This window comes from Nocardia sp. NPDC059240, from assembly GCF_042753865.1.
GTDB lineage: Bacteria > Actinomycetota > Actinomycetes > Mycobacteriales > Mycobacteriaceae > Nocardia.
In genome coordinates, this window is record NZ_JBHZAC010000011.1 from 1 (window position 1) to 115343 (window position 115343).

General features: G+C 67.2%; 93 protein-coding genes (1 of these 93 running past the window's edge). 40 read left to right on the forward strand and 53 right to left on the reverse strand.

From position 1 onward, the window contains the following. Window positions 1-914 precede the first annotated feature (914 nt). The gene (locus ACFXHA_RS34015; protein WP_379363474.1) at window positions 915-4490 is read left to right on the forward strand and encodes an NACHT domain-containing protein; all 3576 of its coding nucleotides are present in this window, start codon (window positions 915-917) and stop codon (window positions 4488-4490) included. A gap of 313 nt (window positions 4491-4803) precedes the next feature. Here ACFXHA_RS34015 and ACFXHA_RS34020 read toward each other — a convergent pair whose 3' ends face one another. The 3 genes from ACFXHA_RS34020 to ACFXHA_RS34030 form a co-directional block, all read right to left on the reverse strand. Beyond that, entirely contained in the window at window positions 4804-5337 is a 534-nt protein-coding gene (locus tag ACFXHA_RS34020; protein ID WP_379363476.1) for a hypothetical protein, read from the reverse strand. Between the two features lie 48 nt (window positions 5338-5385). Beyond that, complete coding sequence (locus ACFXHA_RS34025) at window positions 5386-5625, reverse strand: DUF6374 family protein (RefSeq protein WP_379363478.1); 240 nt, start codon at window positions 5623-5625, stop codon at window positions 5386-5388. 696 nt (window positions 5626-6321) lie between these two features. Continuing rightward, the gene (locus tag ACFXHA_RS34030) at window positions 6322-6612 is read right to left on the reverse strand and encodes a hypothetical protein (protein WP_379363480.1); all 291 of its coding nucleotides are present in this window, start codon (window positions 6610-6612) and stop codon (window positions 6322-6324) included. Window positions 6613-7938: 1326 nt separating this feature from the next. Here ACFXHA_RS34030 and ACFXHA_RS34035 point away from each other — a divergent pair. Continuing rightward, window positions 7939-8295: a hypothetical protein gene (locus ACFXHA_RS34035; RefSeq protein ID WP_379363482.1), complete on the forward strand. Its 357-nt coding sequence runs from the start codon at window positions 7939-7941 to the stop codon at window positions 8293-8295. 54 nt (window positions 8296-8349) lie between these two features. Here ACFXHA_RS34035 and ACFXHA_RS34040 read toward each other — a convergent pair whose 3' ends face one another. Continuing rightward, window positions 8350-8685 carry a DUF3759 domain-containing protein gene (locus ACFXHA_RS34040; protein WP_379363484.1) on the reverse strand — a complete coding sequence of 112 codons (336 nt, stop codon included), beginning with the start codon at window positions 8683-8685 and terminating at the stop codon, window positions 8350-8352. A gap of 189 nt (window positions 8686-8874) precedes the next feature. Further along, window positions 8875-9180 (reverse strand): hypothetical protein, encoded by a 306-nt coding sequence (locus ACFXHA_RS34045; RefSeq protein ID WP_379363486.1) that lies wholly within the window; start codon window positions 9178-9180, stop codon window positions 8875-8877. A gap of 172 nt (window positions 9181-9352) precedes the next feature. On the opposite strand from ACFXHA_RS34045, the gene ACFXHA_RS34050 reads away from it, so the two are divergent. Together ACFXHA_RS34050 and ACFXHA_RS34055 are read left to right on the forward strand one after the other, a co-directional pair. Continuing rightward, a complete protein-coding gene (locus ACFXHA_RS34050) occupies window positions 9353-14821 on the forward strand; it encodes a carboxyl transferase domain-containing protein (RefSeq protein WP_379363487.1) in 5469 nt (1822 codons plus the stop codon). Window positions 14822-15014: 193 nt separating this feature from the next. Next, window positions 15015-18098, forward strand: a complete 3084-nt coding sequence (locus tag ACFXHA_RS34055) for an NAD-glutamate dehydrogenase domain-containing protein (RefSeq protein ID WP_379363489.1) — start codon at window positions 15015-15017, stop codon at window positions 18096-18098. A 115-nt stretch (window positions 18099-18213) separates the two neighbouring features. On the opposite strand, the gene ACFXHA_RS34060 is transcribed toward ACFXHA_RS34055, so the two are convergent. Next, window positions 18214-19740: a PucR family transcriptional regulator gene (locus tag ACFXHA_RS34060; protein WP_379363491.1), complete on the reverse strand. Its 1527-nt coding sequence runs from the start codon at window positions 19738-19740 to the stop codon at window positions 18214-18216. A gap of 140 nt (window positions 19741-19880) precedes the next feature. Here ACFXHA_RS34060 and ACFXHA_RS34065 point away from each other — a divergent pair, with 140 nt between their 5' ends. The 7 genes from ACFXHA_RS34065 (at window position 19881) to ACFXHA_RS34095 (ending at window position 29467) form a co-directional block, all read left to right on the forward strand. Further along, window positions 19881-21308: a gamma-aminobutyraldehyde dehydrogenase gene (locus tag ACFXHA_RS34065; RefSeq protein WP_379363493.1), complete on the forward strand. Its 1428-nt coding sequence runs from the start codon at window positions 19881-19883 to the stop codon at window positions 21306-21308. Window positions 21309-21348: 40 nt separating this feature from the next. Next, window positions 21349-22689: a 4-aminobutyrate--2-oxoglutarate transaminase gene (gene gabT / locus ACFXHA_RS34070; protein WP_379363495.1), complete on the forward strand. Its 1341-nt coding sequence runs from the start codon at window positions 21349-21351 to the stop codon at window positions 22687-22689. Between the two features lie 19 nt (window positions 22690-22708). Beyond that, a complete protein-coding gene (locus tag ACFXHA_RS34075) occupies window positions 22709-24166 on the forward strand; it encodes an NAD-dependent succinate-semialdehyde dehydrogenase (protein WP_379363497.1) in 1458 nt (485 codons plus the stop codon). A gap of 174 nt (window positions 24167-24340) precedes the next feature. Continuing rightward, window positions 24341-25882 (forward strand): APC family permease, encoded by a 1542-nt coding sequence (locus ACFXHA_RS34080; RefSeq protein WP_379363915.1) that lies wholly within the window; start codon window positions 24341-24343, stop codon window positions 25880-25882. A gap of 43 nt (window positions 25883-25925) precedes the next feature. Then, a complete protein-coding gene (locus ACFXHA_RS34085; RefSeq protein ID WP_379363499.1) occupies window positions 25926-26891 on the forward strand; it encodes a nitrilase-related carbon-nitrogen hydrolase in 966 nt (321 codons plus the stop codon). Continuing rightward, entirely contained in the window at window positions 26891-27934 is a 1044-nt protein-coding gene (locus tag ACFXHA_RS34090; protein WP_379363501.1) for an agmatine/peptidylarginine deiminase, read from the forward strand. Before ACFXHA_RS34085 ends, ACFXHA_RS34090 begins: the two co-directional genes overlap by 1 nt. Window positions 27935-28102: 168 nt before the next feature. Beyond that, window positions 28103-29467, forward strand: a complete 1365-nt coding sequence (locus tag ACFXHA_RS34095) for a flavin monoamine oxidase family protein (protein ID WP_379363503.1) — start codon at window positions 28103-28105, stop codon at window positions 29465-29467. A gap of 77 nt (window positions 29468-29544) precedes the next feature. Here the strand turns inward: ACFXHA_RS34095 and ACFXHA_RS34100 are convergent, their stop codons facing one another. After that, window positions 29545-30123: a TetR family transcriptional regulator gene (locus ACFXHA_RS34100; RefSeq protein ID WP_379363505.1), complete on the reverse strand. Its 579-nt coding sequence runs from the start codon at window positions 30121-30123 to the stop codon at window positions 29545-29547. Window positions 30124-30211: 88 nt separating this feature from the next. Between ACFXHA_RS34100 and ACFXHA_RS34105 the strand changes: the two genes are divergently transcribed. After that, the gene (locus ACFXHA_RS34105) at window positions 30212-30613 is read left to right on the forward strand and encodes a nitroreductase family deazaflavin-dependent oxidoreductase (protein ID WP_379363507.1); all 402 of its coding nucleotides are present in this window, start codon (window positions 30212-30214) and stop codon (window positions 30611-30613) included. A gap of 37 nt (window positions 30614-30650) precedes the next feature. On the opposite strand, the gene ACFXHA_RS34110 is transcribed toward ACFXHA_RS34105, so the two are convergent. Both ACFXHA_RS34110 and ACFXHA_RS34115 read right to left on the reverse strand, forming a co-directional pair. Further along, the gene (locus ACFXHA_RS34110) at window positions 30651-31661 is read right to left on the reverse strand and encodes a helix-turn-helix domain-containing protein (RefSeq protein WP_379363509.1); all 1011 of its coding nucleotides are present in this window, start codon (window positions 31659-31661) and stop codon (window positions 30651-30653) included. Between the two features lie 37 nt (window positions 31662-31698). Beyond that, window positions 31699-32721 (reverse strand): hypothetical protein, encoded by a 1023-nt coding sequence (locus tag ACFXHA_RS34115; RefSeq protein WP_379363511.1) that lies wholly within the window; start codon window positions 32719-32721, stop codon window positions 31699-31701. A gap of 187 nt (window positions 32722-32908) precedes the next feature. Between ACFXHA_RS34115 and ACFXHA_RS34120 the strand changes: the two genes are divergently transcribed. Then, window positions 32909-33628: an isochorismatase family protein gene (locus ACFXHA_RS34120; protein ID WP_379363513.1), complete on the forward strand. Its 720-nt coding sequence runs from the start codon at window positions 32909-32911 to the stop codon at window positions 33626-33628. Between the two features lie 313 nt (window positions 33629-33941). On the opposite strand, the gene ACFXHA_RS34125 is transcribed toward ACFXHA_RS34120, so the two are convergent. From ACFXHA_RS34125 to ACFXHA_RS34135, 3 genes are all read right to left on the reverse strand, one after another. Beyond that, a complete protein-coding gene (locus tag ACFXHA_RS34125; RefSeq protein ID WP_379363917.1) occupies window positions 33942-34379 on the reverse strand; it encodes a hypothetical protein in 438 nt (145 codons plus the stop codon). A gap of 76 nt (window positions 34380-34455) precedes the next feature. Further along, window positions 34456-34593: a hypothetical protein gene (locus ACFXHA_RS34130; RefSeq protein ID WP_379363515.1), complete on the reverse strand. Its 138-nt coding sequence runs from the start codon at window positions 34591-34593 to the stop codon at window positions 34456-34458. Further along, window positions 34590-35582, reverse strand: a complete 993-nt coding sequence (locus ACFXHA_RS34135; protein ID WP_379363517.1) for an alpha/beta hydrolase — start codon at window positions 35580-35582, stop codon at window positions 34590-34592. The genes ACFXHA_RS34130 and ACFXHA_RS34135 overlap by 4 nt, the downstream gene beginning before the upstream one ends. Window positions 35583-35757: 175 nt before the next feature. Between ACFXHA_RS34135 and ACFXHA_RS34140 the strand changes: the two genes are divergently transcribed. Continuing rightward, complete coding sequence (locus tag ACFXHA_RS34140; protein ID WP_379363519.1) at window positions 35758-36420, forward strand: TetR/AcrR family transcriptional regulator; 663 nt, start codon at window positions 35758-35760, stop codon at window positions 36418-36420. A 28-nt stretch (window positions 36421-36448) separates the two neighbouring features. Next, window positions 36449-36703, forward strand: a complete 255-nt coding sequence (locus ACFXHA_RS34145) for a hypothetical protein (protein ID WP_379363521.1) — start codon at window positions 36449-36451, stop codon at window positions 36701-36703. Here the strand turns inward: ACFXHA_RS34145 and ACFXHA_RS34150 are convergent. Beyond that, window positions 36700-37590: a cyclopropane mycolic acid synthase family methyltransferase gene (locus ACFXHA_RS34150; RefSeq protein WP_379363523.1), complete on the reverse strand. Its 891-nt coding sequence runs from the start codon at window positions 37588-37590 to the stop codon at window positions 36700-36702. The genes ACFXHA_RS34145 and ACFXHA_RS34150 overlap by 4 nt on opposite strands. A gap of 224 nt (window positions 37591-37814) precedes the next feature. On the opposite strand from ACFXHA_RS34150, the gene ACFXHA_RS34155 reads away from it, so the two are divergent. Next, window positions 37815-38402, forward strand: a complete 588-nt coding sequence (locus ACFXHA_RS34155) for a sigma-70 family RNA polymerase sigma factor (RefSeq protein ID WP_379363525.1) — start codon at window positions 37815-37817, stop codon at window positions 38400-38402. 49 nt (window positions 38403-38451) lie between these two features. Here ACFXHA_RS34155 and ACFXHA_RS34160 read toward each other — a convergent pair whose 3' ends face one another. After that, entirely contained in the window at window positions 38452-38820 is a 369-nt protein-coding gene (locus ACFXHA_RS34160) for a hemophore-related protein (RefSeq protein WP_379363527.1), read from the reverse strand. Between the two features lie 187 nt (window positions 38821-39007). On the opposite strand from ACFXHA_RS34160, the gene ACFXHA_RS34165 reads away from it, so the two are divergent. The 7 genes from ACFXHA_RS34165 to ACFXHA_RS34195 all read left to right on the forward strand — a co-directional run bounded on the left by ACFXHA_RS34165 (window position 39008) and on the right by ACFXHA_RS34195 (window position 45657). Next, entirely contained in the window at window positions 39008-40318 is a 1311-nt protein-coding gene (locus ACFXHA_RS34165) for an NAD(P)/FAD-dependent oxidoreductase (RefSeq protein WP_379363529.1), read from the forward strand. Further along, window positions 40315-41052 (forward strand): DUF1365 domain-containing protein, encoded by a 738-nt coding sequence (locus ACFXHA_RS34170; RefSeq protein WP_379363531.1) that lies wholly within the window; start codon window positions 40315-40317, stop codon window positions 41050-41052. The genes ACFXHA_RS34165 and ACFXHA_RS34170 overlap by 4 nt, the downstream gene beginning before the upstream one ends. Then, a complete protein-coding gene (locus ACFXHA_RS34175) occupies window positions 41049-42308 on the forward strand; it encodes a class I SAM-dependent methyltransferase (RefSeq protein WP_379363533.1) in 1260 nt (419 codons plus the stop codon). The genes ACFXHA_RS34170 and ACFXHA_RS34175 overlap by 4 nt, the downstream gene beginning before the upstream one ends. Continuing rightward, window positions 42305-43585 carry a class I SAM-dependent methyltransferase gene (locus ACFXHA_RS34180; RefSeq protein WP_379363535.1) on the forward strand — a complete coding sequence of 427 codons (1281 nt, stop codon included), beginning with the start codon at window positions 42305-42307 and terminating at the stop codon, window positions 43583-43585. The genes ACFXHA_RS34175 and ACFXHA_RS34180 overlap by 4 nt, the downstream gene beginning before the upstream one ends. Continuing rightward, window positions 43582-44415 carry a DUF1295 domain-containing protein gene (locus tag ACFXHA_RS34185; protein WP_379363537.1) on the forward strand — a complete coding sequence of 278 codons (834 nt, stop codon included), beginning with the start codon at window positions 43582-43584 and terminating at the stop codon, window positions 44413-44415. The genes ACFXHA_RS34180 and ACFXHA_RS34185 overlap by 4 nt, the downstream gene beginning before the upstream one ends. A gap of 225 nt (window positions 44416-44640) precedes the next feature. After that, complete coding sequence (locus ACFXHA_RS34190; protein WP_379363539.1) at window positions 44641-45174, forward strand: hypothetical protein; 534 nt, start codon at window positions 44641-44643, stop codon at window positions 45172-45174. A 21-nt stretch (window positions 45175-45195) separates the two neighbouring features. Beyond that, window positions 45196-45657, forward strand: coding sequence for an SRPBCC family protein (locus ACFXHA_RS34195; RefSeq protein WP_379363541.1), 462 nt, complete (start codon window positions 45196-45198; stop codon window positions 45655-45657). 4 nt (window positions 45658-45661) lie between these two features. Here the strand turns inward: ACFXHA_RS34195 and ACFXHA_RS34200 are convergent, their stop codons facing one another. Then, window positions 45662-46177: a MarR family winged helix-turn-helix transcriptional regulator gene (locus ACFXHA_RS34200; protein ID WP_379363543.1), complete on the reverse strand. Its 516-nt coding sequence runs from the start codon at window positions 46175-46177 to the stop codon at window positions 45662-45664. A 107-nt stretch (window positions 46178-46284) separates the two neighbouring features. Between ACFXHA_RS34200 and ACFXHA_RS34205 the strand changes: the two genes are divergently transcribed. From ACFXHA_RS34205 to ACFXHA_RS34220, 4 genes are read left to right on the forward strand one after another with little or no spacing between them, the layout of a single operon-like run. Then, window positions 46285-47124 (forward strand): class I SAM-dependent methyltransferase, encoded by an 840-nt coding sequence (locus tag ACFXHA_RS34205; RefSeq protein WP_379363545.1) that lies wholly within the window; start codon window positions 46285-46287, stop codon window positions 47122-47124. 7 nt (window positions 47125-47131) lie between these two features. Next, complete coding sequence (locus ACFXHA_RS34210; RefSeq protein WP_379363547.1) at window positions 47132-48028, forward strand: histidine kinase dimerization/phospho-acceptor domain-containing protein; 897 nt, start codon at window positions 47132-47134, stop codon at window positions 48026-48028. Between the two features lie 9 nt (window positions 48029-48037). Beyond that, window positions 48038-48232 (forward strand): hypothetical protein, encoded by a 195-nt coding sequence (locus tag ACFXHA_RS34215; RefSeq protein WP_379363549.1) that lies wholly within the window; start codon window positions 48038-48040, stop codon window positions 48230-48232. A 20-nt stretch (window positions 48233-48252) separates the two neighbouring features. Continuing rightward, window positions 48253-48504, forward strand: a complete 252-nt coding sequence (locus tag ACFXHA_RS34220; protein ID WP_379363551.1) for a hypothetical protein — start codon at window positions 48253-48255, stop codon at window positions 48502-48504. Here ACFXHA_RS34220 and ACFXHA_RS34225 read toward each other — a convergent pair. Next, window positions 48479-48961 (reverse strand): GNAT family N-acetyltransferase, encoded by a 483-nt coding sequence (locus ACFXHA_RS34225; protein ID WP_379363553.1) that lies wholly within the window; start codon window positions 48959-48961, stop codon window positions 48479-48481. The genes ACFXHA_RS34220 and ACFXHA_RS34225 overlap by 26 nt on opposite strands. Window positions 48962-49022: 61 nt before the next feature. On the opposite strand from ACFXHA_RS34225, the gene ACFXHA_RS34230 reads away from it, so the two are divergent. After that, window positions 49023-49766, forward strand: a complete 744-nt coding sequence (locus ACFXHA_RS34230) for an APH(3') family aminoglycoside O-phosphotransferase (protein ID WP_379363919.1) — start codon at window positions 49023-49025, stop codon at window positions 49764-49766. Here the strand turns inward: ACFXHA_RS34230 and ACFXHA_RS34235 are convergent. From ACFXHA_RS34235 to ACFXHA_RS34310, 16 genes are all read right to left on the reverse strand, one after another. Beyond that, window positions 49739-50635 (reverse strand): class I SAM-dependent methyltransferase, encoded by an 897-nt coding sequence (locus tag ACFXHA_RS34235; protein ID WP_379363555.1) that lies wholly within the window; start codon window positions 50633-50635, stop codon window positions 49739-49741. The genes ACFXHA_RS34230 and ACFXHA_RS34235 overlap by 28 nt on opposite strands. A 20-nt stretch (window positions 50636-50655) precedes the next feature. Further along, window positions 50656-56127: a carboxyl transferase domain-containing protein gene (locus ACFXHA_RS34240; protein WP_379363557.1), complete on the reverse strand. Its 5472-nt coding sequence runs from the start codon at window positions 56125-56127 to the stop codon at window positions 50656-50658. A 42-nt stretch (window positions 56128-56169) separates the two neighbouring features. Further along, the gene (locus ACFXHA_RS34245; RefSeq protein WP_379363559.1) at window positions 56170-56619 is read right to left on the reverse strand and encodes a hypothetical protein; all 450 of its coding nucleotides are present in this window, start codon (window positions 56617-56619) and stop codon (window positions 56170-56172) included. Window positions 56620-56715: 96 nt separating this feature from the next. Beyond that, on the reverse strand, window positions 56716-57459 hold the full coding sequence (locus ACFXHA_RS34250) for a thioesterase II family protein (protein WP_379363921.1): 744 nt from the start codon (window positions 57457-57459) through the stop codon (window positions 56716-56718). Beyond that, complete coding sequence (locus tag ACFXHA_RS34255) at window positions 57459-57968, reverse strand: DUF2505 domain-containing protein (RefSeq protein ID WP_379363561.1); 510 nt, start codon at window positions 57966-57968, stop codon at window positions 57459-57461. The genes ACFXHA_RS34250 and ACFXHA_RS34255 overlap by 1 nt, the downstream gene beginning before the upstream one ends. Window positions 57969-57995: 27 nt before the next feature. Further along, window positions 57996-58391, reverse strand: coding sequence for a hypothetical protein (locus tag ACFXHA_RS34260; RefSeq protein ID WP_379363563.1), 396 nt, complete (start codon window positions 58389-58391; stop codon window positions 57996-57998). A 39-nt stretch (window positions 58392-58430) separates the two neighbouring features. Beyond that, entirely contained in the window at window positions 58431-60617 is a 2187-nt protein-coding gene (locus ACFXHA_RS34265; RefSeq protein ID WP_379363565.1) for an MMPL family transporter, read from the reverse strand. 27 nt (window positions 60618-60644) lie between these two features. Then, window positions 60645-62099 carry an MFS transporter gene (locus tag ACFXHA_RS34270; protein ID WP_379363567.1) on the reverse strand — a complete coding sequence of 485 codons (1455 nt, stop codon included), beginning with the start codon at window positions 62097-62099 and terminating at the stop codon, window positions 60645-60647. Window positions 62100-62176: 77 nt separating this feature from the next. Beyond that, on the reverse strand, window positions 62177-62704 hold the full coding sequence (locus ACFXHA_RS34275) for a TetR/AcrR family transcriptional regulator (protein ID WP_379363569.1): 528 nt from the start codon (window positions 62702-62704) through the stop codon (window positions 62177-62179). A 28-nt stretch (window positions 62705-62732) separates the two neighbouring features. Continuing rightward, window positions 62733-64568, reverse strand: a complete 1836-nt coding sequence (locus tag ACFXHA_RS34280; protein ID WP_379363923.1) for an anthranilate synthase family protein — start codon at window positions 64566-64568, stop codon at window positions 62733-62735. Between the two features lie 56 nt (window positions 64569-64624). Next, on the reverse strand, window positions 64625-65251 hold the full coding sequence (locus ACFXHA_RS34285) for an isochorismatase family protein (protein ID WP_379363925.1): 627 nt from the start codon (window positions 65249-65251) through the stop codon (window positions 64625-64627). A gap of 48 nt (window positions 65252-65299) precedes the next feature. Then, a complete protein-coding gene (locus ACFXHA_RS34290) occupies window positions 65300-66058 on the reverse strand; it encodes a 2,3-dihydro-2,3-dihydroxybenzoate dehydrogenase (RefSeq protein ID WP_379363571.1) in 759 nt (252 codons plus the stop codon). After that, window positions 66055-67545, reverse strand: a complete 1491-nt coding sequence (locus ACFXHA_RS34295; RefSeq protein WP_379363572.1) for an amidohydrolase family protein — start codon at window positions 67543-67545, stop codon at window positions 66055-66057. Before ACFXHA_RS34295 ends, ACFXHA_RS34290 begins: the two co-directional genes overlap by 4 nt. Then, complete coding sequence (locus ACFXHA_RS34300) at window positions 67542-67811, reverse strand: phosphopantetheine-binding protein (RefSeq protein ID WP_379363574.1); 270 nt, start codon at window positions 67809-67811, stop codon at window positions 67542-67544. The genes ACFXHA_RS34295 and ACFXHA_RS34300 overlap by 4 nt, the downstream gene beginning before the upstream one ends. Then, on the reverse strand, window positions 67808-69415 hold the full coding sequence (locus ACFXHA_RS34305) for a (2,3-dihydroxybenzoyl)adenylate synthase (RefSeq protein ID WP_379363576.1): 1608 nt from the start codon (window positions 69413-69415) through the stop codon (window positions 67808-67810). Before ACFXHA_RS34305 ends, ACFXHA_RS34300 begins: the two co-directional genes overlap by 4 nt. Before the next feature lie 9 nt (window positions 69416-69424). After that, window positions 69425-70444, reverse strand: a complete 1020-nt coding sequence (locus ACFXHA_RS34310; RefSeq protein ID WP_379363578.1) for a ketoacyl-ACP synthase III family protein — start codon at window positions 70442-70444, stop codon at window positions 69425-69427. Between the two features lie 190 nt (window positions 70445-70634). Between ACFXHA_RS34310 and ACFXHA_RS34315 the strand changes: the two genes are divergently transcribed. The 5 genes from ACFXHA_RS34315 to ACFXHA_RS34335 all read left to right on the forward strand — a co-directional run bounded on the left by ACFXHA_RS34315 (window position 70635) and on the right by ACFXHA_RS34335 (window position 75781). Next, on the forward strand, window positions 70635-71972 hold the full coding sequence (locus ACFXHA_RS34315) for a phenylacetate--CoA ligase family protein (RefSeq protein ID WP_379363580.1): 1338 nt from the start codon (window positions 70635-70637) through the stop codon (window positions 71970-71972). Between the two features lie 49 nt (window positions 71973-72021). Further along, on the forward strand, window positions 72022-73347 hold the full coding sequence (locus ACFXHA_RS34320; RefSeq protein WP_379363581.1) for a salicylate synthase: 1326 nt from the start codon (window positions 72022-72024) through the stop codon (window positions 73345-73347). Window positions 73348-73413: 66 nt separating this feature from the next. Then, window positions 73414-74037 (forward strand): TetR/AcrR family transcriptional regulator, encoded by a 624-nt coding sequence (locus ACFXHA_RS34325; RefSeq protein ID WP_379363583.1) that lies wholly within the window; start codon window positions 73414-73416, stop codon window positions 74035-74037. Next, window positions 74034-75023: an acyl-ACP desaturase gene (locus tag ACFXHA_RS34330; protein WP_379363585.1), complete on the forward strand. Its 990-nt coding sequence runs from the start codon at window positions 74034-74036 to the stop codon at window positions 75021-75023. The genes ACFXHA_RS34325 and ACFXHA_RS34330 overlap by 4 nt, the downstream gene beginning before the upstream one ends. A gap of 53 nt (window positions 75024-75076) precedes the next feature. Next, window positions 75077-75781, forward strand: a complete 705-nt coding sequence (locus tag ACFXHA_RS34335) for an SDR family NAD(P)-dependent oxidoreductase (protein ID WP_379363587.1) — start codon at window positions 75077-75079, stop codon at window positions 75779-75781. A 15-nt stretch (window positions 75782-75796) separates the two neighbouring features. On the opposite strand, the gene ACFXHA_RS34340 is transcribed toward ACFXHA_RS34335, so the two are convergent. Further along, window positions 75797-76267 carry a nuclear transport factor 2 family protein gene (locus ACFXHA_RS34340; protein ID WP_379363589.1) on the reverse strand — a complete coding sequence of 157 codons (471 nt, stop codon included), beginning with the start codon at window positions 76265-76267 and terminating at the stop codon, window positions 75797-75799. A 235-nt stretch (window positions 76268-76502) separates the two neighbouring features. After that, window positions 76503-76973 (reverse strand): MarR family winged helix-turn-helix transcriptional regulator, encoded by a 471-nt coding sequence (locus tag ACFXHA_RS34345; RefSeq protein WP_379363591.1) that lies wholly within the window; start codon window positions 76971-76973, stop codon window positions 76503-76505. Between the two features lie 41 nt (window positions 76974-77014). Between ACFXHA_RS34345 and ACFXHA_RS34350 the strand changes: the two genes are divergently transcribed. Continuing rightward, complete coding sequence (locus ACFXHA_RS34350; RefSeq protein ID WP_379363593.1) at window positions 77015-77932, forward strand: alpha/beta hydrolase; 918 nt, start codon at window positions 77015-77017, stop codon at window positions 77930-77932. Window positions 77933-77949: 17 nt separating this feature from the next. Here the strand turns inward: ACFXHA_RS34350 and ACFXHA_RS34355 are convergent, their stop codons facing one another. Next, window positions 77950-78507: a hypothetical protein gene (locus ACFXHA_RS34355; protein ID WP_379363595.1), complete on the reverse strand. Its 558-nt coding sequence runs from the start codon at window positions 78505-78507 to the stop codon at window positions 77950-77952. A gap of 232 nt (window positions 78508-78739) precedes the next feature. Between ACFXHA_RS34355 and ACFXHA_RS34360 the strand changes: the two genes are divergently transcribed. Further along, the gene (locus ACFXHA_RS34360) at window positions 78740-79267 is read left to right on the forward strand and encodes a nucleotidyltransferase domain-containing protein (RefSeq protein ID WP_379363597.1); all 528 of its coding nucleotides are present in this window, start codon (window positions 78740-78742) and stop codon (window positions 79265-79267) included. A 37-nt stretch (window positions 79268-79304) separates the two neighbouring features. On the opposite strand, the gene ACFXHA_RS34365 is transcribed toward ACFXHA_RS34360, so the two are convergent. Further along, on the reverse strand, window positions 79305-80030 hold the full coding sequence (locus ACFXHA_RS34365) for an NUDIX domain-containing protein (protein ID WP_379363599.1): 726 nt from the start codon (window positions 80028-80030) through the stop codon (window positions 79305-79307). Here ACFXHA_RS34365 and ACFXHA_RS34370 point away from each other — a divergent pair. The 3 genes from ACFXHA_RS34370 (at window position 79947) to ACFXHA_RS34380 (ending at window position 82124) form a co-directional block, all read left to right on the forward strand. Further along, window positions 79947-80537, forward strand: a complete 591-nt coding sequence (locus ACFXHA_RS34370; RefSeq protein ID WP_379363937.1) for a hypothetical protein — start codon at window positions 79947-79949, stop codon at window positions 80535-80537. The genes ACFXHA_RS34365 and ACFXHA_RS34370 overlap by 84 nt on opposite strands. 158 nt (window positions 80538-80695) lie before the next feature. Further along, window positions 80696-81517 carry a metalloregulator ArsR/SmtB family transcription factor gene (locus ACFXHA_RS34375; RefSeq protein ID WP_379363601.1) on the forward strand — a complete coding sequence of 274 codons (822 nt, stop codon included), beginning with the start codon at window positions 80696-80698 and terminating at the stop codon, window positions 81515-81517. 7 nt (window positions 81518-81524) lie between these two features. After that, entirely contained in the window at window positions 81525-82124 is a 600-nt protein-coding gene (locus ACFXHA_RS34380) for a dihydrofolate reductase family protein (protein WP_379363603.1), read from the forward strand. Between the two features lie 51 nt (window positions 82125-82175). Here ACFXHA_RS34380 and ACFXHA_RS34385 read toward each other — a convergent pair whose 3' ends face one another. The 13 genes from ACFXHA_RS34385 to ACFXHA_RS34445 are packed head-to-tail and all read right to left on the reverse strand — an operon-like array spanning window position 82176 to window position 109250. Then, entirely contained in the window at window positions 82176-83894 is a 1719-nt protein-coding gene (locus ACFXHA_RS34385; RefSeq protein ID WP_379363605.1) for an ABC transporter ATP-binding protein, read from the reverse strand. Then, a complete protein-coding gene (locus ACFXHA_RS34390; protein ID WP_379363607.1) occupies window positions 83891-85633 on the reverse strand; it encodes an ABC transporter ATP-binding protein in 1743 nt (580 codons plus the stop codon). The genes ACFXHA_RS34385 and ACFXHA_RS34390 overlap by 4 nt, the downstream gene beginning before the upstream one ends. A gap of 11 nt (window positions 85634-85644) precedes the next feature. Then, a complete protein-coding gene (locus tag ACFXHA_RS34395) occupies window positions 85645-85872 on the reverse strand; it encodes a response regulator transcription factor (protein ID WP_379363609.1) in 228 nt (75 codons plus the stop codon). Between the two features lie 25 nt (window positions 85873-85897). Continuing rightward, a complete protein-coding gene (locus tag ACFXHA_RS34400; RefSeq protein ID WP_379363611.1) occupies window positions 85898-87091 on the reverse strand; it encodes a thioester reductase domain-containing protein in 1194 nt (397 codons plus the stop codon). A gap of 13 nt (window positions 87092-87104) precedes the next feature. After that, window positions 87105-88352 carry an aspartate aminotransferase family protein gene (locus ACFXHA_RS34405; RefSeq protein ID WP_379363613.1) on the reverse strand — a complete coding sequence of 416 codons (1248 nt, stop codon included), beginning with the start codon at window positions 88350-88352 and terminating at the stop codon, window positions 87105-87107. A 10-nt stretch (window positions 88353-88362) separates the two neighbouring features. After that, window positions 88363-88764 (reverse strand): type II toxin-antitoxin system RatA family toxin, encoded by a 402-nt coding sequence (locus ACFXHA_RS34410; RefSeq protein ID WP_379363615.1) that lies wholly within the window; start codon window positions 88762-88764, stop codon window positions 88363-88365. 14 nt (window positions 88765-88778) lie between these two features. Next, window positions 88779-90575, reverse strand: a complete 1797-nt coding sequence (locus ACFXHA_RS34415) for an acyl-CoA dehydrogenase family protein (RefSeq protein ID WP_379363617.1) — start codon at window positions 90573-90575, stop codon at window positions 88779-88781. After that, a complete protein-coding gene (locus ACFXHA_RS34420) occupies window positions 90572-92386 on the reverse strand; it encodes an acyl-CoA dehydrogenase (RefSeq protein WP_379363619.1) in 1815 nt (604 codons plus the stop codon). The genes ACFXHA_RS34415 and ACFXHA_RS34420 overlap by 4 nt, the downstream gene beginning before the upstream one ends. Continuing rightward, window positions 92383-93975, reverse strand: a complete 1593-nt coding sequence (locus ACFXHA_RS34425) for a PfaD family polyunsaturated fatty acid/polyketide biosynthesis protein (protein ID WP_379363621.1) — start codon at window positions 93973-93975, stop codon at window positions 92383-92385. Before ACFXHA_RS34425 ends, ACFXHA_RS34420 begins: the two co-directional genes overlap by 4 nt. Then, window positions 93972-101498, reverse strand: coding sequence for a beta-ketoacyl synthase N-terminal-like domain-containing protein (locus ACFXHA_RS34430; RefSeq protein ID WP_379363623.1), 7527 nt, complete (start codon window positions 101496-101498; stop codon window positions 93972-93974). Before ACFXHA_RS34430 ends, ACFXHA_RS34425 begins: the two co-directional genes overlap by 4 nt. 5 nt (window positions 101499-101503) lie before the next feature. After that, the gene (locus ACFXHA_RS34435) at window positions 101504-107587 is read right to left on the reverse strand and encodes an SDR family NAD(P)-dependent oxidoreductase (RefSeq protein WP_379363625.1); all 6084 of its coding nucleotides are present in this window, start codon (window positions 107585-107587) and stop codon (window positions 101504-101506) included. Window positions 107588-107615: 28 nt separating this feature from the next. Next, window positions 107616-107897 (reverse strand): acyl carrier protein, encoded by a 282-nt coding sequence (locus ACFXHA_RS34440; protein WP_379363627.1) that lies wholly within the window; start codon window positions 107895-107897, stop codon window positions 107616-107618. Between the two features lie 27 nt (window positions 107898-107924). Further along, window positions 107925-109250: an NAD(P)/FAD-dependent oxidoreductase gene (locus tag ACFXHA_RS34445; protein WP_379363629.1), complete on the reverse strand. Its 1326-nt coding sequence runs from the start codon at window positions 109248-109250 to the stop codon at window positions 107925-107927. A 356-nt stretch (window positions 109251-109606) separates the two neighbouring features. Here ACFXHA_RS34445 and ACFXHA_RS34450 point away from each other — a divergent pair, with 356 nt between their 5' ends. Beyond that, the gene (locus tag ACFXHA_RS34450; RefSeq protein WP_379363631.1) at window positions 109607-110374 is read left to right on the forward strand and encodes a UbiA family prenyltransferase; all 768 of its coding nucleotides are present in this window, start codon (window positions 109607-109609) and stop codon (window positions 110372-110374) included. An 18-nt stretch (window positions 110375-110392) separates the two neighbouring features. Here the strand turns inward: ACFXHA_RS34450 and ACFXHA_RS34455 are convergent, their stop codons facing one another. Together ACFXHA_RS34455 and ACFXHA_RS34460 are read right to left on the reverse strand one after the other, a co-directional pair. Continuing rightward, window positions 110393-111049: a response regulator gene (locus ACFXHA_RS34455; protein WP_379363633.1), complete on the reverse strand. Its 657-nt coding sequence runs from the start codon at window positions 111047-111049 to the stop codon at window positions 110393-110395. After that, window positions 111049-112134, reverse strand: a complete 1086-nt coding sequence (locus ACFXHA_RS34460) for a sensor histidine kinase (RefSeq protein ID WP_379363635.1) — start codon at window positions 112132-112134, stop codon at window positions 111049-111051. The genes ACFXHA_RS34455 and ACFXHA_RS34460 overlap by 1 nt, the downstream gene beginning before the upstream one ends. A gap of 502 nt (window positions 112135-112636) precedes the next feature. Between ACFXHA_RS34460 and ACFXHA_RS34465 the strand changes: the two genes are divergently transcribed. Continuing rightward, window positions 112637-113641: a hemin ABC transporter substrate-binding protein gene (locus ACFXHA_RS34465; protein ID WP_379363637.1), complete on the forward strand. Its 1005-nt coding sequence runs from the start codon at window positions 112637-112639 to the stop codon at window positions 113639-113641. A 12-nt stretch (window positions 113642-113653) separates the two neighbouring features. Here ACFXHA_RS34465 and ACFXHA_RS34470 read toward each other — a convergent pair whose 3' ends face one another. Further along, the gene (locus ACFXHA_RS34470; RefSeq protein ID WP_379363639.1) at window positions 113654-114505 is read right to left on the reverse strand and encodes a class I SAM-dependent methyltransferase; all 852 of its coding nucleotides are present in this window, start codon (window positions 114503-114505) and stop codon (window positions 113654-113656) included. Between the two features lie 122 nt (window positions 114506-114627). Then, a protein-coding gene (locus tag ACFXHA_RS34475; RefSeq protein ID WP_379363927.1) for a lipase family protein crosses the window boundary here: on the reverse strand, window positions 114628-115343 show its 3' portion. 481 nt of this gene lie beyond the right edge of the window; the window shows 716 of its 1197 coding nt (coding positions 482-1197); the start codon falls outside the window, past its right edge; the stop codon is at window positions 114628-114630.

The window sequence follows — 115343 nt, forward strand, 5'->3', positions numbered from 1 at the left end:
ACATTCACCTCAGCGAAGCGGGGGTGAATGTTGGCCATGCGAGCCAGCAGCCCTGCGCCGAAGGCGCAGGTAGGCGACGGTTTCCAGACCGATCTGATGCGATTCTGATCAGACGACGAATCCGATCAGGTCCGCATCAGAATCCGATCAGGTCCGCATCAGGACCGGATCGGAATTCTCGGCAATCGACTCAAGCAAGTACGGCAACGCTCTTGCCCAGGGAACCTGCAGCGGGTCCGCTGCGTCAGATCAGGTATGAACGACGAACGGAGACAACGAATTGCGCGTGCCGGCCTGAATCCCGATGACCCGGCCGACCGATGGCGGCTTCATCAGATCCGGATGCTGGTCATCCGCCTCATGCCGCCTGGTCACCAGCCGGGGTGCCGATGGCCGAACCCGCCTCGGCGCCGCCGATGACAGCACAAAATCTGCCCACCTCGATCCACACTCAAGGTCAGTAGTGCATCTGAACGAAATTTATACAGGCGCTATCCGATGCCGGTGGGTTCCACCTATATTCGCCGAGCCCCGTCATACGATCCGGACCGGACGTCCGCTCAGAGTGCAATCTGCCCCCACGCTCCAGGTTCATGTACTGCTCAGACGCAATTAACAGACCCAATGGTCTATTTTATCGTTCCTGTATCACCGGACTACAAACAAGGCCTTCTAGTACACTTCCAGTCTTGCAATCGACAACGTCGGGGATGCGTCCTCCCAGGCGGAACAACTATGCATATACAAAGGGGGTAAGGGTGGGATATCTCTACGAGAACAGCACCCCAGAGCGGTTTCAGCACCTCTGCCAGTCCTTGCTAATCAAGGACTATCCGCAACTTCAGTGCTTTCCCATTGGACAGCCCGACGGTGGTCGCGATGCATTGGATGCCCATACCAATACCGTGGTTCAGGTGAAGTTCAAGAGGTCTGATGATCCTGAGGCAGGAGCCGACTGGATGATCGCTGCACTCGAAGGAGAGCTGCCGAAAATTGAAAAGCTGATCTCGCGAGGTGCTCAGAGATACATAATCGCGACCAATGCGCGCGGCACCGCCCATCTTGACAGCGGAAAGATTGACCGGGTCCAGAGGTGGCTTGACCAGCATGTAGCCATACCCTCGGTTTGTTATTGGCGTGACGAAATAGATAGGCGCCTCGATGCAGCGGAGGCGTGTCTGAAGTTGAAATACTCAGAGATACTCACGCTCGAAGACGGTGTGAGCATCGTCTTCACCGACGCGCTCGAAATCGCCAATCAAAGGCGGGATGACGCCATCCATGCGTTCGTTCTAAAGCAATACAACGACGACTCGGAGATAAAGTTCAAGCAACTGGATTTGGTAAACGATCTTCTGAGCCTCTTCGTAGATGTGCCAGTTGCATTTATTGCAAAGGAGCGGCGACGAACTGTCGAAGGAATCGCCCCCCTCGCAGCCAACCCGTCGTACACAGTTCGGTCGACAGCGGCTGGATTTGAAGTTCTGGATATGGCACCGTCTGAACCGCGGCCGTTGACTAGTCTCGGGGCAGGGCGCCTCCTTCTTGAAATGAGCGGTGGATCCAGCGGCAGCCGGATCGTACTGGAAGGTGCGCCTGGGCAAGGAAAGTCGACACTGGCCCAGTTCGTATGCCAAATTCACAGAGCTAAGTTTTTGGGCCGATCAGAATTTCTCAACAGAGTCCCAAGCACGTATAAAGTAACGGCATTCAGGCTTCCAATTAAGATCGACCTTCGAGACTTCTCGAAGTTCCTTGAGGGGAAAAATCCATTCGATGTAGGAGAGTCGTCAAAGCAGCGCACACGCAGTCTGGAAGGGTTCATCGGAGATCTAATAGACTACGGATCTGGTGGTGTAACGCTTGAGACTCATGAGGTGCAGCAAATTCTCACCAAAGCTCCGGTCCTACTGTTTCTAGATGGGCTCGATGAGGTCGCTGATATCGCGATTCGAAGGAAGGTGGTGAAGCTTACAGGCGAATCGCTAACTCGACTTCATGAATTTGGTGCCGATCTACAAGTTATCGTCACGAGTCGCCCATCGGTGTTCGGGAAGGTCAACAACTTCAAGCGATATGGGTTCCTAGACTCGACGCTGACGAGCCTCGACAATCGTCGCATCAAACAATATGCAGACAAGTGGATATCGGCTAGGAAGCTTAAGCCTGCCGAAAGTGATGAAATAAGACAGATTCTGAGCGAGAAGCTCAAGCTTGAACATTTTCGCGAGCTTACCAAGAATCCTATGCAGCTTACCATTCTGCTCACGCTTATCAGGCAAGTCGGATACTCGTTACCTGATCAGCGAACGGAATTGTATGATAAGTATCTTGAGCTGTTCTTCATACGAGAGGCGGAGATCTCGCGGGTAATCCACGAGAACCGCGACGCTCTGATTGGTTTCGTGGAATTTCTTGCATGGTTTCTTCAGAGCAATGCTGAGTCAGAGGGCACTTCTGGAAGTATCTCAGAAGATGATCTTAAGGATCTCTCCCGAAGCTATCTGAAGGAGATGGGATACGCTGGAAACCTTGCCGACGACCTTTTTGGCGGAGGTCTTGAGAGAATTTATGTTCTCGTCGAACGCATTGAAGGATTGTTTGAGTTCGAAATACAGCCTCTGAGAGAGTATTTTTGCGCACATTACCTGTACATAACAGCCCCGACTCCCACCCATAGAAACGGGAACGTCAGTGGTGATCGGTCTCAAAGATTCGAGGCATTGGCAGCGAACCCATTTTGGTTGAACGTGACCCGATTCTATGCAGGATTTCACGTCCGTGGCGAACTTGGGAATATTTCATCCAGCTTGCGTGAGCTCATTGCATCGCCCAACTTGGCGGTATCGATCCATGTCCGTCGAGTTGGGCTCGCTCTTCTCCAGGATCGAATTTTCACCGGGAAGCGGTTCTGTCAAGAGGACGTTATCCGTTCAATATTTGACGAAATCGGACAGGCCATCTTTGGATTGGATGCTTACGGCGGTTCATTGCCGAGATTGGCGCCCGAATGTGGCCAGGAGATTGTGCGCGAAATCGTCGGTAAAAGAGTATTAAGAAGTACAGACGCCAGCGCACGGATATTCTCGCTTTGCCGACTCCTCGCGATAAATGGAGGCGATAAGCTTGAGGCTGACTTCATTCTTTCACTTGAGGGTCTGACGGGCGCTACTCGGACGAATCAGCTTCACAAGATGTTTCGTAGCGGGGCAGCTGATTCAATGACGGAAGAGCATATCTGGGGTCTGATCAACTCCGATAATCCGAACCAAATGGAAGTTGGCGAGCGGGTGCGGAGTGCCGCCGTTCAGCGTGACGGCAAGATTTTAGGATTATCTGTAGCAAGAAGGGCTCTGTCGAATGCGATTCTTGATGGAAAGTTGACGAGCGAGGGATTATTGGCGTCCTCCGATGATGAGATTCTAAATGTGCTATTGGTTACATTAGCAATTCCTCGGAGAGTGTCCCATTATGAGCGGATCGACCATCACACCTTCGCAAGCGTCCTTGAGCGGGGCGGGTTCGCCGATAGGAGCGTTACTCATTTTCTTCAAGATCGGTCCATAGCTACTTTCGCGAGAGATCTTTCCGAATCGGTCGGATACATATTCTCGTCCAGGAAATCGTCTCGTAGGTACTCGTTCAGTTTCAATGGATGGGACAGGATTTGCGAATCAGCTCGAAAATCATTCGGTGAACGGTGGGCTGTACGATCGCTGGCGATCAGGATTGCGGGTTTGAAGCCCGAAAATGAATTAATTGGTGAGGCAAGCCTATGGGATGAGAAAATCCCGTTATCTCGCCGAGTCAGATTCGCGCGAATGGCACGTGTCGACCATAACTGGTGGCTGCAACAATTGTCGGGAGCATCAACACGCGCCGATCGCATGTTTTGGGCTGGTGTAGTAATTTCCTGGGCAAGCGTTGCAAATTTAGAACAACTGAGTGCTGAGATCTCCCGGATCGTTGACGGTCTCCCGATCGATGAATTCCATTCTCTGCGATGGTCAACCATCGGCGCCGTCCACTTTGGTGGTATCAGAAATGATCGAAAGCGACAGCTTAAAATTGATCTGACGGTCTATTCGCCGCGGGCAGCTGTCCTCGTGGCGGTTGCTTTCGATGCTTCAGTAGAGAGCTGCAATTTTAGCGAGAAGCAACGCCGTACTACGGAGTTCAAAAGCTGGTTTAAATGGCGCTCCGAGTATGACTATCTAGCAGAGGCTATTGCCCCGAGGGATGAAAATGAAAAGCTTCAGCTAGTGATTCGAGATATCGAGCTATCGCGTGGAGAATGGCATGTTAGCCGGGTTTCAGAGGATCGAATCTTCGATTATGAGCCATCGTTGGAGGTTGCGACGAATGTCTTGCATGAAATTGACAAATATCCGGAGCGTATAGTTAGAGAGTGTGTGAACAGAATGGAAGGAAATTATAAGCCTGAGCCGCTGTCCCAGCTTGCCAAGAGGGCGAAATGGTCATTTGAATAGGGGTAATAACCGCACCACAAGAGCAGATTCTCCACCTCAGATTCGAGCCTGGGCGTAGCGGTCCCTACATTAGGGTCCGGGATGTAGCCAGAAAGTTCGATGATGTGGTAGTCGGGTACGGTTGCGTCGGGTAGCGAAGAGTCGGACTGTCAACTTAATATGCCGAAGTGGCGCAGCATCTTTCGGGGGTCTCTGAAGTTGCGGCGTCGTTTTGTCTAGTTGAGTTGGCAGTGACTCGGCAGGTTCTTGGTTCGAATTGCCGAATCTTGACGCCGCAGCTTCAAGACGAGAAGCACAGTCTCAACCTGGGCCGTCAGGACTGCATCTCCGAGATGTCCACGAACTTGACGTGCCCGTCACGGAAGACCAAGACACCCGTGTCGTCGCGATGCTTCGCCAGGGCCGCGATCAAGTCCCGGATCACAATCCCGGCTGCGTTCATCGACGGAACATCGCGAACCACCACCTCGTCGGAAGTGTCATCACCACGAATCCAGCGCACCTCGACCAGGATGTTCCGCGGTCCGTCTCCCGGGGCGTCGTATGGGCTGTGATCGTATGTCCTGAAGCCGATGACTTGATCAGCCCGCAACCACCAGCGCGACACTTCATGCCCGACCTGAACCCACAATGAGCCGCTCATATCGTCTCCCTGCTCGATCCAAAGCTTCTCGGCTACAAGACATCTCCAGACGTCCGCCGCCCGACGGGAATCAGTCGCAGATCCGCCGCGTCCAATCTGAGCATGAACGACACACGGCGACAACGAATCAAGCGAAGCGCCGGCGACCCCAACGATCGTGTCGAACGCTGGCGGCTCCACCAGATCCGCATGCTGCTCACTCACGACCAGGCCCAAATCGGTGCCCGTCCCGCAACGGTGACTGCGTCGACCTCAGCGTGCCCGAGGCCGACGCGAATCCGAACAGATCGAACGTGTGCCGTCCAGGCGGGGTTCCGCCGCCGGGGGATTGATCTCTTCGTCGTAGATTCGCAGTCCTTCGCCGATCTTGCCTGCGGCGTGCTCCAACTGCTCGGGCGTAAGGAACCGGCCACAGGTGGCCGCAGTGAGCAACTGGGCGCGCACCTGATCGAGGTTCATGCGGGCCCATTCCAGGCGAGACAGTTCCGGCATGATCACAACGATAACTCGAGTCGAACACACTTTCGATCGCAGGTCGGGGCACCGACAGATTGTGCGGACCGGTCCGCAACCCATGGATTGTCGGCGGGCGGGTCGCACCTCCCCCTGATCGATGTCACGCCGCCTGCCACACGTGACGCGGACACGACGCGATGGGAGCGAGGAGGACGACACGCCGACCAATCGAGACTCCGCTGGACGATCGAATGCCCCTCCAACTGGACCGGATCTGTCTCCCAAGCAGAACCCCTATGGTCCGTAACCGGCCATCAGGGGCACCGGCCACCTCACCCGAACTGCGCGTTCGGCGGACCACAGCAGCAAGATCGTGGTGGCCATTCGGTGGCCACACGCCATTCCCGGCGGCGAACAACGCCTGGTCACAGGGGGACTCGACGAACATGCCCAACGTGTGTGACGTGCGTAAACGATCCGGATGCGAATCTGGGGGTCAAGTGGTCGCAGGTTCAAATCCTGTCAGCCCGACCAAGAAAAATCCCCTCCGACCTCGGTCGGAGGGGATTTGCTTTATTTGATCAGCCGTCGATGGCGGCCGTTTGGGCGCCCCAAGATGCAGGAACAGCAGAACGCTGGCGCCGACGAACCACGCCACCATGGTGTGGTTGTGAAACAAACTGCTCAGTGAGGTTGAGTGTGCTTGGTAGTTGGGGGCGGGGCTGACCGCTCTCAGGTGCTCGGCTCGCTTTCGTTCCAGATGCGGTGGTAGCCCATCTGTCTCGTCGGCCAGATGAGCGCGCGCATGAACCGCTCTCCTTCCGACGGCATCACCACTCGATCATCGGCTTCCGAAGGGATGCCAGCCTCGAACCACTCCTGAAAGGGATAGCCCTGCTCGACATCGAAAACGGTGAGTGAGACACCGCCTTTCGGGTCCCAGCGGAACTCGGCGACACGCTGCAGCGGAGCTCCGCGCATGAATGAGTAGAGCCCGACGACCGTCGGTGCAGAGTCAGTCATCTTCCGGATTTTGTCATTGCCGAGAAGGGTCGGAACACCAGACGAGGTCCGCCGCTGTGAACTGCGGAAATTCTTGCGGGACTGTTGCGCTGGTGGTCGGTGGCCTCGCCGGCGGGGCACACCAGAAACTAGCACTCGCCCCCGAGATCGTCCGTCGCTGCGAACCACTGACCAGCTTCGTCGTGCTGCCGCGCCACTGGCTCGTGGAACGCACTCGCCTGGATATGCCTGCGCCGCAGATGTATTCGCGACTACGAACGCCAAGCTGATCGCCCCTGACCGGACCTCGCGGGCAAGTCAGCACACAAGCGCGGAGGCGGTGAACACCGCACGAAACCTCGTGTCCACAGTGTAGGTATACAGTAGTGAACTACAGTCACTCACCCAACACTCCAGCAACGAATAGACGCGCGACCAGCGGAGGCGGTGCGCGACAGCATCGAGTGACGGCGCGACTTCGCCGGCGGAGTCAGTAGCTAGGAGGATCGAATGCCCCGAAAGCCATTCCACGATTCCACCGGGAATACCAATCATCCCCTCCTATGGCCAGACCCCAGCCCACTGAGCAGTTGGTGGGACTACGTCATGGAGTCGCCGCACGGGGACCCTGTTCCGAAACCTCAGACCAGGGGCGCGCACGACCTGTAAAAACGGGCGGGGGTTTTGCGACTCGGCTCGGGTGGCAAGGTGGGGTCTGCGCTCTAGAATGCGGTCATGACGGGGAGGGATGTTCGTCGGAGTCGTGGGGCGCTCGTCGCGGTGGTCGCACTCGGGCTGTTGCTTATTGGGGTGGGGTGGTGGAGTGCGCGGCTGGCTGGAAGCAACTCAGGCCGGCTGAGAGTAGTGGCCGGGGAGGTGTGTTTGTGTGTTGCGCCGCCTACGCCACTGCAGCTGGCCGCGCGGGCGGATCTCGTTGTCGTGGGGACGATTACCGCTGAGAGAAGAGTCGGCGGGGGCGGTGGGGCGGATTACAGCGTTCGTGTTTCGCGAGTTCTGTTGCCCTCGGAGTCTGACGCGCTCACGGAGGTCAGTGTCCATGTCAGTGGGCGAAACAAGTGCTGTGAGGCTGACGGTCCGATTCCGATGGACTCCGAACAGGTGCTGTTTCTGGCTCGCAAAGACCCCGATACGTTCGTTGTCGCAGACGGTGGCTGGGGGCGAATGCCTGTGCGCGACAACGCCGTTTCATACCGAACTGATACTTCAGGCTCCGGTATCGAGACGATCGACGAGTTGGGCGCTCAGATCTCCGCTCCTGACCCCCGTGGTCCAGTTTTGCCCCACAAATGATCCTCCCCGAGTGGACCGAAGGGTGAACTGAACTATATGAACGGCAGTCGCTTTCGAGAGCAGGTCGGCTACTGCGCACAAGTTGCGGGTGGCCTGGTTGTCGGTGGGACAACCGTGGTCCGCTTCTATCCGATGCTCGATGCTCGGCTTCGGCAGGTGTTCGGCAGTGCGAACTCGCATGTGGTCGGCGGGAGCGGTGTCGAGATCGCAGGCTACTGGGCGGCTTGGTTGATTTCGTTCGGCGCACTGGTTGCGGTCGGGGTTGGGGTTTCGAGGATTGGTCGCATGCGGCTGTTTGGTGTCACGGCCACGACGTTCTTTGTTGTGTGGGGTGTGCCGATCTCTTTGCTTGTTATTGCTTTCGACTTCGGCGGGGCACCCAGCCCGAGTTGATTGATATCCAGCCAGACGGAGTGGTTTGAGGGTCTCCGTCTGGCAAGCCGCTGGTTAGAAGTGGCCGGATTGGTCGAGGGCCTGTTGGGCCTGGTTTGTTGCGTGGCGTTTGGCTTCTTCTCGGTCCCAGGCGTCCAGGCCCTTGGTTTCGAAGAGTTTGTCGCATTCGGCGGCGGCGAAGCCGGCGAGGAGTTCCTTGGCCAGGGCGTGGGAGGCGGGTTTGCCGTTTGCGGCGCAGTGGTTTTCGTAGGCCTTCATGGCTTCGAATCCGGCTGCGCCGCCGATCAGTTCGTGGGACAGCTTGGCTTTGTGGTCTTCGTTGTTGGGGTCGATGTTGTAGACCTGGTCGCGTTTGGCGCTGTCGTTGTCGAAGAAGTCGAACAGGCCCATGGGGTTCCTCCTGAGCGTTCAGCTGCCGGTATACCGGTGCGTCAGAGACTCTTTGGAAGGTAACACCATCGGCGAGGTGACTCGCCGATTTCCCTGGCGGACAACATCATTCGAACCGACCGGTTGGCAAGACTCCGAACTTGCCGACACTCGACCAGCGAGCCCCCTACGCCCGGATCAGGGATGCTGCTAGGTTGCTGTTCCGTCGATCGTCGGTCGTGAGACAGACAAATGCTCAGCGGCGTAGCGGGCGATGGTGCTGGCTTGGCGGGCTTGGGCTTCCGGGTGGGCGGTGTGTTGGTCAAGCGTCTGGTGGATGCGGTCGAAAGCGGCAGCCGCGTTGGTTACCGCTCGGCGCAGCGTCGCGATGTAATCGATGAGGTCGGCGATTTCGTCGGTGGTGAAGGTGAGTTGTGGGTGGTCGTCGCCGGTCACGATCGCTTCGGCGGCGGACTCCGCCCAGCGGGAGTGCAGTACGTCGAGAATGTCGGTCACTCGGGATCCCCTTCTACACGAACGCGCCGTCGTAGACAGATCTAAACGAATACGTACGAGTAACCCCCTATCGGGGTGGTCGCCGGGCACGGCGACGGTGCAGACTACCCGGGACCGGCAGTCGCAACGTTGCCCGACCGGGTCAAATGCGACGCTATGGAGGGAGCAGGCGGTGTTCAGCCGTATTGCCATCGTTAACCGCGGAGAGGCCGCGGTCCGACTTATTCATGCTGTTCGGGATCTCGCGGCAGAGACTGGACTCACCATCCAGACCATCGCTCTGCACACCGATGTCGATCGGAACGCGACGTTCGTGCGCGAGGCCGACGTCGCCTACGATCTCGGACCCGCATCGGCCCGCCCGTACCTGGATCTGAAGGTACTCGAGCAGGCGCTGAGGACGACCAAGGCCGATTCCGCCTGGGTGGGCTGGGGTTTCGTCGCCGAGGATCCGGCGTTCGCGGAGCTGTGCGAGGAGATCGGGGTGACCTTCATCGGTCCGAGCCCCGACGCCATGCGCAAGCTGGGCGACAAGATCGGCGCCAAGCTGCTGGCCGAAGAGGTCGGTGTGCCGGTCGCGCCGTGGAGCCGCGGCGGTGTCGACACCGTCGAGGCCGCGGTGACCGCCGCCGAGGAGATCGGCTACCCGCTCATGCTGAAGGCGACCGCCGGTGGTGGCGGACGCGGTATCCGCATGATCACCAACGAGGCCGAGCTGGTCGACGCCTACGAGCGCACCCGGCAGGAAGCGGCCCGCGCCTTCGGTAGCGGCATCGTGTTCCTGGAGCGCCTGGTCACCGGCGCCCGCCACGTCGAGGTGCAGGTGATCGCCGACGGGCAGGGCACCGCGTGGGCGCTGGGCGTGCGCGACTGCTCGGTGCAGCGGCGCAATCAGAAGGTCATCGAGGAATCCGCCTCGCCGGTGCTGCGTCCCGAGCAGGTCGCCGATCTGAAGGCGTCGGCCGAGCGGCTGGCGATCGCGGTCGGTTACCGCGGCGCGGCCACGGTCGAATTCCTCTACCACCCCGGTGACGAGCTGTTCGCCTTCCTCGAGGTCAACACCCGCCTCCAGGTCGAGCATCCGATCACCGAGTCCACCACCGGTTTCGACCTGGTGCGCGCGCAGTTGATGGTTGCCTCGGGCCACAAGCTCGAGGGCGAGCCCCCGGCCGAACGCGGCCACGCCATCGAGGCCCGGCTCAACGCCGAGGACCCGGACCGCGACTTCGCGCCCGCCCCGGGCCGCATCGCCCGCCTGGATCTGCCCGCGGGCCCGGGCATTCGCGTCGACACCGGCGTCAGCGAGGGTGACACCATCCCCGCCGATTTCGACTCCATGATCGCGAAAATCATTGCCTACGGCCGCAATCGCGGCGAGGCGCTGGGCCGGTTGCGCCGCGCTATGGCCCAGACCCGGGTCGTCATCGAGGGCGGCTCGACCAACAAGAGCTTCGTCCTGGATCTGCTCGACCAGCCCGAGGTGATCGACGGCAGCGCCGACACCGGCTGGATCGACCGGGTCCGCGCGCAGGGTCGGCTGGTCTCGCATCGCCATTCGGCGATCGCGGTGGCCCTGGCCGGCATCGACGCCTACGAGGAAGAGGAGCAGGCCGAACGCGAGCGCCTGCTGTCCACCGCGGCCGGTGGCCGTCCCCAGGTGCAGCATCAGAGCGGTCGCCCGCACGAGCTGAAGTTGCGCGGTGTCAGCTACCGGGTGCGTGTCGCGCGCATCGGCGCGCACCGCTTCCGGATCGGCATCGAGGCGGGCGGCGAAATGCGCGCCGCCGACGTGGATCTCGAGCGTTTCGACAGCCACACCGGGCAGATCGTGGTGAACGGCACCCGATTCCGCGTGGTCACCGACACTCACGGCCCGGTGCACCTGGTCGATGTGGAGGGCGTGACGCATCGCATCAGCCGCGACGAGGGCGGCGTCGTCCGCTCCCCCGCTCCCGCGCTGGTGGTTGCCACCCCGCTCGCGGTCGGCGACGAGGTCGAGGCGGGCGCTCCGGTGCTGGTGCTCGAGTCCATGAAGATGGAAACGGTGCTGCGCGCACCGTTCCGGGCCCGGCTCAAGGAATGCGCGGTCATGGTCGGCTCCCAGGTGGAGACCGGCGCGCCGCTGCTGCGGCTCGAGCCGCTGACCGACGACGAGGAGGCCGACGACACCGCGGAAACCGGTGCCGCCGAACTCGATCTGCCCGGCGTGCTCGCACCGATCCGCTCGCAGGATGCCATGACCCGCAGCCTGCAGGACCTGCGCAGCCTGCTGCTCGGCTTCGATGTGGACCCGCACGAGGAACAGCGGGTGCTCGAGGACTACCTGGCCGTGCGTCGCGGCGCGGTCGCCGACAACCGCCGGCCGCTCGCCGAAGAGATCGAACTCGTGCAGGTGTTCGCCGATCTCACCGAGCTCAGCCACAACCGGTCGTGGGACGACGACGGCGTGCAGGGCCATGTGCACAGCGCCCGCGAGTTCTTCCACGGCTATCTGCAGAGCCTCGACGTCGAACGGGCCGGACTGCCGGAGTCGTACCGCGCCAAGCTCGCCAAGGCGCTCGCGCACTACGGTGTCACCGAACTGGATCGCTCCCCCGACCTCGAGTCCGCGGTCTTCCGGATCTTCCTGGCCCAGCAGCGTCCCGCCGACACCGCCACCGTCATCACCGCGCTGCTGCGCGAGTGGCTGGCCGAGCCGGGACCCGACCGGGCGTTGCGTGAGCCGGTCGGCCTGGCACTGGAACGTCTGGTGACCGCGACCCAGGTGCGTTTCCCGGGTCTCGCCGACCTGGCGCGTGGTGTGGCCTACGCCTGGTACGCGCATCCGCTGCTGCGCCGCAACCGCGCCCGCGTGTACACCACCGTGCGCAAGCATCTGAGTTTCCTTGACGCACAGCCGGATACCGCCGAGCGCACCGAGCGCATCGCGGACATGGTGCGCGCCACCGAACCGCTGGTGCGGCTGCTCGGCCAGCGTCTGGTGCGCGGGGCCACGGACAACACCGCCATGTTGGAGGTGCTGACCCGCCGCTACTACGGCAACAAGGACCTCGCGAATGTGCGCACCGAGGAGGCGGGCGGGCACGCCTTCGTCGTCGCGGAGCGCCGCGGCGTGAATCTGGTGTCGGCCGCGGTGAGTTTCGACGAGCTCGAGACGGTCGTGCGCGGTCTGGCACAGGTGGCGCACGGTGCCGCCTCGGTCGAGGCGGATATCTACCTCAGCTGGGAGAAGCAGCCCGACAACTTCGAGGCGATGGCGGCGGCGCTGCAGGAAGCTCTTGTCGCGCATCCGCTTCCGGATCAGGTGCACCGGATCACCTGCACGGTGGCGGGCAGCGGCGGTGCGGTCATGCACCACCACTTCACCTTCCGGCCCGCGACCACCGGCATGTCCGAGGAGCGGCTCATCCGCGGCCTGCATCCCTACATCGCCCAGCGCATGCAGATGCGTCGACTGCGCAAGTTCGACCTCACCCGCTTGCCGTCCTCCGATGACGAAGAGGTGTACCTGTTCCGCGCGGTCGCCAAGGAGAACCCGAACGACGACCGGCTCATCGTGTTCGCGCAGGTGCGTGACCTGGCCGCGCTGCGCGAGCAGGACGGCCGGTTGCTGGTGCTGCCGAGCGCGGAGAGCACCATCGCCACCTGCCTCGACTCGCTGCGGCGGGCGCAGGCGCAGCGGCCGTCGGCCAAGCGTTTCAACACCAACCGGATCGTCATGTACATCTGGCCGGTGGTCGATGTCACCCGGACCGAGCTGGAGAAGGTGATCGGCGGGCACGTGCTGCCGATGACCCAGGGCGCGGGGCTCGAGGAGATCCTGCTGATCGCGCGTCAGCGCGACCCCGAGACCGAGGAACTGACCAAGATTGCGGTGCGGATCTCGTTCGACACCACCGGTTCCATCATCGTGAGTGTCGATGAGCGGACCGATGATCCGGTCGAGCCGCTCGACGAGTACCGGCAGAAGGTGTTGCGGGCCGGTAGCCGCAATACCGTCTACCCGTACGAATTGACCGGTCTGCTGGGCGATTTCAGTGAGTACGACCTGGACGAGAACCACGTGCTGGTGCCGGTGGATCGCCCCAAGGGCCACAACAAGGCCGCGCTCGTGGCCGGTGTGGTCACCAGCGCGACCGAGCGGCATCCCGGCGGCATCAAGCGCGTCGCGTTGCTCGGCGATCCGACCAAATCCCTTGGCGCGCTGTCGGAACCGGAGTGCCGCCGAGTGATCGCCGCGCTCGATCTGGCCGAGCAGCTGCAGGTCCCGCTGGAGTGGTACGCACTGTCCTCGGGTGCGCGCATCTCGATGCAGTCCGGCACCGAGAACATGGACTGGGTCGCGGCCGCGCTCAAGCGGATCGTCGAGTTCACCCAGGACGGCGGCGAGATCAATATCGTGGTCAACGGCATCAATGTCGGTGCGCAGCCGTACTGGAACGCCGAGGCGACCATGCTCATGCACACCAAGGGTGTGCTGATCATGACGCCGGAATCGACCATGGTGCTGACCGGCAAGCAGGCGCTGGACTTCTCCGGCGCGGTCTCGGCCGAGGACAACTTCGGCATCGGCGGCTACGACCGCGTCATGGGCCCCAACGGCCAGGCGCAGTACTGGGCGCCGAATCTGCTTGCCGCCCGGGACATCCTGATGGCCCACTACGACTACACGTATGTGGCGCCGGGTGAGTCCGGACCGCGACGCGTGCGTTCGGCCGACCCGCTCGACCGCGACGTCTCCGATTTCCCGCACGTGATCGAGGGCAGCGATTTCACCACCGTCGGTGAGATCTTCTCCGCGACCCACAACCCGGATCGCAAGAAGCCCTTCGACATTCGCACCGTGATGCGGGCGCTGGCCGACCAGGACCACCGGGTGCTGGAACGCTGGGCGGGCATGGCCGATGCCGAGACCGCGGTCGTCTTCGACGCTCGTCTCGGCGGAATTCCGGTGTGCCTGTTGGGCATCGAGTCCCGCAGCGTGCCGCGGCGCGGCTTCCCGGCCACCGACGGCCCGGACACCTACACCGCTGGCACCTTGTTCCCGCAGTCGTCCAAGAAGGCGGCCCGGGCGATCAACGCGGCCAGCGGCAACCGCCCGCTGGTGGTGCTGGCCAACCTGTCCGGCTTCGACGGCTCCCCGGAGTCGATGCGCAAGGTGCAGCTCGAGTACGGCGCCGAAATCGGCCGCGCCATCGTCAATTTCGACGGCCCGATCGTGTTCTGTGTCATCTCCCGCTACCACGGTGGCGCGTTCGTGGTCTTCTCGAAGGCCCTGAACTCGAACATGACGGTGCTCGCACTGGAAGGCTCCTTCGCCTCGGTCCTCGGTGGCGCCCCCGCCGCCGCGGTCGTGTTCTCCGGAGAAGTCAACGCCCGCACCGCCTCCGACCCGCGGGTGAAGGATTTCGAGGCCCGCGCCGCCACCGCGTCGGGCACCGACCGCGCGATCATCACCGCCGAACGCGACGAACTCCGCTCCTCGGTCCGCGCCGAGAAGCTCGGCGAGGTAGCCGCCGAATTCGACCGCGTTCACAACATCCAGCGAGCGGTCCAGGTCGGTTCGGTCGACGCCATCATCAGCGCCGCCGAACTGCGCCCCCGCATCATCGAGGCGATCGAAACCGGCCTCACCCGCTGACCCGGCTCCACCGAGCAACGCCCCGGCAGGACACCCTGCCGGGGCGTTGCCCTTTTCCTCCGCGGTTCGAAGGAATAGACGATTCGGCGGACACCGGGTATCCGCGCACGCCGATTCGGCCACTGTGGCCCGGGTCTCTTTGCGGCAGATTAACTGCGAAACCACCAAGGTCACGCGCAGGGAGTTGATTCGGATGAGTCTCGGGGCAGGGGTCGGCATGTTGGACCAGGATCGGATGCGGGGCGCGGTGCGGCTCGAGTTCGTTCCCGGGGCACGGCCGCCCGGCGCACGGTTGATCTCGCGGGGTGACGGGCCGTCGCTGACCGAGTTGATCGGGATCTTCTCCGCGCTGGGCCTGCACGTCACCACCCATGAGGTGGGCAGCGACGGCGAGCATCTGTTCACGTTTCGCGCCGGCGGTGCCGAGCTGACCGACCCGATGGCCGAGCGGCTGGCCGAGGCGTTCCTGGCCGCCGTCGCGGGTGAGTTCGAGATCGACGGCTACACCGGGTTGATCGCGACCGCCGGACTGACCTGGCGCGAGGCCGTCCTGGTGCGGGCGAGCTGCCGCTATCTGCGGCAGGCGGGTCTGCCGCTGGGTGGGCCGACGATCACCGAAATCCTCACCGGCCATCCGGATTTCGTGCGCGCGTTCGTGGCACTGTTCAGTGCCCGTTTCGATCCGGCGCACCTGGATCGCGCCGAGGCGGTCGAACGGGCCGAGGCGGAGGTGCGGCGTCAGCTCGAGGCCGCGACCACCCGGCCTGAGGATCAACTGCTGCGCGGTCTGCACACCTTCTGCATGGCGCTGTTGCGTACCAACTGGTTCCAGCCGGGCCGCGCGGTGGCCGCATTCAAGCTCGACCCCTCGATGTTGTCGGTCTCCGGCCCGATCACCCCGTACCGCGAGATCTTCGTGCACTCGACGCGGGTGGAGGGCAGTCACGTCCGCGGCGGGGCGATTGCGCGCGGCGGGCTGCGCTGGTCGGATCGCGTGGATGATTTCCGCACCGAGGTGCTGGCGTTGATGAAGACCCAGACGGTGAAGAATTCGGTCATCGTCCCGATGGGCGCGAAGGGCGCGTTCGTGGTGCGTCGCGGCAGCGCCGATCCGGCCGCGGTCGAGTACGCGTATGCGGCGTTCATCGGCGGGCTGCTGGACGTCACCGACAATTTGGTCGACGGCGTCCACACTCCGCCCGCGGCCACGGTCGCCTACGACGACCCGGATCCGTACCTGGTGGTGGCGGCCGACAAGGGCACCGCGCGATTCTCGGATCTGGCGAATTCCCTTGCGGTGGCCCGTGGTTTCTGGCTCGGTGACGCGTTCGCCTCGGGCGGGTCGACCGGATACGACCACAAGGCGCTGGGGATCACCGCGCGTGGCGCGTGGCGTTCGATTCGCGGACACTTCGCCGAACTCGGCATCGATCCGGACACCCAGCCGTTCACCGTGACCGGTATCGGCGATATGTCCGGTGACGTATTCGGCAACGGCATGCTGGAGACCGAATGCGTGCGCCTGGTCGCCGCCTTCGACCATCGGCACATCTTCCTCGATCCGAATCCGGATCCGCTGCTGTCGCACCGGGAACGCACCCGCCTGGCCGCGCTGGAACGCAGCGACTGGGCCGACTACGACCCGGCCCTCATCTCCGAGGGCGGCGGTGTCTGGCCGCGCTCGGCGAAAACCGTGCCGCTGTCGGCACAGGTACAGCGGCTGCTGGGCGTCACGGCAACGGAAATGACCGCGCCGGAACTGATTCGGGCGATGCTGTGCGCCGAGGTCGATCTGCTCTTCAACGGCGGCATCGGCACCTATGTGCGCGCCCGGGGCGAACTCGACGCCGACGTCGCCGACCCCGCCAATGACGAAGTGCGGGTGACCGCCGATCAGCTGCGCTGCCGGGTGATCGGCGAGGGCGGCAACCTCGGCCTCACCCAGCGGGCTCGCATCGAATTCGCCGTCGGGGGCGGCAAGGTGAACGCCGACTTCATCGACAATGCGGGCGGCGTGGCCACCTCCGACCGCGAGGTGAATCTCAAGATCGCGCTGAATGGTGCGGTGGCGGAGGGCCTTTCGACGGTCGCCGAGCGCGACGAACTGCTCGCCGCCGAGGCCGACACGGTGGTGGCCGCGGTGCTCGCCGACTGCGATGCGCAGGCGCTGGCCATCAGCTTGGCCGAGGCGCACGCGCCCTTCCTCATCGACCGGCACGGCCGCCTGATCGAGAACCTGGAGCGGGCGACCGGTCTGGATCGTGCCGCCGAATTCCTGCCCGCTCCGGCCGAACTCGCGGCCCGGCAGCGCGCGGGGCAGGGCCTGGTCCGCCCGGAGATCGCGGTGCTGCTGGCCACGGCCAAGAATCTGGTCCGCGACGAACTGCTGGCCTCCGACGCACCGCACGATCCGGTGGTCGCGGGCCTGCTGACGGGATACTTCCCCGAGCGCGTCCGCACCCGACTGGGTGCGGACCGGCTGACCGCACACCCGGTCGCCCGCGAGATCATCGCGGTGTCCGCGGCCAACCGAGTGATCAACCGGGTCGGCCCCGGCCTGATCCATCGACTCGAGGAGCGCCTCGGCGTCGGCACCCCGCAGATCGTGCTGGCCTGCACCGTCGTCGACGCGGTGCTGGAGGTGGATCGCTGGTGGCGTGAGGCCCTCGCCCTGCCGGGCGTCTCGCCGCAGGTTCGCATGAGCGTGCTCAAGGGCATTCAGGATGCCGTCGAGCACGCCGTCGCCTGGCTGCTGACCCATCGCTCGGCCGGCACCTGGTCCGCCGAGATCGAGCACCACGCACCGCTGGTCGCCGAATTGACCGCGGTACTCCCCCGCCCCGGCGGCCACCCGGGCCGCAACCTGGCGAACCTGCGCCTGCTCTCGCAGGCGCTTCCGCTCAGCGATACCGCCCGCCGCACCGGACTACCGGTGGCCCTCGTCGCCCAGACCTACAGGGAATTGGGCGAATCGGTCGGGCTGGACCGGCTGGCGACAGCATTCGCGGCCCTCCGCACCGCCGACCACTGGGAGACCCTGGCCGCCACCGTCCTGGCCGAGGAACTCCAATCCCGTTGGCACACACTGGTGGCCGCGGTGCTCACCGATGCCACCGCCGACGACGAGGTCCGCGACCATGTCGCCCGCTGGAAGGACACCCCCGCCGCCCGCCACCTGACCGACCTGGTCGGTCAGCTACACCGCTCCGGCACAGTCGATATCGCCCGGCTGTGCGTCGTCAACGCCGAGTTGGCCGCGGCCGCGGTCACCGGCTGACGTGCTGCCACCGTCCGGACCGCGGCAGCAGTTACCTGCTGCCCGGCCCGGCCAGGGCTCAGGGTGCTGCCCGACTGCGGCCGCCATCACCGAGGGTGACCCGCCGCCGCGGCGGTCACCGGCGGGCGATGATCGCGAGTAGCAGTTCGGCGCGCACGAGCGCCTGATCGAGTCGGCAGCCGAGGACCGATTCGATCTTGGCTACTCGGCTGCGCAACGTATGCCGGTGTACGCCAAGGGTATTGGCGGCCGCTTCCCATTGTCCGTGCGCCTCGAGGTAGACCCGCAGGGACGTGATCAGGTCGGTGCCCTGACGCTCGTCGTAGTCGACGAGGGGCTGGAGCATGGCCTCGGACACCGCACCGAGCACGCGGCGGGCCTCCGGAAACGCCAGCAGCGCATGACCTGCCGACGCCGCGAGTTCGAGCGGGCGGGTCCCGGGTACGGCGGCGGAGGCAGCCAGGTCGGCGTGCTCCACCGCCGCGGTGAAGCGGCGCAACGGGTGTGCGGCGCTGAGTCCGGCGCGCATCGTGGCCCGCACCGGTGCGGGCAGCTCGTCGAGGAGCTGTCCGGCCGTGTCGTCGGAGTCGGATCCGCCCAGCAGCACCGCGACCCGATCCCCCGCGACATGCGCGAACAGCTGCCGGTTGAGCGAACGCAGGTGCGTGTCAACGGTTTCCAGCGCCTCGGCGGCGTCGTCCGGGGAGGCGCACCACAGGACGAGGGCGCGGACGCGGCCGGTGCGGTCGGCGGCGGTGGCGAGCAACTGCCACATGATGTCGGGATCACCCGGCTCGGCCAGCAGCATGCCCATGGCCTGGGCGTTCAACCGATTCTGTGCGATGCGCAGCCGGGCGGGCTTCTCGAAGTCGATGGCGAGCAGTGAGCTGGCGTGCCCGAGCAGGACCTGATCGACGGAACTCAGCACGGCGTCGGTCACCACGGCGAGGTGCCCGTGCACGGTCTGACCCGCCGTAATGGCTTGCAGCGCAAGGTATTGCCCGGATCCGATCTGCAGGGCTCCGCTGCGCGCGCCGTCGCCGCCGGCGCCCAGAAACTCTTCGATCCGTTCGAGGATCCCCGCGGCGGGCTTGCGCGGTTGCGCCTCGGACAGTGTCCCGTCCGCGCCGATGACCAGCACGGTCGCCGAGAGCGCGGCCGCCAGCTCCTTGCTCACCGCCCGTGCCCCCTGAATGGCGGCCCGGGTCATGCGCGGCTGCGCCCGCGAAGCGCGCAGCACCTTCTCGTACTCCTGGTCGGCGAGCCGTTGCATGACCTTTTTGGTGATGGCCCCGAAGGGCGTCGGCAGCGACACCTCGAACAGCGGCAGTCCGAGCCGATCGGCGGCCTCGATCAGTTCCTCGGGCACGGTCTCGTAGGACAGTCCGATACCGAACCCGACCCCCGCGATCCCGACCGCGTGCAGGTCCTCCAAATACCGCTGCCGGTCCGCGCGACTGAGCGGCAACCCCAGTCCGGTGGTGAGGACCAGCTCTCCGCCGGACATCCACTGTTGCGGTTCGGCGAGCTCGGAGGTGAGTACGAGGGTGATGCCCCGGCCGAGGCCGTCACCGCCGCCCCGCAGGACCAACCCCAGCTCGGGTTGGGACAGTACCCATCGGACCGGGATTCCCGAGTTCACAGCTCTCCCATGGCTAACTGGACAGATTGTCGAAACCACATTCTGCCGACTTGCCGATCCGGCAGGTGACGAGGGGGTGTGTCACACAGCACACTGACGAGCAACCGCAGAGCAGCCACTTCGAACGAGATCGGGCACACATGACTGAGACGCTTCGCAACTACATCGACGGAAAGTTCGTCGCCGCAGCCGCATCGGAGTCGTTCGCACTGGTCAGCCCCGTCGATGAGGCGGTCGTCGGGCACAGCCCGATCTCCGGTCCGGCCGATATCGAGGCCGCGGTCGCCGCCGCGGACCGCGCCTTCCCGGCGTGGAAGGCCGCCACCCCGAGCCAGCGTCAAGCCGCCTTGTTGAAGCTGGCCGATGCGATCGAGGCGAATTCCGAGGCGCTGGTCGAGGCGCAGTGCCGCGAGACCGGCCAGCCCAAGCACCTGGTCGCCAGCGAGGAAGTCGCCGCCGGGGCCGATCATCTGCGTTTCTTCGCCGGTGCGGCGCGCATGTTGGAAGGCAAGTCCGCCGGCGAGTATCTGACCGGATTCACCTCCTACGTGCGCCGCGAGCCCGTCGGCGTCATCGGCCAGGTGACCCCCTGGAACTACCCGCTCATGATGGCCATCTGGAAGATCGGCCCGGCGCTGGCCACCGGAAACACGGTGGTGCTCAAGCCGAGTGACACCACCCCGGGCAGCACGCTGAAGCTCGCCGAGCTTTCGCAGGGCATCCTCCCGAACGGGGTGCTGAACGTGGTGCTCGGAACCGCCGCCAGCGGCGCGGCCCTGGTCGGCCATCCCCGGCTGGACATGGTGGCCATCACCGGTTCGGTGCGTGCGGGCATCGCGGTGGCGACCGCGGCGGCCGAGCAGGTCAAGCGGGCGCATCTGGAACTCGGCGGCAATGCTCCCGTGGTGGTGTTCGGCGATGCCGATCTGGCGCTGGCCGCCGATCGCATCGGCGATGCCGCGTTCTTCAACGCCGGACAGGACTGCACGGCCGCCACCCGCGTGCTGGTGCACGAGTCCGTGCACGACGATCTGGTCGCGGCACTGGTGAAGAAGGCGCAGACCGTGAAGCCGGGCCTGCCCGACGATCCCGACGCGGCGTACGGCCCGCTCAACAACATCCGCCACTTCGAGTCGGTCACCGGCAAGCTCGCCGCGCTGCCCGCGCACGCCACCATCGCCACCGGCGGCGAACGTGTCGGCGAGACCGGGTTCTATCTCGCGCCGACCGTCATCACCGGTGTGCGCCAGGACGATCCGATCGTGCAGGAGGAGACCTTCGGCCCGATCATCACCGTGCAGCCTTTCGCCGACGAGGACGAGGCGATCCGCCTGGCCAACGACGTGGACTACGGCCTCGCCTCGAGCGTGTGGTCCCGTGATCACGGTGTGGTGCAGCGTGTCTCGGCCGCACTGGACTTCGGCGCAGTGTGGGTGAACTGCCACATTCCGCTGGTGGCCGAGATGCCGCACGGCGGGTTCAAGCGCTCGGGCTACGGCAAGGATCTCTCCGCCTACGGCGTCGAGGACTACACCCGCATCAAGCATGTGATGAGCGCGCACGACTGACCGCGCTACCTCAATTCCCTCTCCGCAGAAGGATTTCCGAATGACAGAGGTCACCTACCGACTCCCGCAGCAGCGGGTGCTCAACACCGAACTACCGGGCCCGCGCTCGCAGGAGCTGGCCGCGCGTCGCAAGGCCGCCGTCGCCGCGGGCGTGGGCTCCACCGCGCCGGTGTACGCGGCCGATGCCGACGGCGGCGTCATCGTGGACGTCGACGGCAATTCGCTCATCGACCTGGCCGCCGGTATCGCGGTCACCAATGTCGGCGCGTCGCATCCGAAAGTCGTTGCGGCGGTGCAGGAGCAGATCGAGCGCTTCGCCCACACCTGCTTCATGGTGACCCCCTACGAGGCGTACATCGAGGTCTGCGAGCGGCTGGCCGAGCTGACCCCGGGTGATCATGAGAAGCGCAGTGTGCTGTTCAACTCGGGCGCGGAAGCCGTGGAGAACGCGATCAAGGTGGCGCGCCTGGCCACCGGCCGCACCGCGGTCGTCGCCTTCGATCACGCCTACCACGGCCGCACCAACCTCACCATGGCGCTGACCGCGAAGAACATGCCCTACAAGGCGCATTTCGGCCCGTTCGCGCCCGAGGTGTACCGCATGCCGATGTCCTACCCGTTCCGCGACGGCGGCCAGGACGGCGTAGCCGCGGCACGGGAGGCGATCTCGCGCATCGAGAAGCAGATCGGCGCAGATTCCCTCGCCGCGATCATCATCGAACCGATCCAGGGTGAGGGCGGATTCATCGTTCCCGCACCGGGATTCCTACCGACCCTGGTCGAGTGGGCGCGCGCCAACGGCGTCGTGTTCATCGCCGACGAGGTGCAGACCGGCTTCGCCCGCACCGGCGACTGGTTCGCCTGCGAGGCCGAAGGCGTTGTGCCCGACATCATCACGATGGCCAAGGGCATCGCCGGCGGTATGCCGCTCTCGGCCATCACCGGCCGCGCCGACCTGCTCGACGCCGTGCACGCGGGCGGCCTGGGCGGCACCTACGGCGGCAATCCGGTGGCCTGTGCCGCCGCGCTGGCCGCCATCGATGCCATCCGCGAGCACGATCTGCCCGCCCGCGCCCGCCACATCGGCGAGGTGGCGACGGCACGCTTCACCGAACTGGCACAGCGTGTTCCGGCCATCGGCGAGGTCCGCGGCCGTGGCGCGATGCTGGCTCTCGAATTCGTCCGCCCCGGCACCACCGAGCCCGACGCCGCGCTCACCGCGGCCGTCGCCAAGCGCTGTCTGGAGCAGGGTGTCATCACCCTGACCTGCGGCACCTACGGCAATGTGATCCGCCTGCTGCCCCCGCTGGTGATCAGCGACGAACTGCTCGACGAGGCGCTGACGGTGCTGTGCACCGCCATCGGCGACCTCGCTGTCTGAAACCCGGTCAAGGAGAACGATGTTGGAGTACGACCGGATCAGCGAGCTGGTCCCCACCGGTGTCTGGATCGACGGCGCGTCCGCACCGGCCGCTTCGGAAACCACCTTCGCGGTGCACAATCCGGCGACCGGTGAGCTGCTCACCGAGGTCGCCGACGCTTCCGGCGTGGATGCGCTGCGCGCCCTGGACTCGGCCTGCCGCGTCCAATCCACCTGGGCCGCAACCGCTCCGCGTGAGCGCTCGGCGATTCTGCGCCGCGCCTGGGAGATCCTGATGGATCGCACCGAGGAGATCGCGCTGCTGATGACCTTGGAGATGGGCAAGACCCTCGCCGAGGCCCGCGGCGAGGTCGCCTACGGCGGCGAGTTCCTGCGCTGGTTCAGTGAGGAGGCGGTGCGCATCGGCGGCCGCTACACCGACTCCCCCGCCGGAACCGGCCGCATCGTGGTCACCAAGCAGCCGGTCGGCCCGTGCCTGGCGATCACGCCGTGGAACTTCCCGCTGGCCATGGGTTCTCGCAAGATCGGCCCCGCGCTGGCCGCGGGCTGCACGGTCATCGTGAAGCCGGCCGAGGACACCCCGCTCACCATGCTGGCCCTGGCGCGGATCTTCGCCGAGGCCGGACTGCCCGGGGGCGTGCTGTCGGTGCTGCCGGGCAGCGATGCCGCCGCCATCACCGCGCCGCTGCTGGCCGACCCGCGACTGCGCAAGGTGACCTTCACCGGTTCCACCCGCGTCGGCAAGCTGCTGCTGCGCCAGGCCGCCGACAATGTGCTCCGGACGTCGATGGAGCTGGGCGGTAACGCTCCCTTCATCGTATTCGAGGACGCCGATCTGGACGCAGCACTGGCCGGGGCCATGGCGGCGAAGATGCGCAATGGCGGCGAGGCGTGCACCGCGGCCAATCGCATCTACGTGCACAACTCGATTCGGGCAGAGTTCGCCGCCCGGCTGGCGGAGAAGATCGGCGCGCTGCGTGTCGGTCCCGGCCACGAGCCCGGCGTGGACACCGGTCCGCTGATCAACGAGCGGCAGCGGAATTCCGTTGCCGCCCTGGTCCAGGACGCGGTCGAGTCCGGTGCGGTGATCCGCACCGGCGGCAAGGCCATCGACGGACCCGGCTGGTTCTTCCAGCCCACCGTCCTCGACGAGGTGCCGCGCACCGCCCGCATGCACCGCGAAGAAATCTTCGGTCCGGTCGCCGCCATCTACGGATTCGACACCGAGGACGATGTCGTGGCCGCGGCCAATGACACCGAATACGGCTTGGCCGCCTACTTCTACACCCGCGACCTGGATCGAGCGCTGCGGGTGTCGAACGCGCTGGACGCGGGCATGGTCGGCGTGAACCGCGGCGTCATCTCCGATCCGGCGGCACCGTTCGGCGGGGTCAAACAGTCCGGTCTGGGCAGCGAGGGCGGCTCCGAGGGGATCGATGAATACCTCGACACCAAATACGTCGCGCTGACCCGTTGACGTCATCCGGCGCACCGGCCCCTGAGCCGGATTCCGCGCCCACCCGATTCCGGTGCCCTCCCACCGGATCGGTTCTCCATCGGCGAGGTGACGGCTGTGCCCCACGGGTTTTCGACGCCACCAGACCCAGTACGAGGAGCTTGGATGCTCGTGCAGAATGCTTCCGAGGCGACAATGCCGTCGCGTGATACTCGAGGACTGTTGCCCGACCCCGAAGCCGCGAGCGGTAAGGGATTGGCCACCAACAAGGTCGGCACCATTGCCGGAGCGGTCCTGAGTATCGCGTCCATCGCACCCGCCTACACCACCACCGCCAGCCTGGGCCTGATCGTCGCGGCGGTCGGGTTGAAGATGCCCGCGCTGCTGATCGCCGGATTCATCCCGATGTTCCTCGCGGCCTACGCGTATCGCGAGTTCAGTACCGAAACCCCGGACTGTGGAGCGTCTTTCACCTGGTCCGCCCGCTCGCTGGGCCCCTACGTCGGCTGGATGGCGGGCTGGGGATCGGTCATCGCGGTCGTCATCGTGCTGGCCAATATCGCGGCGGTGGGGGCGCAGTTCCTCTACCTGTTCATCGGGCGGCTGGTTCATTCGGAATCCATTGCGGCCCTGGGTGACAACAAGCTGATCAATATCGTGACCACGCTGGCCTTCCTGGCAGCGGCCGGGTGGGCGGCCAGTCGCGGGATCAGCTCGAGTGAGCGCACCCAGTATGCGTTGGTCGGCTTCCAGCTTGTGGTGTTGCTGCTGTTCGCGGGGATCGCGCTGGCCAAGGCGATGAGCGGGGACGCGCCGTCGGGGTTGAGCTTCGACATCGACTGGTTCAACCCGTTGACCGGACTCACGCTGGGCGCGTTCGCGATCGGCCTGATCGGGTCGGTCTTCATGTACTGGGGCTGGGATACCGCGCTGACCCTCGGCGAGGAGTGCAAGGATCCGAAGCGCACGCCGGGCCGGGCCGGGCTGCTGTCGATCCTCACCGTGCTGGGCACGTATCTGCTGCTGGCCGTGGCGCTCATGTGGTACGCCGGTGTCGGCGACACCGGCATCGGCCTCAGCGGTCCCGACGCGCGCAACAATGTGTTCGGCGCGCTGGCCCAGCCGGTGATGGGCGGGGCGGGCGAACTGCTGCTGTTCGCGGCCGTGCTGGTCTCCACCATCGCCAGCCTGCAGGCCACCTTCCTGCCCGCGGCGCGCGCCATGCTGGCCATGGGTACCTTCAAGGCGCTGCCGGAGCGGTTCGCCAGCGTGCATCCGGTGTATCAGGTGCCGCGTTTCGGAACCGCGGTCGCCGCCGTCGTGGCGGGCGGCTTCTACGCCATCACCGCACTGCTGTCGCAGCACGTGCTGCTGGATACCATTGCGGCGCTGGGCATCATGATCTGCTGGTACTACGGCATCACCGCCTTCGCCTGCGTCTGGTACTTCCGCGAGCGCTGGTTCGCCTCGGCCCGCGACTTCCTGTTCAAACTGCTGTTCCCGCTGCTGGGCGGCAGCATGCTGCTGGTCGTCTTCGTCATCTCGGTGCGAGAGAGCCTCAAGCCCGAAGTCGGCAGCGGCGCTTCGATTTTCGGCGTCGGCCTGGTGTTCTACCTCGGCTTCGGGATTCTGGCGCTGGGCGCGGTGCTGATGCTCGCGCAACGCTGGCGGCAGCCCGAGTACTTCCGCGGCCACACCCTGCCGCGCGCCGTCTCCGGCGACCCGATGCCGCAATAGCCAAGGCCCCCAATCCATTTCGAGAAGGAGATCCGGAGTAGTCATGAACATCATCACCTGTTTCGAACCGCCCGTCTCACACGCGCGAGTCGACGCCCCGGTCCGCGAGCCGCTGCGCGTGGCGCTGGTCCAGCATCGCTGGCAGGCCGACGGCGCGGCCCTGCGCGCCGAGCTGAACGAGGGCATCGCCAAGGCCGCCGAACTCGGGGCCAAGGCGGTCTTCCTGCCCGAGGTGACCTTCAGCAAGTACCCGGCCTTCGTGCGCGGCGGCGCGAATCCGGCCGCCGACGCGGAGGATCCGGACTCCGGGCCGACCTTCACCTTCGCGGCCGAGGCGGCGCTCGAGCACGGTGTGTTCGTGCACGCGTCGCTCTACGAGCGGGCGGATCAGGGCGACGGGCTCGGCTTCAATACCGCGATCCTGGTGTCCCCCAAGGGCGAACTGGTCGGGCGCACCCGCAAGCTGCACATCCCGATCAGCGCCGGCTACTACGAGGACACCTATTTCCGGGCGGGACCCGCCACCGAAGAGGCATATGCGCCGCACAGCCATCCCGATCTCGGTGATGTGCGCATCGGCATGCCGACCTGCTGGGACGAATGGTTCCCGGAGGTCGCCCGCATGTACTCCCTGGCCGGTGCCGATGTCATCGTCTACCCGACGGCCATCGGCTCGGAACCCACCTTCCCCGCCTTCGACACCCAGCCGCTGTGGCAGCACGTGATCGTCGGCAACGGCATCACCGCCGGCACCTTCATGATCGTGCCCAACCGCTACGGCGACGAAGGCGAAATCACCTTCTACGGTTCGTCTTTCATCTCCGATCCGTACGGCCGTGTGCTGGTGCAGGCCCCGCGCGACGAATCCGCGGTGCTGGTCGCGGATCTGGATCTGGATCAGCGCAAGGATTGGCTGACGCTGTTCCCGTTCCTGGACACTCGCCGCCCGGATACCTACGGGCGACTGACCGCGCCGGTCGAGCGCGAATACCCCTTCGGGCGGGCGTGATGACGGCCGCGGGAGCCCCGGCCTGGCGCATGCCCGCCGAGCACGCGCCACACCGACGCACCTGGATGGCGTTCCCGCCCGTGGGTTCGGAGATCACCGCGACCCCCGAGGCGGTCGACGAGGCACGGGTCGCGTGGACGGCTGTCGCCCATGCGGTCGCCGAGTTCGAGCCGGTCACCATGGTCGTCGATCCGGCCGATGCCGCCGCTGCCCGGCGCCTGCTGTCGGGTGCGATCGACCTGCTCGAAGCACCCCTCGACGATGCCTGGATGCGGGACATCGGACCGACCTTCACGCATGCCGCGGACGGGTCCGTCGCCGCCGTGGACTGGGTCTTCAACGGCTGGGGACAACAGGATTGGGCCCGGTGGGGCAACGATTCGGCGATCGGCCGTGCGGTCGCCACGGCGGCCGGGGTCCCGATCGTCGATTCACCGCTGGTGAACGAGGGCGGCGGCATCCAGGTGGACGGCGCGGGCACGGTCATCCTCACCGAGACCGTGCAGTTGGATCCCTTCCGCAATCCCGGACTCACGAAAGCCGACGTGGAGGCCGAGTTGCGCCGCACCATCGGCACCGACCATGCGATCTGGCTGCCGCGCGGGCTGTGGCGGGATTCGCAGCGCTTCGGCACCCGCGGGCACGCCGACATCGTGGCCGCGCTGCCGTCACCGGGTGTCGTGCTGGTGCACGATCAGCGGGATCCGGAGCATCCCGACCATGAGCTCAGCCGCGAACTCGTCAAGCAGTTCGCGACCGAAACCTCCCCCGCTGGAACACCTTACGAGGTGATCCCGGTGCCCGCCCCGCGCACGCTGCGCGACGAGGAGGGTTTCGTGGACTACAGCTACATCAATCACTACGTCTGCAACGACGCCGTCATCCTGTGCGGCTTCGACGACCCGGCCGATGCCGAGGCCGCCGACATCCTGTCCCGGGTGTATCCCGGCCGCACCATCGTGACCGTCGACGCCCGGGCGATCTTCGCGCGCGGCGGTGGCATCCACTGCATCACCCAGAATGAGCCGCTCCCGGCTCGCTGACCCGCACCGCAGGTCGCGGGGTTGATCCGGCCCGCGCACGCCGATTCGGCGAATGAGGGGCGGGCCGGCTCACCGAAACGTCGCGGGCACGATCGTGACCGCGCGCACATACTGAACTAGCAACCATCGGGTTATCCGATGCTGTCGAATTACCGGTAAGGAGCTCTCGTGGCTGTCATCACTCGTGACGTCGTGATCGTCGGGGCCGGACCGTCCGGTCTGACCGCTGCCGCTGAACTGCGGAAGGCCGGCCTCTCGGTGGCCGTCCTGGAGGCCCGCGATCGGGTCGGCGGCCGCACCTGGACCGGCGACATCGACGGGGCCATGATCGAGATCGGCGGCCAGTGGCTCTCGCCCCACCACACCGCCGCGCTGGCCCTGGTCGAGGAGCTCGGCCTGAAGACATTCTCCCGCTATCGCGACGGCCAATCCGTGTATCTCGCCGCGGACGGCACCCGGCAGCAGTTCACCGGCGATGTCTTCCCCGCGCCCGCCGAGACCGCCGCCGAAATCGACCGGCTGCTGAACCTGCTCGACGGTCTCGCCGCCGAGGTCGGTGCGGACGAGCCGTGGACGCATCCGCAAGCGGCGGAACTGGATTCGGTGCCGTTCAGCATCTGGCTCGAGCGCCAATCCGACAACGAGTACGCCCGCGAGACCGTCTCGTTCTTCGTCGCCGGGGCCATGCTGACCAAGCCCGCGCACACCTTCTCCACCCTGCAGGCCCTGCACATGGCCGCCGCCCAGGGCTCCTACACCGCGCTGGCCACCGACACCTTCATGCTCGACAAGCGCGTTATCGGTGGCATGCAACAGGTTTCGCAGCGGCTGGCGGCTGCGCTGGGCTCGGACGTCCATCTGAACGCGCCGGTGCGCAAGGTCCGCTGGTCGGACACCGGCGTCACCGTCTTCGCCGACGGCGACCTCGAGGTGCAGGCGGATCGCGTCGTACTCGCGGTGCCGCCGAACCTGTACGCGGGCATCAGCTTCGATCCCCCGCTACCGCGCCGCCGCCACCAGATGCACCAGCACATGTCCTTCGGATTCGTCGTCAAGGTGCACGCGGTCTACGAAACCCCCTTCTGGCGCGCAAAGGGATTGTCCGGCACCGGTTTCAGCGACACCGACCTGGTTTCGGAGGTGTACGACAACACCAATCACGGCATGGACAACGGCGCCATGGTCGGCTTCATCGCCCACACGCAGGCCGACGCCTACTTCGCCATGGACGCAGCGCAGCGCAAGCAGGCCGCCCTCGACTGCCTCGTCCGCTACCTCGGCCCCGAGGCCGCGAATCCGGTCGTGTTCTACGAATCCGACTGGGGCACAGAGGAATGGACCCGCGGCGCCTACGGCGTCAGCTTCGACCTGGGCGGTCTGACCCGCTACGGCCACGATCACCGCGACCCGGTCGGCCCCATCCATTTCTCCTGTTCGGACCTCGTCGGCCCGGGCTTCCAGCATGTCGACGGCGCGGTCCGCATGGGCCGACGCGCCGCGGCGACCATAGTCGCGCAACGCAGCCTCGTCTGACTCGGAACAGCAGAGTGGAGCCGGTCTTCGGACCGGCTTCACTCGTTTCCGCGAGCTGCCGCACGAACGGAATTCGGTCAGCCGATGAGGTGGGCGGTGATCACCGGGGCGAGCCGGGACGCGAGGGTCGCTATCGGCTCCGACGCGACCGGCTCGACCTTCAGGATGTAGCGCAGGTAGGCGATTCCCAGGAGTTGCGCCATGGCCAGGTCGATACGCAGCTCCGCATCGGGTCCCGGCAAGGCCGCCGCCAGGAGTTGATACAGCTGGCCCTGGATGAATTCGCGTGCGAGCGTGGCGGATTCCTCGTGGGTGGCCGCGCCGCGCAGGATCGCTTCCAGGCGGCCCCGCGATTCCGGGGTGTCCCAGAGTCCGAGGAAGACGCGGGTCAGGCGGTCGCCGATGCCGTTCAGGTCGCCGTCGAGGATGCGGGCGGCGATCTCCTCCGGGGCGAACGGCCAGCCCATGGTGGCCCGGAACAACCCTTCCTTGCTGCCGAAGTAGTGGCGGATCAGGGCCGGGTCCACGCCGGCCGCGGTCGCGATGTCGCGGACCGAGGTGCGGTCATAGCCGGTCTCCGCGAAGCGCTTTCGCGCGGTGTCGAGCAGCACCGCTCGGGTGTCTGCGCGGCCGGGTCGTCGTCCTATCGGTGGCATGGTTCCGGAAACTCTACACTCGTTGACTTTCTCGAGGCCGCGGAGCTACGGTTGAGGAGTTAATTCCACAAGTGAGGAGTTTCCTCCCATGCCGATGCCACGCTGGGTTGCCCAGACCAATAAATTCGGCCTCAACCAGGTCACCCGCTTCCTCGCCCCGTGGCTGCCGGGGTGGGGTCTGGTGGTGCACCGCGGCCGGAAGTCCGGTCGCACCTTCACTACTCCGCTGTGGGTCTTCCGGCGCGGCGACGACTTCGTCATCGCCCTGACTTACGGCAGCAAGTCCGATTGGGTGCGCAATGTGGAGGCCGCCGGGTCGTTCGAGCTCGTGCATCTGGGTCGCCGCCACGAGCTCACGAACCCCCGCGTCTATCACGACCCCCGGGCCACCGATATGCCGCTGCCGATTCGGCTCATGCTGCGCTACGTGCTCAACGTCCCCGATTTCCTGCGAGCCGGCAGCGCAGCCTCGGTTCCGAAAGCGGCGTGACGACCCGGAAACCGCAGCGCGACAACGACTATCCCGCCTAGTTTGCCGAGAGTTCGGCGCGGAATTCTCCGGGGGTCTGACCCGTCCAGCGATGGAAGGCTCGCCGGAGAGTTCGGGCGTCGGTGTAGCCGGCGCGGGCGGCGACGGATTGGATGGAATATCCGGTGTCGCGCAAGAGATTGGTGACCTGGTCGCGCCGAACATGTTCGACTTCGGCGCGCCAGGTGCTGTCCACTTCGCGCAGGCGGCGCTGCAGGGTGCGGGGGCTGATCGCCAGGCGGCAGGCGATCGTGTCGAGGGCGAGGTCGCCGCGGATCATCGCGTCCGAGATCGCGTGGTGCAGTTTGCCTCGCCAATCCGGGACCTGGCGGGAAGCTTCGAGTTGCAGTTCGGCGTAGTGGCAGAGCATGTCGCCCAGCATCGGATCGTCTCCGGTGGGCAGCATGCCCACGTCGAGGAAGGTGATCTCGGAGAACGGTGCACCGAAATCGATGCAGCCGGTACCGAATTCGTCGATCAGATGCGGGAAGCGGTGAGTGACACGATGTGTGAAGGCGACGCGGACGGGGACGATGTGCTGTTTGGTCGCCGCGCGGACACGCTGCAGGATGAGCGAGAGCACGAACTCCTCGACCGGAATGAACAGCGGGTCGGATTCCTGCGCGACGCCGACGCGAACGGTGAGCAGTCGATCGTCTTCGAGCACCTCCCACACGACGGTGGGATCGGTGACCGCGGAACGGAATTCCATGACCGTGCGCAGACTGTCGGCCAGGGTCGCGCGGCTGGTGAACAGATAGTCCCAAACCCCGAGAGCCCCACGCTCGGCGGTTGCCGATACGCACAGACCCGCGCCGGGGCCACCGACCGAGCCGATCAATTCCCACAGCCGCCAGGCCGACTCGATCGGCACTCTGAGATGCTCTTCACCGGAGCTGTACTTGTCGACGCCCGATACGCCGGCGATATGCCCATGTGATGCACCGACTCTCAATGCCGCGTCCTGGAGCACGACGGCAGTGCGCATCGGGATGGTGCCTTCAATCATGTTGCCGAGACTAACAAGTAACAAACCGGTCGGCCTGTTACTTGATTTCGCCCCTTGCCGAGAGCTCGGACGGGATCCTCGACGCCACCTCTTTGTGGGTGTCGGAAGCCGCGTCGAGGGAGTCCGCGAGGGCCATCAACTGTTCGACGGTCTCACCGTGCCGACGCCGGAAGTCGGCACGCGCGGTGCCACGCCGGAAGGAGTAGAAGGCGCGGCCGGACTCCAATTGCCAGGTGTACCAGAACAGGTAGGGCACCGTGAGCGCGAAATTGACGATGCCCCAGACGATCCAGACGTCGTTGTTGAACCAGCCGTCCGACGGCATCACCTTCGGGAAGATGTTGTAGATGGCGATCACCAGCATCAGCACCGGCAGCGTGTAGATGCGGGCCATGATGTAGAGCTCGGGACGCCGCTTGACCAGCGGGTAGATCTCGGCGATCGCGAGAATGCAGATGCTCGCGGCGAAATGCTCCTCCTCGGGCGGATACCCGCCGAAGGTGAAGCACAGATTCCAGGTCGTGTAGAGGAAATTCCACGCCATCGTGGTGTAGGCGACGAGTTCGGCGTTGCGGCCGGGCAGCACCTCCCAGAAGCGGGGGCAGTACGGAATGGTCAGGCACAACCCCAGGCCGACCGCCGCGTTCCAGTAGTTGCCGATCTCGGTGTCGCGCAGGGTCGCCTCGGCGATATTGAGGAACAGGATCGCGTACGGAAACCAGAGAAACCGGGGGTTGCGCAGTAACTCCCAGACCCGGCCCGCGCGCTGCTCGGCGTGTGCGATCCGCATCGCCCCGACCAGGGTCAGCGGGATGAGCACGGACAGGATCTTGGCCCACGAGAACCAGTTGACCAGACCGATATCGCGCCCCGGACCCCAGATCCAGAGCGGAAACGTCAGCAGCGACAACCCCCAGACCCACATGGCCGGGCGCGGGTGCCCGCGCATGTAATCCACGATCAGCCACAGGATCGCGCAGAACACGAGCATCGACACCGCCGTCACCCAGGTGAACGGTGCTGGGTTGCCGGTAACCGCCTCGGAGGCCGCACTGATCATGGGAGCACTGCCTTTCGCTGTCCAGGTTCGTGGTTCGCATACCTCGGTGAGCAGGCTGTTTCCGGCCAATCATGATCGGGTCGGAGAGCGAAATGAGGATGCCGCGCCGGATCCCTTTCGTGGATCACCGACGCTTCGGCCGAAAGAGCCGGACACTCAGGGGTATCGACATCCTGGAGGTTGACCCATGCCCGAAGGCACTGTCCCGCTTCCGGGAACCCACGATTGGCATATCACCGACCGGGAGTACGCGCGGCAGGAGACGCACCGGGGACGACGATTCGCCTACCCGCGGATCGATCCGCGGCGGACCGCCCTGGCCGTGATCGATATGGTGCCGCTCCATGTCGGCGACAACCCCTACGGTCGCGCGATCGTGCCAAATATCAACCGGCTGGCCGAAACCCTGCGGGCCGCAGGCGGAACCGTCGCCTGGGTACTGCCGGTGACAGGGCCACCTTCCGAGCAGGCGATCGAGTTCTTCGGCCCGACCATGGCCGAAATCTTCAGCAGTCCAACAGTTTCCGGACCACTACCGACCCGCCTGTGGTTCGAGCTGGCCACCCGTGATGGTGACCTGTTCGTCGACAAATCCGCAGCCAGTGCCTTCTTCCCGGGCCGCTGCGACCTACCGCAGCTACTCGAAAAGCGAGGCATCGACACCGTCCTGATCACCGGAACCGTCACCAACGTCTGCTGCGAATCCTCCGCGCGAGACGCCTCCACCCTCGGCTACCGAGTCATCATGATCGCCGACGCGAACGCCACCCGCACCGACCGCGAACACAACGCCACCCTCCACACCATCTACCGCTCGTTCGGCGACGTCCGCACAACTTCCGACGTACTCGACATGATCGGACAGCAAGACCCGAATCGTACGGGCAAAGAAGCGCCGACCAGCTGACGAATTGGGCCTTTCGCCCAACTCGACCCCACACGCCCCCTGAGATATTGGAGGATTCGCGGCTGCGCCACCAATGTGACGGCGATTACATTTCCGAACGAAACGTATTGCTCGCCGACTGAGGAAATGCCATGTTCGAACTCGATCTCACGCGCAGATCCATCGCGCGCGGAGGAACCTGGCTATCCCTCGCCGCAACCCTCGCCGCCCCCCTGTCCGCACTGGTGATCCTCATCTACCACGGCATGTGAAAAGGCAGCAGCCCGTCAGGGGATCGGCCGATCGTGTGCTCCCGAAATACGATCGACCGCGCTCAGAACTGGGCGCTCAGGAATCCGGTGAACAACACCAAGAATCCCCCGACCTCACCCCCGATGAGCGCCACCATAGCCAGGCGGGTCGAGGCGTTGATGTCACCGTGGAACTGGTTGGTGGTGTCCCTACGCCGGCCGTGCCAGGCGTAGGTGGCTATCGCGGAAACGAAGAAACCCAGGATCACCAGATCGGCGGTGAGATTCACTGCGGTCGGCCAGGCACTGAGTTCGGTGAAGACGGCTACCAGGATGCCCGCGAACGAATACATCAGTGCGGCACGGTGTGCGATGTCGACGTAGATGTGTGCAGCACCGTCGGGAGATGTACGGATGCCGTGATATTTCCAGACGCCGAGCAGCAGGGCCGACAGGAAGATGAGGCCGGTCACCAGCAAGGTGATTCGAGTGTCGAGCCCGAGGGCGATATTGGTCGCCATGGTGTAGAACTCCGGTTCTGTTCGGTCTCCCGCAGAGTGGGCCTCCACGGGTGCGATCGAAAGCGCAGCCGCGCATTCACTCCTCGCGGAGTTTGCGTTCCATCGCTTCCCATACTTCGCGGAGAGTGCGGGTGGTGGGGATGCCGTTCTTCGTTACGCAGATGCCGAAGGTGGACTCGAGTTCGGCGATCAGTTCGGTGCAGTCGGCGCTCATGTGGTGGCGTTCGGCGCGGAAGGCAGGGTGCGGTCGATGAAAGACACCATTTCGGCGATTGCCAGGCGGGATTCGGGGACTATCAGGGCTGCTGCTTGAAAGACGTGCACCTGTTGTAGCCAGACTTGGAATTCGCAGGGCACACCATGTTCCGCGAGCCGGGTAGCGAGGAGTTCGGCGTCGGGGAAGGTCATTTCCGTCGAGGTCGACTGGATCAGGGTGGGTGGGAGGCCGGTGAGGTCGCTGTCGACGGGGGAGAGCAGCGGGTGTGTGCCGTTGGCGCGTTGGGCGTTTCGGGTGAAGATCGGGACTGCTGCTACCGGGAATACGTCGCAGGTCGCGGCGGTCAGGGCGGAGGTCATGCGGGTGGTGTCCCAGCCGGTGAGGGGGGACATGGTGGTGAGGGCGCCGGGTAGTGGGAGTCCCTCGTCGCGGGCGGTGAGGGCGGTCGCGAAGGTCAGGTATCCGCCGGCCGAATCACCCATGAAGGCAATGCGTTCGGGCGGCACGCCGAGGGCCAGTAGGTAGCGGTAGGCGGCGAGGCAGTCGTCGATCGCGTCGGCGATGGAGTGCCTGGGCAGCATTCGGTAGTCGACGCTCAGCACGGGTGCCGAGAGCGCCTTCGCGTACCGGCCCACGAGTTGCCGGTGCAACCATCTGCCGCCCACATAGAAGGCACCGCCATGGAAGTAGAGCACCACGCGATCCCCGCGAGGCTCGGCCGGTTCGACGAGTTCGCCCCGGCAGTTCGCGAGCGTGATCCACTGTCGTTCGAGCCCGCGCGGCGACCACAGGAACCTGCCGAAATGGTCGGCGGCCCGGTACGGCCACGGCAGCTCCGAAGATTTGGCCCACAGCCACAGCAGCGGTTTCAGGGTGTAGCGCACCAGTCGGCGCACGACCCGCGATTGCCAACTGCCACCGGGGAATTCGGAATAGACGACCTTGGCGGGGGCGGATTCACGGCTGTCGCCTCGCGCAGAGCTCACATTTTCCGGCACGGAAGACCTACCCCCAATCGACCGCGCGAAAGCACAGCGACCTCGACGATGATGAGAGAAACAGTAGCGTACCCCACTCGACCCTGCCACCCGCACGACCGCGACCGCACACCACTCCCCCGGACTGTGCGATGGCACGGTATTCCATTGCTACCGTGGTCGGATGAGTGTTCCGGCCGACGTCGACCGCCTACCGAGAGGCCCGCACGGGTTGACTCGTGAGGAAGTCGCCGATTCCCAATTGGCGCGGCTCTACACCGCGATCATCGACGCCGTCGCGGAGCACGGGTATCACGCCGTCAGCGTCGCCGATCTGGTGTCGCGCGCCAAGATTTCGCGCCGGACCTTCTACGAGTTGTTCGACTCCAAGGAATCCTGCTTCGCGGCGGCCTTCGAGGTGCTCGTCGAGGTCGCGACCGGGCGGCTCACCGCGGCCGTGGTACTCGTCGAACCCTTCGATTGGCAGCAGCTGGTTCGCGATTCGCTCGCCGCCTACCTGCGGATCCTGTCGGAGGAACCCGCCACCGCGCGGGCCCTGCACATCGAAGCGCCCATCGCGGGCCCGGCCTTCGCGGCCTATCGCACCCGGCTCATGGCGGTCTTCGCGGGTCGAATGCGCGCCGCCCGCGAGGTCGCCGTCCAGCAGGGGGAACTGACCGGCCACCTACCCGATGCGATCTACGAGTTCCTGATCGGCGGCATCGACGACCGTATTCGCGATTGCCTGCAGACCCGCGGCCCGGCAGCCCTTCCCGATCTGGAACCCACCCTCTCCTACGTCGCTCTCACCCTGCTGGGCTCGACACCGGAGGATAATTCGGGCTAGACAGCGGACCGCCCGAGGAGTGTGCCGAATGTGGTGGCAGTTGATTGTTGTTGCGCTGCTGGGCATCACGGTGATCACGGTGTCCCGGCGGCTGTGGCCGCCGCGGAATCGCGGTCTGGGCAACGAGGTCGCCGACAATGACGGCGATTCCGCGCACGAGTGGGGTGGATTGGCCGGGTTGCTGGCTGCCGGAATCGGGCGGTTTCTGAAACCAAGGGTGTGGCCGCGGATTCAGAGGCGACTCGACAGCCAGCGGGAGCGGCGGGAAGGTCGCGGACGTTAGGCAGCCGGGGGTTTGACGCAGGTGAACTGCATGACGTCGATGAGGCCGGAGCGGAAGCGGTCGGCGCACCCGGTCAGGTAGCGCTGGTAGGTGTCGTAGGTTTCGTTGCCGCACAAGCCGATTGCCTCGTCGCGGTGTTCGCTCAGCGCGGCCGCCCAGTGATCGAGGGTGCGGGCGTAGTGCAGTTGCAGGGCGTGGATGCGCTCGACTTCGAAGCCGCCCGCCTCGGCGTATTCCTTGACGCCACCGAAGGCGGTGCTGGTGGGGAAGGGCAGGCACCCGTTGGGGAAGATGTCCTTGCGGATGAATTTCAGGAACTCGACATCGTCACGGGTGTAGCTGATCCCGCGACCGTGCAGATCGCCCTGCGTGTACATCACGATGGTGTGCAACAGCATTCGACCGTCGGCGGGCATCGCCGCGTAGGCGAAGTCGAAGAAGTCGGGATACCGCTCCTTACGGAAGTGTTCGAACGCTCCGATGCTGACGATGCGATCGACCTGTCCGTCGAACTCCTCCCAGCCCTGTAACCGGACCTCGGCGTGACGACCGCCGGGCGCGCGCCGGTCGAGCTGTCCGCGGATGTAGTCGTGCTGATTGCGGCTCAGGGTCAACCCGATGACGTTGACGTCATAGGCGTCGAGGGCGCGCAGCATGGTCGACCCCCACCCGCATCCGACATCGAGCAGCGTCATGCCCGGTCGCAGGTCGCATTTGCCCAGTGCGAGATCGATCTTCGCGCGCTGGGCCTGTTCGAGGGTGTAGTCGGGGCGTTCCCAATAGGCGCAGCTGTAGGTGCGCGAGGGATCGAGGAACAGTGCGAAGAAGTCGTCGGACAGGTCGTAGTGGGCCTGGATGTCGTCGAAGAAGGGGGCGTGACGGGTCACGGGTTCGGACCTCCGGTGTCGTGTGAGCACACATCGATTACCGACTAGTCGGTGCGCTGCCGGTCGGCGATGGGTCGCCCGCATGTGATCTGAGTCACTCCTCGGATGCGCCTCGAATTAAACCAACCGGTCACCAAACCCTTGGCCGTGGCCACCCGAACCCCTGTCCAAGTTCGCTGCTCCACCTTCCGCTGTGTCCGTGCACCAACGAAGGATCGATCGCGATGGCCATGTCCGCTTGCCTCCCCGAGACCGAACTCTCCCACCGCTTGGCAGGTCTGCTCACCGAGGTGGGCCGCGGCGACAGCGATGCCTTCACCACGCTCTATCGGCTCACCCATCACCGGGTGCTGGGCTTCGCGGGATGGGTATTGCACGACAGATCGGCCGCCGAAGACGTCGCGCAGGAGGTGTTCCTCCAGGTCTGGTCGCAGGCAGGGCGCTATGACGCGTCCATGGCCAGCCCGATGGGGTGGATCAAGATGCTCACCCACCGCCGCGCCGTGGACCGCGTCCGCAGCGAATCCTCGGCCACGCGCCGCGATGTGCTCTACGGCGAGACCCACATCCACCGCGACCACGACACCGTGCTGGAAGTCGTCGAACAGCACTTCGAGGAACGCGAGGTCGCCCGCTGCCTCGACACGCTGACCGAGCGCCAACGCGAAAGCATCGTGCTCGCCTACTACGGCGGACAGTCCTACGACGAGATCGCCGTGCGCCTGGGTACCCGCCCCTCGACCGTGAAAACCCGCATCCGCGATGGCCTTCGCCGACTGTCGGCCCGCCTGGACGACACGGTCGACCGGTGAGGAGGTACGCCCCCGATCGACCGTGTCGGTCGAGGGCGTACCGAGCGACTCAGTACTGGTGACAGCTACCGACGACCTGGGTCATCTTGGGGCCGAAGTCCGCATTGTCGGTGGCGGTGACGCCCATCTGCTGCTGTTGGGTGATCAGCGCCTGGAACGCGGCCCGGCGCTCGGCGACCGGCCGGTCGTAGGCGGTCTTCAACGCGGCCTTCTGCGCCGGAGCCGCGTCGAGCTGCGCGGCCGTGTCGGGTGCCGCATCGTGCAGCGCGGCGTCGATCTGGGTGAACGAGCAACTCGAGCTCAGCAGGGGTTCGAGATCGCTCATCGGGTCGGCGGCCGCGGCACCCGCCCCGGATAGTGCCGCCGTGGCGAAACCGGTGATCATCATCGCGACGGTGACCGCGGACCGCGTGCTCATCAACCTCATGCGGGATCGACCTTTCGTAGTGGCTGGATCTGCGACGGAGCCCGGCCGGCGACCGGACCCCCAGCAGAGGTATCGGAGCCGACCGGGTTTCGGCTTGGTCGCCGCACGCCTCGACCAAACCTGCCCGGGACGCATGTCGAAATCCGGGTATGGGTGTGAGCGAACGGCGAGGCGGCCGATGAGCGATGTACGCGGCGGTCGGGATATCGCGGTGATCGGAAGTGGTGTCGCCGGTTTGACGGCCGCCTACGTGCTGGCGCTGACCGACCGGGTGACCCTCTACGAGAAGGACGAACGGCTGGGCGGCCACGCGCACACCCATGAGGTGGAGTTCGCGCCGGGCCGGCGGGTACGGATCGATTCCGGATTCATCGTCCACAATGACCGGACCTATCCGACGCTGTTGCGGCTGTTTCGCGAATTGGGCGTGCACACGCGCGAAACCGATATGTCCATGTCGGTACGTGCCGATGCCATCGGACTGGAGTACGCCGGGGCGAAGGGGCTGCCCGGACTGTTTCCGGCGGCCCGCACGCTGACCCGGCCGCGCTACCTCGGGATGCTCGCGGAGGTCCCGCGATTCCATCGCGCCGCCCGGAACCTGTTGCGGCAGAATGATTCCGGCGTCACGCTCGCGGAGTTCCTGCGACAGCACCGGTTCAGCCGGTATTTCCGGGACAACTTCATGACGCCACTGGTGGCGGCGGTGTGGTCGTGCGATCCGAGTGTCGCCGATCGGTATCCTGCGCACTACCTGTTCCGCTTCCTCGATCACCACGGCATGTTGAGCGTGTACGGCTCGCCGAGCTGGCGCACGGTGGTGGGCGGCTCCGGCCGCTACGTCGATAAGATCGCCGACCGAATCGATGAGATACACACCGGGACAGCGGTACTCGGTGTCGCCGAGCGCGGCGACGGGGTGCTGGTGACGGTGCCGGGTGGTGCGCGACGCTTCGACGCGGTCGTCATCGCCACCCATCCGCGGCAGGCACTGGCGATGCTGTCGGCGCCGAGCCCACTGGCAGAGTCGGTGCTGGGGGCCATGCCGTATTCGGTGAACCACGCACGGCTGCATACCGATGAGTCGCTGCTGCCGCGGGCGCGGCGGGCGCGGGCCTCCTGGAATTACCTCATTCCGCCGCAGCCGGGCGACGGCGTCATCGTGACCTACGACCTCACCAGGCTGATGGGACTCGAGCATGTGACGGACCGGAGGTTCCTGGTCACACTGGGCGGAGCCGACCGCATCGCACCGGAACACGTGATCGCCGAGATGACCTATGAGCATCCCATCTATACCCCGGAATCCGTTGCGGCGCAGCAGTATCTACCCAGCTTGAACAGTGATCGGCTGGCCTTCGCCGGGGCCTATCACGGGTGGGGATTTCACGAGGACGGCGCGCGTTCGGGTCTGCGGGCCGCGGAGCGGATCGGCGGACGCTGGGAGTCCCGGCCGGAATCGCCCGCCCCACGGGTGGCCGCGCGATGAATGCTCCCGCACCGGCTCTCTACTTCACGCGGATCTCGCACGTGCGGCGAGCTCCCGTGCACCACGAGTTCGAATACCGCGGTTACAGCTGGTATTTCGATCTGGCTGCCCCGCCGCGCCTGCCGATGCCGCTGCGGCCGCTGGGGTATTTCCGGGCCGCCGATCACCTCTCCGGTCCGGGAGACGACCTGCGGAGCCGGGTCGACGCGGTGCTCACCGAACACGATATCGACTGTGCGGGTGGGCACGTCACCGGACTGATGTCCGCGCGAGCGCTCGGCTATGTCTTCGATCCACTGACCGTGTTCTGGTGTCACGGCCCCGACGGAGGGCTACGCTGCGTGATCGCCGAGGTGCACAACACCTATGGCGGCCGCCATTCCTACGTGCTACGCCCGGACGCCGACGGCCGCGCGCTGGCCGACAAGCGTTTCTACGTCTCGCCGTTCAACGCCGTGGACGGCCGCTACCATCTGCGGCTCCCGGAACCGGCGGAGGGCCTGGCACTGCGGATCGTGCTGCGGCGCGACGGCGTGCCGCCCTTCTTCGCCTCGATGACCGGTCAACGCCTGCCGGTGACGACCGGCACGATCCTGCGCGCCCAGCTGCGTGCTCCGCTGTCCCCCTGGCTGACTGCCGCGCGCATCCGCCGCCAGGGAATCGCCTTGTGGGCGCGGGGATTACCGATCGTCCCGCGACCGTGCCGCCCCGATTCTCGAAGGAGCAACCCATGACCCGATCCTGCCTCGACACGGTGGGAACCGGACTCGTCCCGCCGGTGCCGACCGGACTGCGGGCGCGGCTGCTCGCCGACGGCTGCGCGCTGCTGTTCCGCCGGGCGATGTCGCGGCTGCCGGTGCGCGTCGAGTACCCCGACGGCACCGTCTTCGGCATCGGCGCCGACACCGAGCCCCGGCCTCGGATGATCCTTCGGCATCCGGACGCCTTCTTCGCCCGGGTCGGCACCCAGGGACTCATCGGTTTCGGCGAGTCCTACCTCGCGGGCGAGTGGACGTCGCCGGATCCGACCGCCGTGCTGACGGTGCTCGCCGAGAGTCTGCCGCGCCTGGTTCCCGCTCCGCTGCAACGACTCCGCTTCGCGTTGCTGCCCTCTCCCCCGGCGAGTGAACGCGGGACAGCGGAGAACGCGCGCACCAATATCGAGCATCACTACGACCTGTCCAACGAGTTGTTCGGACTCTTCCTCGACGAAACCATGACGTATTCCGCTGCGCTGTTCGAGGATTCGAGCACCGCGTGCTGGGAACAGTTGGCCGAGGCGCAACGTCGCAAGGTCGACCGGCTGCTCGACGACGCCGGGGTGCGCGCCGGCACCCGGGTGCTCGAAATCGGTAGCGGCTGGGGCGAATTGTGTGTGCGGGCCGCCGCGCGCGGGGCCACGGTGCATTCGGTGACGCTGTCGGCCAGGCAACTGGAGCTGGCCCGGATCCGGGTGGCCGCGGCGGGATACACCGATTCGGTCGTCCTCGAATTGCGGGATTACCGCGATGTGCGTGGCGAGTACGACGCCATCGTCTCGGTTGAGATGATCGAGGCCGTCGGCTACCGCTACTGGCCCGTCTACTTCGATCAGCTCGACGCACGGCTGGCCCCGGGCGGGCGGGTGGCGCTGCAGGCGATCACCATGCCGCACAACCGGATGCTCGCCACCCGGCACACCCACACCTGGATCCAGAAGTACATCTTCCCCGGCGGATCCTTGCCCTCCACCAGGGCGATCGAGTCCGCGGCGGGCCGCACCCGGCTGCGGGTGCGCGAACGGCGTTGTCTCGGTGCGCATTACGCCGAGACGCTGCGCCTGTGGCGGGAGCGATTCGACAATCGCGCGCCGGAGGTCGCGGCGCTGGGGTTCGACGCGACCTTCCGCAGGCTGTGGCAGTTCTACCTCGCCTACTCCGAGGCGGGATTCCGCTCCCGATACCTCGATGTCCAGCAGATCGTTCTCGACCGGCCCGAGGAGCACCCGTGAATATCGCCACCCGCCTCGAATCCGCCCTGCGGCCCTTGCTGCGCGGGCCGCTGCCGGTGCGGCTCAACGCCTGGGACGGCAGCACCGCCGGACCGCTCGACGCCCCGCGCGTGGTGCTCAGCGGTCCGCGCGCATTGCGCCGAATCCTCTGGCACCCTGGCGAACTGGGTGCCGCGCAGGCTTATGTCACCGGAGAGATCGACGTCGACGGGGACCTGGGCGAGGCGCTGAGCACCGTGTGGCGCACCGTCGACGCCCGCGGCATCGGGCGGCCGCGGCCAGCGGATCTCGCGCGGTTGGCCCTCGCGTGCGCGCGGACCGGTGCGCTCGGTCCCCGTCCGGCCGCGCCGTCCACCCAGGCTCGGCTGCGCGGCAGGCGCAATCAGCAGGAGCGGGATCGCGCCGCAATCAGCCACCACTACGACGCCTCCAACGATTTCTATCGGTTACTGCTCGACCCGTCGATGGCCTACTCGTGCGCCTACTTCGCGAACGGCGCGCCCGAGATCGCCGCCGACAGTGTCGAGTTGGCGCGGGCTCAGCGCGACAAGTTGGATCTGGTCTGCGACAAGCTCGAACTCCAGCCCGGTATGCGGCTGCTGGATGTGGGTTGCGGGTGGGGATCGCTGTCGCTGCACGCCGCGGAGCATTACCGCGTGGAGGTCGTCGGCATCACGATCTCCCGGGCACAGCAGCAGTACATCGAAAAGTGCGTCGCGCAAAGGGGACTCGGCGGGCTGGTGCACGTGCGGCTGCTCGACTATCGCGATCTCACCGACACCGGTTTCGATGCGGTCGCCTCGCTCGAGATGGGTGAGCATGTGGGCGAACGCAATTACCCGCGCTACGCCCGTGCCCTGCACGATGCCGCCGCTCCCGGCGCGCCGGTGCTGGTGCAGCAGATGTCGCGGCGTGGACGGCATCCCGGCGGCGGGCCGTTCATCGAATCGTTCATCGCCCCCGATATGGCCATGCGTCCGGTGGGTGACACCATCGCGCGCCTCGAGGACGCCGGACTGGAAGTGCGGGACGTGCAGGCGCTGCGCGAGCATTACGTGTGGACCGCACACGCGTGGCTGCGCCGGCTGGAGGACCGCTGGGATGACGCGGTGGCGCTGCTCGGGGTGGAGGGTGCGCGCACCTGGCGGCTGTATCTGGTGGGCGGCGCGCTCGCCTTCGAACAGGGCCGGATGGGGGTGGATCAGATCGTGGCCCGCCGACCGGCCGCCGCGACCGCGGCGCTGCGCCGTCCGCTACGGACGGTGGTGCCGTCATGAACTGGGATGCGGTGCAGCGGGTTTGGCTGTTGTCCGCGGCCGCGCTGGTGCTGCTGCATACCGGGACCTACCTGGTCGGCAGGCGTGCCGGGCGCTACAACGTGGTGGATGTGGTCTGGGGTATCGGGTTCGTAGTGGTCGCCGGGGTCGCGATGATCGCCGGTGACGGATCGGTGCTGCGGCGGGTCGTGCTCTTCGCGCTGGTGGCGATCTGGGGGTCGCGGCTGAGCTGGTATCTGGCGCGTCGAACCGCGGGGCGGGGTGAAGATCCTCGCTACAGCGTGCTGCTGGACCGGCACGGTCGGTCGCCGGGGGTGGTGATCACCCGCATCTTCCTCACCCAGGCCGTGGCGCAGTGGGTGATCTCGCTGCCCATCCAGGTGTCCGCCGTCGCCGGCGCGACCCGGGGCCCGGCGTGGTGGGTGTTCGGCGCGGGGGTCATCGTCTGGTCCGTCGGGTTCCTGTTCGAGACGGTCGGCGATCGCCAACTCGCCCGCTTCCGGGCCGATCCGGGCAATCGCGGTCGGATCATGGATGGCGGGCTGTGGGCGTGGACCCGGCACCCGAACTACTTCGGTGACTGCTGCGTGTGGTGGGGTGTGTGGCTGATCGCGGCGTCCGCCTGGCCGGGGGTGCTGACCGTGTTCGCACCGGTCATCATGTCGTATGTGCTGATTCGCGGCACCGGTGCCCGACTGCTGGAACTGACGATGCGCAGTCGTCCCGGATACACCGAATATCAAAGTCGCACAGCATATTTCTTTCCGCGACCACCGAGGCTGTCAGCGAAGGAACACAATTCGCCTAATTCCGACAAAACATCGCACTGAAACAATCGAATTCGACCGATCCTCCAACGAATCCCGCTCGGGCAAGTACCGTTTCAGCGCAGCCGAAAATTGCGTGGAACTGTGAGGAATCCTTTGACCGAATCCGAACGACCAGCACTGTCCTTCCCGCCGGCCGAGCCTCCCCCGTTTCCACCCGCGGAACGAGCGGTATCCAGACGCAAGCTCGCCGCGATCGCCGGTGTCCTGCCGTTGAGTGCCCTGGCCGTGGGCGCGGCCGTCTGGTCCGGACACGACGACGGGCCCCGCAACGCCGTGAGCGCGGGCGGCACGCCGTCCGGTCATCCGACGCGGACGGACACGATTCCGACCAGGACCGAACCCGCCGCCGGGCTCGCGCCCGAAATCGCCAAGATCGGCAGTCGTCACATTGCCGCGCTGCACGCCATACACCTGCATTTGAATCACATATCCACCTACGATCCGCAATCGTTGGACGAATATTTCACGGGCGCACTGGATGCCACGACGGGCGCCTATCGGCAGCAGCTGATCGACACTCATCCCGCCACGCAGCAATATTTCCTCGCCACCAACTCTCGTAGCGAAGTGATCGAATTCAATTGCGGTCTGCGGGCGATCACCGGTACGACCGCGCTCGGCGTCGGATACGTCAAACAGTCCACCGTCACCGATCTCGCGCCGATCCCGGCCGTCTCCCTGACCGCCTGGGTGGTGACCGCGGAAGAACAGCCCGACGGCCGCTGGCTCATGAGCGACGCGAAGCGCATCTCCACCTGACTCGGCGGTAAGGTGAGCATCGTGCACGATGAAGTCACCGTTCAGATGGCGGCCCCCGCCCAGGAAATCTGGGACCTGATCAGCGATGTCACCAACGTCGGCCGGTTCAGCCCCGAAACCTACGGCGCCGAATGGGTAGGCGGCGCAACCGGTCCCGCGGTCGGTGCCAAATTCCGCGGCCAGGTCAACCGCAACGGCTGGGGCCTCAAGTACTCGACCGTGTGCCGTGTCATCGCCGCCGATCCCGGCCGCGAATTCGCCTTCACAGTCCTGGGTCCCGGCGGCATCGCCATCAACACCTGGCGCTACCACCTCGAACCCACCGACACCGGCACCGCCGTCACCGAATCCTTCACCCTCGCCGACATCCTCCCCCTGCGTCTCTACTGGCTCCTCGCAGGCTGGGCCCGCGGCAAGACCAACCGCGACGGCATGCAGCAAACCCTCGACCGCATCAAGGCCGACGTCGAATCAGCGAACTGACAGGTCAAGCGCGATCCGTGAGCGTGTCGTAGTGCTCACGCAAGGCCATGGTGACCGCGGCCAGGACGCGGTGGGTTGCCGCTAGATCTTCGACCGGGAATTCGGCCATGGCCGCCCGGGCGCTTTCGCCGACGGGGGTGAAGAAGTCCTGGGCCGCCTGGCTGCCGAGCGCGTCGCGGTACAGGATCACGCGCCGCCGGTCGTCGGGGTCGAGAACGCGGCGGAGGTGGCCGCTTTCGATGAGTCTGTCCACCAGATAGGTGACGGCCGGTGACGTCATGCCGGTGAGCTTGCCGAGTTGACCGGGCGTCAGGGGGCGGCCCGCGGACTCCGCCGCAGCGATGTGGAGCAACGCACGGAAGTCGTTGGGGCGCAGGCTGCTATCACGCGCGAACACATGGCCGAGCTGTTCGGAGACGACGCTCAGGGCACGAATCTCCAGCGTGATGTCGTTTTCCAGTGCGGCTCGGCCGGGCGTGGGTCCAGTGGGCGCGGCTGGTGTCGGGTCGCTGTCGGTCACCGCCGAAGCCTAACGCCTCTCAAGTATCTCCATTGATTAATAGTTAAGTTTCTGAGATAGTTTCCGTTGCCGAGCCGGCTCGAGAAACCAGCGACAGGAGCTTCCCCATGCGGTACGGGCAACCGAGCAGGACCGCGCTGGGCGCGGCCCGGGCGCGGGCACTGCATCAGACCCGGGAGGCGGCAGCCGTATTCGCCGACCCGCTGGCCGAAGCGATCGCCGGCGCCGTCGACGCCGCCGTGGGCCCGGCCGACGACGACCGTCCGCTTCCCGACGATGCCCGGCTGTTCCTGGCGATGCGGCACCGATTCGCCGAGGACGCGCTGGCCGCGGTGGCCGACCGGATCGAGCAGGTCGTCATCCTGGGTGCCGGATTGGATACGTTCGGTTACCGCAATCCGTATCCGGGGCTGCGGGTGTTCGAAGTGGATCACCCTGCGACGCAGCAGTGGAAACGTGAGCGCCTCGCGGATGCGGGCATCGCCGTTCCCTCCGCTGTGCGATTTGTTCCGGTCGACTTCGAGACCGACACTCTCGCAGCGAGTTTGGCCGCTGCCGGGTTCGATCGCAGCGCGCCGACCTTCTTCGTCTGGCTGGGCGTGATCGTCTATCTCACCCCGGAATCGGTCACCGCGACCCTGCGCTTCATCGCCGAGCACTCCGCGCGGACCGAGGTCGTCTTCGACTACAGCGGGCCGATCTCGGCACTGCCGCCGCAGCATCGGCCGATGGCCGAGCGGCTCACCCGTGTGATGGACGAGCTCGGCGAGCCGTGGCTGTCCTTGTTCACCCCCGAGGAAATCGCCGGTCAGCTGCACTCTTTGGGCTTCTCACAGATCGAGGATCTGGACCGGCGCGGACTCTTCGAGCGCTACGCACCCGGCACACCGACCGACGACGTCGTCGGCGGCCGCGTCCTGCACGCCGCGCATCCCGGGCATCCGTGAGCCGCACTTGCGCCCGATTCGCGTTCTCGCCGTAGGCGTTTCGACCGTTCCACTCCGCGTCGGATTGGTCGTCGCCCTGGTACTGCTGTCCGCGATGGCGCTGCTGGCGTCGGGAATCGGCGTGCACGGAGCGCTGAACCGGTCACTGACCGACCGGGTCGACGCGCAACTCGACGAGGCGGCACGCACCTGGGCTGTTCCCCGCCCCGCCAGCGAGCAGGTGCCCGAGGATGACAGGGCCCAACCCCGCCGATTCTTCGAAATGCGCCGCACCCCCGCCGGTGCGGTCTATCTCGAACTTCCCGGCGGCAGCGACCCTTCGGATATTCCGGCTGCCACCACCGCCACGACTGACGTCCCCACCACAACGGGTTCCGCGAACCACACCGGCGCGGGCTGGCGGGTCTTGACCGTCACCAACGAGTTCGGCTCAACCACCATCGGCCTCTCCCTAGCCGACAATCGCGAAACCCTTTCGCGGCTCGTCTATCTCGAATTCGCCATCGGCGCGACCGCCCTGCTCACCTTCGGCACCCTCGGCCACTTCGTCATCCGCCGCAGCCTCCGCCCCCTGCGAGCCGCCGAACGAACCGCAACGCTCGAACAAATCCACCACGATGCCGCGGCGATCGAGGCCGCCCAAGCCGAAGTGCAGCGCACCGAGGAAAAAATGCGCCGCTTCATCGCCGACGCCAGCCACGAACTCCGCACCCCGCTCACCACCATCCGCGGCTTCGCCGAACTCTACCGACTCGGCGGCACCCAAAACCCCGACCTGGTCATGACCCGCATCGAAGCCGAAGCAAACCGCCTGTCCACCTTGGTCGACGACCTACTGACCCTCGCCCGCCTGGACGCCGAACACCCACCCATTCGGGACCCGCGATATCACCGCACGCCGTGAGCAGCCACCTTGGCATCCAGGGATGGCAACTCCCCCGAATGCACCCCCGGTTCGGGATTGGGCATCGGCGTGACGATCCCGAACCCCATGCAATCCACGACCCTCACCGCGACAGCCATCACCCTCTGCCTCGACGGCCCCGCCGACAAGGTCACCGCGGGCTTCCTCCCCAGGGCGTATTGGGAGTTCCGCACCGGTTCATGAAAAGCAGGAGGAACCCCACCATGGACGGATCGGCCGCAGCCGGAGCGATCGCCATCATCGTCACTCTCGCGCCCGTGGTGCTGTTGACGATTCGCCTCGTCAAGATCAAGCGCCGCGGCATCGGCGGCGGCGAGTTCAACCATCCCCTCGCCAACGCGGGCTACGGCGGCGTCGCCCCCGCCACCACCATCCAGCAAGATTTCGGCGGCCCGGGCACCTCCCAACAAGACATACCCGCCGCTCCCCCTAACCCCGACCCGCGCGCCGGGTGATGCCTGCCGTGTCAGGCTGCCAAACGCTGCGCACGTCCGGCTCCTGCTCCTCGTTGCGCAGTCCGTCGGTCCACTCGACTTCGGCGAACCCGTGGCGCGCATAGAATCGCCGTGCCGGCTCGTTGACCTGGAATGTCCACAGTTCCAAACCATTCGGCCGACGCTGTTTGGCCAGGTTGATGAAGCGGTCCCCCAAACCCTTTCCCTGCCAGGCCGGATCGAGGTAGAGCTGCTCCAGTTCGTCGGTGGAGAGGACGAGAAGGCCGAGGATTGTGTCGTCGGCTGCGGCCAGCCAGGTTTCGCGGTGTGGCACGACAACGTCGGCGAACCAGCGTCGGACGGCGTCGTCGTCGTGAGCTCGACGGACTGTCGGTAATGCTGAGGAGTAGGACCGTAGCCACAGCTCGGCCAGTGCGGCGGCGTCGGTGTCGTTTGCGCGCCGGAAGAGGGGATTCACTCCACCCACGTTAGACATCGGGCGAATGCCTGGAAGGGTGGCGGCTGTGGGTGAGTGGGACATGGTGACGACGGGATGCAGTGGTGCCGCTGTGTGGCGGAGTCCGGACGGGCGCAGTTACGCCAAGACGGCGTCGAGTGCGGCGGGGGTAGGGGAACTGCAGGATGAGCGGGATCGGCTCGGGTGGTTGAGGACGGTCCCGGTGGGCAGCCCTGAGGTACTCGACTGGATCGAATCCGACGGGAAATGCACGTTGATCACTTCTGCGCTGCCGGGTGTGCCCGCGAGCGAGTTCCCGGCGAGCGCGGTCGAGAGTGTGACGCGGGAGTTGGTGCGTTTCCTCGCTGTGCTGCACGGCATTCCGGTGAGTTCATGTCCGTTCGACGGGCGACTCGATCTCACCATTCCCCGCGCTACGGCGAATGTGGCGGCGGGTCTGGTCGACGAAGACGACTTCGACGACGTGCGCCGGGGGCGGGCGGCGAGGGATCTGCTCGATGCGTTGGTGGCAGATCAGCCGCACGCCCGCGCGCTCGAGGCATCCGACCTGGCCGTGTGTCACGGCGACTTCTGTCTGCCGAATGTGCTACTCGACCCCGAAACACTCACTGTGACAGGCATTCTCGATGTAGGTCGACTCGGCGTCGCCGACCGGCATTTCGACCTGGCGCTGCTGACGCGCTCGATCGCGTCAGCCGAGCTCAATCCGAGCTTCGATTCTGCGTTGGCCGACGCGGTCATCGAGCGTACCGGCGCCGATCCGTGGCGGATCGAGTACTACCGCCTGCTCGACGAGTTCTTCTGAACGCTGGGTGAGTACTCCGGCTCGGCGGTCAGGTGCAGCACCGCGCTGTACGGGATGCGGGTTCCGGGGAGGCGGGGGTTGGGTGCGGGGAGGCGGGAGTAGAGGCGGAGCAGCGGGGGGAGGCGACGGAATCGCCTGGCGGCCTGCAGGACCGGTTCGATGTCGCGAGCGGTCCAGCCGAGACCTTCGAAGAAGGCGACGCCGTTGGTGGGGGTGAAGTGGAAGGGGGCGTTGCGGAGGACTTCGCTTCCCGTGCGGGACAGGGCTTTCGCGATGGCTATGGAGGAGATGTCGACGACCCAATCGGTGATCTCTTCGCGGTGGAGGTCGAGGGCGAGTTGGGTGACGTCGGCGGGGTGGAGGTACATGACGAGGCCCTCGGTGAGGACGAAGGCTCGGGAGGCGCCGGTGAGGGCTTCGGACAGGAATGCCCGCCGCGCGGTGGTGTCGGCGAGGTCGACGGCGTGCCTGGTGAGATGGCAACGGGGCGTGTGCGCTTCGAGCAGGTGAGTCTTCTCGGCGACCAACGCGGGGAGGTCGGCTTCGATCCAACGCAGGTCGCCGGGGAGGTCGAGACGGTAGGGGCGGGTGTCGAGGCCTGCCGCGAGGTTGATGACGAGGTCGCAGCCGTTGGTGATCGCCGCGAGGATCCGCTCGTCGATGAGCTTGGTGCGGACGATGATCGGCCAGCCGTTGCCCATGAAGTCGCGGGTTTCGGCGGCGATCGTGTGGCCCACCTCGCCGGTGAGCAGGGCGGCGAGGGGGTCGTGGAACAAGGCGTCGGGGCGGGCCGATTCCTCGGCACGGTAGGCGGCGACCCAGCGTGCGGTGTCGGAGACGGCCGGGGTGATCGGACCGGCGTCGGTCATGACTCTCCTTCGGTCGGCGCTCAACTGGCGGTGGGGGCGATGGCGGCGGCGATGCGGGGGCGCAGTTCGGCGGCGGGGATGACGGCGTCGACCGAGCCGACCGCGACCGCGCGCTGAATGCTGTGGATCCGGTCGAATTCGGCGCCGAGGGCCGAAAGGTGTTCGGCGCGTACGGAGATGCGCAGGTCGGCGAGTTCGGTGAGCAGTTCGGCGCGCTTGCCGGGATCGTCGGTGGTGTCGATGTGCTGGGTCAGGGCGCGAATGCGGGGGTCGTCGGTGGTGCGGGCGGCGACGGTGCGGGCGAAGACCACCGCGGCGGCGGGCGCGCCGCCGATCACCGAGGCGTAGGAGCCTTCGACGGCGAGCACCGTCATATTCGAGTTGAGGGCCTTGGAGAACACCACGAACGCACCGCCGTGGTAGCGCGAGATCACACAGAACACGATGCGGCCGTCGAAATTGACGATGGCGCGGCCGATTTCGGCGCCGTACTCCAGTTGCAGCCGCCGCATGGACTCCGGTGAGCCGTCGAAGCCCGACAGGTTGGCCAGCACCACCACCGGCCGGTTACCGCTGGCCGCGTTGATGGCCCGGGCCACCTTCTTGGACGAGAGCGGGAACAGCGTTCCGGCGGTGAAGGATTCGGGTCCGTCGGCCGATGGGAAGCCGTGCCGGGCCACCTGGGCGGATTCGATGCCGATCAGGCAGACCGGCCGGCCGTCGATGCGGGCGTCGGTGACCACCGCGGTGTCGGCCTCGGCCATGTCGGCCCAGCGTTCGGTGATCACATGATCCTGATCCGATACCGACCGCAGTACAGCGCGAATCGAGAAGGGCTTCTTGCGATCTGGATTGGTGGCCGACCCGAAGATCTGCCCGACGGTGGTGAACTCGCTGTCGGGATGCCGATGCGGGAAGCCGGTGACATCGCGGGAGACCGGATCGACGGTGACGGCGCGGCGCGGCCCGTCCTCACCGGCGACCACATACGTGTGCTCGTAGTGATCCATCAGAATGGCATGGGCCGCAGCGATATTCGGCGCGAAGTATTGCGCCTGCCCGTTCGGCCCCATGACGCGGGCGTACCCGCCGATGCCGAAGTTGTCCTCGGCGGACACACCGCCGGAGAAGTCCAGCGACTGCTTGCCGGTCAGCACCATGGCGCTGGCCGGGGTCATCACCAGGATGCCCCGGGTGTGCATGAGCATGGTGGCCTCGGCGTTCCAGTACGGTTGCGCACCGACATTGATGCCCGCCACCACGATATTGATCTCGCCGCCGTGCTGCGTGAACCGCACGATCCGCCGCAGTACCCGGGCCACCCAGTCCATGTTCTCGGTGCCGGATTCCATCGAGATCCGCGCCCCCGACGACAGTGCGTACCACTCCAGCGGAATGCGCCGGTGCTCGGCGAGATCCAGGGCGGCGGCGATGCGCGCGCATTCGGGTTCGCCGAGCGCGCCGAGTTCGCGGTACGGATCGCCGAACAGCACGATCCGTTGCAGCCCATCGGGATACAGCGTGCTGGGCGTGGACACCATGCCCACCACGATCCCGGCCCGATTGTGCCCGCGCGGCCGGTCGGCGTAGATCAGTCCGGTCCCGTCGGAATCCAGGTCGAGTTCGGTGAAGCTGCCGTCGTGTCCGCGCACCAGGTCGATGAGTTCGTACGGGTAGACCGCGCCGCGCCGGCGCACCCGCAGCACCTTCTGGTCGTAATCGGTCAGTGGCGCAAGCGGTTCCGCGGGCGGCGCGTCGACGGTGACCTCGGTGCCGCCGGTCAGGTCGTAGCGGAAGCGGGTGATCTGGAAGTCGAGAGAACCGTCGCCGCGACGCACCCGCCCGTGCACGATCACTTCCTGGATCCCGGCCCGCACGATCTGGGGTGCGGTGGCGTGCAGCCAGTCCGCCAGCGCGGTGGTGTCGACGTCGATGATCGGGCGGATATCGAGCCATACGTGATTGAGTTCCAGGCGGTTGCCCGCCGGGTCCAGTTCGCGGCGCGCCTGCGCCACCACTTCCGCGCAGGTGTTGAGCACGGTTTCGGCACCGCGCACCGTGATCAGTTCCCCGGCACCGTCGTGCACCGGTTCGAAGCGCCGTACCTGAGCCAGCGCCACCAGTCGCGCGTCCGAGGAATTCTGTTCGGCCACCGCGTGATACAGGGACACGTCCGGCGGCGCGGGCAGCCGGTCGAGGTGGAAGTTGCGCAGTCGCCACAGGTGCAGCCGACGCCCGACCAGCGGGTGCACGCCCCGGATCACGGTGTCCTCCACCAGATCACCGCCGCGACTGCGGTACGTGAAGTGTTCGAGCGGACGGCCGTCGGAGGGCGCGAGAGCGATGGTGATCCGCCGAGCTCGGTGCTCGATCCCGGTAATCCGGAGCGCGGCAAGCAGATCCAGCGCGCGATCCTCGGCAGAGTCGGGAGCGTCCGGCCAGCACAGCAACAGATCCAGCACGTGCACGTGTTCGGCCGGTGCCGCCTCGAGCAGGTCACGCAGCGCGGACACCAGGTCACCGGAGGGACCGTCGAGCAGATCACTCATTCGGGCGACGACGGCGACGCAGGTGGTGGCCACCGTGTTTCCCGGCCGCAATTCCAGCTGGTAGTCGCAGATCGCGAACGCCTGTCCCGCAATGGAAACCGTCGCGACCGTCCCCAACCGCTGCTCACCGTAACGGCGTCGGCACATCACCTCGAGCAGCGGATCCACCGGTGCGCGAGTGCCGCGCCGCAACCGCTCCCCCACGATCGCGTCGAGGGATTCGGGAATGTCGGCGAGGACGGTGAGCCGCCGCGTCCGTTCCGCCGACTCCGGAAGTGCTGCCAGCGCGCGCAATTCGTCCGGCACCCCCGCCAACATGGCGTCCCGGGCGGCTTCGGCCTCGGGGTCCAGGTACCACCGGAACTCGACGCTGCGCGCCAGGTCGGCCAGCATCGGCGTGCGGGCCGCCGCCACCCGGATCAGCCGCTCGAGCGTGGCCCGGATATCGGGTTCGCCGTCCGGGCGCGGCGCGCTCAGCCACGCCTTCAGCAGCTCCCGCACGCTGTGGGCGGCCTCGTCCAATCGCTTGCCCGCCAGGAAGATTCGATACACCGCCTGCTCGAGCTCGGGGCCGCGCTCGACGCCGTCGACACCGTAGCGCCGCAGCCCCGTGGTCAGGGCCTGCCGGAAGCCGGTGGACAGCGCCCCACGGCGCACGTCCAGGCTCTGCAGGTACACGTGCAGTTGTTCACGGCGGCTGCGGTGCGAATCCTCTTCCGGCGTCGTATCCGACAGCTCGGCGATATCGCAGTAGGCGTCGATGACGTCTGCCTCGGCCGCCAGGAATCCCGCCAGCCCCTCGCGCCCGCGCAGGTACCGGGTCAGCGCCGCAGCGGACTCCCCGGCGAGATCGAATCCCATGATCGCACTGACGATCTCGTGCAACGCCTGCCGTGCGGCCGCGACCGGTTCCGACGCCACGCCGACCGGAAGCCGCAGATCGACCGGTTCGAGCGGCATCGCGTCGATGGTCTCGCCCACCGGTTCCAGTTGCGCCAGCAGCGTTCCCGTCGCCACCTGGCTGCCGACGGAGACCAGCAGTTCCCGCACCCGGGCGTCGAACGGCGCGGCCAGTACCGTCTCCATCTTCATGCTCTCGAGCACCAGTACCGGCGCTCCGGCGGCGATGGTCGCGCCCGCCGCGACCGGTGTGGCGACCACCAGCGCCGGGGCGGGGGCCCGCACCGCGCCGCCCTCGTCCCGGCCGACCCGGTGCGCCACCCCGTCGACCTCGACCACCTGCACGGTCCCGTGGATCGCGGTGACCACCCGATAGGTCCGGTCCCCGACCGTGAGCCGGCTCGTGTAGGCGTCACGCCGTTCCAGGACGGCGTCGAACCCGGTGTCGTCCACCTGGATTCGGTAGCGATCGGCGGCGATCCGGCAGGCCAGCGTGCGATGGGTGCGCCCGGACAACTTCACCTCGACGGCCCGTACGGGCTCGTCGAGCAGCTGCGGCCGACCGCCGCGACCGGTCTCCCACAGTCGGGTGCGACGCGCCCGCTCCTCGTCCTCGTATCCGGCGATGGCCGCCGCGGCCAGCGCGATCCCGGCCTGCTGGGCCGGGGCGAGTCCACCAGCGGCGCGGGCGCGGTCCACCCAGCGGGTGTCGGCGGTGGCGTCGATGACCTCGGGCGCGTCCAGCAGCGACATCAGCAGGCTCTTGTTGGTGGCCCCGCCCTCGATCACGACGGTGGTCTCGGCGACCGCCCGCCGCAGCCGGGCCAGCGCCTCGTCCCGATCCCGGCCGTAGGCAATGATCTTCGCGATCATGGAGTCGAAGTCCGGCGGGATCTCGTCGCCCTCGATCACCCCGGTGTCGATGCGGATGCCCGGCCCGACCGGCCAGCGCAGCAGTTCGATGCGTCCGGGTGCGGGTGCGAAGTCCCGGTCGGCGTCCTCGGCATTGAGCCGGGCCTCGATGGCGTGCCCGCGCTCGCTCGGTCGGGTGCCGCGCAGCGGGAGTCCGGCGGCCACCTCGATCTGGCACTTCACCAGGTCGATCCCGGTGGCCAGCTCCGTCACCGGATGTTCGACCTGCAGGCGGGTATTGACCTCGAGAAAGGCGAACAGCCGCTCCTGGGGCTGGTAGAGGAATTCCACTGTCGCCGCGCCGCAGTAGCCGACGGCCAGTGCCAGCTGCTCCGCCGAATCCTTCACGGTGGCAATCTGTTCCGCGTCCAGCAGCGGCGACGCCGATTCCTCGATGATCTTCTGATTGCGGCGCTGCACGCTGCAGTCACGCACCCCGAGCGCCCACGCGGTGCCGTGCGCGTCGGCAATCACCTGTACCTCGATGTGCCGAGCACCGTCCACGAGCCGCTCCAGGAACACGGTGCCGTTGCCGAACGAGCGCAGGGCTTCCTCGCTGGTGCGGGTGTAGGCGTCGCGCAGCTCGGCGGGCGAGGTGACGATGCGGATGCCCCGGCCGCCACCGCCCGCGGTCGCCTTGAGCATCAACGGGTATCCGACCGCGTCCGCCTGCAGCAGCGCGTCGTCCAGCGACTCCACCGGTCCGCGACTCCACGCGGCCACCGGGACGCCGACCTTTTCGGCCAGCAGCTTGGCCCCGATCTTGTCCCCGAGCGCGCGCATCGCGTCGGCGCTGGGCCCCAGGAATGTCACGCCGAGCCGGTCGCACAGTTCGACGAAGGCCGGATCCTCGGCCACGAAACCCCAACCGACCCAGGCCGCCTCGGCGCCGGTGTCGATCAGCGCCCGCTCCAGCACCGCGAGATCCAGGTACGGCCGCGCCGAGGCAGGCCCGAGGTTGTAGGACTGATCCGCGTCGCCGACGAATCCCGCGTGCCGCTCGCCTTCGGTGTAGAGCGCGATCGTCCGTAGTGGCGCACGGTCGCGATGCTCGGCGTTGAACTCCCGGACCGCGTGGATCAGGCGGCGGGCCGCCTCTCCACGATTGACGATGGCGATACGCGTGAACATGACTACTCCAAAGGCGAAACTTCGAATGCGAACGTCGAGCGGCTAGCGGCGCAGCAGGGTGACGCCGAGACTCACCAATCCGGCGGCCAGCGTGACCGCGCCGAGCCACAGCACCGCGATGAAGGGACTCGGCTGGGTCCGTCCGGAGCCCAGCGCGGACAGGAAGAAGCCCGCCGAGATCAATACGGCGGCAACGGGAATGGCCAGGCGGGTCAGCCAGCCGAACCAGCCGGAGAGCCGCACCGAATCGGTGAGGATCAGCGCGAGCAGCGAAAGGATCAGCAGCACACCGGCATGCGCGTGTCCGGCCCGGTCGAAACTCGCCTGAAAGGCGGTCTGCGGCACGGTGCCGCTGTCGACCAGGGTCAGAAAGTAGCCGCCGAACTCCACCGACGGCAGCACCAGCAGCAGGATTCCGGCGATCCGGCGGGTTGTGGGTGAAAAGGCAACGGGCAGTGCGGCGCTCACCGGAGCGCGATTCTCGACGGACATCGGATCACCTTTCGGGATGGCTCTGAGGCTATGCGGGTCCGGCAGTGAGCTGGAGGCCACTTTGGATGCAGACGCGTGCCTCCAAGGAGGCATTGATCAGCGGATACGGCCGTTGATCAGTTCGGCGATGGCCGCGGGCCGGGCGTCCAGGTAGAAGTGGCCCCCGGGAAAGACATTCAGCTCGAACGCGCCCGCGGTGTGGGTTCGCCACCGGTCCACCTGGTCCGGGGTGACCACCGGGTCGTCGGCGCCGGTGAGCCCGACGATGGGGCAGCGCAGTGGAGCGCCGGGCGTGTAGAGGTAGTTCTCGATCGCGCGGTAGTCGCTGCGCACCGTCGGAAGGACGGCGGCGGCGAGCGCCGCATTGGTGCGCAGCACCCCCACCGACGCCGAATCGTTGGCCAGCTTCTCCAGCTCGGTGATGAGGGTGGCGTCGGAAGTGTCCGAGAGCCGGTCGGTCTCGCGCTCGGACGGGGCGGTGCGACCGGACGCGAACAGCACGCTCGGTCCCGTCCCGCGGGCCTCGAGCCGGCGGGCGGTCTCGAAGGCGACGGTCGCGCCCATGCTGTGCCCGAACAGGGCGAGCTCACCGCCGAGCAGGGGCGTCACGGCGGCTGCTACGTGGCCGGCCAGTTCGGTGAGCGACGAGATCATCGGTTCCCCGATCCGGTCGCGGCGGCCCGGGTATTGCACGGCATAGACGCCGACACCGTCGGTGATGTGGTCGGCGAGTGCGCGATACCCGCCGGCCGCCCCGCCGCCGGGTGGGAAGCACACCAGCGTCGGGTGTCCCTCCCGGCCCGGGCGCATGCGGCGTAGCCACAGCGCGAACGCGTCCATCACGCCGTCTCCTGGCGGGCCCGCAGCCAGCGTTCGGTGAAGGCGTCCACGGCACCGGAATCCTCGATGATGCCCTTGGCGAACGCGGCCGCGATCAGCCTGCCCGCCATGGGAATTCCGGAATCCACCGTCACCGAGAACTCGGTGACACAGCCGTCGGTGCCGTCCCGCAGCTCACAGCTGCCGTTCATGGTGCCGACCGAGGCGATACCGCCCCGGATCTCGGCCCGGGCCGTTCCGTCCACCAGTGGCGGCCAGTGTTCGGCGTAGTCCAGGCGCAGCCCGGCGGGCCACATCCGGGCCAGCCGGGGCGGCAGCTGATCGGCGACAACGGGTTTGGATACGGTGGCGATGAGCAGGCCGTCGGCGTCGCGCAGCAGGGTCAGTTCGGCGTGCGGGCCGTCGAGTTCGGCGACCCGTGCCTGCCAGTACTCATCACTGTGCAGTGCCTCGTGGAAAACCCTGGTAGGAGCGGAGAAATTGCTGATCAGGCGAATCTTCTGAGGCATTGCGCTTCCTCGATCGAGGGTGGGATATCAGGATTTCGGCGGCGAGATACGGGCGCGGGCCGCCGCCCAGGACAGCGGGATGTCGGCGGTCGACCCGGCCGTCTCCACGAAGTTCGGGTTGCCGATGCGACCGGCCATATCGGCCAGCATCTTCGCGTGCGTGCCGCTGTGCGCGAACTCGTCCATGGCGGCCTTGTCGGACCAGGCGGACAGGGTCCAGAAGGTCTTGTGGACCAGCTTGGCGTCCAGGGCGAACCCGACGCAGCCCGGCGCGGACTGCAGCTGGGCGCGAATCCGCATGGTCCAGTACAGGAATCGGGGCACGTCACTGTAGTTGGTGAGCGGCAGCCGGGAGGTGAGCACGTGCAGCGCGTCACCATCGGTGGGCTGGTGCGGTCCCTTGGTCCAGGGTAGAGCGGGCATGTCGATCTCCTTGTTGTCGGGTGAACAGGTTCCTCGTGACTATGAGCCGGTTGCCACCGGTTCGGGTTCCGATTCCGGTGCCGGTGCGGCGATCTCGCCGTCGGACTCGTGAATGCCGTAGCGCTCGTAGAGCCGTCGCAGCGGGCCCGGAGCCCACCAGCCCAGGTGGCCGAGCAGCCGCATGATGGCGGGCACCAGCAGGATCCGAACCACGGTGGCGTCCAGCACGATCGCCACCACCATGCCCACACCGAACAGGATCATGGTGAGCACCTGACTCGACGCCATGGCCGCCAGTGGCACGCACATGAGCAGCGCGGCACTGGTGATCAGCCGACCGGTGCGCTGCACACCCGTGGCCACCGCCGCGGTCGGATCCCCGAGCAGGTCGTACTGCTCGCGCACCCGCGACAGCAGGAACACCTCGTAGTCCATCGAGAGACCGAAGATCAAGGCGAACAACATGATCGGCATGTTCGGCTCGATATTGCCGGTCGGCGTGAAGCCCAGCAGGTTCGACAGATGCCCGTCCTGGAACACCAGCACCAGCACGCCGAAGGTGGCCGAGAGCGACAGCAGGTTCATCGCGATCGCCTTGAGCGGCAACAGGACCGAACCGAATGCCAGGAACAGCAGCACGTAGGTCGCGACGGCGATGTAGAGCAGCATCCCCGGCAAGGCGTCACCGAGCCGGTTGAGGGTGTCGTCGTAGGTCGCGGTCTCGCCACCGAAGTACACCTTGGCGCCGGCGGGCTTGGGCTGATCCTCGAGGCGGTGCAGCAGTTCCCGGCTCGGCTTGGACACCGCCGCACCGGTGTAGGTCACCGACACCCGTGCGACATTGCCGCCGATCCCGGTGATCTCGGCCCGGTCCGCACCGGATACCGCGCCGAGCCGCTTGGTGTAATCCGCCAGCGCCACTTGCTGATCCGGCTGGTCGGCCGGCCCGGGCAATTCGAGGACCGCGTCGATGGTCTTGGCCGCACCGCTCGGGAAGTCCTTCTCCAGCATGCTGAAGACCTGACGCCCCTGCGCCGACTCCGGCAGCTGCCGGGCGTCGTTCACACCGAACTCGATGCGCAGCACCGGCGCGGCCAGCACCAGCAGCAGCGCGATGGCGGCGGTGGCGACGAGCACCGGGCGGCGCATGACCCCGTGCGCCAGCTTGAACCAGAACCCGGTCGCGCTGGGGACCGCCGAACGCTGCTTCCACAGCGACAGCGCGTTGATACGGTGCCCCAGCAGGGCGAGCACCGCGGGCAAGGCCACCAGCGAGAAGAACATCGACAGCAGCACCGCCGCGACGCCGCCGTAGGCCATGGACTTCAGGAACACGAAGGGGAAGAAGCTCATCGAGGCGAGCGCGACCGCCACCGTGATGCCCGAGACCGCCACGGTACGACCGGCGGTGGACAGGGTCCGGGCGAGCGCGTCCGCACCGGTGTGCCCCTGCTCCATCTCCTCGCGGTAGCGGCTCACGATGAACAGGCCGTAGTCGATGGCGACCGCGAGGCCCAGGATGGTCACCAGACTCATGGCGAAGACCGAGATGTCGGTGAACTGGGCGAAGATGCGCAGCACCGCCATCGAGCCCAGGATCGACAGGCCACCGACGGCCAAAGGCAGGCTGGCGGCGACGAAGCCGCCGAACACGATGACCAGCAGGATGAACAGCACCGGGAACGACAGCCCCTCGGCCATGCCCAGGTCCTTGCCGACCTGATCTCCGGCCTCGTAACCGGCCGGGGTGTTGCCACCCCGGAAGGTCTGCAGTCCGGGAGCCGTCAGCTTGTCCTTGATCTTCAGGTAGCTGTCCTGCTTGGCGTTGTCGTCCCCGCCGACGAAGTTCAGCAGCACGTAGGTGGCGTGGCGGTCGTGGCTGACCAGTTCGGCCAGGTTCGAGTGCCAGTAGTCGACCGAGCCGGTGACCGACGAAGTCGGCAGTGCCGCAATGGTATCCGTGACGGACTTGCGGAACGCGTCGTCGTCGACGGTGCGGTCGGCGCTGCGGTAGACGATCACCGCGTCGGGGCTGCGCTGGGCGAAGGATTTGTCGGCCAGCTCCGCGGCGTGGCGGCTGTCGGAGCCGCGCGCCTCGAATCCGTTGGGCACCATGTCGCCGAAGACGCCCAGGCCGTAGATGCCGGAGAGGATCGCGAGCACCGCGGTCACCGCCAGCACCGACAGTCGCCGCCGGTGTACGAAATATCCCAGTCTTTCGAACACTGCCTTACCCCTTTCGAGCAGTAAAGATCAATGAGCCGTGGATGTCTCAGCAGCGACCTCGGTGGTCGCGAGAGTGTCGAGTTCGGCGTCGACCGCGGTGTCGGTGGCCGTTGCGGGCCGATGCGGCAGCAGGATCGCGACGACGAGCGCCACGGTCAGGAAGCCGCACGCCCACCAGAGCGCCTGCAGATAGCCGTCGGTGAACGCCTGCCGGTTGGCGTAGCTGCCGTGGGCGGCGAAAACCGCACCCAGCACCGCGATTCCGAGCACGGTGCCGAAGTACCGCACCGCACTCGAGACACCGGACGCCACGCCTTCGTATTGCGGCGCAACGTATTCCAGCGCGAGCCTCGCGATCGGAGGGAAGAACAGTCCCATGCCCGCGCCACTGATGACGAATGCCGGAACCAGCACCAGGAAGGAGACATCGGGCGACGTGACCGCGGCCAGCCAGCCCAGTCCGATCGCCTGCAGCGCCAAACCCGCGACCAGGACCGGCTTTCCACCGATCTTGTCGATGAGGATGCCCGCGATCGGCGCGGTGAAGGTCGGCATGGCCGTCCACGCGAGGGTGTGCACACCGGCCGAGAGCGCCGAATAGTGTTGCACCGTCTGCAGGAACTGCACCAGGAAGAACACCGCGCCGAACATGCCGACCGACATGCCGAGCGCCGCGATCAGGGTGAGGTTGAAACCGCGGCTGGTGAAGACCACCGGCGGCACCATGGGCTCGGCGACCCGGTTGATCCAGACCGCGAACACCACCAGCAGCAGCACACCGCCGATCAGCGAACCCAGCACTCCAATGCTGGTCCACCCGTGGTCATTACCCCGGATGAGGCCGAAGACGATGCCCAGCAGACCCAGCGCGATCAGCGCGTTGCCCACCAGATCCAGGCGGGTGTTGGGCCCGATGCTCTCCCCCACCAGCGCGATCGCGAGCGGAATCAGCACCGCGCCGATGGGGACGTTGACCCAGAAGATCCATTGCCACGACGCGGCATTGGTGATCGCGCCACCGACGACGGGGCCCAGCCCGACCGCCAGGCCGCTCATCGCGCTCCACATGCCGATGGCCGCGCCGCGCTTGTTCGGCGGCACCGCCTGCGCGAGCAGTGTCAGGGTGAGCGGGATGACGATCGCGGCGCCGATGCCCTGCACCGCGCGGGCGGCGATGAGCGCGCCGATGGAGGTCGACAGCGCACACGCCGCGGAGGCGACGGTGAAGATGACCATGCCGACCACGAAGGTCCGCTTGCGGCCGAATCGGTCACCGAGCGAGGCGCCGGCCAGCAGCAGCACGGCCTCGGTCAGGGTGTAGGAGTTGATGATCCATTGCAGGCCGTCGAGGCCCGTGTGCAGTTCGGTGCGGATGGTCGGCAGCGCGTTGAAGACGACCAGGTTATCGAGCGACACCATGAAAATGGCGATTCCGCTGACAACGAAGGTCCACAACACGCGACGAGAGTCGGTGTTCGACATCGATGATTCCTATGAAAGAATGTGGCGTATCACGTATTTCGAATGCGCGAGGAATTCACCGAGAAAAGCGACGACGTTTATCCGGTGCCGTCGGGATTCAGCAGGTCCAGTTCCAGCACACTCGTGACATTCAGCAGCATGCCCTGCGCCATGAATTCGAACGCGCCGCCGGCGTCACTGCCGGAGAGCTCCTTCACCACCCGGTACAGGCTGTGAAAACGTTCGCGCGCGAGGAGACGGATCTCTTCGTCGAGAGCCGACGCCGCGTACACCTGCAATTGAAAGGTGAGCGACTGGCGATCGCCCAGCAGATCGATATAGGCCTCGGCCATCGCGTCCAGCCGAGTTTCCTGCGCACTGCGCTCGGCGGCCGCCTTGAAGGCATCCTCGACAGCGTCGAAGCCTTGGTTCGTGGCGGCCAGGAAGACCGCTTTCTTGGTCGGGAACAACCGGAACAGATAGGCCTGCGAAATCCCGGCCCGCCGGGCGATCGACTCCGTTGTCGTCGCCGTGTAGCCACCGGCGGCGAACTCGGCGATGGCCGCGGCCAGTACCTGTTCGCGTCGTGCGCTCGCTGACATGCGTGCTCGAGCCGGTGAACTCATGGGCTTAGTTTAGTGAGCACTCACCTAACTAATCAATGGGCGCGGCGGATATTTCAGCCGGAGTTAACAGACCGGCCACCAGATTCGCCACGATCCCGCTGCCGTTGCGGGTCATCACCGAGGCGGGGTGGAACTGCAGGGAGGCGAAGCGGTCCCCGCGCAGGCCGTGGACCTCGCCGGTGTGCGGGTCGCGGGCCACTCGCACCGGGCGGGACCGGAAGCGGGTGTCGAACTCGTCGCTCGGGCTGTGCGCCTCGAAGGCGTTGTAGAAGTAGACCGGCTCGGTGGCACCGAAGAGTTCGATCACCCGCAGTACGCCCTGGTTCGACACCGCACGACGCCGAATCGGCAGGCCCAGTACCGAACTCAGCACCTGATGGCCGAGACAGACCGAGAAGAACGGTCTTCCGCTGTCGAGGAGGTCTTCGGTGAGGGTCCGCAAGCGGGCGATCTTGGGGTCGTGCGTGTCGCGGGGATCGCCTGGGCCGGGGCCTACCACCACGAGGTCGAAACCCGTGGGGTCGCAGGGCGTATCGAAGCCGTGCACCGTGACGGTGAAGCCGAGCGCCCGCATCAGGCGCGCGCCCATCGCGGTGAAGGAATCCTCCCCGTCGATGATCAACGCGGTGCGGCCCGCGTATTCCGGCGCGGACGCCGCCGGCGTCAGCCACAGCGGTGCGAGCGGGCGATTGCGCGCGGCCAGCGCCCGGCGCACCGCCTGGTCGTCGCCGATGCCCGCGTGACTCGGGCGGATCACATTGTGCTGCAGGGCATTGAGCAGACCGGCGGCCTTGGCGCGGGTCTCGTGCGCCTCTCCGATCGGATCGGAATCACGAACGACGGTCGCTCCCACCCCGATCCGCATCTCGCCCGTGGCGTCGATGTCGACGGTCCGGATCATGATGGCCGAATCCAGCTGTTGCGCACCCTGTTCGTCTCGCCCGGCGAGCGCCAGGATTCCGGCGTAGTAGCCGCGGCCCTCCGGCTCGAAGCGGGCGATCACCCGGCAGGCGTTCTCCAGCGGGCTGCCGGTCACCGTCGGCGCGAGCAGGGTCGCGCGCAGGATCTCCCGGTAGTCGCGGTCGCTGCGCCCGGAGATGAGGTAGCGGGTGTGGGCCAGGTGCGCCATTTCCTGCAGTTCCGGCCCGTGGACGTAGGGCGCGTCGCTGATCTGGCACATCATCTTGAGTTCTTCGTCGAGCACCATGTAGAGCTCGTTGGTTTCCTTGCCGTCGGCGAGGAACTCCAGAACGCCCGGGGTGGTCGGGCCGCCCGGCGGATAGCGGTAGGTGCCGCTGATGGGCGTCATGGCGGCGGTGCCGTGTTCGAGGCTCACATGGCGTTCCGGGCTTGCCCCGATGAGCATCCGGTCGCCGGTGTACACCAGGAAGGTCCAGTAGGCGCTGCGCTCGCCGGTCAGCAGGCGCGCGAACAGCGCCAGTCCGGTTGCCACGCTCCAGTTCTCGATGCGGCCCTGCCAGGTGCGGCGCAGCACGAAGTTCGCGCCCGCGCCATGGCCGATCTCCTCGGCGATGACGCGGGCGACGAGGGCGGCGTAGGCGTCGTCGCCGAGGTCGAATTCGCCTTCCGCCACGGCGATCGGGCGATCCGCGAGCTCGGCCGCCAATCGCTCCGGGTCGAGCTCGAGTTGTTCGGTGACCTTCAGGTAGGACAACGGTGTCGGGTCCGGCCGATGCGCGAATCCGCGCTCGGCCACCACCCGGTACGGCAGCACCGCCAGCAGTGCGTGCGCACCGGGTGCGCCCGCTCCGAGATCGGGGAGCTCGGCCGTGCCGGATACCTGGCACATTTCGCCGCGCAGCACCTCGATACGCGGCACGGCATCGGTTTCGGCGCGGTACATCAGCGCGAACGGCGCTCCCCCACCGGACAATTCGGCGAGAAGCTGTTCGGGGCTGGTCAAGACACTCTCGTCTCGGACAGCGCGAGTTCGGCGGCGGTCTGCGCGGTGGTCACCACGCGGCCGCATCGGGTCGCGACGTATTCCATTGCCATGCTGTGAAATTCGGGCGTGAAGTCGGCGACGGCATCGGTGATCACGAACGCCTGCACATCGTTGGCGAGCGCGTCGGAGGCGGTCATGAGTATGCCGACATGGGCGTAGACGCCGCATACCAGCAGCTGATCTCGATCCTGGGCGCGCATCAGCGCAAGCAGATCGGTGCGATGGAAGGCGCTGGCACGCCATTTGGTGAGCACGGTGTCGTCTGCGGCGGGTGCGATCGGGTCGGGGATGCCGCGATGCTCGGGAGCGGCGGACATGCCCGGTCCCCAGAAGTCCTGCAGCAGGCCGCGCTGCTCCGGTGTCATGCTGCCGGGCTGCGCGGTGTAGGCGACCGGAATGCCCAGTCGCGCACAGTGATCGCGCAGTACCCGCACATTGCTCATGAGCGTGCTCAGCGGTTCGTGGCGGGCATCGAAGGGCTGCAGGAAGTAGTGCTGCATATCGTGGACGAGCAGGATCGCCCGGTCCGCGTCGATCGGCCAATCCACGATATTGGCGGGCAGCTCCGACTCGGTCGGCATGGGGTACGGGGCTATGGGCGCGATCGCCACGGCGACACTCCTCCGATGTCAGGCACCCAGGGTCGCGCCGCCGTCGACGACGAGCTCCTGGAGGGTGATGTGGGCTGCCGCGTCGGACAGCAGAAAGCGGACGGCCGCGGCAATGTCTTCCGGTTGTGCGATGTGCCCCAGGGGAATTCCGACGCGGAACGCCTCGGGCACGCCGGCCACGACCGCGCTCTCGTCGGTGTCGTCGCCCCAGAGGTCGGTGAGCATGGAGGTGGCGGTGGAGCCGGGCGCGACCACATTGCAGCGAATGCCGTAGCGGGCCAGTTCCAGTCCGAGGCAGCGGGTGAACATGGTGGAGGCGGCCTTGGACGCGGCGTAGGCGGACATGCCGACGCGCGGGGTGGATCCGGCATTGGACGACACGGTGACGATCGCCCCGGCCGCGCGGCGGATCATGCCGCGCGAGACCGCGCGGCTGACGTGGAATACCCCGCCCGCGTTGACGGCCATGGTGGCGTGCCAGTCGTGGTCCGACATTTCCGAGACCCAGCCGGTCTGCAGCACCCCGGCCACATTGACGAGATAGTCGATCGGACCCAGTGCGCGTTCGGCCTGGGCCACGGCCGCCTCGACCTGTTCGGCCGAGCCGACATCCGCGACGAGGGTGTGGGTGCGGCAGCCGATCAGGTTGTCGGCCACCAGGTCCAGGCCACGCTTGTCGCGGTCGACCATCGCGACCGCGATGTCGGCGTAGGCGAGTTCGCGGACGATGGCCGCGCCGATTCCGCCGGCTGCACCGGTGACGAGGGCGACCTTCATCGCGGAACTCCGTTCAGGACACCGGCGACCACGTCGCCGGGGACGCGCAAGCAGCGAGTCGTGAAGCCCGCCAGCGCGTCCAGGTAGTGGTCGCGCAGTTCGGTGTAGTCGACGCCGACCGGTTGCCCGCCCGCGAGCAGGATGTCGCCCGCGACCATGACGGTGTCGACGTCGGCGGAGCCGCCCAGCCACAGGAAGCTTTCCAGCGGACGGGGATTGAGCAGGTAGCGCCAGTCGTCGGCGCGAATGAGCACCAGGTCGGCCTGCTTGCCGGGTTCCAGGCTGCCGATCTCGGCGTCCCAGCCCAGGCCGCGCGCGGCGAGGCGGGTGGCCATGGCCAGGGCGTCGGTGGGCAGGACGTCGATCTGGCTGGCGGCCATCTCGTTGTACATCTGCCAGACGGCGCGCATGGTCTCGGCCATTCCGGCGTTGGGCAGGGACGCGCCGTCGGTGGAGAGGGAGACGTCGAGTCCGGCGCGGCGGAGGGCGGGCACGACACCGCTCTCGGTGAGGGTGGATTCGCCTGCGGGGCCGTACTTTCCGGGCGAGTGGCTGATGTGGACGCCCGCGTCCAGCAGCAGTTTCTGTTCCTCGTCGTCGACGAAGGCGCAGTGCGCGGCCATCAGCCGGTCGTTGAGCAGGCCGAGGTCGTGCAGGCGGCGGACGCCGGTGGTGCCGTAATACCTACGCAGCGTGTCGGGTTCGTTGCGGACCGCACCGACGTGGGTGGCGAAGCCGACATCATGGCGGCGCGTCAGCTCGGCGAAACCGCGGCCGAGTTCGTCGGTCATATTGGTGACGTAGGCGATGCTCGGGCGGCAGCGGATACGGCCGGAGGTGTCGGAAGCGCAGTGGCGCAACAGATCTTCGACAGCGGCGAGCACCTGGTCGGTGTCGTGGGTGCGCTGGAAGCGGTCACTGTCGGGCGGGCAGACGGCGTCGCCCGCCCAGGTGGTGGCGCTGAATCGGAGGCCGAGATCCGTGGCGGCCCGCACCATTTCCGGCGGACGGTTGAGGGAGCCGACGTCGCCGATGGTGGTGACGCCGCCGCGCAGCTGGGTCCACATCGAGTAGCGGGCGATGGCATACGCCTCGTCGGCGGTGAGGCCCGCGATCAGGCCGTCGAAGGAGTCGAAGGTGCGCGAGATGGTGTGCATATCGCCACCGCCACCGAAGAATCCGACCTCGTCGGCGCGATCGGTAGGCGGGCGCAGGGCGCCGCGCAGCGGGAAGCCCATGGCGAACATGTCGTGCCAGTGGGCGTTGACGAAGCCGGGCAGCACCATCATGCGGCGGGCGTCGAGGACTTCGAGTCCGGCGCGGGTGTCCTCGTCGAGGGCCGTGACGGCCTCCTGGACCTGCTCGGCGGAGCCGACTGCGGCGATGCGGTCTCCGACCACCAGGACCGAGCCGCGTGGGATGACGGTGTCGGCGGTGTCGGCCGGGTAGACGCAGCCGCCTTCGATGAGAACAGCTCGCTCGCTCACTGTTTCGGCTCCAGTCCGGCGAAGTAGTCGGACCAGGCGCGCAGGGTGGGCGTCTCGATCAGGCGGTCGAAGTCGGCGGGGATGCCCGCCTTGTTCCACCGGCCGACCATGCGCATCACTTCCAGCGAGGCCAGGCCGAGCAGGACGAGATCGGCGTCGGCGTCGAGTTCGGCCGGGTCGTCGAGTTCGAGCACGCGGGCCAGTTGCGCCCGCAGCTCCGGTTCGCCCGGGATGGCTGAAACTGCTTGTGCGGCACCGTTCGTCATGACGGCACTCCTTCCTCCGTGCGCGCCAGCGCCTTCTTGTCGACCTTGCCGAGCGGGGTCAGGGGCAGTTCCGTGACCACCCGGACCTCGTCGGGCAGCTTGTAGTCGGCCGCGCCGCGCGCGTGCATGGACTTCCTGAGTTCGGCGTGGGTGGGGGCGGGGCCGGACGGGACGATGAAGGCGCAGATGCGTTCGCCGAACAGCTCATCCGGCAGGCCCACCACCGCCGCCTCGGCAACGCCGGAGTGACCGAGCAGGTATTCCTCGACCTCGGTGGCATTGATCTTGTCGCCGCCGCGGATGATCACGTCCTTGATCCGGCCCTCGATCACCAGGTCGCCGCGTTCGGTGAGGCGGGCGAGGTCGCCGGTGCGGTAGAAGCCGTCGGCGGTGAAGGCGCGGGCATTGTGTTCCGGGGCCCGGTAGTAGCCGCGAATCGTGTAGGGGCCGCGCGTGATCAGCTCGCCGATCGCGCCCTGCGGGACCAGTTGGTCGCCGTCGACGATGCGGATCTCATCGGCGTACGAGATCGGGCGGCCCTGGGTGGACAGCTTCACCTCGAGCGGGTCGTCGAGGCGGCTGAAGCACAGCAGTCCCTCGGCCATGCCGAATACCTGCTGCAGTTCGCAGCCGAGCGCCGGGGTGATGCGGGCGGCCAGGTCGCGGGTCAGTTTCGCGCCGCCGACCTGCAGCAGGCGCAGGCTGGCGAGGTCGGCGGTGGTCCATTCGGCGGTTTCGAGCCACAGGGTCACCACCGAGGGCACCAGCGAGGTGATGGTGACGCCCTCGCGTTCGATGAGAGGCATGCAGGCCATGGGGTTCGGGGTATCGGCCAGCACGACCGTGCCGCCGGCGGCGAAGGTGCCGACCACGCCGGGACAGCCCCAGGCGAAGTTGAATTCGATGGGGAGCGCGGCCAGGTACACGTCGCTGCTGTTGACGCCACAGACCATGGCGGCCTGGGTGAGCTGATAGAGGTAGTCGTCGTGGGTGCGAGGCACCAGCTTGGGCAGCGCGGTGGTGCCGCCGGAAAGCAGGAAGAAGGCGATGTCCGAGGAGTCCGTCGCTGCGGGTTCCCAGGCGGGGTTCTCGGGCAGTGCGTCCAGGGCCGTCATGCCCTCCGCGGCCGCGCCGACGACGAAAAGCGTACGCAGCGCATCGTTCTCGTCCTTGATACGGGTGGCGAGGGCGGCATGGTCGTAGGAGCGGTGTGCCCCGGGGAAGACGTAGTGCGTCGCGCCCGACAGTCGCACCAGGTGGCTGATCTCGGTGTGCCGGTGGGCGATCAGCGAGAACACCGGCGTCGCACCGAGCCGCATGAGCGCGAAGACGACGGCGGCGAACTCGGGAATGTTGGGCAGTTGCACCAGCACTCGTTCGCCGGGTGTGACGCCGCTGCCCGCGAATCCGGCGGCCAGGCGGGTCACCCAGGCGTCGAGCTCGCCGTAGGAGATATGACGGTCACCGTGGACCAGGGCGATGGCGTCGGCGTCACGGGCGACCGCATTGGTCAGGACGGTGTCGAGGGTGTCGCCGCGCCAGATGCCGAGGCGGCGGTATCGGGCGGCGGTGTCGTCGGGCCACGGGGTGCAACCGGCCTGCATGGCGAACTCCTAGGCGAGGATCTCGACCACCGCGGCACCGGCTTCCATGCCGGTGGCCGCCGCGATCATCAGGACGTGGTCACCGGGGCCCACCTGGCCGGTCGAGCGGATGTGCTCGAGGCCGAGGAACAGGTCGGCCGCGCCGGTGTGGCCGATGGTGCTGGTGTAGTCCCAGACCTCCTGGCGCTCTTCGACATCCAGCGGGATCAGGAACATGGCTTCCAGCGAGTCGCGGGCGAAGCCGATGTGGCAGACCTTCGCGATCTTGTCCATGCCGACGCCGGCCTCGTCGAGGGTGCGCTGGGCGATTTCGGCGATGCGCAGGCCGAAGTTGCGGATCGGCGGAGCCTGACCGGCGGCCCACTGCTCGCGGACCTTCACGGCGCGGTCATCGAAGTTCAGGCCGATGCCGCGGGTGACGCCGGGCGGGAAGAGGTCCTCACCGGCACGGTGCAGCACCTCCATCGCCGACTCCGAAACAGAGCCGACGGCAAGGACTTTCGCGAACCCGGTGCGGCGCGAGACGACCACGGCCGAACCGGCGTCGGCCAGCACGAACAGCTTGGAGGCGCGCCAGCGGTCGACCAGCGGAGTAGAGAAGTTGTCGCCGGTGGTGATCAGGACGGCGTCGTGAGACGGGTTGGCCACCAGGCGATTCGCGGCCGCCTCGAGTCCGGCGAGCATGCCCAGGCAACCCTGTTTGATCTCCATGGCCGGCACCGGGCGGTCGATCGTGTTGTGCAGGATGTAGTGCGCCGCCGACCAGCCGTCGGGGCCCTGGTGGTGGGTGTAGGTGTGCAGCAGCGCGCCGATGTCGTCGGCCGCATGGCTGCTGTCCGCCAACGCTTTCCGGGCGGCCGCGATGGCCAGGTCGGGCGCGGCGGTGTCCGCGCTCACCGCCACCGAGCGCAGGCCGGAGGCGGCCCGGGCGGCGTCGTCGTACCAGCCCGCGGCCACCGCCGACTCGGTCGAGATCAGCTCCGGCACCTGGCTGCCGAGGCCGGCCAGATAGAGGTCTTGGGTCCGCATGGCGACTATCCGACCACTTCACGCGGCCCGATTTCGTGAGTAGTCGGTACTCAATTCGGGTGGCCTTCGACGGGCTCGGAGAACAGTCCGCAAATTTGAGTAGCAGGCCGACGACTTTGAGTAGCCTTGCCTCTGTCCAGGGCCCGGCGCGGCCGGGTAGTCATGAATATGTTCCGCCGAAGGAGTATTCATGACGCACACATCGGCTCTCGGTGCCTCGACCGGTGAGCGCCCGGAATTGGGCGACTGGTCGAGCTTCGAGGAACTGGCCCGGCTGCAACGGGATCGGCTGCCCGAGCTGCTCGATCGCGCGCTGCGGTCGCCGTTCTACGCGGCCCGCTACGCGGCCGGGGGCGCACCCGTCACGGCCGGCGATTTCGACGCGATCGCGCTGACCGGCAAGCAGGATCTGCGCGACTGCTACCCGTTCGGGCTGCTCGCGGTCGACCGACGCGAACTCGCCACCTACCACGAATCCAGCGGCACCTCGGGGCATCCCACGGCGTCGTACTACACCGATGAGGACTGGATCGACCTCGCCGAGCGATACGCCCGCAAATGGGTGGGGATCACGCCCGAGGACACCTTTCTGGTGCGGACGCCGTACGCGCTGGTGATCACCGGGCATCTCGCCCAGGCGGCCGGACGACTGCGCGGCGCCACCGTCGTGCCGGGGGACGCACGCTCGCTGGCCTTGCCGCTGGCGCGCATCGTGCGGTTGATGGTGTCGCTGGATGTGAGTTTGACCTGGTGCAATCCGACCGAGGCCGTGATGATCGCGGCGGCGGCGCGGGCCGCCGGGCTGCGGCCCGACGTCGACTTCCCTTCGCTGCGTGCGATGTTCGTCGCCGCCGAGCCGATGACGGCCGCCCGCAAACGGCGGTTGAGTGAGATCTGGGGCGGGGCGACGATCGTCGAGGAGTACGGGTCCACCGAGACCGGGACCGTGGCCGGGGAATGCCCGGAGGGGCAGCTGCACCTGTGGGCGGACCGGGCGATCTTCGAGGTGTACTCGCCGGAGACGGGTCGGATCACCCCGGACGGGCGTGGTCAGCTGGTGGTGACGCCGCTCTATCGAGAAGCCATGCCGCTGCTGCGCTACAACCTCGCCGACGACGTCGAGATCAGCTATGCGCCGTGCCCGTGCGGCTGGGTGCTGCCGACCGTGCGGGTCTTCGGGCGCGCGGGATTCGGCTATCCGGTGGGTGAGCGCACGGTGACACAGAATCAGGTGGAGGAGTTGGTGTTCGGGCTCCCCCGCGAATTCGAGGTCATGTTCTGGCGGGCTCAGGCGACGCCGTCGGCCCTGGTGCTGGAATTCGAAGCGCCCGAAGACATTCGCGAACACGCCGCCCGGGAACTGGGCGCCGCGATCGACGAGACCCTCGCCATCCCCCACCGCATCACCGCTCTACCGCCCGGCACGCTCGTCCCGATGGACGCGCTCACCGCGGAGCGCGACATTCTCAAGGCGCGCTACCTGTTCGGGCCGGACGAATCCTGGGACAAAGCCCTCATGTACCAGTGACCCTGCCGGAAATCGGCAGGGCCGCAGTAGAAAACGACGGAGTACGCACGTGACAACAACAGAGTTCGCCGCGCCCGGAACCACCGCCGACCCGGTGGCCGCCGTCAGCCGGCTGGCACGATCGGGGCTATTCGGCGAGTACGTCGTCTACGAGCGGCCGGGCGCCTGGGTATTCGCGGCGGACCCGCTCGCGACGATCGAACTGGATACCGACCGGGTGCGGATCGTCGCCGGTGGGCGCAGCAGCGAGGAGTCCTGGACCGGTCGTCCGGTGGCGGCGCTCAAGCAGGCGCTCGACCGGGTTCGGCTCGGTGACGCCCAGGCGGCGACCGGGACCGCTTACGGCTGGGTGGGATTCGAGTTCTGCGCGCCCGCGCTGGGCGCCGGGCACCATCTCGCCGCAGGAGTTCAGCTGGCGCACTTGATGATTCCCCGAGTCGAGGTGATCGTCACCGACGCTGGGACCAGCGTCACCGGTGCTACCGCCCTGGAGTCCGGGCGGATCGCCGCCGCCCTGGCCGCCGCACCCGAACCCTTGGCGCTGCCGCGGCCGGTGGACGTCACCGACGACGACACCGCCTACCGTGAGCGAGTCGCCGCCGCGATCGACGAAATCCGTTCCGGCACTTACCACAAGGTGATCCTGTCGCGGCGCAAGGACGTCGGGTTCGCCATCGACATGGCGGAAACCTACCGGCTCGGCCGCGCCCACAACACGCCCGCCCGCTCCTTCCTGCTGCGGCTCGGCGGGCTCGAAGCCGCCGGGTTCAGCCCCGAACTGGTGGTCGCCGTCGACGTCGACGGCACCGTCACCACCGAGCCCCTGGCCGGCACCCGCGCCTTCGGCCGCGGCCACGACACCGACCACGCCGCCCGCACCGACCTGGAATCCGACCCGAAAGAGATTGTCGAACACGCGGTCTCGGTCCGCGCCTCCTGCTCCGAGGTCGCCACCGTCGCCACCCCCGGCACCCTCTCGGTCACCGACTTCATGTCCGTCCGCGAACGCGGCAGCGTCCAACACCTCGCCTCCACCGTCCAGGGCCGCCTCACCCCCCACCACACCCCCTGGGACGCCCTGGAAGTCCTCTTCCCCGCCATCACCGCCTCCGGCATCCCGAAGCGCCCCTCGGTCGACGCCATCTTCCGCCTCGACAACTCCACCCGAGGCCTCTATTCCGGTGCGGTAATAACCTTCTCCGCCGCAGGTGCCCTCGAAGCCACCCTCGTCCTCCGAGCCGTCTACCAAACCCCCACCGCCACCTGGCTCCGCGCAGGCGCCGGCATCATCGCCCAATCCACCCCCACCCGCGAATTCGAAGAAACCTGCGAAAAACTCACCAGCGTCTCCCCCTACCTGGTGCCCCGCCCCTGAAGCGCGGATTAGAAACTTGCCCGTAGGCAATGTTGCCTACGGGCAAGTTTTGGTACCGTGCCGAGTGTGACGGACGAACCCGGGCTCGGATTGCGCGAGCGGAAGAAGATCGACACTCGCACGGCGATCAGTGATGCCGCTTGGGAGTTGCTGGCGGAGAAGGGCGTCGAGGGGTTGCAGCGGGACGAGATCGCGGCCCGGGTTCAGGTATCGGTGCGGACCTTCAACAACTACTTCACAAGCAAGTATGACGCGCTGGCTTATCGGCAGGTCGAGCGGTTGCGGAACAATATCGCGGCGCTGCGCGCCAGGCCCGCGAATGAGCCGCTGTGGGAGGCCATTTCGGCCTCGTTCATCGACCGCACCGATCCCGGGGCCGGGGCACCGAGTGCTGCGCAGTTGACTGTTCTGCGTGACCTGCTGGCGAAGCCGCAGATGCGGACGGCGGTGTCGAAGGTGTGTTTCACCGACGAGGAATTGATCGCGGTCATCGCCGAGCGCACCCGGACCGACCCGTCCCGGGATGTCTATCCGCGGCTGGTCGCCGCCGCGATCGGGGCCGCGTGGCAATCCGCGGCGGAGGTCTATCTCCGAGCAGGACCACCGCTTTCGTCCCACACCTTGCTGCGGACGGCATTCGATCAGATCAGGGCGGGTCTACCGGACCCTTCAGTACGGAGCGAGAAGTGACGAACCCTTGGACGCAACGTCAACTGCTCATCGAGTTGGAGCCGGTTGCCGAGCAGAACCTCAACCGCCATCTGTCGATGACCAAGGACTGGCATCCTCACGATTACGTGCCGTGGGACGAGGGCCGCAATTTCGCGGCGCTCGACGGGCAGGACTGGGACCCGGCGCAATCCAGGCTCGGCGAACTCGCCAGGGTCGCGATGATCACCAACCTGCTGACCGAGGACAACCTGCCGTCCTATCACCGCGAGATCGCCGAGAACTTCTCTCAGGACGGCGCGTGGGGCACCTGGGTGGGGCGCTGGACCGCCGAGGAGAATCGGCACGGCATCGTGATGCGGGACTACCTGGTGGTCACCCGCGGCGTCGATCCGGTGGCACTCGAACAGGCTCGCATGGCGCACATGACGGCCGGCTTCTCGGCCATGAGCATCGCCCAGGACAAGGTCGCGGACGCCGAAAGCCTTGCCACCGTGGGATTTCTGCATTCCGTCGCTTACGTGACCTTCCAAGAGCTGGCCACCCGTGTCAGCCACCGCAACACCGGCAAGGTGTGCCACGACCCGATCGCCGACCGCATGCTGCAACGCATCGCCGCCGACGAGAACCTCCACATGATCTTCTACCGCAACCTCTGCGCCGCCGCCCTGGACCTGGTCCCCGACCAGACCCTCGAAGCAATCACCCTCATGCTGAAGAACTTCCAGATGCCCGGTGCGGGCATGCCCAATTGGCGTCGCAACGCCGTCATGATGGCGAAACACGGCATCTACGACCCCCGGCAGCACCTCGAAGAAGTAGTCCTCCCCGTCCTCCGCACCTGGAAAATCTTCGAGCGCAACGACTTCAGCTCCCACGGCGACCGGATCCGCAACGAACTCGGTGACTATCTCGACAAGATGCGAATCGACACTGGGCGATTCGAGGAACAACGCGACCGTGCACTGGCCAGAGTGTCTTCGAAGACTGCTTTTGTTGGCGAATAGACTGAACCGATCGTGATTCTTGGCCGTGCGACACCGCGACGACAGGAGTGCTCGTGAGGATCGGCTCCCCGAACAAGACCGTTTTGCTGATCGGTGCGTCGCGAGGGTTGGGGTGTGCGATTGCTGCGGAGTATGTGGAACGCGGGGCTCGGGTGGTGGCGACGGTCCGTGGTTTCGGGCGCACGCCGCTGCATGAGTTGCAGGACAGCGTCGGGGAGCGGCTCGAGATCGAGCAGGTCGATATCACTGCGCCCGAACAGGTTCGAGCGTTGCAGGAGCGGTTGGGGATGCGCATGTTCGACCTGCTGTTCGTGAATGCGGGCGTCGCCAATGACCCGGACGAGACTCCGGCGACCATCGCGACCGAGGAGTTCAATCGGCTGATGGTCACTAACGCGCTCAGCCCGATGCGCATGATCGAGAGCCTGGGCGACCTCGTCAGCCGCGAGGGCACCATCGCGATTATGTCCTCGGGTCAGGGCAGTATCGCCAACAACGAACGCGGCGGGTTCGAGATCTACCGCGCCAGCAAATCCGCCCTCAACCAGCTGATGCGCAGTTACGCCGCCCGCACCCGTGGCGACTCCCGCATTCTCCTGCTGCTGGCCCCGGGCTGGGTCAAAACCGAGGTCGGCGGTCCCGACGCGCCACTCACCATCGGCGACAGCATCCCGAACCTCGTCACCACCATCGACGCCCAGCACGGCCACCCGGGCCTGCAATACCTCGACTACCTCGGCAAAACCGTTCCCTGGTAACGCGATCGATCGACATCATGCACCGGTCACGAGCGCCGTGTAGTCGTCGATGCCGTGCCCGGTACGCCAGGGCCGCGACGCGCCGGAGGTCCACCAGCGCCGCCACAGCGACGGATGCTTCACGATCTTGCCGAAAATCGGCAGCGGATCGAAGTAGTTGGTGCGCACGAAAGCTTTCCCCTCGCGCAGCATGAACCGATCGATGTTCGGCCATTCGATCTGTTCGCGCCCCACCGTCGCCCGCAACCGGAACTCGATGAACAAAACCTCCGAGTCGCCGCGCCACAAATCCACGTGCGCACGCAAATCCGGCAGAAATCGCCAGATCCGTTCGAACTCTTCCTGCGCAGCCCCGATCCCCCGCATCGGTGCGGCCAGCGGCTGAGTCAACACGACATCCGGATGCAGAATCTCCGGCAGCCGCTGCGTGGACGGGTTCTTCCAGAAGTCGATGAACTTCGCGACGAATTGCTCCGGCTCGGACATGAACATCCCCCTTCGGCGGGATCAGACCCACCCTCCACGATCTAACCGCAGCCGCGTCGGAGCATCAACGGGGTTTCGGGTTGGTTCGACCGCGACGCCGGCCGATGGTGACGATCAGCAGTATCAAGGCCCCGCCCATGCCAACGAGCGTACCGACGCGATCCTTCGCCTCGATCATGCAATATGGCAGACAAAGGTCGAGAAGCCCAGTGCACCAGCGCATTCTGAGGACGGGTCAGCCGGCGGGGAGGCCGATTCGGTCGCGTTCGAGCTGGGCGCGCAGCTGCGAAAAAGCCTGGGCGAGGGTCGGTAACGACGGGATGGTGGCGCTCAGCAATTCGGTCAGGTGCTGGGTGAAGGTTTGTTCGGCCGACTCCAGAAGGTGGAGGCCGTCGTCGGTGAGGGCCAGTAGGGATGAGCGGCGGTCTGTTGGGTTCGGTTGGCGGGCTACCCATCCCTGATTCTCCAGGCGGTCTACGCCCTTGCTCATCGCGCCGACGCCAGCGGCGAACTCGTTCGCGAGGTCGGCAACCCGAGCGTTCGGGTGAGCGCGGAGGTAGCGCAGGGATTCGAACTGCGAGGTGAGGATGCCGTGGTGTTCGCGGAGGCGATCGTTGAGCGCGTTGTAGAGCCGCGTTTCGCAGCGGACGAGGTCGGAGAACAAGGTCGGCAGGTCGACGACCCCTTGCCTCGATTTATCTTCCATGGCATATATTCTATAGGAAGATACTTCCAAGGAAGGTGCACATGAGCAGAGAACAACGCGAGACGATCGACGCACTGCTACGCCGGCCTCGACCGGCCGGGCCTCGTTCGGTCGAGGAGATTCGGGCGGGATTCCGGGAGCTCATGGGACGGATGCATGTGCCGAGCGAAATTCGCACCCGGACAACGACACTCGGCGACCGGCCCGCCGTGCTCGTCGAACCGACCGAGAACTCGTCTCCCGGGACGATCCTGTACTTCCACGGGGGCGGCTTCGTCTACGGCTCACCACAGACCGCGATGTCACTGACCGCAAACCTGGTGACCCGCACCGGATTCCGCGCCTTCTCGGTGGATTATCGATTGGCTCCCGAGCACCCCTTCCCCGCCGCGATCCAGGACACCCTCAGCGCCTACCGCGCCCTGCTCGATACCGGCGAGCACCCCTCGTCCATCGTGTTCGCGGGCGATTCCGCAGGCGGCGGCCTGACCGTCACCACCTGCCTCGCGGCCCGCGACGCAGGGCTACCGCTGCCCGCCGCGATCGTGGCCTTCTCCCCCGGACTCGACAGCACCCGCTCCGGCGAGAGCATGATGACCAAGGCCGAGGTGGATCCGCTGTTCACTCGGGAAGCCATGGAACACACCGGTTCCATGTATCTCGCGGGCCAAGACCCCCGCCAGCCGCTGCTCAGCCCCGCAATCCTCGCCGACCTCAACGGCTTCCCGCCGATCCTCCTGCAGGCCGGCACCAACGAAATGATCCTCGACGACTCCACCCGCCTGGCCGCCCGCGCCCGAGCCGCCGGCGTAGACGTCATCCTCGACATCACCGCCGACGTCCCCCACGTCTTCCAAGCCTTCACCGGCATCCTCGACGAAGCCGACCAAGCCCTCGACCGCGCAGCCCTTTTCCTCACCCAGCACCTCAGCACCCGGGGTACGCACGTCCCGGTATAGAAGTGGCCACAATCTGTTTACAGCGTTCGGTCCCGGGTCATCGTGCAGACCATCAGCGGAGAGAACGTACTGCCCCTGGGCTCGTCGACAGTGAGCGTGATGGTTCCGTCAGGGTTCGGACGGTAGGTGTCACGAACGAGGCCGGACACGACGAGTGCGTTGCCGTTGAATTGGCCGTGCAGCCCTGGCCCGGTGGTGACTTCGGGGTGAACGTGATATTGACTGAGGGACGAATCATATTCAAATAACGTGACATTCGATTGAACCACCGGGTTGTCACCGGGAGTGAGATTCGTCGTCGAACGATTCTCCAGAACCTTGCCATCCGGACGCCAGGCGAACACATCCTTGCCGGTCGTCTCGTCGTCACACGTGAACGACCATGCACCGGCCAGGAAGTCCAGCCGCTTCAGCGCTTCAGCAGGGGACAACGCCGCACTGGTGGGCGCGGGAGACGACGCCGCACCGGTAGGCATCGCATCCGACACCGTTGAATGCTCGGCCGAGCAGGCGGCGACCCCACCAACCAACATTGCCCCGACAAACAACACGATGCCGCGGTTTGAAACGATCATGCCGCATTCCTACACCAGCAAGATCAGGGAGTTGCCAGCGAGGGGAATCGGACAAAATTCCGCAATGAGTGCTCCATCGCCACGCTGGCGGCGGAGGGCCCGCGCTGGATGACCGCCGAGCGCATCGAGGTGTCCGGCGGCGCCCTCCTCTGATAACCGATCGCGACATTCGTATTGGAACCGCTATCGTCTGCAGATTCGACTTCGACCAAGCGGCAGGGGGATCGGTCGGATGGACCTGCATCACATGACGGCCGAGTCCACGCTGGCCGTGATCTCGGCGCTCGAGTCTCGCGGGGCTTACCCCTGCATCGGCGGTGGATGGGCGGTCGACGCGCTTCTCGGCGAACAGACACGAGAACACTCCGACCTTGACATCTGGTTACCCGCGGCCGGCCTCGACCCGCTGATCGCGACGTTTTCCGAGCTTGGGATCGATCGCCTGCTTCCCTGGGGTGGCGATCGACCGTGGAACTTTGTGCTGCACGATGGCCGAGCACTGCGGGTGGATCTGCACTTGTACGAGGAGTTGCCCGGTGGGCTGATCCACTACGGAAGTGTCGTGGGCGGGGACCGATTCGGCAGTTCCGCTCTGTGCGGGCAAGGCGAAATCCTCGGGAAGACCGTGCGCTGCGAGACCCCGGAATGGTCGCTCCAGTGTCATCTCGGATATCCGCCTCGCGCACATGATTTCGAGGACATGGCCCGACTCAGCGCGAAGTTCGACCTCCATCGGCCCGAACCGTACGGCTCCAGCTAGGGAATGCTGGTGCTGTGAGCGACATCCGGCGATCGTTCTATCCCAACCACGCGTCTTGGTGGTCGGCCAGCGGTTCGGTGAGTGGTAAGGGCTCGAAGCGGCAGGCGAAGAGCAAGCCGTTGTCTTCGCCGTCACCCATGACACGGTGAGTCCAGCTGTCGGCCACGCTTGATCTCGGGCGTACCCGAAAGTATGTGGTTCGACGTGGGGCACCGGTGTGCGGATACGGGCGCTCATCAACTGCGATCGGTCCGAGTACCTCTAGATCGGTAAGGCCTGTTTCCTCTGCGATCTCGCGTAGAACGGCCTGCTCGAGACTTTCGTCCGTAGCGACGCCGCCCGCTGGGATCTGAGTCCCTGCTTCCGGCATGCCTACATGGTCGAAGACCAGGAGTTGCGGACCGTTGCAGTCACGAATCACGTAGGCGGCCACGCGCACTCTGAACGGTTCCACCTGTGCATTGTGCCTCGCTGGACGTCCACAACTGCCGAGTTCGGGATGCGCAGCGCGAATGCGGTCTGCGGGGTGGGGGTCGTGGCGGTATAGAAGGGGTGTGACTCGTACTGGCGTCAGTAGGAATATGACGATTGCCGCGGACTCGGTTCCGTTGGCGTATGCGGAGATTGATCGGCGAGGGCTTGCCGGCGATATCGGTCGGCGGGGCGGTGTGACCCCCGCATGAACGAGGATGGCAGCGAATACTCGTGGTCGGGTGTGGCGGACCGGGATGGGGAGGGGCTTGATTTCCGGATCCATCGGCATTTGCGGGGGGATGAGCGGCTGGTGTGGCTGGGCGGGCCGGACCCCGATGCCCGGTTTATCGTGACCGATTTCTTCGAGATTCCGTTCGGCCTCTTGTTCGCGGCGGGGTCGATGCTCCCACTGGCGGTGCTCTTCTCGGGTGGACCGGTGATTCCCTTCGCGGTGATCGGCCCGCTGTTCCTGTGCTCGGGTCTGTATGCGGCAGTTGGCCGCATCATCCGTAAACGATGGCTGCGGCAACGCACTCGGTATGCGGTGACCACGGAGCGAGCACTGATCGCGGTCGGCACGAGGTCGCTACGGGAAGCACCACTCCATATCCTGCCGATGTCATTCCGGCACAGCCGCGATGGACGCCACGTCACCGTAATCATCGGCGGCAACGGCAAACCCGCGCCTCTCGACGAGACCAGCATGTTGAGCAAGAGAAAGGATGTCTTCGCTTTCTACGACGTCCCTAATCCCGATGCCCTGCTCGCCGCGCTCGCCAATACCGAACTCCGATAACCCGGCTCCGGTCAGTCGGCGGTGGCTTGGAGCCAGCGGTCGGCGAGGTCGGCGAGGTACTGGTCGACGGTTCCGTTGCTCGATGTGGCCATACCGGGTAGCCAACCGCCTGCGAATATTCCTTGACATGAATATTCGCCTATGGGAATGTTTTGGGCATGGAAGAGATCGCGGCGGCGCTCGGGGATGCTGCTCGGTGGCGGATCGTGGAGTTGCTGGCCGAGCGACCACGGTCGGTGGGTGAGCTGGCGGATTTGACCGGGTTGCGGCAACCGCAGGCGACCAAGCACTTGCAGACCTTGACGCGGGCGGGGCTGGTGACGGTGTCGCCGCTCGGGCAACGCCGAATCGCCGCGATCGAAGTGGCGGCGTTGAACGCTTTCGAGCGACGGTTGCGGGAACTGATCGAACTCGCCGAATCCACTGCGGGCGAACTGGATACGATTGCGCGGTATCGCAGCGCCCTGGCTGCCGAGGCTGCTCGTGCCGACCGGGATCGATGGGCGGACGGGCGGACCTTCACCTTCGAGCGGGTGCTGGCCGCGGCACCGCAGACCGTGTGGCGGTACTGGGCGGAGCCGGAGCTGCTCGAATCCTGGTGGGCCCCACCGTCGATCACGATTACCGATTGTCGTATCGAGGCGCGGCCGGGTGGTCGGGTGATCCTCGATTACCGGGACGCCGAGGGGCGGTATCACTCCGCGGGGCAGGTGCGGGTCGCCGAGGAACCCGGGCGGCTCGGATTCGACCTCTCATTGTTCGACCCGGCCGGGGCGGTGTTGTTCACCGGCCGATACGACCTGACATTGACCGAGGCGCTCGAGGGCACCCGGCTGCGGCTCGACCTGGGCATCACCGATACCGCCATCACGGCATCGGATTTCATCGCCGGAATCAACACCGGGTGGGGGCAGGTGCTCGACCAGCTCGCCCATCTCGTTGCAATCCCCACGAAATCACCACGTACACCAAGGAAGTAGGACCGTCATGAGCACCACCGACCAACGCATCGTGGCCGCGAATATCGTCCTGACCCTGGATGGCCGCTATCACGGAGCCGGCGGGCCCGGCGATATGGCCGCGATCGTCCCCTACGCCTCCACCGAGACGGCGCGAAACCACCTGGGCACCATCCACGAGAACGCGACGACCGGTGTCCTCGGCCGCGCCAACGCCGAAGGCTTCCTCGGATACTGGTCCGCCGTCGCCGTCGACGACAATGCCGATCCCCGCGATCGCGCCTACGCCAAATGGCTGCTCGACACCGAAAAGGTCATCTTCTCCACCACCGTGACCGAGATGCCGTGGGAACACGTGCGAGTCGTCAACGCCCCCGCCGCCGAAGTCATCACCGAACTGAAATCCGTTGGCACCGGCGAGATCCTGGTCAACACCAGCCCGACCATCACGAAGGCACTACTCGCGGCGGACCTGATCGACCGCCTCTACCTGCTGATCACCCCTGAGATCACCGGCGGCGGAGAGCAACTCTTCGTCGACGGCCTCCCCGCATCGCACTGGCAGCTCACCAGCCACCAGGTCGGCGAACTCGGCGAGCTCGCCGTGGTCTACGACCGCAAGCACTGAACCTGCCGATGCCCCCGACCGGTTGGACCGGGCGGGGGCATCGGGAGTGCGTCAGGTCAACGACCAGGTGCGGGCGCGGTCGCGCTGACTCCAGAAGGCGGCGTACGGGCCGGGATTGGCGAGCAGTTCCGGATGGGTGCCGTGTTCGGCGATGGAGCCGTTGTCCAGGAACAGGATCTGGTCGGCCGCCATCACGGTGTGCAGGCGGTGGGCGATCACCAGGACGGTGCGGTCGGTGGTGAGGGTGGCCAGGGCCTGGTGGATGGCCTGTTCGTTCTCGGGGTCGAGGGCGGCGGTGGCCTCGTCCAGGAGAATGACGGGCGCGTTCTTGAGGATGGCGCGGGCGATCGAAACCCGTTGGCGCTCACCGCCGGACAACGAAGTGCCGCCCTCACCCACGCGGGTGTCCCAGCCGTCGGGCAGGCGCTCGACGATCTCGGTGACGCGGGCGGCGTCGGCGGCGGCCCGGACCTCGGAGGTGGTGGCACCGGGACGGCCGAGGCGGATGTTCTCTTCGATGGTGTCCTCGAAGAGGTAGACGTCCTGGAATACCACCGAGATCCGCGACATCAGATCGGGACCCGCGAGCGCGCGAATATCGGTGCCACCGAGCAGGATTCGACCGTTGTTCACATCCCAGAAGCGCGCGATGAGCCGGCTGACGGTGGTCTTGCCGGATCCGGACGGTCCGACCAGGGCGGTGGTGGTGCCCTCGGGGATGGTGAACGAGACGTCGCGCAGCACGGGGGTGCCGTCGTAGCCGAATTCCACCGATTCGAAGCGGATCTCGTTACCGGCCGGGGTCTGCGGGGTCAGCGGCTCCGGGAGAACCGGCTCGTCCAGCAGTGCGATGATGCGGTCCAGCGCGCTACTCGCGGACTTCAGGGTGGAGCCGAGGATCGCCAATTCCGCGATGGGCTCGGTGAATCGGGCCGCCAGCACCAGCACCGCGAGCAGGGTGGCCGCGTCCAGGCCGCGATCGAGCACGAGGTAGACGCCCAGCACGATGACAATCGTGAAGGAGGTCTGCACCGCCACGCTCAAGCCGACCAGGCCCGGGACGGCAGCGGCCAGCACGCGGCGCGACGCACGATGGTCCGTGCGCAAGGCCTCGTCGAGCAGGGTGTCTTCACCGCGCCCGAAAACCCGGAGCACCGACTGCATCTGGGCGAATTCGACCACCCGTCCACCGGTCACGGCCCGAGCCTCGGCGCGCGCGACATCGGCCCGGGCGGACAGCGCCACGCTCCAGCGGTAGACCGCCACGATCAACGGAACGGTCAAGGTCAGCGCGAGCGCCAGCCGCCAGTCGAACAGGTACAAGGCGGCGACCACGGTCACGGGCGTGACGACCGTTGTCACCATGGGCCGCAACAGATGTGCGGGCACACCCATGATGTCCATGACGCTCTTGGTCGCGAGCTGACCGAGCTGACCGACGCGTTCCGCGCCGAACCAGCCGAGCGGCAGCGCGGACACGGTGTCCCCCAGCCGCTCGTGCAGCCCCTTGGACAGGGTGGCCCCGACCTGCACGCCCTGCCGCATGCTCACGTAGTAGGCGACGGCGTACAGCGTGGCCGTCACCAGCAGCAGGTACATCCACGGCCACAGCACCGAACCCGGATCGGATCCGAACAGTGCCCGCAGGATCGGCACCAGCAGCGCGAAGGCGAGACCCTGCAGCACCGCGCCGACGACGAGCACCCCGAGCATCCGCCGCAGAATCACACTCTGCTGCGGCCCAACGGCTTTCAGCAATTTCCCGATCATGCGCCCGCCCTCTCCTCGGTGCGTTCATAGGCCGCCCACATGCGGGCGTAGCGGCCGCCCGCGTCGAGCAGTTCGTGGTGGCGGCCGCGTTCGGCGATCGCCCCGTCGGCGAGCACCACGATCTGATCCGCCCGCGTCACCGTCGAGAGCCGGTGCGCGATCATGAGCACGGTCTTGCCCACGGTCAGCCGCGACAGCGCGTCCTGTACGGCCGCCTCGGACTGCGGGTCCACGTAGGCGGCGGCCTCGTCGAGCACGATGATCGGGGTGTCGGCGAGCAGTGCCCGCGCGATCGAAACCCGTTGTGCCTGACCGCCGGACAGCTGTACGTCCACACCCGAGATCGAGTCGTAGCCGCGCGGCAGTGCCGCGATCTCGTCGTGCACTCCGGCGGCGCGGGCGACCTCGATGATCTCCTCCCGGCTCGCCCCCGGCCGTGCCATGGCGATATTCGCCGCGATGCTGTCGCGAATGAGCCGCACGTCCTGGAATACGAACGCCACCCGCCGGTAGAGCTCCTCGCTCGCGATCTCGCGCACGTCTACCCCGCCGATGGTGACCGCGCCGGCGGTCACGTCCCGGAACCGCGGCACCAGCGTGGCGAGCGTGCTCTTGCCCGCACCCGACGGCCCGACCAGCGCGGTGACCGTGCCCTGGGGCAGTTCCAGATCGATACCCGACAGCACGTCATGCTCACCGTCGTAGGAGCACCGCACATCCTCGAACCGCACGGCATGCCCCTGCGGCACCTTGGGCTCCGCGGGCACCGGCAAAGGCTCCACCGCGAGGGTCTCGTTGACCCGGGCCGCAGCCGTCTTGGCAAGGCGCAGTTCGTAACTGGCGTAGAACAACGCCAGCACCGGCGCGGTCAGCCCGACACCGAGCAGCGCGAACGGCAGCAGGTCGACCGCGGCCAGCCAGCCGTTGTTGACGAAGATCGCGCCGCCGCCCAGCACCGCCGTCAGCACCGCGACGGGCGAGAGCACCACTTCCGCAGCGGTTTTGGAGTTCAGCGTCGACCGCACCCAGCCTTCGAAGAAGGTGGCGAAGTCGTCGGCGGCACGCAGGTAGCGGGTGTGCGCCCGGCGGGTCTGCCCGAAGATCTTCACCACCCCGATGCCGTGCACGAATTCCACTGCGCGACCGTTGATCTCGGTCATGGCCCGGTCGTACTCCGGCATGCGCGGCCCCATGGCGGCCATGGTCACGGTGTACAGCCCCAGCCCGACCACCAGCGGCGCGATGGTCACCAGCGTCATCGCCCAGTCCACCCAGAACAGGTAGCCCAGCGAGATCACCGGCACCACCACGGCGGAGGTGAGTTCCAGCATCGAGTGCGCCACCAGGTGGTGCATGGCCTCGACGTCGTCGGTCACGACCTTCTTGACGGTGCCGGAGTTGCGGTCGGAGAACCAGGCGAGCGGCACCTCCCGCAGCCGCCGCACCAGCCGCCGCCGAATGTCCAGTTGCAGTTCATTATCCGCGAAATGCGTGATGCCGCCCGCGGCCAGCAGCAGCACGGTTCGCACCAGCAGCGCCACCACCGCGATCACCGCCCAGCGCCACGCCTCGTGCGCCCGATCGGATCCGTGTCCGACCAGGACACGACCGAGTTCCGCGATCGCGATGAACGGCACCACGCTCGCGGCAGCGCCGAGCGCCTGCGCGAGCACCGCCGCCCGCAGTCGCCATCGAATCGGTCGCAGTAGGTCCCCCAGTGCCGGGTCTTTCTGAGCCATCGCCTCTCCGTTCATACGGCGGCGTGGATTCGCGCCGCGGCGTCGCCGAGTTCCTGCCGGCTGTGAATGCCGAGTTTGATGTAGCAGCGTTGCAAGTGGTTTTCGACTGTCCGTACGGAAATGAACAATCGCTCGGCGATCTCCCGGTTCGACATCCCCTGTGCCGCGAGGGCCGAGATCACCCGCTCGCGGCGGGTGAGTCTGTCATCGGTGTGGGTGGCGAAGGCTACGGTGGTCATCGAACTCTCCTGCTGCTCGAGCTGCTTACGGTGCGGGTAAAAATCCGCGGCGGACGAAAAACTCCGCGTAGGTGGCGAACAGGGCCGCATCGATCGCCGGGCAGGTGACGTCGGTGCCGTCGGGCCCGGTGCCGCCGAGGAATCCGCGGGTGATCTCGTCGCTGAAGGGCGGCTGTTCCTCCTGCTCCATCAGCATGGTGGTGCGGATGAGCGGGAACATCGCGTTGCTCACGTCGGCCGAGATCGCCTTGAGCCACTTGATGACGCTGACCTCTTTGAGGTCGTAACCGGCGGCGGCGATGAAATCACGGATGGCGACGGAATCGATGGCGGCCGGACCGATCTGGTGAAAGATGCCGCCCACGGCCGCGTCCTGCCGCGACACCGCGACCACGGCGGCGCAGACGTAGTCGACCGGAACCAGATTCATCTTCAACCGGAAATTGCGCGGGTAGACGCCCGCCTGAATCGAACCGATGACGAAGCGCCACACGAAATCGTTGCGCTGGCACGCCCCCGACCGCGAGTCACCCCACACCTGGGTGGGCCGGTGCACCGTCACCGGCACGCCACGATCGCGCGCCTGCGCGAGCAGCTGCTCGGCGACCCACTTGCTCTTGGTGTAGCCCAGCGGCATACCGACGGCGGGCCCGGTGACATGGTGTTCGCCGCGCGGCGTCGTGTTGTCCCCGGTCTGACCGCTGAACACGCCGGTGGTCGAAATGTGGTGCAGCGCAGCGCGGGACGCGCCCGCGAAGCGCAGCACCTCGTGGATCCCGCTGACGGTGGACTTGCGCAGCCACTTGTAGGGCGTGAGGAAGTTGACCTTGGCGGCGGTGTGGTAGACCGCGTCCACCTGACCCGAGAGCACCTGATAGTCGTCCTCGGCCAGCCCGAATCGCGGCAGCGTGATGTCGCCGGGCACGATCTCGATGCGCTCCATCGCGATCTGATCGGTGAGGTCGTAGGTTTCCAAGTTGGCGCGCAACCGATCCCGGCCCGCCTCCTCGGAGTCGGCCCGGACCAGGCAGTACACGGTCAGGTCGGCGGCCAGCAGCTCACGCAGCAGGAAGACGCCCAGGAAGCCGGTGGCACCGGTGAGCAGCACCGCCTTCGCCTGCCCGGCCGTCGTGCGCGGCGTGAAGCCCTGCACGTCGGCGGCCAGCACACTGTCCTGGGCGAGCTGGGTGGCGTCGCCCTCGATTTCGAGTGATGTCATGTCCTCGTCCTCCTCACGCCGTTTCGGCGCGTGCCTGTTCGATCGCCCCGCGCAGCAGGAACAGCGCCTGCGCGACCTCGTCGGAGGTGGCGACAATGGGTGGGATCAGGCGCAGCACCTCGGGGCGGCTCAGGCAGGTCGACACGACCAGCCCGCGTTGCGCCAGTCCGACCTGCACCTCACCGGCGAAATCCGGGGTGTGGAAGTCGATGCCCCACAACAGCCCCCGCCCGCGCACCGCGGTGACCACCGAGGGGTGATCGGCGGCGATCCCGGCGAGCCCCGCCAGCATCTCGCCGCTGATCCGCTCGCCGTCCTCGACATGCTCCTCGATGGCCGCGAGCGCCGGCGCGACCGCGGCGGTGCACAGCGGGTGGCCGGAGAAGGTCGCGGTGTGCAGCACCGGATCCGCGGCCAGTGGCGCGTAGAGCGCTTCGGAGCACACCAGTGCCGATACCGGGACGATGCCGCCGCCGAGCGCCTTGCCCAGCAGTACCGCGTCGACCGGCAGTCCGGCCGCGAGGGTCACCGAGCGTTCACCGCAGCGGCGCAGCCCGGCCTGGATCTCGTCGGCGATCACGAAGGCCCCGGCCGCTTTCGCGTCGGCGCACCACTGCGCGAGGATCGCCGGGTCCAGCACCGTGACGCCGTTCTCGCCCTGGACGGGCTCGAAAATCAGTGCGGCGACCTCGGTTTCGGCGATCACCCGGGCGACCGCGCCCGCATCGGTGGGATCGATGTGCACCGCGCCGCCCAGCAGTGCGTCCAGGTTGCCGCGGAAGCGCTCGTGGTGGGTCAGCGCGAGCGCGCCGAGGGTCTTGCCGTGGTACGAACCGCGCACGGCAATCACGGTGGACCGACCGGTCGCCACTCGGGCCAGCTTCACGGCCGCCTCGACCACATCGGCACCGCTGAGGCCGAAGTACACCTTGGGCAGCGTGCCGCCCAGGTGCTCGACCACGATTTCGGCAGCCGCGGCGGGCACCGGGTTGAGCACCGAGCGCGTCGAGGTCGGCATGACCTCGAGCTGTGCGCGCACCGCGTCGACCACGGCCGGATGCCGATGGCCCAGCAAAGCGACTGCGTAGGAACCGAAGTCGAGCGCCTCACGTCCGTCGGACAGGGTGATCCGGCAGCCGCTCGCGGCCGCCTCGACCGCGCCCTGCCCGGTAAATTTCCCGGCCAGCGCCATCGACGGGGAGAAGTGGCGCTTGACCCGCTTGAACGTGGTCTTGGCGTCGCCGGTCTTGATGTCGCTCATGGCAACTCCCCTACTGCTCGGCGTGCGCCACGACGGACCCCGCGTAGCCGTCCAGGGCCTTGGCGATGGCGGGGTGGATCATTTCGGCGACCAGCGGCATGCCGATATCGAATTCGACGCTGAGTTCCAGCTCTTCGGGGTGGATCTGCCAGTACCCCTGGTAGACCGCGAGATCGCCGTCGGTCTGACGGAATTCGATGCGCCGGTGCTCGACCGAGATCACATCCTCCTGCTCCCATTCCATCTCGGAGCCCTTGAGTTCCACCACCCAGCTGCTGGTGCGGCGAGTGCCCTCGTCGTCCAGGATCTCGACGTCGTTGACGCCGGTCATGTATTCGGGGAACGCGGCGTAGTCGAGAAGCACGCTCCATAGCTGTTCGGGCGGGCACGACATGGCGTGCCGTGAGGTCATCGAGTACACGTGGGTTACTTCCGTTCGTCGGTGGTGTCGGTCTCGCCGGACGCGCTCACCTGGATCTGCCAGTGCGAGAACAGCTTCCGCTCACCGTGCAGGTGCAGCAGGACGTCGGTGACGCGGTCGATCTCGGCTGCGCCGGTGAGCGTCTCGGTGGGATGGAAGGTGCGCCAGACGCGTTCGAGGCACAGCAGCAGCACCGCGCCGTCGGGGAACGGATCCGACAGCACCGGCGTGGATTCCACGATCAGGTGGATGATCGCGGCCCCGGCGTGCAGCGCGCAGTACTGTTCGGCGAGCCGGTAGAGCTCGGCGGACGGGCCGTAGGCGCGGCCGAGGCGCTGCTGCAGGTCGCGCTGGGCGATCGAGAGGCGATCCACCTCGCCCAGCAGCCGGTCGGCCAGGTCGGCGGACTGTTCCAGCCAGGCCCGCTGCTCGCCGTTGCGGGTCGCGGCCAGTTCGCGCAGGCGGTCGATGGCGTCGGGCAGCGCCAGCAGCACGATATCGCCGTCGCGGCAGAACAATTGCTGCTGTCCGGGGGTCCAGGTGGCGAGCTTGGCGTCGAGGTCGTACATGAGCGCGACCTTGTCGCCGGCCGCTGCCCGCTGCTGCGGGGTCGCGGTGGCCGCCCGGGTCAGGATGGTCTCCAGCTGCGCGCCCACGCTTTTCAGATTGACCACGGTATTGCCGTCGGCGAACACCGAGACCAGGATGTCGCGCAGCATCTTCTGGAAGATGCCGTAGTGCGGGTGCTCGCGCAGGTACAGCCGGGCTCCGAGCACCAACGACAGCTGTGAGAGCGTGCGTTCCAGCGTCGTGGGCACGAAGTACTTCACGATGGCCGAGAAGATCCCGGCCTGTTCCGGGCACGCCTGCAGTCCGCGCACACCGCCGGTGGCGACGGCCTCGGCCAGCAGCAGATCGGCGAAGCTCTCGGCCACCTGGCGGCGGGTGTAGGGAATCTGGGCGACCTTCTGCCCGAAGATCTCCCGGGTGACGATGAAGTCACAGGTGACCCGCAGCGCGGTATCGGTGGCCCCGAGCGCGATGCCGCTGATGACGGTGCGCGCCACCTGTGCGCTCTTCAACACCAGTTCCAGCCCTTGGCCTTCCGCGCCGATGCGGTGACTGTCGGGCACGAACACCTCGTCGAGGCGGATGCCGCTGAGGTCCAGCGCACGCAGCCCGTGCAGGCGCTCGTTGGGCACCTCGCGCACGGATCCGGCCGAGCACAAACGCTTTTCGACCGCGAACACCGACCAGTCACCGGGTCCGCCGCGCGGGCCGGTGCGGGCGTGCACGGTCACCACGTCGGCGAGGGTGGCGATGCCGATCAGCCATTTCTCGCCGGTGAGCAAGTAGCCGCCGTCGACCTTGTCGGCGCGCATGTCGTTGGAGAGCACATCGCTGCCGTGCTCGCGTTCCGACAGCCCCCAGGCCATCTTCGCGCCGTTGTTGATCATCGATACGAAACGGGTGCGCTGGTTGGGGTTGCCGCCGATCCAGGTCGGCATGAACGCCAGATCGGTGAGCATGAGCGCGGCGGCGGTGGTGGGGTCGCGGCGGGCGACCAGGCGCAGCAGCAGGAAGCCGGTCTCGACATCGCCCGCGCGGCCGCCCCATTCGGCGGGCAAGCAGTATTCGTGCACGGCGCGGCGCTGCAGTTCGCCGACGAGTTCGTGCGGGAATTCCTCGAGTTCGTCGTAGCGCAGGATCCGCTGGAACGACAGCAGGGTGGCCGGATCGTGGGGGTCGCCGAGACCGGTCTCCAGTTCCTCGGCGAGGGCGCGGTTGTGCTGCACGGTCATCGCGGCATCCGTTCGTGGTCGGCGGCCGGATCGGACTGCGGTCCGGCCAGAGGGATCGGCACGGCGGAGAACAGCTTCTGCTCGCGCCACAGCCGCGAGACGAGCGCGAATGCGGTGTCCGCCAGGGGAATCGGGAGCCGGGCGCTGCGCTCGGAGGACCGGTCCAGCAGCAGCGAGACGGCGGCCGTGAGCCAGCCGACCGCGCCCGGCGGGCAGCCGTAGAGCGAGCGCCGCCGGTTGAACCACCACAGGTGCACACAGGCCGCGGCGACGTGCAGGTGGCTGACGCGCTGGGCCAGATCCAGCTGGGCCACACCGCGATCGGGCGCCGGAAGCTCGGCCAGGGCCCGGATGTCGTTGGCCGCGACCGTCAATGCCGTCTCGAGCCAGCCCAGCTCCGAGAGCATTCGGGCCGCATCGCCTTCCAGGATGCCGCGATCGAGGACGGCGGGGTCCAGTACCGCGCGCACCTGCTCGAGCACGGCGGGCAGTGCGCCGGTAACCACGTCGCGGCGCGCGGCCAGCGCGAGCCTGGACATCTCCAGGTCGGGCAGCTCTGCGCCCAGATCGAAAGTGGCGGCGAGCAATTCGAGGTCGTGCTCGGCTTCTCGATGGCCGGTGAAGCAGTTCAACTGCATCGACACCAGTCGCAGGTTGGCCCCGGGGCTGGTGTCGAAGTAGCGGACCGCGGCATTGTCGGCGCGCAAGACGTCGAACGCGCCTGCGGGGCCCTCCCGCAGCACGCTGCGGGTGCCGAGCACGTCGGCGCAGCGTGCGAACACCTCTTCCGAGAGTCCGGTGAGGACCGTTTTCAAGGTGCCCGACCAGAGGCTCTGCGCCTCCGGGAAGGTGTGCAGGGCACGCACGCAGCCGAGAGCCGCTGCGTCACAGGCGATCAGCGCGGCGGCAGCGGTGCCGAGCTCACGGCGGTTGGCCTGATGGTTGTCTACCGGCCGATTCGCGACCACGTGCCCGCGGGCGAAGTCCATGGTCAGCCGCAAGGCGCTGTCCGCGCCCGCGAGGTTGGCGGCCGTGCTGGTGGCGCGCACCAGCTGCATCGCCTTCATGGCCGTTTCCATGCCGCGCCCGCGCTGCCCGACCATGGCCTCGGCGGCGACCGGGACCTCGTCGAAATGGATTTCGGCGTATCGCGCGCCGCGCATGCCGGCGACCAGCTGGAAGCGGACGGTCGCACCGGAATCGGCGGTGCGCGCAGACAATTCGAGCGGGTGATCCAGCAGCACCGCACTGAACGCGGCCGGACCGCGCCCGCCGGTGTGCGCGATCACCAGCGCGGCCTCGGCGTCGCCACCGAAACCGACGAGCCACTTCGCCCCGTTGAGCAGCCAGCCGTCGGCGGCGGGGGTCAGGGCGCAGGTGTTGGCCAGCAGGTCACTGCCGTGGTCTGGTTCGGAGAAGGCGAAACCGATGGAACGGCCGCCACGCAGCAACTCCACCACCCGGTCACGCTGGGAGTCCGTGCCTGCCAGCAGGACACAGGTGGTGGCGGTGATGTCGATCATGGTGGCGGGCATGACGGTCAGATCGCGCCGGGCCGCGACCCGCACCAGGGCGAAGGTCTCGTCGTAGCGGGCCAGTTCGCCGCCGAACGCCGCCGGGACGTAGGACATGCGCAGCGTCGGCCCGGCCGCGGCGGCCAGGGCTTCGGGCTGCGCGCCCGATTCCGCCCGGGTCACCATGGCCGCGAAGCCGCACGCATTGTGCGGGTCGGTGGGATCGCCGAGGGCGGCCTCCAGGGTCGCCGCCGCCGAATACAGCGGTGCGGCAGCGACTTCCGAGACGGCGGTCACCGCTCGAGCTCCGGCTCGGCCGGAGCGGGACGGTAGTCGGTGCAGCCGCGCGACATCCGCACGCCGGCCAGTGCCAGCTGCTGCACCCGGGTCGTAAAGGCCGCTCCGGCAAGGAGATTGCGGGCGACATCGACCACGCGGCGGTTCTCGGCGGCGGCCAGGTAGGAGCCGCGCACCCATTCGTTGAAGCTGCCCATCGCCGGGCCGCACCAGATCTGGTAGTCCAGGGCGCGGTCGGCGTCCCCGACCACGGCCCAGCGCGAGGCCATGCCCAGGTACCACCGGAAGATGAGCGCCATCTTGCGTTTCGGGTCGCCGGCGGCGCGGGTCAGCTGGTCGGGGTCGCGGCGGGTGAAGTATTCGACCACGTCCTGCCACACCTCGTCGACGGTGCGGCGCAGGATCTGGCGCTCCAGCTTGGCCAGCTCGTCGGCGGGCAGCGCGTCCAGACCCGGGTAGGCGGAATACAGTTCGTAGAGGCGCTTGGCGCGCATCGCGAACATGGTGCCCTTCTTGAGCACCTGCAGTTCCACACCCAGCTCGAACATGTCTGCGGCGGGGGCCATTTCGACGTCGGCGACGCCGGCCTGGCACAGCACGTGGCGGACTTCGCTGGAAGTGCCCGCCTCCAGGCAGGACTGGTTGACCGAGCCGGTGACGATGTAGTCGGCACCCATGGCGAAGGCCGCGGCGGCGGCGGTGGGTGTGCCGAGGCCGCCGGCAGCGCCGACGCGGACGTCGAAGGGCAGGCCGAGCTCGTGACGCAGCTGGTCGCGCTTGCGCACCAGCGACGGGAACAGGGTGGTCAACGGGCGGCGGTCGGTGTGGCCGCCCGAGTCGGCCTCGGCGGTGATGTCGTCCGCCAGGGGCACCAGCTTGGCCAGCTCGGCCTGTTCGGCAGTGACCAGTCCCGCCGCGACCAGTTCGGCGACCATGGCCTCCGGTGCCGGGCGCATGAACTTCTCGGCCACCTCGGCGCGAGAAACCTTGGCGATCACCCGGTTCTTGATGAGCACCCAGCCGTCGGCGGAGCGTTCCAGCCCGGCCACGCGGTAGCGCACGATGTTCGGGGTGACGTCCATGAACGCGGACGCCTCGACGCAGCGCACCTCGTAGCGCAGGAACAACTCCACGGCCGCACGCTCCAGCTCGGCCTCACTGGGGCTGTGAATCAGGTTGGCGGCGTACGGAAGTCCGGGAATTTCGGCCGCGAAGCGCTGCAAGGCCGACTCCACCCGTGACGGCAGCAGTCCGGCCGCGCCGAAGGAGCCGAGGTATCCGGCCCGAGCCAGCGCGATGACATAGTCCTCCGAGGCGATGCCACCGGCCATCGCGCCACCCATGTAGGCGTACTTCACGCCGTGGTGGGCACGAAAAGCGCTGGAGCCCAGGGTTTCCGCGGGCAGCGGTCCGATGGCGGCGACCACGTCGGCGTCGTCGAGGGGCCGGCCCGCGCTCAGACCGATGCTGTCGGGCGTGCGGACCACGTAGACCGGCGACTCGAGTTCGGTGAGGGTGTCGTAGCAGCCCTGCGGGCTGGTGTGGACTGTGGGCTCGACGAAATCGTCGGTTCCGATGGTGATGCTCATCGTTCGTCCTCTCGACGGTTGTGCACCTCAACGGCGATGTCGGTGATCTCGTAGATGCGCATGCCCGGCTTCCAGACATTCGCGTCGGCGATGACCAGCGCGCGATCACCTTCGCGCCGGATTTCCTTGATGTGCAGGTCGAAGGTCATCGGGCCCTCGGTCCGCAGGATCTGACCGCGGTACTTCCAGGTCATGGGCACGCCCACCGGCATGGCGAACACCGGATCGGCGAACTCGGCGCCCAGGTCGGCCTCGATGGCGTAGACCTGCAGCGCCTGGATCAGCGCCTCCACGCCCAGCGAACCGGGCATGACCGGGTCGCGGTAGAAGTGGCATTCGAAATACCAGTCGTCGTGGTCGATTTCGCGGTGGCCGCGCAGGTAGCCCTGCTCGTACTTGCCGCCGCCGGCGACCAGGTCGACGGTGTCGACCATGCGCAGGTGGCCGTCTGCCAGGCGCAGGCCCTCGCGGGTGAACCAGTCGTCGGCGCTGCGCACGGCCAGGGTGCGAATCGCGGTGGCGGGCAGGCTGTCCTGCGTATCGAGCCAGGGCGCCACATACTTGCCGCCGTCGAGGCCGACCTGGTTGGCCAGGGCGTCGGCGGTGTGATAACCGAACATGGACTCGCCCTTGTAGATCAGCTCGCCGTCGGCGAACAGTTCGTACTGGAACTTCTGCAGCGAGGTCCCGGGCATGACCTGGTTGAAGGTCATGCGCGAATGCTGGCGAATCGTCTTGCCGCGCAGGTCGACCTGCTTGACCACGGTCGCGGTGCCGTCCAGGTTGCGGATATTGAGTTCCTGGTCCGGGGTGGCCAGGGTCGCGCCCTGGTAGTAGCCGAGCAGGATCGCGGCCTGCAGGGAGGACTCCATGTAGACGGCGTTCGGCATTCCGGGGAAGGAGTTCTCGTGGAAGTACCAGGCTTCCGGCGGGCAGTCGTATTCGGTCTCCATGGTGGAGCCGGACTTCAAAACCCCGCGCACGCCGCTGAATCGCATGATCCGGTCGACGAATCGGAAGTCCCCGTTGGGGATGTAGGGGGCCTTGCGGTCGGCGTAGATCTCGAACTCCGGGCCCATGGCGGTGGCCAGGTCGCCCTTGGCGGCGTGGGCGAGGTGCAGTTCGTTGATGAACGCCGGTTCGCCCTGGGCATTGCGGCGGCCGAGAAACGCCGGGATGCCGCCGGTTTCGGGCCGGTAGTGGGTGCCCGGCTTCTCCTTCACCTGCACGCCGAAGTTCTGCATGCTGATCATCGGCTTGTCGCCGTCGTAGACGACGATGTCGGCGATGACGGTCGGGCGCGGCAGCATGGTCAGCTTGGTGATCTCGACGTGGTAGCGGATCGACTCGTGCCGGGGCGTGATCTGCCCGCGCACCTTCACCTGGGTCTTGAGCCCCGGGACCGCCTGGAACTCGGCGTCCGGCAACACCAGATGCATGCCCAGGTACATGGCGTACACCTGCAGCAGCTGCACGCCACCCTCGGCCACCAGGGAACCGGCCAGCACCGGGTCGCCCGGGAAGTGGCACTTGAAGTACCAGCCCTCAGGGTCGAGGTGCTTCACAGCGCTGATCTCACCGATCCCGCACGGTCCGCCCAGGCGGTCGATCTCGGTGATCTCGTCGATCATGCGCAGCATCGAATCCGGCAGGCGCAGTGAACGATTGGAGCCGTCGGCGGTCTGATCCCAGGCCGGGCCGAAGACCTCCGCCGGGCGGCCCTGGGCCAGCAGGTCCAGATCCGTACCCGAGAGCGCGGTGCGCTCGGTGCGGGCCAGCGGCTTGAACCAGGTGCGGGTCATGGCCTCCCGGCGCTTCCGGTCCGCGCCGCTGGTCACCACCCCGAGCGAATTCTCCAGCTCCGCCGCCGCGAAGAACCCGGCGCACGCGTTGAGCAGCTCCAGGATGAGCACGCCGTCGGCGTAGCAGCGGTAGTTGAAGAAGAACAGCAGACTGTCGCCGTTCCACACGAAGCGCGCGATATTGATCTCGTAGCGCAGCGTCTGGCCCTCACGCGGGAGACCACCGTGGAAGACGAGCTCGCTATCGAGCAGACGATAGACCCGTTCGCCCTTGTTACGGAAGTCGATCCCGAGATAGCTGATCAACAGCAGATCGCACTGCCCGGCCTCGATGGTGACCGCACACGGCACCAGACCGTCGACGCTGTACCAAGCCCCGACCGGAACGTCATACTCCGTCGTGATCGACGCAGGCTCGTAAACCCCAGGCGTGCCGTTGATTTCAGTGACGCGGGTAACGAAGTGATACGGCGGCTCCGGCAACCGCACCCGCACCGGATAGGTGTCGTACTCGGCGAAATCGGGCCCGAAGACATTGGCCACCTTGCCGGAAGCGAACTCCAGCAACTGCGCCTCATCCCAAACCACCGTCCGAGACTGCGAGACGAGGTCTACCGAAGAAACCGGCGCCGTCTGCGACCCGGTCGCGCTGCCGGTTGCAGGCGCGGAGCTGTCTGCCGGCGCGATACCTTCCGCGGGCGTGGTGGCAGCTGAGGGCCCAGTGGCCGCTGAGGGCGGGGTGGGCGGCAGGCCGCGACCGGCTTCGAGTGCTTCCAGGCTCGCGTGGGCCAGCGCGCCCTGCACCCGCAGGAAGGATTCGTGGGCGTCGAAGACGGTGCGGCGCATGGGTTGCAGCACCCGAGTGCGCGCTGCGATCACGTGTGGGGCGGACTGGGACGTGGCCACGGCATCTCCGGTGGGGGCATTCTGCGAACTCGGGAGGTGAGCGGCCGCGGCGGGAGCGGCACCGGTGAAGGCAGCAGCCACCTGTGTGGCAGCCGCGTCCGAACCGGGGCCATAGGCAGCCGCCGAGTGGGAGGCGGGGCCGTGCGAACCGCGACCGTGGGCAGCCTCCGAGTGGGCGTGGGAGGCGTGCGAGCTGGGACCATAGGCGGCCGCCGGGTGGGCGTCGGAGGCGTGCGTGGCGGGACGGTAGTAGTCCGCCGCGGTGGGGAGATCTGTGGGGCGGCGTTGGGGCAGGTACACGAAGGGGTCTCCCTCGATGACGATGGCGTCCGGGTCGATGGTGATCGGGAGTAGTACGTGTGCCTCGGCCTCCTGGGCTGCGCGGCGCGCGTTCGCTTCGGCGAGAATGGGGTGGGCGCGTTCGCGGACGCGCTCGACCAGGGATTCGCCGCCGCAGGTGACGGTGGCGCGGAAGGCCGGGCGGGACTGCTCGGGGGCGGGCGGGAAGAGGCGGTCCAGGCGGACGTCCACGCCGTGGCTGACCAAGCGGGCCAGGGCGGCGCACACGGCCTGTCCGGTGGACATGCCCCGGCGATCGACGGCGACCGCGACATGCTCGCGGGCCCCGAGGGTTTCGCCGATCCAGCGGGTGCAGGTGGCTCCGGGACCGACCTCGATGAAGACCCGGAAGCCGCGTTCGTAGGCGGTTTCGGTGAGCTTCGCGAAATCGACGGTGGTGCAGAGTGTTTCGGCGATGCGGTCCGAGATCACCGAGCGGTCCGAGACATCGACGGTGCCGTAGTCGAAGCTGGAGAGCAGTTCCAGGTTCGCAGCGGGGGCACCCAGCGGGTGGTCGTTGAGTGCGGCGAACTGCGCGCGCTCGGATTCGACTACCGCGCAATGCATCACGTGGTTGGCCGGGGCCTTGGCGGCCTTGCAACCCAACCGGGCGATGAGCTCGCGCACCTGCTCGGGGAACCCGGCCACCACCACTTCACGCGGGGTGTTGACATGGGTGAGGTACACCCGGTCCAGGCCGGGCATCGCCGCGCGAACCTCCTCGGCACCGGCCAGCAGCACCTGGGTCGTCCACACATCGCGATCCGGCGTGGATTCCGGCAGCTGCCACACCGAGCGAACCAGCCGCTTCGGCCCGCGCAACTGGTCGATGAACAGCGGTGAGCGGGTCAGCGGCGCATCGTCGCGCACCGCTGCATCCCACGCGTCCACAGCGAAGAGCATGCTGCTCTCCCCCAGGCTGTACCCGAACCCGCCGTCCTGCCGAATCCCCAACGCGTCCCGCAACATCCGGGTCGTCAGCACCGCGGAGTTGGTGCCGATGGCCAGCATGGTCGGAATGGACTCGATCAACTCACCCTCGTGCCGCATCAGCGCGGCACGGTCGACACCCAGCGAACCGCTCGGGAACAGCGCCGAATGCTTGTACTCCGCCCACGGCGTGCGGGCATCACGCTCGAATTCCGTGAGCAGGCCGGGGAAGACCGTGAACAGGTCACGCCCCGCACCCGGGTAGGAGGTGAAAGCTCCGGGATAGACGAACGCGACTCGCCCCTCGGCCCCGACCGGACGGGAGGTGCAGTAACTGCCCGACGGCGTCGTCCAATCCCGCCCTTCAGCAATGGTTTCCGGCAGATGCTTGATGGCAGAGGCAAGCTCCCGGCGCAGTCCGTCCGCGTCGGCGGCGACAATCGCGGCGACGTACCGCCCGACCCGTTCGGCCGCGACCCGCTGCCGGGCCAACTCGAGCGGCGTCGCGCCATCGTCCAGGGCCGCCAGGCACGCCAAGGCGGCAGCGGCGAGGTCGGAGGCGCTGTCACCGGAGAGCGGGATGAGCAGTGGGGCAGTGGATCCCGACCAGTCGACCGTGTCGATCGTGGGTCGCGCAGGCGGCGCGGAAACGACGATGTGCGCTGCGGCCGGTCCGTCGACCGCGTGTACGGCTGCCACCAGGCGGTCCGCCGCACGGCGGCCGAGCCACGGCACCGGGCCGTCGAGCAGACGCAAGGCCGAATCGCCGAATTCCGCCGCCGTTTCGGCCAGCTCGTGCAGATCGGAGGCGGCGGGCGGCAGTTCCCGATGCCGCAGGCTCAACGCGGCACTCACGAGACCGACCAGCACGCCGGCCTGCTGGGTGTCGCCCACCAGCGGAACAACGCCGGCCAATGCGCAGGCCGGCGCATCCGGTCCGCGATCGCCGTAGATCCCGGCGAGCACGGCCAGGTCACCGTCGGTGACACCGCCGACCAGCTCCACATAGCCGACGTCCGCAGCCGTGAGACCACGGCCTACCAGCGCCGAATCCACTCGGCGCGTGAATGATTCGCTGCCACCAGCGCCGATCACCACGGCGTCGATGGTCAGTGCGGATGCCCCGGATCCGGCCCCCGACCCAGAGTTCCCGGGCACCGGGTCGGCGGAATCGAGCGCCGGCTCCGCCGTGCTGCGCGCCGCCGCTGCGGTGCTGCGGGCCGGTTCAGCGGTACTGTTTGCCAGGTCATCGCCCCTGCGGGCCGGGTCGGGCGTGCTGTGGGCCGGGTCGGTGGTGGTGGGCGTGGGGCCCGCCACAGCCCGGGTGAGGACCAGTGCGGCGGCGCCGTCGCCGAGGGGCGGGCGGGTGCCGTTGGCGAGAGTGGTTCGGGTCAGGGTGTTCTCGTAGCCGGCGGCGAGTTCGACGCCGCCGACGAGGACTGCTTCCACGGTGGGGTCGAGGAGGAGTAGGCCCGCGACCTCGAGGGCGCGGGCGCCGCCGGTGGCGTCGGCGGAGACGGTGAAGGCGGGACCGGTGAAGTTGTGGGCGGCGGCGATGCGGGCGGCCATGACGTTGCCGATGTAGCTGAGGACCTCGTTTGCGCCGATCGGGTCGTGTACGCCGGCGCGGACGGCGGCCTCGAGGCGGTCGAGTTCGGCGGTGGTGAGATCCAGTCCGGTGCGGGTGCATTCGGCTCGTACGTGGGCGCCGATGTCGAAGCGGGCGCGGTGCGCGACCGAGCGGGGCTCCATTTCCATGGCGACGACCACGCCGATGCGACGTTCGGTGCGGTCCTTGGCCGGGACGGTCAGTCCGGCGTCGGCCAGTGCCTCTTCGGCGGCCTCGAACAGCAGCAGGTGTTGCGGATTCGCCTGGGCGAGTTCGGCGGGCGGCATCCGGTAGCCCCGGATGTCGACCTCGACGGTGTTCACGTAGCCGCCGGCGGCGTCGGTCTCCAGCTCGGTGATGCCGAGCGATTCCGCGCCGTACCAGCGGGTTTCGGGGCGTTCGGCCAGCGTCGGGCGGCCACCGCGGCGGACCCGCCGCAAGGCCGCGACACCGGCGACCTCGCCGATCCGCACGCCCAGCCCTTCGATCGCCATGCGGACCGGTTGCGGCACCTCCGACTTCGCTTCCGACACCGTCGATTCCGATTGCGGTACAGCCGATTCCGGCGGCGACGGGACGGTGTCGGTGAGGACGAGGTGCGCGTTGGTGCCGCCGAATCCGAAGGCGGATACACCGGCTCGGCGCGGACGCTCGGGGTCGCCCGGCCACGGCTGATTCGCCGTCACCAGCCGGTCGGCGGCGGTCTCCGCGCCGGCGGGCCGGATGGGTTCGGTCGCGGTCGGCGTCGCGGGAATCGTGCCGTGGCGCATGGCCAGAATGGCCTTCAGGACACTGGTGAATCCGGCCACGGTGAGCAGGTGGCCGACGTTGCCCTTCACGGAGCCGAGCAGCGGCACCCGGTCCGCGCCGAAGAATTCGGTCAGGCCGCGCAATTCGATCGGGTCTCCCACGGGGGTGCCGGTGGCGTGGCATTCGATGTAGTCGACGGTGTGCGGGTCCACTCCCCCGGTGTATGCCTGCCGGTAGGCGGCGAGCTGACCGGAGATGTTGGGCACCAAGGGATGTGCGCCCGCACCGTCGTTGCCGAGCCCGATGGACTCGACCACCGCGTGGATGCGGTCGCCGTCGCGCACTGCGTCGGCGAGCCGCTTGAGCACGACCACGCCCGCACCCTGGCCGGTGACGATGCCGGAGGAAGCAGCGTCGAACGGCTGGCTGATCCCGTTGCCCGGGTAGGCGTGCAGATCGCTGAAGGACAGGTGGATGAGCAGCGGGTCGGGGGCGCACACCGCGCCCGCCAGCACCACGTCCGCCGCGCCGGTGGCGAGGTAGTCGCGGGCCAGGCTCATGCTGTAGAGCGCCGAGGAGCAGGCCGCGTCCAGCGCCAGTCGCGGGCCGTGCAGGCCGAGTGCATCGGCCACCACGGTGGTGGGCAGCCCGGACGGCCACAGCGAGCGCACCGGCTCGGCGGGCTGCCAGGGCGAAGAACCCTTGTCGGGCAAGGGAAGTCCGGCCTGCCGCAGGCCACGGCTGACGCCGTCGCGGAAGAACGGCAGGCACAGCGCGACCGATTGCTCGGTCGGGAAGGAGTAGTTGCCGAGGACGAGCCCGGTGCGGTCGAGCACCGGGTCGTCCTCGGTGATACCGGCGTCGGCCAACGCCTGCCGGATCGCGTACAGCGGCCACCGCACCACCGCGCCCAGGCCCTCGACGGTCTGCGCGTCGATGCGCAGTCCCTCGTGGTCCATCGCGGGCTCGGTCACGAAACCGCCACGCACGGCGGTGATCTCGTGGGTCTCGTCACCCCAGCCGCCCGGGGTGGCCGGGTCGGTGCCGAAGGTCTCGGCACCGCCCGCCCGCCGCAGGTCGGCACCGGCGAGGAGGTTGTCCCAGAACTGCTGGGGCGTATTCGCGCCAGGGAGGAGGCAGCCGATGCCGACGATGGCGATCGGCGTACCGCTGTAGGTGTCCGACATGGATGTCACACGTTCCGATCCGATTGATCCGTCAGGAATTTCGCGCCCAACGCGGCATCCGCGACCAGCTGCACCGCGTCGAAGCGCAGCAGCACCCGGCCGTCGCGACCGCAGGCGGTCACGCTGCCCCGGGCCACCGATCCGCTGACCTGAAGGGCGTCGACGACCACCAGGAATTCATCGGTCGACGGCAGGCCGTCGTAGACCTGCACCGCACCGATGGCGGTGGGCAGGCTGTTGAGCCCCAGGGTGCGGTGCACCTGAATCAGGGCGGCCTGCAGAAGCAGGTCGGCGGATTCGGGTGTGTAGGCGCCGGCGGCGAAAGCGCCACCGCCGAGCCGTGATTCGACCGGTCGGCAGATCGCGATCAGCCGCCCGTCCGGGGCCGCCACCGTGCCGGTGATCCGGGCCAGCGACGGCCCGTGGAACAGCACACCGGAGGTGTAGGCCGTGACCGGCTCGACGTCGGTCAGGGCGGGCAGGGCGAGAGCCGGTGCGGCGCTGTCGATCTGCGCCGGAACCAGCGCCCGGAAGCGCGGGCGGCCGGACGAGTCCGTCACCAGCACCTTGTCCCCGGTCACCGCCAGATCCAGGTATTGCGGCGAATTCTCGTCGAACACCACGCCTTTGAGGACCGAGAAGTCGTTCAACCGGGTGACCGCACCGCCCCGCAGGCGCTGCACCGCGCCCAGGATCGCGCCGACTGCCGCCGTGGCCGGGAGCACCGGGATGCCACCGATGGCGTGATCAGCCAGGACTTCGTCGTCCGTCACCGTGACCGGCACCCGAACGATCGCGGTGCCGTCGTGGATCTCTCGCGGCGGCATCACCGACAGCGGCTGGTTCGGCCCGACCACACACACCACGTCGTGTGCGCGTGCCGCGCTGAACTGCTCGGTGAAGAAGTCCACACCGACCTCCAGCGGAATCAATGTCACACCGCGTTCGGCGAACATCCGCTCGAGCTCGGGGGTGACCATGCCGCCCGCCCAGGCACCCCAGTTCACCGAGGTGACCCGGGTGGCGGGCAGCCGGTGCCGCAGGCTGGTGGCGATCCGGTTGAGCGCCTCGTTCGCCTCGGCGTAGCTGGATTGCCCACGGTTGCCGAAGAATCCGGCGATGGAGGAGAACAGCACCACGTGCGCCAGACGCTGCACGTCCAGGGCATCGAGGGCCGAGCGCAATCCGACCAACTTCGTAGCCAGCACCGGGGCGACATCCGCGCTCGTCTGATCGACGACCGCCTTGTCGGCCAGCACACCCGCACCGTGGATCAGACCGGTGATCCGGTCCCGGTAGGGAGCCAGGACCGCCGCGGTGGCCGCGGCATCGGTCACGTCGACCGCGAGGTACTCCGCGGTCGCACCGGCGGTACGGATGGCGAGGAGGGTTTCGCGGATCTCCCGACCGGCGACCAGCCCACGATAGATCCGTTCGACCTCGCGCGGGGTCGGTTTGCCGCCGCCCGCCCGCAGTTCTGCCACGATCGCGCCCTTGAGGGCGTTCTCGGGAATCCCTGCGGCCCAGGCGGGTTCGTCGGCCAGCGCGCTGCGGCCCAGCAGCAGCAGTCCGCAGCGGTAGCGGCGGGCCAGCCCGATCGCGCACGCCGCGGTGACGCCGCGTCCACCGCCGGTGACCACCAGCAGATCCGCCGTGGTCGGCTCGGCCACCGAATCGCCCTGCGGGAGCAGCGGATCGGTGCCGTCTTCCAGTGTTGCGGTCAGCGTGCGGCGGATCAGATCCGCCGCCACGCCGACCTCTGTCGTCGCGGTCTCCGCATCGGAGATCTCGGCCACCAGCTGTGCCACCGCCGCCTCGACCGTGAGTTCGGGACTCAGGTCGAGGGACCGGCAGAACAGCGAAGCGGCTTCGATCGCAAGGGTTTTCACCATGCCCGGCAGACCACCGAGCAGTCCGGCGGTGTCGGCCTCACCGGACAGCCCGAGCCGTCCGTCGATGCGGCTGACCGTGACGAAGCCCGCGCGGCCTCGTTCGGCCGCCAGCTCCAGCGCGCGCTGGGTCGATGCCGCCAGCAGCAGCGCCGATTCCAGTGCGGCAATGGATTCCGCCCAACCGGCCGGAGCATCCGGTGCCAGGAATACCACCAGATCCAACCGGCCGGCCGGAGCGACCGTGCCACGCTGCACGGTCCAGCCCGCCGCCGTCAACGCGGCGGCGAGGGGCTCGCTCAGGGCGCTGCCATCACCGGCGAGCAATGCCACCGGTGACTCGGCGTACGCCCCGACTCGAGTGAAGACAGAGGGGATTTCGGTAAGGCGCGCCTGCATCCGTCCGATACGGGACGCGCCATCAGCTTTTGGGAGGTTCGCCTCCACCCCGTTCGCACCGGCGAGCGCGTTGCCGATGAAGGCGACGATGCCGCCCAGGGTGCGCAGTTCACCCATCTGCTCGGGACCGGCCTGCGGGGAGTCGGGGAAGCGCTCCTGGAGGGCGCCCATGATCTCGACGCGCTTGATGGAGTCGATGCCGAGGTCGGCCTCGACGTCCATGTCCATGTCGAGCATGTCGGTCGGGTAGCCGGTCTTCTCGGCGACGACCTCCAGCAGAGCCTGCTGGACGGTCTCGGTGATGTCGGCGGCCGAAGCGGCAGCCGGAGCGGCAGCGGCGACGGGGGCGGCAGCGACCGGAGCGGCGACGGGAGCCGGGGCAGCCACCGGAGCCGGGGCGGGCGCGGAAACCGGTGCGGCAGGAACGTTTACCGGAGCAACCGGGGCAACGGGGGCAACCGGAGCGGCGACCGGCTGCACGGGGGCAACCGGGGCAGGCGCGACGGGGGCGGGGGCCGCGATGGCCTGGGTGTAGGCCGAGCGGCCCACCTCGAGCTCGGGCCGGGGCAGCCGCTCGACCGGGCGGCGTACGGCCGGTGCGGCCGCGCCCATTCCGGCTTCCAGGTACGCGAAGCCCAGCAGCACCTCGCTGGCCTGGGCGTGCGCCTGGCCGATCGCGACGCTGTGGTCACTGACCGAGGCCAGCCCGGCGACGGTGCGATCGGTCAGGTTGCCCTGCATCGCGTCGTATTCCAGGATGCCGCTGAGCCGTTCGGCCACCCGCAGCTGGCTGCTGAGGTATTCGCGGTGCAGCGCCAGGTGGTCACCGGCCATGGTGTCGTGGCCTTCGACCGGCTGAGCCGGGGCGGGAGCGGGAGCAACAGCGTTGTGGCCGTTGCCGTTTCCATTACCGTTGCCGTTCCCATTGCCATTGCTGACAGCCGGAGCGGGGGCCGCGGCAGGCTGCGGAACCTGGTAACCGTTCTCGAGTGCGTCGCGGTAAGCGCTACGGCGCTCCTCCGAGACATAGTTGACGCCGTTCAAGGGAATCCTCATTCCTTTGCTCTCGACTACTTCGGGGGCTACGGAGCTGTAGCGGTTGAAACCGGTCAGCGGCAGGCCCAGGACTGCGAGCCGAGCCGCCAGCTGCTTGAGCGCGCGGTCGCCGTCGGAGCCGGGGCCCGCGTCGGCGGCCAACACCACGACGTCGTCGCGGTCGGCCAGCACCTTGCGCACCAGGCCGGAAAGCACCGACTTGGGGCCGAATTCGACGAAAACCCGATATCCGGCCTCGTACATCTCCAGCACGCGCGGCGCGAAAGCCACCGGCTGCGAGAGCTGTTCGACCAGCACCGCACGGTTGACCGCGAGGTCCGTGCCGTACTGCGCGCCCGCCGTGTTGGCGAACACCGTCAGCGCGGGGGCCGCACCGGTCACCTCGGCGACCGCGTCCCGGAAGGCCGGAACACCGTGCGCCACATAGGAGGTGTGGAAGGCGGCCGACACCGGCAGCAGGCTCGCGCCCAGGCCGAGTTCCTCGGCCGCGTCTGCGAAGGCGCGGACCGCGTCGGTGCCGCCGCCCACGACCGTCTGCTCGGGGGCGTTGAGATTGCAGATCACCACGTCCGGGTGCGCGGCCAGCAACTCGATGAGCTGCTCGGGGGCGCACCGCAGGGCCGCCATGGTGCCGCGGTCGGACGCGCCCTCGGGCAGATGGGCCATGGCCTTGCCACGGGCCCGGGCCAGCCGGTGGAAGCCCTCGTCGTCGAGTGCGCCCGCCGCCCACAGCGCGGTGAGTTCACCGAAGCTGTGGCCCAGCGCGCCCTCGGGCGTGAAGCCCAGCTCGGTCAGGTAGCGGTACTGCCCGGCCGAGATCGCGCCGATCGCCGGCTGCGCGAAATCGGTGCGGCGCAGGGCCTCTTCCTGATCGGTGGCCGTGTCGGCGTCGAAGGCCTGCGGCGGATAGACCACCCGGCTCAGCGGCTCCGCCGGGTCGGAGATCCGACTCGCGGCATCCAGGGCGGCACGGACCGGCGGAATCGCCAGCGCCGCGCGCACACCCATGCCGACGTACTGGCTGCCCTGTCCGGCGAACAGCGCGGCGATCTTGCCCGGCACCCCGGCGTTGCGCCGGTACCAGGCCCCACCGGGCAGCTCGAAGGCATCGATCGCAGGCTCGGAGCGCAACCGAGCAACGGCCTTGTCGCGCAAGGCTTCCAGCTCGGCGGTGTCACGAGCGACGACCGCCAGGCGGGCGTTGCCGGACTCGACCGGGGCATCGACCGAACCACCGCGCGGGTTCGCGGCAACCTCGGCCAGCAGTGCGTCGGTGTCCGCACCCTGCCACAGGTGCACGCGGTAATCCCGATGCAGCGCACGGGCATCGGCCCCGGCCGGATCGTATTCCTCCAGCACGCAGTGGAAGTTGGTGCCACCGAAGCCGAACGACGAGCTGGCCGCCCGCCGCCGTTCCCGGCGCGGCTCGAGCACCCAGGGCCGTGTGGAGGTGTTCACCCAGAACGGCGAGTTCGGGAAGTCGGCCGATTCCTTGGGCTTGTCGACATTGATGGTGGGCGGCAGCACCTTCTGGTGCAGCGCCATCGACAGCTTGATCAGTCCGGCCGCGCCCGCCGCCGCCTTGGTGTGCCCGATCTGCGACTTGACGCTGCCCACCGCACAGAACTGCTTGTCCTCGCTGGCGTCGGCGAAAACCTCACGCAGCGCCGACAATTCGGTGTAATCGCCGACCGCGGTGCCGGTGCCGTGGCATTCCACCAATCCGACCTGTTCCGGGCCGAACCCGGCGTCGTCGTAGGCCCGCTGCAAGGCGACGATCTGGCCTTCCTTGCGCGGCGCGTAGATGCTCTTGAACCGGCCGTCGCTGGAACTGCCGATACCGCGCAGCACGGAGTAGATCCGGTCACCGTCGCGCTCGGCGTCCTCGAGACGCTTGAGCGCGAGCATGCCCATGCCCTCGCCGATCATGGTGCCGTCGGACTCCTCGTCGAACGGCCGGATCCGACCGGACTTCGACAGCGCCGGAGTCTTGCTGAAGCACAGGTACATCAGGATGGTGTTCTCGGCGTCGCAGCCACCGCTGATCATCAGGTCGGCGCGACCGGACACCAGCTCGGCGACCGCCATGTGCACGGCCGCAAGCGAACTGGCGCAGGCGGCGTCCACGGTGCAGTTGGTGCCACCCAGGTCGAAGCGGTTGGCGATGCGACCGGCCACGACATTGCCGAGCATGCCGGGGAAGGAGTTCTCCTCCCAGGGCGCGAACGCCTTCGTGAACTTGGCCGCGATCTCCTCGGCGTCCTGATCACTGAGCCCGCAGCTGCGCACGACCTCCTTGAGAACGGGAGTCTGCAGACGGGTGGCCAGCGGCTGGGTCAGCGAATTCGCGCCCGTGATACCGAGAATGACGCCGGTGCGGCTGGAGTCGTACCACTTCGAGTCGGTAGCACCCGCGTCCGCGAGGGTCTGCTTGGCCACCACCAGGCTCAGCAACTGCAGCACATCGGTGACTTCGAGCTGGTTGGGCGGCAGCCCGAATTCCAGGGGGTTGAAGTCGACGGTCGGAATGAAGCCGCCGCGTTTGACGTAGGTCTTGTCCGGCGCGCTCGGGTCCGGGTCGTAGTAGTCCTCGACCCGCCAATGCGACTCGGGCACATCCTCGATGCAGTCGGCCGCCTCGACCACATTCGACCAGAATTCGGAAAGGTCGGCGGAACGCGGGAACAACGCGCCCAGGCCGATGATCGCGATCGGGGTGTCGCTGAGCTTCATCCGATTATCCATGGCTTCAGTCCTCGGCTGGATTCGTCGCTCAGGCCGCCGCGAGGCGGTCCTTCTCGGTCACGATGTAGACGGCGAGCTGGGCGATGGTCGGGTGGTACCACAGCGCGGTGGTCTCCAGCTCGAAGCCCAGCCAGGACTCCAGCTCGTTGGCCAGCACCAGCGCCTCGGTCGAGTCCAGTCCGAAGGAATCGAAGAAATCGTCGACGGAAATCTCGGCGGGCTCGGTCTCCAGCTTGAACGCGATCTTCTCGGCCAGCCAGTTCTCCACCTGTTCGACGGTGAGTTCGGAAACAACGACCTTGTCGGTCATGATTAACTCCTGCAAGTGGGAAAGAGGTCAGCGAGCACTGTCGACGGAAAGGCTGCGCACCACCGCGTCCGCGGCCGCCGCACCGGAATCGAAGCCCGACTCGTGACTGCCCACGATATCGATGCCCATCTTCCGAGAATGGAAATAAGAGCCGGCGAACTTGATTCGTGAATCACCGGCATTGATGGTGTGAATGCTGGACTGCAAGCTGCGCGCCTCCGTGGTGAAAACCGGATGGCGGTAGTCGAATTCCTGAATGATCCGCTCCGGCGCAATGGCGAACGGATAGTCGAGGGTCAGGAAGTAATCGGTCGCACTGGTGAAATCGTGCAACTGGTTGAGGTAGTAGACGACCCAGGTCGACATATTGTCGTTGTCGCCCGAGCGAGCGTAATTCCAGCTGCGCCACTGCTCGCGGTCGGCGGGCATGCAGGCGGCATCGGTGTGCAGGGCGGCCTTGGTGGTGTTGTACTGGATCGCCTCCAGCATCCGCTGCTGCGGGGTCGGCTCGGCCAGCACGCCCAGCGCGTCATCGGCGTGCAGCGCGATGATCACCTCGTCGAAGAGTTCGGTGCCGGCCTCGGTACCCATCTCGACGCTCGCGCCGGTGCTCACCTCGACGCCCGCAGCGGTCTCGGCGACCTTCGTCACCGACGTACCCAGCCGAATGTCTTGTCCCGCAGCGCCCAAGCGCTCGAGCACGGCCCGCACGTAATTGATACTGCCGCCGGTCACCGTGCGCCACGGCGCGGTACGACCGCCCAGTCCCTCCCGGCCGTGGCCGAGGAAGAAGGCGATCACCGTCGCGGCGGGCATGTCCCAGATCCGGTCCGCGGGCACCGACCAGGCGGCGGTGGCGACCAGCACGACGAACCCGTAGCGGAAGGTGTCGCTGTAGCCGTTGGCAGTGAGGTATTCACCCAGCGACATCTCGGCCTGCTTGCGGATGAAGTGCCCGGGCGATTCACGGTAGAACCGCTCGGCCTCGGTCCAGAGCTGGACGAAGTCCTCCGGGTATTTGGCCCGAATGGCCGCCTCGTCGAGTTCGAAATCATCCGACACATAGCAGGTGCGGGTGTCTGCATTGTTGAAGCTGAAGCGGCCCGGGTGCGCCTGGCAGGCGACTCCCAGCTCGGCGAAGAATTGCGTTATCTTCTGGTAGTGCGGCTCGTTGTAGACGATGAACGCGGTATCCAGGCCGAGCGTGCGGCCCGCGTCCGTCACCTCGACCGAATTCGCGTGCCCGCCGGCATTCGCTTCCTTTTCGAAGACGGTGACGTCGGCCTGTTCACGCAGGTGATAAGCGGCCGAGAGTCCTGCTATTCCGGCACCTATCACAGCAACCCTTGCCATGCCCATCCCTCCACTGTTGATCACGGTCCGATCTCAGAGTAGGCATGACCAGCGCGGGACTGAACGTCACAAAGGGAACATCCGGCATGTATCGAAAGTGGTACGAGGGCTCGGCATTGGAACGAGTTGCAGATATCCGCACGGGTGGACCATTACACGCCACATCTGCCAGACTTCGCCTTATGGCGATCAACAGTAAGACGTCGGGATATTTTCGGAAAACTGCGCCCTACCCTATCGGCAAACAAATGCGAATCCTCTACCTTTCTTTCATTGAAGCACGCCCGGCCGTTCAATTCATGTTCTTGTTGCGTTTCACCGCGGCCTCGGTGTTGACCGAGACTCAACTTTCGGAGATGACCCGGACCGACCTGCTGCACTACGCGTGCGCGCTCATTGCCTGGTTTCTCACCACCGTCCACATCTATCTGGTGAACGGCATCGCCGACGGCGTGAACGATCGGATCAACGAGGTCGGGCGGCCGCTGTCGCGCGGCGAACTGGACCCCGCCGACGCGGTCCGGGTGGCCAAGGGCATCGCCGTCGTCGCACTGGCGCTCGGACTCGTGGTGAGCCCCCTCATGTTCGGCCTGGTGCTCGCGTTCCTCGCGCTGGGCTACGCGTATTCCGTTCCGCCGCTGCGGCTCAGCCGCAACTGGGCCGGTTCGAGCGTGGTCGTCACGCTCGGCGGACTGTGCACCTACCTGGCCGGCGCCGTCGCCGTCGGCGCCCCCTTCACCCCGGACCTGATCGTGTTCAGCGTGGTGATGTCGTTGTGGATGGGCCTCGTCGGGGCGGTCGTCAAGGACTTCTCCGATGTGGACGGTGATCGCGCCGCGCAACGACGGGTGCTGACCCTCCAGGTCCGCGAGATGCGGCTGCGCACTTGGGTTTCCATCGTGGTCGCGATCGTCGCGGCGGGTCTGGCGATCGCCGCCTACCGGCTGCCCGACCTCACCTATCCCTGTGTCGCAATGCTTTTCGGGGCAGGGATGGTGATCGGCGCCACGCTCACCACCCGCTACCGCGATCCCCGGCCGGTGAGCCGGCGCCCCTATCGCGCGTTCATGGTGACGCAGATGGCCGCCAATGTCGGCGCGATGCTCAGCGGTGTGCCGGTCTGATCGCTCTCGGCCTCCGGATCACTCGGCCACCGGATACGGAACGATGAGTTTGGCGGCCGTCGCCCGATTGACCATGTCCAGTCGGGAGACGGCCCCGAGCTTGCCGAAGATGTTGCGCAGGTGGCGTTTCACGGTGCCCTCGGTGATGCCGAGGGCATTGGCGATCTGGCGGTTGCTGCGGGCGCTCGCGACCAGTTCGACCACCTCGAGTTCCCGCGCGGTCAGTGCCTGATCGGGCGCGACAGCCCGGTTCTCCTCGGTGCGGCGATCTTCCTGCCACGACACATAGACCACGACCTCGCCTTCGCTGTCCGCGGTGCGGATCGCCGAGAGCAGGGTCTCGCGCCGCGCGCTCTTGTGCAGGTAGCCCGCGATGCCGTGCTCGACCAGCTCGCGAATCAGGCTCATGTCCTGGTGCATGCTCACGATCAGCACGCGCGACGCGGGGCTGACCTCCCGCAGTGCGAGCAGGGTGGTCAGCACGTCGTCACCGGGCATCTCGACATCGAGGATGACGACATCCGGTTGCAGCGCCCGCGCCTTGTCGACGCCCGCGCGACCGTCGGCGGCCTGGCCGACCACCGTGATATCGCCTTCCCGGTCGAGGATTTCACACAGCGCGCCGCGCAGCATGTTGTGATCGTCGATCACCAGAACGGAAATCATCGCGGTCATCACGCCTCGTCGATCGATAGCGGAATCGGAATCCAGAGCGCCACCCGGGTGCCGCTGCCGGGGTAGGAGCCGAGCGTGACCGAACCCGAGAGCGCCTCGGCCCGTTCGCTCATGGAGGCCAGGCCGTTGTCGCGGCGCGGCGCGGTGGTGTCGAAGCCGATCCCGTTGTCCACCACCCGCGCCCACACCTCGTGCGGGGCGATGTCGATCTCGACGGCGACCCGGGTCGCCTCGGCGTGGGCGAACGCATTGCGCAGGGCTTCGCGCAGGATGAGGAACACCTCGTCCATCACCTCCTGCGACACCCAGGATTGCGACCCGTTGACCCGGATCTCGACCACGGGGGTGGTGCGCCGCAGCGAGCGCACGAAGGCGGTGAGCGCATCGCGCAGCGAGGTCCCGCCTTCGACGGTGCGCAGCCCCGTGGTGATCGCGGCCAGCTCGGTGATGGCCTCCGAGAGCACGTCGACGGCTTCCTCGATTACCCTGCGCCCCTTGGTTTCTCCGGCCGCCACGATCTCGAGCTGATGCATGGCGAGGCTGAGCGCGTTGCCGAGCCGGTCGTGGATCTCGCGGGCGAGCAAGCGCCGGTCGGCGTCGTTGACGATGCGGATCTGATCGAGCAGGAACGCGTCGTAGCCCTTGGCGCCGGCCTCGAGCCGGATGAACAGGCTGCGGCTCAGGGTGGTCGCGAGGTCCGCGAGCCGGTGCCGCGCGTCCGGCCCGAGCACGTCGCTCGCCTCGGCCAGCACCAGCTCGAACAGGATCATGGCCGCGCGCACCGAACTGTCGGGCCGGATCCCGCGCCCGCCACGCTGTTCAGCCATATCCACGATGGCCTGCAGCGGCACGTCCACCCCGTGTGCGTCTCCCCCGTTGTCGAGCGCCTCCGCGCATTCGGTGATGATGTGGCCGGCCTGGCTCGTGCATTCCTCCCAGACCTCGGCATTGGAGACCAGTGCGCTCCCGATCATTTCGAGCTCGCGGCGGTATCTGGCGATGATGTCGGGCTGCCGGATCTTCAGGCGCGCGGCCACTGTGCGGCGGGCGGCGAACTCGGCGGCGTCGCGCGGTTCCTGGCTCATACACCGAACTCCTGGACGCTTGAGTCATCAGCGATTGCCCGGCTATCCTCCCCGTGCCGAATTCCCGAGCGCCAGTTCCGCATTCGTGTCACGGTTGCCATGTCTGATTTACCCCTTTGATGCCCTTGTCCGGTGCACCGAGATATCACGGAACGGATACCTTCGGGTTAACCCGCACTGTACCCAAGGATCGCCCGGTCATCGACCGGACAGCGGCCCGAATCGGACACCCGGGCCGCCCCGCGCACATCGGAAGACACCTGTAGGATCGGCCAATTCGCCGACGAGTCGGCCCGCGTTCATCCCCGTCACGTCGAGTTCAGCTCGACCGGCGGGCACGATCCCGCGGCGACACCCGGCCGGAACCCGCACAGCCGCACAGCGACTCATCGGTAAACTACTCATGAACACCGGAAAATCTCTGCGGGAAAACAGATTCCGGCCGCTGTGACTCGAAAATTGAGTAGCACCAGGTGCGCTACCGCCCGATACCGTGAAAATCATGTTCCGCCGCGGCAGACTCGCACTCCTGGCACTCGGAATCGCCCTCACCGTCGGGCTCAGCGCCTGCTCGACGCCCGGTCAGACCGGGGAAACCAGCGGTGGCGAAGTAACAGCAACCCTGCGGGATCCCGATCCGCAACCGATCGCGACCGACCCGCAACCGGTATTGCCCGTCACCGTACGGGGATTCGACGGCGCGAACGTCACGATCTCGGACGCGAGCCGCATCATCGCGGTCGATCGCTTCGGCACGCTGGCCCAGACCGTGTACGCGCTGGGTCTGGGCGCGCGCCTGGTCGGGCGCAGCACCGCCGCGAAGCTCCCGGCGATCCTCGACCGCACCGATGTCACTCCCGGCGGCGAGGCCATGAGCGTCGAGGCCGTGCTGGCCCTGCACCCCACGGTGCTGCTCACCGACACCACCACCGGCACGGCGGCGGTGTTCGAGCAGTTGCGGGCCGCAGGTGTGGCGATCGTGTACTTCGACCCCACCCGCACGCTGGCGGGCACCGGCCCGCAGATCCAGGCCGTCGCCGATGCCCTGGGCGTGCACGAGCAGGGCATCGCGCTGGCACAGCGCACCGCCACCGAGATCACCGCCGCCACCGCGGCCGTCCCGGCCGGAAAAGCCAAGCCGCGCATCGCCTTCGTCTATCTGCGCGGCACCGCGCTGACGATGCTCGCCGGTCCCGGCTCGGGCGCGGACGCGATGATCGGCGGGCTCGGCGCGGAGGACGCGGGCACCGCGTCCGGGCTGACCGAACCGTTCGTCACCATCACCAGTGAGGCGATGATCGTGGCGCGACCGGACATCCTGCTGGTGATGTCCGACGGGCTGGCCTCGATCGGCGGCCCGGCCGGGCTGTTGAAGCTGCCCGGCGTCGGCCAGACCCCGGCCGGACGCGACGGCCGCATCATCGATATGTCCGACGCCGTGCTGCTGTCCTTCGGCCCCAACACCGGCCGGGTGCTGACCACCCTGGTCCCGGCCGTCTACCGCTGAGGCCGATCCCGTTCAGTGGGTCAACCGCACGACCGCGCTCCACGGGATGCGGGTGCCGGGTCCACGCGGATTCGGTTGCGGCAGTGTGGACAGGAAGCGGTACATGGGCGAGAGCCGCCGAAACCGGCTCGCCGCCCGCAGAATCGACTCGATCTCCAGCACGTTCCATTGGTGATGCTCGAAGAAGCCCACCCCGTCGGCCGGGGTGAAGGTGAACGGTGCCCGGCTCAACAGTCCCGCGCCGCTGCGCTCGAGCCGCCGTGCGATGGCCACCGACAGGATGTCGACGACCCACTCCGCGATTTCCGCGCGCCGGAAGTCGATCGCGAGCTGCGCGACCTCCTCGGGCCGCAGATACCCCACCAGCCCTTCGGTGATCACCAGCGCGCGTGCCGCACCGTCCAGCGCGTCGTCCAGAAACAGCCGCCGGGCCAGCGGGTCGGCGAGATCCACAGCGCGTCTGATCAATCGGCAGCGCGGCGGCACGTATTCGAGCAGCTGATTCTTCTCGGCCAGCAGCGCGGGCAGATCGGCCTCGATCCACAGCAGATCGTGTGGCAGGGCCAATCGGTAAGGCCGGGTATCCAACCCGGCCGCCATATTGATGACTCGATCGCAGCCCGCACCGACGGCCGCCTCGACCATGTCGTCGATCAGCCTGGTACGGGCCACGATCGGCCAGCCGTGCTCCCCCATCACCGCCCGGGTCTCCGCGGCGATCACCCGGCCCACCTCCCCCGCGAGCATCCCCGCGAGCGGATCGCGGAACAACGCGTCCGCCCGCTCGGACTCGATGGCCCGATACACCGCGACCCACCGCTCCGCGTCGGACACACTGGAAATAATCGGTCTCGGCTGCGTCATGAACTTCCCTCGGATCGAAAGGTCACGAGGCGAGTCCACCGCCCCGCACCTCAATCCGATCACCGATCTACCGACCGACCACTACTCATTTTCGCGTGCGCCACAACACATTCCGCGGTCGCTCAGTGGCAGTTGGAGGGGGCGGGGCGACCGGCGAAGCGGTCGGCGAGGTAGGCGATGGCGTTGAGGGCTCCGGGGAGCATCGCGGTGGCGTGGTCGGCGCCGGGGATGATGTCGAACTGGACCGGGGTGCCGGCGGCACAGTAGCGGGCGGTGGTGGCTGCTACCTGATCGAGCGGGACCTGATCGTTGGCGCCGTGCCACTGGTAGATGGGGGCGCGCGGGATGCCGGGGAAGATTTCGAGGGCGTTGGCGTGCATTGTTTCGATGGTGGCGGACTCGGATTCCATTCCGCTGGTGAAGAATTCGCTGAGCGAGTGACCCGCGCCCACGGAGACGATGTCGTCGGCACAGGAGTTGGCCAGGCGGTCGCGCAGCGCGACCCCGGCCGGGGTCAGGGCGCGGTCGAGGGGCAGCGAGTCGGGGTATTCCCGTTGCAGGCCGACGGCGACGGCGAAACCGAGGCCGAACAGCGGGTGCGGCCGGTCACCGATCTGCTGGGCCATCTTGCCGGGGTTGGCGGGCAGGCCGCCCTGGGCGACGCCGACGATCGGCAGTTCGGGGGCGTACTCGGGAGCGAGCGCCGCGGCGAATCCGGTCGACATCGCACCGCCGGAGTACCCGGCCAGGCCGACCGGTGAATCCTGCAGTCCCGCAGGCGCGAAGCGCTTGACGGCACGGACCCCGTCCAGGGTGATCTGCCCGCCCAGGCGGGCCG

Excerpts from the sequence above, each read along its gene's own strand:
- ACFXHA_RS34110 (WP_379363509.1), bottom strand. The coding sequence starts at position 31,661 with ATGATTGAAGGCACCATCCCGATGCGCACTGCCGTCGTGCTCCAGGAC.
- ACFXHA_RS34155 (WP_379363525.1), top strand. The coding sequence starts at position 37,815 with ATGGCCATGTCCGCTTGCCTCCCCGAGACCGAACTCTCCCACCGCTTG.
- ACFXHA_RS34450 (WP_379363631.1), top strand. The coding sequence starts at position 109,607 with ATGACCCGGACCGACCTGCTGCACTACGCGTGCGCGCTCATTGCCTGG.
- ACFXHA_RS34105 (WP_379363507.1), top strand. The coding sequence starts at position 30,212 with ATGCCGATGCCACGCTGGGTTGCCCAGACCAATAAATTCGGCCTCAAC.
- ACFXHA_RS34255 (WP_379363561.1), bottom strand. The coding sequence starts at position 57,968 with ATGCCTCAGAAGATTCGCCTGATCAGCAATTTCTCCGCTCCTACCAGG.
- ACFXHA_RS34285 (WP_379363925.1), bottom strand. The coding sequence starts at position 65,251 with ATGCCGACCGAGTCGGAGCTGCCCGCCAATATCGTGGATTGGCCGATC.
- ACFXHA_RS34360 (WP_379363597.1), top strand. The coding sequence starts at position 78,740 with ATGGACCTGCATCACATGACGGCCGAGTCCACGCTGGCCGTGATCTCG.
- gabT (WP_379363495.1), top strand. The coding sequence starts at position 21,349 with ATGACAGAGGTCACCTACCGACTCCCGCAGCAGCGGGTGCTCAACACC.
- ACFXHA_RS34165 (WP_379363529.1), top strand. The coding sequence starts at position 39,008 with ATGAGCGATGTACGCGGCGGTCGGGATATCGCGGTGATCGGAAGTGGT.
- ACFXHA_RS34160 (WP_379363527.1), bottom strand. The coding sequence starts at position 38,820 with ATGAGCACGCGGTCCGCGGTCACCGTCGCGATGATGATCACCGGTTTC.
- ACFXHA_RS34220 (WP_379363551.1), top strand. The coding sequence starts at position 48,253 with ATGGACGGATCGGCCGCAGCCGGAGCGATCGCCATCATCGTCACTCTC.
- ACFXHA_RS34350 (WP_379363593.1), top strand. The coding sequence starts at position 77,015 with ATGAGCAGAGAACAACGCGAGACGATCGACGCACTGCTACGCCGGCCT.
- ACFXHA_RS34100 (WP_379363505.1), bottom strand. The coding sequence starts at position 30,123 with ATGCCACCGATAGGACGACGACCCGGCCGCGCAGACACCCGAGCGGTG.
- ACFXHA_RS34405 (WP_379363613.1), bottom strand. The coding sequence starts at position 88,352 with ATGAGCGACATCAAGACCGGCGACGCCAAGACCACGTTCAAGCGGGTC.
- ACFXHA_RS34415 (WP_379363617.1), bottom strand. The coding sequence starts at position 90,575 with ATGACCGTGCAGCACAACCGCGCCCTCGCCGAGGAACTGGAGACCGGT.
- ACFXHA_RS34460 (WP_379363635.1), bottom strand. The coding sequence starts at position 112,134 with ATGAGCCAGGAACCGCGCGACGCCGCCGAGTTCGCCGCCCGCCGCACA.
- ACFXHA_RS34425 (WP_379363621.1), bottom strand. The coding sequence starts at position 93,975 with ATGAGCATCACCATCGGAACCGACGATTTCGTCGAGCCCACAGTCCAC.
- ACFXHA_RS34375 (WP_379363601.1), top strand. The coding sequence starts at position 80,696 with ATGGAAGAGATCGCGGCGGCGCTCGGGGATGCTGCTCGGTGGCGGATC.
- ACFXHA_RS34025 (WP_379363478.1), bottom strand. The coding sequence starts at position 5,625 with ATGCCGGAACTGTCTCGCCTGGAATGGGCCCGCATGAACCTCGATCAG.
- ACFXHA_RS34345 (WP_379363591.1), bottom strand. The coding sequence starts at position 76,973 with ATGGAAGATAAATCGAGGCAAGGGGTCGTCGACCTGCCGACCTTGTTC.
- ACFXHA_RS34205 (WP_379363545.1), top strand. The coding sequence starts at position 46,285 with ATGCGGTACGGGCAACCGAGCAGGACCGCGCTGGGCGCGGCCCGGGCG.
- ACFXHA_RS34380 (WP_379363603.1), top strand. The coding sequence starts at position 81,525 with ATGAGCACCACCGACCAACGCATCGTGGCCGCGAATATCGTCCTGACC.
- ACFXHA_RS34290 (WP_379363571.1), bottom strand. The coding sequence starts at position 66,058 with ATGAAGGTCGCCCTCGTCACCGGTGCAGCCGGCGGAATCGGCGCGGCC.
- ACFXHA_RS34310 (WP_379363578.1), bottom strand. The coding sequence starts at position 70,444 with ATGCGGACCCAAGACCTCTATCTGGCCGGCCTCGGCAGCCAGGTGCCG.
- ACFXHA_RS34270 (WP_379363567.1), bottom strand. The coding sequence starts at position 62,099 with ATGTCGAACACCGACTCTCGTCGCGTGTTGTGGACCTTCGTTGTCAGC.
- ACFXHA_RS34185 (WP_379363537.1), top strand. The coding sequence starts at position 43,582 with ATGAACTGGGATGCGGTGCAGCGGGTTTGGCTGTTGTCCGCGGCCGCG.
- ACFXHA_RS34085 (WP_379363499.1), top strand. The coding sequence starts at position 25,926 with ATGAACATCATCACCTGTTTCGAACCGCCCGTCTCACACGCGCGAGTC.
- ACFXHA_RS34090 (WP_379363501.1), top strand. The coding sequence starts at position 26,891 with ATGACGGCCGCGGGAGCCCCGGCCTGGCGCATGCCCGCCGAGCACGCG.
- ACFXHA_RS34370 (WP_379363937.1), top strand. The coding sequence starts at position 79,947 with ATGAACGAGGATGGCAGCGAATACTCGTGGTCGGGTGTGGCGGACCGG.
- ACFXHA_RS34430 (WP_379363623.1), bottom strand. The coding sequence starts at position 101,498 with ATGTCGGACACCTACAGCGGTACGCCGATCGCCATCGTCGGCATCGGC.
- ACFXHA_RS34465 (WP_379363637.1), top strand. The coding sequence starts at position 112,637 with ATGTTCCGCCGCGGCAGACTCGCACTCCTGGCACTCGGAATCGCCCTC.
- ACFXHA_RS34115 (WP_379363511.1), bottom strand. The coding sequence starts at position 32,721 with ATGATCAGTGCGGCCTCCGAGGCGGTTACCGGCAACCCAGCACCGTTC.
- ACFXHA_RS34410 (WP_379363615.1), bottom strand. The coding sequence starts at position 88,764 with ATGACCTCACGGCACGCCATGTCGTGCCCGCCCGAACAGCTATGGAGC.
- ACFXHA_RS34140 (WP_379363519.1), top strand. The coding sequence starts at position 35,758 with ATGAGTGTTCCGGCCGACGTCGACCGCCTACCGAGAGGCCCGCACGGG.
- ACFXHA_RS34390 (WP_379363607.1), bottom strand. The coding sequence starts at position 85,633 with ATGGCTCAGAAAGACCCGGCACTGGGGGACCTACTGCGACCGATTCGA.
- ACFXHA_RS34040 (WP_379363484.1), bottom strand. The coding sequence starts at position 8,685 with ATGGGCCTGTTCGACTTCTTCGACAACGACAGCGCCAAACGCGACCAG.
- ACFXHA_RS34355 (WP_379363595.1), bottom strand. The coding sequence starts at position 78,507 with ATGATCGTTTCAAACCGCGGCATCGTGTTGTTTGTCGGGGCAATGTTG.
- ACFXHA_RS34455 (WP_379363633.1), bottom strand. The coding sequence starts at position 111,049 with ATGACCGCGATGATTTCCGTTCTGGTGATCGACGATCACAACATGCTG.
- ACFXHA_RS34240 (WP_379363557.1), bottom strand. The coding sequence starts at position 56,127 with ATGTTCACGCGTATCGCCATCGTCAATCGTGGAGAGGCGGCCCGCCGC.
- ACFXHA_RS34075 (WP_379363497.1), top strand. The coding sequence starts at position 22,709 with ATGTTGGAGTACGACCGGATCAGCGAGCTGGTCCCCACCGGTGTCTGG.
- ACFXHA_RS34440 (WP_379363627.1), bottom strand. The coding sequence starts at position 107,897 with ATGACCGACAAGGTCGTTGTTTCCGAACTCACCGTCGAACAGGTGGAG.
- ACFXHA_RS34445 (WP_379363629.1), bottom strand. The coding sequence starts at position 109,250 with ATGGCAAGGGTTGCTGTGATAGGTGCCGGAATAGCAGGACTCTCGGCC.
- ACFXHA_RS34035 (WP_379363482.1), top strand. The coding sequence starts at position 7,939 with ATGAACGGCAGTCGCTTTCGAGAGCAGGTCGGCTACTGCGCACAAGTT.
- ACFXHA_RS34280 (WP_379363923.1), bottom strand. The coding sequence starts at position 64,568 with ATGTACCGCGCCGAAACCGATGCCGTGCCGCGTATCGAGGTGCTGCGC.
- ACFXHA_RS34365 (WP_379363599.1), bottom strand. The coding sequence starts at position 80,030 with ATGCCGATGGATCCGGAAATCAAGCCCCTCCCCATCCCGGTCCGCCAC.
- ACFXHA_RS34175 (WP_379363533.1), top strand. The coding sequence starts at position 41,049 with ATGACCCGATCCTGCCTCGACACGGTGGGAACCGGACTCGTCCCGCCG.
- ACFXHA_RS34065 (WP_379363493.1), top strand. The coding sequence starts at position 19,881 with ATGACTGAGACGCTTCGCAACTACATCGACGGAAAGTTCGTCGCCGCA.
- ACFXHA_RS34315 (WP_379363580.1), top strand. The coding sequence starts at position 70,635 with ATGACGCACACATCGGCTCTCGGTGCCTCGACCGGTGAGCGCCCGGAA.
- ACFXHA_RS34400 (WP_379363611.1), bottom strand. The coding sequence starts at position 87,091 with ATGACATCACTCGAAATCGAGGGCGACGCCACCCAGCTCGCCCAGGAC.
- ACFXHA_RS34145 (WP_379363521.1), top strand. The coding sequence starts at position 36,449 with ATGTGGTGGCAGTTGATTGTTGTTGCGCTGCTGGGCATCACGGTGATC.
- ACFXHA_RS34395 (WP_379363609.1), bottom strand. The coding sequence starts at position 85,872 with ATGACCACCGTAGCCTTCGCCACCCACACCGATGACAGACTCACCCGC.
- ACFXHA_RS34120 (WP_379363513.1), top strand. The coding sequence starts at position 32,909 with ATGCCCGAAGGCACTGTCCCGCTTCCGGGAACCCACGATTGGCATATC.
- ACFXHA_RS34230 (WP_379363919.1), top strand. The coding sequence starts at position 49,023 with ATGGTGACGACGGGATGCAGTGGTGCCGCTGTGTGGCGGAGTCCGGAC.
- ACFXHA_RS34340 (WP_379363589.1), bottom strand. The coding sequence starts at position 76,267 with ATGTCCGAGCCGGAGCAATTCGTCGCGAAGTTCATCGACTTCTGGAAG.
- ACFXHA_RS34300 (WP_379363574.1), bottom strand. The coding sequence starts at position 67,811 with ATGACGAACGGTGCCGCACAAGCAGTTTCAGCCATCCCGGGCGAACCG.
- ACFXHA_RS34470 (WP_379363639.1), bottom strand. The coding sequence starts at position 114,505 with ATGACGCAGCCGAGACCGATTATTTCCAGTGTGTCCGACGCGGAGCGG.
- ACFXHA_RS34275 (WP_379363569.1), bottom strand. The coding sequence starts at position 62,704 with ATGAGTTCACCGGCTCGAGCACGCATGTCAGCGAGCGCACGACGCGAA.
- ACFXHA_RS34245 (WP_379363559.1), bottom strand. The coding sequence starts at position 56,619 with ATGTCCGTCGAGAATCGCGCTCCGGTGAGCGCCGCACTGCCCGTTGCC.
- ACFXHA_RS34235 (WP_379363555.1), bottom strand. The coding sequence starts at position 50,635 with ATGACCGACGCCGGTCCGATCACCCCGGCCGTCTCCGACACCGCACGC.
- ACFXHA_RS34055 (WP_379363489.1), top strand. The coding sequence starts at position 15,015 with ATGAGTCTCGGGGCAGGGGTCGGCATGTTGGACCAGGATCGGATGCGG.
- ACFXHA_RS34030 (WP_379363480.1), bottom strand. The coding sequence starts at position 6,612 with ATGACTGACTCTGCACCGACGGTCGTCGGGCTCTACTCATTCATGCGC.
- ACFXHA_RS34435 (WP_379363625.1), bottom strand. The coding sequence starts at position 107,587 with ATGGATAATCGGATGAAGCTCAGCGACACCCCGATCGCGATCATCGGC.
- ACFXHA_RS34250 (WP_379363921.1), bottom strand. The coding sequence starts at position 57,459 with ATGGACGCGTTCGCGCTGTGGCTACGCCGCATGCGCCCGGGCCGGGAG.
- ACFXHA_RS34305 (WP_379363576.1), bottom strand. The coding sequence starts at position 69,415 with ATGCAGGCCGGTTGCACCCCGTGGCCCGACGACACCGCCGCCCGATAC.
- ACFXHA_RS34260 (WP_379363563.1), bottom strand. The coding sequence starts at position 58,391 with ATGCCCGCTCTACCCTGGACCAAGGGACCGCACCAGCCCACCGATGGT.
- ACFXHA_RS34385 (WP_379363605.1), bottom strand. The coding sequence starts at position 83,894 with ATGATCGGGAAATTGCTGAAAGCCGTTGGGCCGCAGCAGAGTGTGATT.
- ACFXHA_RS34080 (WP_379363915.1), top strand. The coding sequence starts at position 24,341 with ATGCCGTCGCGTGATACTCGAGGACTGTTGCCCGACCCCGAAGCCGCG.
- ACFXHA_RS34125 (WP_379363917.1), bottom strand. The coding sequence starts at position 34,379 with ATGGCGACCAATATCGCCCTCGGGCTCGACACTCGAATCACCTTGCTG.
- ACFXHA_RS34170 (WP_379363531.1), top strand. The coding sequence starts at position 40,315 with ATGAATGCTCCCGCACCGGCTCTCTACTTCACGCGGATCTCGCACGTG.
- ACFXHA_RS34130 (WP_379363515.1), bottom strand. The coding sequence starts at position 34,593 with ATGAGCGCCGACTGCACCGAACTGATCGCCGAACTCGAGTCCACCTTC.